This is a genomic window from Vibrio phycocola, from assembly GCF_053850235.1.
Window position 1 is genome coordinate 57,672 of sequence record NZ_JBSQDJ010000003.1, and the last position, 115,343, is coordinate 173,014.

Consider the following 115,343-nt stretch of genomic DNA (forward strand, 5'->3'; position numbering starts at 1 on the left):
GTGGTGTGGAATACTCCGCCAACAATACATGCGGTCGCGTATACTTCACTTCTGAGAACCATAGGTACTTCTCGTGCAAGTATGTCTCGAATAATACCACCACCACAGCCTGTGATTACGCCCATGACGACCGCAACCATATATGAATCTTGATAGGTAAGTGCTTTTTCTACCCCAAGACCAACGAATACTGAAAGCCCTATTGCATCACACACTGGTAGGATCCACCATGGCAAACGCTTAGGCCGACGGACAAAAAACATTGTAAGTATGCAAGTTGTAATGATGACCCAAAGATAGCTAGTATCCGTGATCCAGAATACGGGAGTTGCACCTAAGGCAATATCACGTATGGTCCCACCACCAACCGCCGTAACACTCGCTAGAACGATGACACCGAAAGGGTCCATACGCAATCGGCCGGCAAGGAGAACACCTGAGATGGCAAATATAGCCGTTCCAAATAAATCGATTATATAAAGTAGCATGGTGATTCCGCTTCTTTAGAAGCCTAAAGGGAAATAATAACGAGGCCGCATTGTACAAAAAAGTTATGCTAAGTGTTAGTGGCTTTCACGTACTACGTCTAAGTACTCACACACCTGAGTAATGGCGTTTAACGTTCGTGGCGTTGGACGGTTAATCCAATCCGCATTGAGCATCCAGATATGTTGGTTTTTAACAGCGGGTATTGTGCTCCAATCAAACCACATGTCCCCATTTTCCATTGCATGACGAGAGGTAAAAATGGCGTCTGGTTTTCCTAGTACCACTTGTTCGATACCAACTTGAGGGTAGGGAGCAGAGCTTGTTTCGAAAATATTAACACCGCCACAAAAACGAAATACTTCGCTGGGCCAGTTATCTTGCGCCACCGTAATGATCGGCTTTTCACTCAATTGATAAAAGTAATTTACGTTCGGTTTGTGTTGATACTCTTGTTTAAGTAACAGCAGTTGATCGCGAAACTTTTGAGCATTGCGTTGACCAATCGATGGATCATCAGCGTATTGACTGAGTTTATCGATACTATCGGCGATGGAGTCGATGGTGGTTACTTGAGATTTATAGACTTCCACCCCTAGCTTTTCGAGCTTTTCGAGTTCTCTCATTGGGTTGCCTGCGGGCCATGAGATAACGAGGTCGGGATTGAGAGCAAGAATACGCTCTAACTTGATACCTTGATAACTGGCGACTTTTTCTAGATTATGTGCCTCTTCTGGGTAATCACTGTGCGCGCTTACCGCTATAATTTTATCCCCTAATCCCGCAGAAAATGCTAACTCGGTAGCATGAGGGGCAAGGGTAATAATACGTTGATATTGGTTAGCAACGGCTGTTTGAGTTGCAAATAGAGTTAAAATAAAGATGAGTTTATGCATGAGGTACCAAACAGATGAGAGCTATAATGATACTTTGTATTGCCAACCAATAAAGTGTTCTTTGATTAAGCAGTTTCATTACCTGTGAAATATGAATTGCTGATGGGGCAATTCGTCCGCCTAGTTTGGCTCGAACCATTTTTTTATTTTGGTAAATTGCGGGCCCGCCCATTGCTAGTTGCAATTTGTGACCAACAATAGCGAGTAGCCACCCTTGATTAGGAGAAGGCCAACCTAGCGTTTGAGTTTTAGCTTGTTGCAGTATCGTTTTACTGTTCTTACCTAGAAGAGTCAATACTAAAAATAAGCGCAAAGGTAGCCATTCTAGCACCAAGACCAAGCGAGCAGATGCTAAACCAAAGGGGCGAAACTCCGTTCTAGAAGGTGACCAAGCACGATGTAGTTCACACGCAAGGCGGTAAGTGAATGCACCGATTCCACCACTTACTCCAAACCAAAATAGTACGCTAATCACTTGTCGACTATGACCCGAAAGCAATGTTTCACAGGTCGCTTTTCCTAACCCAACAATTGAAAGTGTTGTTACTTGACGGTTCAGTAAAGGGGATAACTCTAATCGAGCATTGTCTTTATCTTCTTGGCTAAGAAACTGACCTATTTTGTTAGCGAGATGAAGTTGATGACGCCAGTCTAGAGCTAATAATAGCAATGCAAATTCAAAGTAGTGGGGCTCCCAAGCAAGGGTCTTTATTGCTAAAAGTAAGACAAACGCAGGAAAGAGCATTAGCCCACAAGCCAGGGTCCCAGAGATCAAATCTTGTTGATAACTACGGTGCAAATTAACTTTAGAAGCGAGCAACTGGGCAAATTGATACCATACCCTTGCAGGGTGAGCAGCATAAGGGATAGGGAGAGCTAGATTCGCAAGCACCGCCGCCCACATAACAATTAGTGGACTAAACGTGGTAAGGATGTCGATCAGTTGTTCGCTCATTTATCCCTCGTGATAGATTGATTATTTTAATAGCGAAATCATTTTTAGCACCATCTCTGACGAGCTTTGAGCGGCGAGGGGTAAAAATTCATCGAATGACATCGGGGATTCTTTGTCAGCGACATCCGAGATAGCGCGAACAACAACAAATGGAACGTTAAATTGATGACAAGTCTGAGCGATGGCGGAGGCTTCCATTTCAACGGCTATCGCATTCGGGAAGTTTTGGCGAATAAAAGCTTGTTTATCGGGCGTACAAACAAAGACATCTCCGGTGCAAATTAGTCCTTTAACTGCGTGACGGTCTTCTGTCTGCTTAACAGCCTGCTCAGCTACGCTTATGAGTTTTTCGTCTGCCATAAAAGCGGCTGGCTGTCCGGCCATTTGTCCAATCTCATAGCCAAATGCGGTCACATCAGCATCGTGATGACGAACTTCAGATGAAATGACAACATCTCCCATAGTAAGAGACGATGCAAATCCACCGGCGGAACCCGTATTAATAATGACATCAGGTTGGTAGTTATCAATCAATAGCGTAGTACCAAGCGCCGCAGAAACCTTTCCAATTCCAGATTGCAGTAGTACAACATCAACACCATCTATTTGACCGGAAAAGTAGTTTGCACCTGCTTTCGTTGTTTCCGAAAGGTTCTCCATGGCTGACTTTAGAATTGCGACTTCTTTTTCCATTGCGCCGATAATACCGATCTTCATAATGTTCTCTTTGTGTTTAATTTGAGCGTATTGTTAGAGGAAGTTTAGCACGGAAATTTGTTAGTGGACTACTCTCGGCGCTATTTTGAATTTTGAGAAAGGAGATTGGGTCAATTAGAGTGGATATAAAGCCTAAAGGGCGGTTACTTGTTGATAAATTGAATATTATTTAGCCTTGGGTACTAGGCACCCAAGGCTAATTTTATGGTTAGATTTGGAGGTAATCTAAGATACCATCCGCGGCTTTTCGTCCTTCATCGATAGCAGTGACAACAAGATCGGATCCTCTTACTGCGTCACCTCCAGCAAAGATTTTTTCATTGCTCGTTTGAAATGGGAACTCTTGAGTGAGCGGAGCAGAGATACGTCCCCATTGGTCACATTTCACACCAAAAGGCTCAAGCCAGGGCATCGCGTGAGGTTGAAAACCAAATGCCATAATAACCGCATCGGCTTCAAGAATATGTTCGCTACCTTTTACTGGCTCAGGACGACGACGACCAGCTTCATCTGGTTCACCTAACGCTGTTTTGACAACTTTAACGCCAACGACCTTGTTGTGAGCATCAACTTCAATGCCTAAAGGTTGAAGGTTAAACATAAAATTCACGCCTTCTTCTTTTGCATTTTTCACTTCACGGCGAGAACCCGGCATGTTCGCTTCATCACGGCGATAAGCACAAATAACGTTCGATGCACCTTGACGTATTGATGTACGGACGCAGTCCATTGCCGTATCACCACCACCAAGCACAACCACTTTTTTATCTGCCATATCAATAAAAGGTTCTTGAGTATCAAGATCCATGACTCGATAGGTGTTTGAAACCAAGAATGGCAACGCATCATATACCCCAGATGCGTCTTCATTTTCCAAACCTGCACGCATATTTTTGTACGTGCCAACGCCTAAGAAAACGGCATCATAAGAGTCAATCAAGGCTTGAAGTTCGATATCTTTACCGACTTCTATACCTAACTTGAACTCTACGCCCATTTCTTCGAATATGCGACGGCGGTTGGTCATCACGTCTTTTTCCAGTTTAAATGATGGTATCCCAAATGTAAGCAGTCCACCGATCTCAGGGTAACGATCATAGACCACAGGACGAACGCCATTGCGAACTAAGACATCTGCTGCCGCGAGTCCTGCTGGGCCAGCTCCAATAATTGCGACTTTCTTATCAGTGAAAGTCACATGAGACATATCGGGTTTCCAGCCCATCTTAAATGCTTTATCGGTAATGTACTTTTCAACATTCCCGATGGTGACAGCTCCAAAATCATCATTTAGGGTACAAGAGCCTTCACACAAGCGATCTTGCGGACAGACTCGGCCACAGACCTCAGGCAGGCTGTTGGTTTGATGAGAAAGCTCTGCTGCTTCAATAATTCGTCCCTCATTGGCCAGTTTCAACCACTGAGGAATATAGTTATGAACTGGACATTTCCATTCACAATAAGGGTTACCGCAATCTAAACATCGATCGGCCTGTGCAGATGCCTGTTGTTTAGTAAAGGGCTCGTAAATTTCAACAAATTCAATTTTTCGAATCGTTAGCGGTTTTTTAGCCGGATCCACGCGACTCACATCAATAAATTGGTATACATTCTGGCTCATCAAAAAACTCCTTCTATTTATTGAGCTTGGACGCGAAGTTCAGCAGCACTGCGGCTTTGGTGGCCAAGTAGTGTGCTTAATTCTGCGGCTTGAGGTTTGATTAGGTAGAACTTGGGAATCCAATCATCGAAATTTGCTAAAATCATTTCAGCGTATTCAGATTGTGTTTCTTCCAAATGCTCTGCGATCAAGCCACGTAAGTGCTCTTGATGAATATAGAGATCTTCTAATGAGAGTGCTTCGACAGATTCATTGTTGACTCGTCCAGCAAAATCACCATTTTGATCGAGTACATAAGCAAACCCTCCGGTCATACCTGCACCGAAGTTTACGCCAGTTGCGCCAAGAATTGCGACAATTCCGCCTGTCATGTATTCACATGCATTATCACCAGCGCCTTCGATTACGGCTATGGTGCCAGAGTTTCGAACACCAAAACGTTCGCCGGCAGTCCCAGCGGCAAACAGTTTTCCGCCAGTTGCGCCGTATAAACAGGTGTTACCCATAATCGTGGCGTCGTTACACTTAAATGCCGTTCCTTGATGAGGGTGGATAACAATTTTCCCCCCAGCCATGCCTTTACCAACATAGTCGTTTGCATCACCAGTCAGATAGAGTTCGATACCCCCGGCATTCCAAACTCCGAAAGATTGTCCGGCAGTACCTTCAAAATGGAGCTTAATTGGTGATGAAGCAACCCCTGCATTCCCATAACGTTTAGCCACTTCACCCGATATCCGTGCGCCGACCGAACGATCGGTATTGATGATGTTGTAATAGAAATCGGCAGTGTGCTGAGCGTCAATCGCTTGAGTGGCATCTTCGACGATTTTTTGATTGAGCAACCCTTTATCAAACGGGATATTTGGCTCGGTGCAAAACATCGGTAAATGATGTTTCGAGACCGGTTTCTCCAAGATAGCAGAAAGGTCTAACTTACGTTGTTTGGCTGTATTGCCTTCTAGCACTTCGAGTAAATCAGTTCGGCCGATAAGGTCAGTCAGTTTCTCGACGCCAAGCTGAGCCAGATAACCACGTACTTCTTCAGCAATACCAGTAAAGTAGTTAATTACCATATCTGGTAGACCCTTAAAGTACTCTTTGCGCAAGGTTTCATCTTGAGTGGCCACGCCGGTTGCGCAGTTATTGAGGTGGCAAATCCTAAGGAACTTACACCCCATTGCGACCATTGGTCCGGTACCGAAACCAAAGCTTTCAGCGCCTAATATCGCGCCTTTTACGACGTCGAGGCCAGTTTTTAAGCCGCCATCAACTTGAAGACGTATTTTGTGGCGTAATCCATTGGCAACTAAGGCTTGTTGTGTTTCTGCTAAACCAAGTTCCCAAGGACACCCCGCGTATTTCACCGATGTTAGTGGGCTCGCAGCGGTGCCTCCGTCGTAACCGGATATCGTGATTAAATCTGCGTACGCTTTAGCCACGCCGGTTGCAATGGTTCCAACTCCCGGCTCAGACACTAATTTGACCGATATTAATGCATTTGGGTTTACTTGCTTAAGATCGAAGATCAGCTGAGAGAGGTCTTCTATCGAATAAATATCATGGTGTGGTGGCGGTGATATGAGCGTGACACCTTGTACTGAGTGACGAAGTTTGGCTATTTCTGCTGTGACTTTATGGCCTGGTAGCTGTCCACCTTCGCCAGGTTTTGCACCTTGAGCGACCTTAATCTGCAATACATCAGCATTTATTAAGTAGTGTGGTGTGACGCCAAATCGACCAGAGGCAACTTGCTTAATTCGAGAGTTACGCTCAGTACCAAATCGAGCTGGGTCTTCTCCACCTTCTCCAGAGTTAGAGTAACCGCCAATACGGTTCATCGCCGTTGCAAGAGCTTGGTGTGCTTCTGGGCTTAGTGCACCGATCGACATAGCCGCTGAATCAAAGCGTCTGAAGAGTGCTTTAGATGCTTCGACTTGCTCCAATGGAATTGGCGAGGTATTTGAACTCAGGCTAAATAGATCTCTCAGCATTGAAACTGGTCGCTGGTTTACTTGAGCCGCATAAGTAGTGTAGTCAGTCGGTTCGCCAGTTTGTACGGCCTTTTGCAAAGTACTGACCACATCTGGGTTGTAGACGTGATACTCACCACCATGGACATATTTGAGTAACCCGCCATGTTCAATCAGTTTTCGAGTTGCCCATGCTTTACGCGATAAGTTACTCATATCTTGTTGGAAATCAGAGAATGTGGCGCCTTCTATTCGAGTTGTCACACCACTAAAGCAGAGATCGACTAGATCTTGACTCAAACCTATCGCTTCAAACAGGCGTGAGCATCGGTAGGAAGCGACAGTTGAAATGCCCATCTTGGACATGATTTTAAACAGTCCTTTGTTGATGCCGTATTGGTAGTTTTGCATCACATCGCGATAGCTTTTTTCGATTAAACCGTCAGCGACCATTTTTCCAAGTACTTCATACGCTAAATACGGGTAGACAGCGGTAGCGCCAAATCCGATAAGTACCGCAAATTGATGAGGATCGCGTGCGGTTGCGGTTTCAACCACGATATTAGCGTCACAACGTAGTTGAGTATTCACTAAGCGAGAATGAACAGCGCCCACTAACATAGCGGCAGGAATCGGGAGCTTGTCCTTGGTTATATCTCGATCAGATAAAACGAGTAGCACGGTCCCTTCTCGAACGACCTGTTCAGCTTGGTCACAAATATCTAAGATCGCTTGTTTTAAATCTTTTTCATTGGGATCAAAATTAATATCGAGAATGGTATTTTGGTAATGTTCGTTATCGAGGCGCAACAACTGGCGCATATCGGAGTACATTAATACAGGTGAATCAAATGTAACTCGATGAGCATGGCCATCGGTTTCATTAAAGACATTCATCTCTTGGCCAATGCTCGTGGCCAAAGACATGACGTGTTTTTCGCGTAACGGATCAATCGGTGGGTTCGTTACTTGAGCAAATTTCTGGCGGAAGTAATCGGTGATTAAGCGCTCTTTCGAAGACAATACCGCCATTGGTGTGTCATCGCCCATTGAACCGACTGCTTCTTGTCCCATGTCGCCAAGAACTCGCAATACTTGATCTATCTCTTCGTTGCTCATAGCAAATTGCTTTTGATAGACTTTTAGCTCTTCCACCGAAAGGTTTGTTTGTCCGATGAGCGTATCGTCCAACTGGGCAAAAGGCGTTAATTGATGAACGTTATTCGTCATCCACTCTTGATATGGGTGACGTGATTTGAGTTCATTATCAATTTCACCGGATTGCCAAATTTTACCTAGTTTGGTATCAATGACAAATAACTCACCAGGGCCGACACGACCTTTTGTTGCGATTTCATCGGGAGCGTAGTTCCAAATTCCAACTTCGGAGGCGATGGTAATCAGATTGTCTTTTGTAATCACATAGCGCGCAGGGCGTAAGCCATTTCGATCGAGGTTACAGGCGGCATAACGACCATCAGATAACACGATTCCTGCTGGACCATCCCATGGTTCCATATGTTTTGAGTTAAAGTCGTAAAACGCGCGAAGTTCAGGATCCATATCTGGGTGATTTTGCCATGCAGGTGGAACCAACATTCTCATTGCTCTAAATAAGTCCATACCACCGGCCAGAAAGAGATCGAGCATGTTATCCAAGCTCGAAGAATCGGAGCCTATTTCATTCACGAACGGTGCTGCGGTTTGCAAGTCTGGAATCAGAGGAGACGCAAATTTATAGCCACGAGCTCGTGCCCATTCTCGGTTTCCTTCAATGGTATTGATTTCACCATTGTGGGCTAAATAGCGAAATGGTTGCGCTAAAGGCCAGCGGGGTTGAGTATTGGTTGAGAAGCGTTGGTGGAACAAACAGATCGACGACTCCATACGCAGATCGGCGAGATCAAGGTAAAAACGTGGTAAGTCCGCAGGTAAGCAGAGTCCTTTATAAACAATGACCTGAGTGGATAGGGAGCATATATAGAAATCAGAGTCGTCGGTGATACGCTTTTCTATTCGTCTTCTAGCAACATAAAGGCGGCGTTCAATATCTCGATCTCTCCAACCTGCAGGAGCGGTAATAAAAACTTGTTGAATGTCTGGTAGCGACTCATGCGCAATGGGACCGAGAACATTGTCATTGGTTGGAACAGGACGCCAACCACAAACGGTTAGTGTCTCTTGTTTTAGTTCTTGGTTGATGATGTCACGGGCAGTTTGAGCTTTTATAGGATCTTGACTCAAAAACACCATGCCAACCGCATACTGATTACCCAGTGTCCAACTGTTTTCTTCGGCAATAATGCGAAAATAGCTGTCTGGTTTTTGTAGCAGTAAGCCACAACCATCACCGGTTTTCCCATCCGCAGCGATTCCGCCACGGTGCGTCATTCTATCTAATCCTGAAATAGCCGTTCGGACTAGTTTGTGGCTTGGTTTTCCTTTGATATGTGCTATCAAACCAAACCCACAGTTGTCTCGTTCGAAACTTGGATGACACAGCCCCATTGCAATTCTCCTTTTGCTAATCTGTTATAACACAGTAAGTGACTAACTATTCTTATTTCTCGCTATTATTGAGTTTATATGCACTTATTGAGCGTATAAATGCGAGTTGCTTGTCTTATCATGACCACCTAAGCTAGAGCTAAAGTGACAAAACGTCAAGAGAATCATGCTGACTTGTTGCATAAGTTATTGATTTGTTAACGAGAGTGTTACTCAAATATTTTATGCTGAGCGGAGTCGTAGGAAAAATGATAGAGGATTTATAGTTAGGAGCATCCGTCAGACGGAAAAATAAAAGGTCAGTCGCGAGCGACTGACCTTTAGGTGATGCTATTAATGTTCGCTTAATAAGTTATCAAGCAGAGTCGACATTTAGTTAGATAACATTAACGAATCTGCTTTCGCTTCTAAGTTAGTATTACCCATTAGGTATTCATCGACAGCACGAGCACATTCTCGACCTTCGTTAATACAACGTACGACTAAAGATTGGCCTGTTCTCATGTCACCTGCGGCAAAAACACCCGCTTGGTTGGTCTGGAAATCTTTGGTTGCAACATTGCCTCGGTCATCGAGTTTGATGTCAAGTTGAGCAAGAGTCCCATGTGGCTCTGGGTGTAAGAAACCCATAGCCAAGAACGCCATGTCACAAGGGATAACACGTTCCGTATTTTGGATTTCACAGAAGTTAGGGCGAACACCTGGTTCAGCTTCTTCCCATTCGATATCGGCGATACGAAGGCCTTTAACATTGCCATTGTCGTCGCTGATAAATTCTTTGGTAAGAATGTTCCAGTGACGCTCACACCCTTCTTCATGAGAAGTAGAAGTACGCATAATCATTGGATACTGAGGCCAAGGCATATTCGCAGTACGCTTTTCCGGTGGTACTGGCATGATCTCAACTTGAGTGATACTTGCTGCACCATGACGGTTGGAGGTTCCCACACAGTCAGAGCCGGTATCACCTCCACCGATGACGACGACGTGCTTACCTTCTGCATAAATTTCTTCGGTCTTTAAGTCCATATTATTAGCACGGCGATTGTTTTGACCTAAAAATTGCATCGCAAAATAAACGCCATTGAGTTCACGTCCCGGGATTGGTAGATCGCGAGGAACTGTAGATCCGCCAGTCAGCAATACAACATCGTATTCTTGACGTAATTGCTGAGCATTTATGTCGACACCGATATGAGCGTTAACAACAAACTTAATACCTGCCTCTGTCATCAAATTGATTTTACGATCAATGACATCCATTCCCAGTTTAAAGTCAGGAATACCAAAACGGAGTAGGCCACCGACTTTTTCATCACGCTCATACACAGTTACGGTATGACCAGCACTGTTTAACTGCTCTGCAGCAGATAAACCAGCAGGACCAGAACCAATGATAGCAATGGTTTTTCCAGTACGGCTACGTGGCGTTTTCGGTTGTGCATAACCTTCACGGTAAGCAGTCTCAACGATGGTTTTCTCAATGTTACAGATAGTGATTGGATCTTGGTTGATACCAAGAACACAAGCAGTTTCACATGGTGCAGGACACACTCGACCTGTAAATTCAGGGAAGTTATTGGTCGAGCTCAGAATGTCCCAAGCTTCTTCCCAACTGTCGCGATAAACCGCGTCATTGAATTCTGGAATGATGTTACCAATTGGACAGCCGTTGTGACAAAACGGCACACCACAATCCATGCAACGAGAAGCTTGGGTATTTATTTTTTTACCAAACTCTTTGTTGAGGACGAATTCTTTATTGTCTTGAATACGTACCGAAGGTTCTACTTTACTTGGTAGTTCACGGCCGTGTTCTAAAAATCCAGTAGGCTTACCCATTATACTGCCTCCGTTTGTTGTTGCTGTGCTGCTTCTGCCTTACGTTGAAGAAGGACACGTTTATAGTCACGTGGCATAACTTTTACCATCGACTTGAGGTTGTCTTCAAAGCTAGTAAGGAATGATTGTGCAACTTCACTTCCTGTGAATTCAACGTGCTTAGTTAACATCTCTTTAAGGAGATCTTTGTCTTCTTGCTCAAGCGCGTCAAGGTCGACCAATTCAGGGTTGAGTTTGGTGTTGAAGTCACCAGCTTTATCCCAAACGTAAGCAATACCACCACTCATACCTGCGGCAAAGTTACGACCAGTTGAACCAAGGATGACCGCAATACCACCTGTCATATATTCACAACCGTGATCACCGACACCTTCAACTACTACTTTGGCACCTGAATTTCGAACACAGAAACGTTCGCCAGCTTTACCACGGATGTAGGATTCACCAGAGGTTGCACCGTAGAAACAGACATTACCAACAACAATGTTGTCTTCAGCCACTAAAGAGGATTTCGCGTCAGGATAAAGAACGATCGTACCACCGGATAACCCTTTACCCCAATAATCGTTGGCATCACCTTCGACTTCAAACTTCACGCCTTTCGCTAAGAACGCTCCGAATGATTGCCCTGCAGAGCCATTGAATTTCACATTTAGAGGCTGTGGTAGTCCTTGGTCTTTGTATACTTTCGATATTTCATTCGACAGCATGGTACCCGTACTACGGTCGGTATTGATGATAGGGAATTCACCATTTACCGCTTCACCACGCTCTAGTGCTGGAGTCGCAAGTTCAATCAACTTACGGTCGAGAATATCATCAAGACCATGATTTTGATTTGTCTGACAGTACACGCCGTCTTCTGCACGAGCTTGCTCGATGTATAGAACAGGTGAAAGATCAAGGTTACGGTATTTCCAGTGATTGATGTTATCGCGCACTTTCAGTTTATGTGCTTGACCAACCATTTCATCAACACTGCGGAAACCAAGTTCAGCCATGATTTCACGTAGGCCTTCAGCCATATAATTAAAGAAGGTCACAACATCTTCAACACGACCATCAAAACGCTCACGTAAAGTCTTGTTCTGAGTTGCAATACCCACAGGACAGGTATTCTGATGACATTTACGCATCATGATACAGCCTTCAACTACAAGAGCTGCTGTTGCAACACCCCATTCTTCTGCACCAAGTAACGTCGCAATCGCGATATCACGAGGTGTTTTCATTTGGCCATCGGCTTGGACAACGATACGGTTACGCAGACCATTTTTCAGGAGTGTCTGGTGCGTTTCTGCTAGACCTAATTCCCAAGGAAGGCCGGTATGACGAATCGATGACATCGGTGATGCACCTGTTCCTCCGTCGTAACCCGCAATCAGGACAACATCCGCTTTGGCTTTTGCCACACCAGAGGCGATAGTACCGACGCCTGCTTCGGAAACGAGTTTGACGTTTACTCGGCCAACACGGTTAGCGTTTTTCAAATCGTAGATTAGCTGAGCTAAATCTTCGATAGAATAGATATCGTGGTGTGGTGGTGGAGAAATAAGTCCGACCCCTGGGGTTGAGTGACGCGTCGCGCCAATCCAGTCGTCGACTTTATCACCAGGAAGTTGACCACCTTCACCAGGTTTCGCGCCCTGAGCCATCTTAATCTGAATTTCATCAGAGTTCGTTAGATAGTATGACGTTACACCAAATCGTCCAGATGCAACTTGCTTGATAGCAGAACGTTCTGAATCGCCATTCTCTTTTGGAGAGAAACGAATAGGGTCTTCACCACCTTCACCAGAGTTTGACTTCGCGCCAATGCGGTTCATTGCCACTGCAAGCGTAGAGTGAGCTTCGTGAGAAATCGAACCAAATGACATTGCACCAGTCGCAAAACGTTTAAGGATGTTTTCTACTGGCTCAACATCTTCCAACGGAATTGATCCTGCTGGATTCTTAATAAAGTCCAATTGGCTACGTAATGTAACGGCTTTATCACCTTGAGTATCCACTGCACTTGTGTACTTCTTAAATTGAGCAAAGTCTTTGTTGCGCGTCGACTGTTGCAGCAAGCTAATGGTTTCAGGGTTGAATAAGTGCTGTTCACCACGTTGTTTCCATTGATATACACCACCGACATCGAGCGTTTTAAGTGGGATTTCACGTAGTGGGTAACCAACACGGTGACGGACTAAGACTTCCGTCGCAATGTCGTCTAGAGTTAGACCTTGAATACGCGAAACAGTACCGGTGAAATATTTATCTACTACGGATTTGCTGATTCCAAGTGCTTCAAAAATCTGAGCGCCATGGTATGACTGCAATGTTGAAATACCCATTTTCGAGAATATTTTCAACAGACCCATATTGACGCCTTTACGATAGTTATCGAATAAGTCATTAAGAGGGGTATCAGCATCGAGCTTCTTGCGACGTTGAAGATCAACAATCGTTTCAGTAACGATATATGGGTTAACTGCATTTGCACCGTAACCAATGAGTGTTGCGAAGTGGTGCGTTTCACGAGCATCACCAGTCTCTACAACAATGCCACATTTCGCACGTAAACCACGACGAATAAGGTGGTGGTGTACAGCGCCAACAGCAAGCATCGCTGGAATAGCTGCATGGTTAGAGTTCGCTGAACGGTCAGTTAATAGGATGATAGAGTAACCGTCGGTCACTGCATCTTCTGCGTATTGGCAAATACGTTTTAAGGCGCGTTGCAATTTGCCTTGATCACCATTGGCTTGGAATACAATGTCCAATGTTTTCGCTTGAAGGTGCTCGTTATCGATAGCTCGAAGTTTTTCAAGCTCTTGGTTCGAAATAACCGGAGAGTCCAGTTCAACCTTACGACAGTGTGCTGGTGATTCTGCAAGCAGGTTTTGCTCTTTACCTATGTAGGTTTTCAGCGACATTACCATACGCTCACGAATCGGATCGATAGGCGGGTTTGTCACCTGAGCAAATAACTGTTTAAAGTAATGAGATAGATGTTGAGACTGATGCGATAAAACCGCTAGAGGCCAGTCTGCCCCCATTGAACCTAATGGCTCATAACCAGTTGCTGCGAGTGTTTTAATGATGTCATTAACTTCTTCACTGCTCACACCGAACGCTTGTTGACGGTGCAATAAACGTTCTGGTTTTGGTTGGCTGTGGCCGGTGTCAGCATCAGGTAATTCACGCATGCGAAGTAGGTTGTCTTTCACCCATTTCTCATACGGTTGCGAGTTTGCGATAGAATCTTTTACTTCATCATCAGAAATGATTCGACCTTCTTCAAGATCGGCAACAAAGATACGACCAGGTTGGAGACGACCACGATACTCAACGTTCTCAGGATCGATATCAACCGCACCAGTTTCTGATGCCATGACGAGGAAATTGTCCTTAGTCACGGTATAGCGAGATGGGCGTAAACCGTTTCGGTCTAGAGTTGCCCCTACTGTAACACCATCGGTAAAACATACTGATGCAGGGCCATCCCACGGTTCCATAATGTTGGCGTGATATTGGTAAAACGCACGACGTTTTGGATCCATGTTTTTATTTTCTTGCCATGCTTCAGGAATCATCATCATAAGAGCATGTGGCAATTTACGCCCAGAAAGAACCAATAACTCTAGAGCCATATCGAAGTTCGATGAATCTGAACTGCCTTCTTGACAAATCGGCAGCAACATATCGATTTCAGCTTTAGTGAACAATTCTGATTCTAGAATCGCTTCACGTGCTTTCATCCAGTTCAAGTTACCGCGAACAGTGTTGATTTCACCATTGTGAGCGATATAACGGAAAGGTTGAGCCAAACGCCATCTTGGGAATGTATTGGTAGAGAAGCGAGAGTGAACGAGAGCCAATGCAGAAACCATCGTTGGGTTCTGAAGATCTAGGAAGTATTGAGGCACCTGCTCAGTTGTTAACTGACCTTTATATACCAATGTTTTGTAAGACATTGAGTTAATGTAAAACTCATCGGCAATATTAGAGATACTTTCTAGACATACGCGGACAGTATAGTTACGTAATACGTACAGTTTACGTTCTAACTCTTCTGGCGTAACACCAGGGCCACCAGAGATAAACACATGCTCAAATTGAGGCTCTGTGCTTAGCGGATCGGCACCTAACATAGAGTTGTCGGTCGGCAATACTCGATAGCCTAAAATTTCTAGCTCTAAACGCTTAGCATTGCGTTCTAGAATATCACGACACTGATCGCGCTTATATTCGTCTTTCGGGAATAAAACGACACCGACACCGTACTTCTCAAATGATGGAAGCTTAATGCTAAGTTTTACCGCTTCTTCAAGAAGAAATTCATGAGGCTTCTGTAAAAGAATACCTGCACCATCACCACTACAAGGATCACAACCTTGACCGCCACGGTGTTCCATGCGCGCTAGCATTTCCAATGCTTGAGTGACGACCTCATGAGATTTACGATTCTTCAGATGAGCGACGAAACCGATACCACAAGCATCATGCTCCAATTCTGGAGTATATAGTCCTTGTGAATTCTGCTCTCTATCTAACATAGATACATCCTTCCAGTTTAATCGAGGCACATTTAGGCCAAGGGAAATAAGCCCTTAGCCTGAAAGCGCGACCGATTTTATCATTGTTATGGTTCTAAACTAATGATGTGTCATTAGTTCGAGTCCTTTCCGTATCTCACAGAAAAATAGCGTGAGAAAAACAGTCCTTAGTGATATTTAAGTTATTATTGCTTCTTTTATAGAGCTTTATATAGGTGGGGATAAATATCACCGAATTTTGTGCTGGTGAAATAGGGTGAGAAATCACCTGTAACAGCATCAAAGTGTACGTATCCTACAATTTTGTTTCTATAAATTCCAACGAAAACGTCGCTTTTATCTGACATTTTTTTCGTTCGTTTAAATTGACTAGCTTTTCGTTTGTCCAGCATTGGGAATTAATTCGTTTAATTTCGTATGTTTATTGATGTTTGCTAGGTTTTACAATGGGTGAGCGAGCTAAACTAGCGCCTCAAAATTGCTGAGCAGAAAAACAGCTACGTGAAGCAATGTGACTATTTATGCATTTGAGGTAATTAGTGAAGCAATTACACGAGATGGTTAATACCATAGGGCAAGATCTGAAACGCCGCTATGGTGAAAAAGTTCATAAACTCGGTTTACATGGTGGCTTCAGTTGTCCCAACCGTGATGGGACGATTGGAAAAGGCGGATGTACTTTTTGTAATGTCTCTTCTTTCGTTGATGAAACAACCCAGCAAGACTCGATTCCAGACCAATTAGAAGCCAGAGCGAATGAGGTAACGCGTGCTAAGAAATATTTAGCCTACTTTCAAGCTTACACGAACACTTATGCTGAAGTACAAGTGTTAGACAAAATGTATCAAGAGGCGCTACTCGGTAAAGATATTGTTGGTTTGTGCGTGGGGACTCGCCCAGATTGTGTGCCTACGGCAGTACTGGATCTTTTAAGTAATTATCATACTCAAGGCTATGAAGTGTGGTTAGAGTTAGGGTTACAAACCGCTCATGATCATACTCTGAAAAAAATTAATCGTGGTCATGACTTTGCTTGTTATCAAGCGACGACAGAGAAAGCGCGCGCATTAGGAATCAAAGTGTGTACTCACCTTATTATCGGGTTACCTGGAGAGACTCATCAGGATAATATAATGACTTTGGATCAGGTGCTTGCGGTTGGTACTGATGGAATAAAGCTCCATGGTCTTCATATTGTAGAAGGAAGTACTATGGCAAAGGCATGGAAAGCTGGAAAGTTGGAAGCGCCCAGCTTAGAGCAATATGTGACGACAGCGAGCGAAATGATTCGTCGCACTCCCAGAGATATTGTTTATCATCGAGTTGTTTCGACGGCGCGTCGGCCAACCCTACTTGCTCCTATGTGGTGTGAAAACCGATGGTTAGCAATGATGGAAATTGCGAATCGACTTAATCTCGATGGGGAACAAGGATCGTTGGCTACCCAAAATAGTGATGTCGAACAAATAGAAACACGTGATTAGACATAACTGACTTTTTTTGTCTTATACTGACCTGAACTCGCCAGTAGCTATACTGTATTCAGTATTTAACGTTTGATATCTGGTTTCCTACATTCAATTAGATTCGGAGTGATGGCATGAAGCCAATGAAGAACCTTGCTCAATACTATGTCGATCTTTTAGTTAAATTGGGCATTTTACGTTTTTCTTTATTATTGGCGTTAGCATTCGTTGCTTTGGCTGTTGTTGTTCAGGTTGGTATAACGTTAGCGCTTCATGGGTCAGTGGATAATGTCGTGATTATCCGTTCGATTTTCTTTGGATTGATCATTACACCATGGGCCGTCTATTTTCTTTCTGTTGTCGTCGATCAACTAGAAGAGTCTCGTCAACGACTATCGAAGTTGGTTTCAAAGTTAAAAGATATGCGCTCTAGAGATCAAGAGCTCAATCAACAACTCCAACAGAACATTGCTAAGTTAAATTTGGAGATAGAAGAAAGAATTAAAGCTGAAGATGCTCGTAAAGCAGCAATGGTGGATTTAGAAAGTGAAGTCCGTCAGCGAGAGAACACCCAGCTTGAATTAGCGGAGCAAACCGCATTGCTGCGTTCATTTATTGATGCATCTCCGGATTTAATTTATTACCGAAATGCCGATGGTGTCTTTTCAGGGTGTAACCTCGCACTTGAAGAGTTAACCGGTAAGAAAGAGAGTGAATTAGTCGGGTTAACTCCTTGGGATGTATATCGTAAGGAGATCGCAAAAGAAATTGTGGCGACTGATGAACTGGTATTCACTCAAAATCGCTCGATCACTTATGAACAATGGCTAGAGTACCCTGATGGGCATAAAAACTATTTCGAACTACGTAAAGTGCCATTTTACAACAATGAAGGTCGTCATTTAGGCTTAGTTGGTTTTGGGCGTGATATTACCGAACGCAAGCGTCATGAAGATTCCCTTGAAAAAGCGAGCCAAGATAAGACGACATTCATTTCGACAATCAGTCATGAATTACGAACCCCACTGAATGGGATTGTCGGTTTAAGCCGTATGTTGCTTGATACAACCATGTCAGAAGAACAGCGTAAATATATGCAAACTATTCACGTTAGTGCTGTGACTTTAGGCAATATATTTAATGACATCATTGATATTGATAAATTTGATCGTCGCAAATTGGACTTACTACCTGAAACTCTGAATTTTCAAGAATTTGTCGCTGAGCTTGAGAGTCTTGCTGCGTTAATGGCACAGCAAAAAGGGCTACGTTTTGATCTTGAGCGTTTAAGCGATCTTCCTACTTACGTTCAAGTCGATGGTACTCGTTTACGTCAGGTGCTTTGGAATATTCTTAGCAACGCGATTAAGTTCACTAAAGAAGGTGGGGTTGTCGTGAATGTTAGCGCCGATATTGAAGCTGAGCAGGCGCATATAATTATTGATGTTGAAGATAGTGGTATTGGCATTCCAGAGGAAGAACTCGAGAAAATCTTTGCAATGTATTACCAAGTGAAAAGTGGCAAAGATAATCTGCATGCGGTTGGTACGGGTATTGGTTTGTCAGTTTCAAAACAGCTAATGAAGTTGATGGGAGGCGATATTTCCGTCTCTAGCGAAGATGGTTTTGGCAGTACTTTTAGTGTCACATTTAGTGTTCCTTTGATGCCACATCCGTTTTCTCAGGCAGAGCCTATCTCTTCATGTAAAAGCTTGAACATTTTCATGGTAGAAGATATTGAGTTAAATGTAACGGTTGCCCGGTCTTTATTAGAGAGTATGGGGCACAGTGTTGAAGTTGCGATGTGTGGAGAGGATGCTAAGAACCTCTTTATTCCAGGTATGTATGACTTGGTTTTTCTCGATATTCAACTTCCGGACATGACGGGCTTTGATGTAGCTGCTTATTACAGAAAAACTTACGAAGCGAATGGGATTGGGTTACCTCCCTTAGTTGCATTAACGGCTAATTTACTGAAAGACAAAAATGAATATTTACGTCAAGGGCTAGATGATGCCATTAGTAAGCCTCTGTCTGTTGTCGATATCAAATCGGTTATCGATAAACTCTGTGTTCGGACTGGTTCTATTGAGGCTCCCCAAACTAACTTGATTGCCAAAATAGAGAAAAATGGTCTATCTGATGGCGAAGTGGCAAAAATGTTAGATATCGATATGTTAACTTCTTATATCGATATTGTCGGTAATAAGCCAGTTCTTGATAGTATCGATATGTTTGAAACGTTGATGCCTGATTACATCAAAATACTTGACTCAAATATGATCGCTAAAGATCAAGATGGTATTGTCTCTGAAGCTCATAAAATTAAAGGAGCAGCTGGTTCGATAGGGTTAGCTCGAATTCAACGTGTTGCTCAAAAGGCTCAATCACCCGAGGCGCCAGCATGGTGGGAAAATATCGATGATTGGGTTAACGAAATTAAAAATGAATACCACAATGACATTCGTTTATTGAGGGACTGGATTTCAATGCGTTGAGAAGTGGAATAGAGTTTATTTGAGTGGATAAATAAAAACCCCCTGAGATAGGGGGTTTTTATATTGACATGACTTTGTTAGAAAGTGGTTAATCTTCTAAGTCACCACAAAATCGATAACCTTCACCATGAATGGTCGCTATGATTTCAGGCGTACCTGCAACGGATTCGAAATGCTTACGAATACGACGAATGGTTACATCAACAGTTCGATCATGCGGCTTTAATTCACGCCCGGTCATTTTCTTTAATAAGTCAGCACGAGTTTGAATCTTGCCTGGGTTTTCACAAAAATGCAGTAGAGCACGAAACTCTGAGCGTGGTAGTTTATAACTATCCGCAGCCGGGTTAACTAAAGAACGGCTATTTATATCCAATTCCCACCCGTTAAATTTGTAGCTTTCGACAGTACGTTTCTCTTCGAAAGTCGTATTTTGGGTCATTGCACGACCTAGTAAGTTGCGAGCTCGAATCGTCAGCTCTCTAGGACTGAATGGTTTGGTAATGTAATCATCGGCTCCAATTTCTAATCCGAGAATTTTGTCTACTTCATTGTCACGGCCTGTTAAAAACATTAGCGCAACATCAGCTTGCTCTCGCAATTCTCTAGCCAGAAGAAGCCCATTTTTACCTGGTAAGTTGATATCCATAATGACCAGATTAATTGAATTATCTGATAATATATTATGCATATCTTCTCCATTGCTAGCCTCGAATACGTTGTATCCCTCTGCTTCAAATATGCTTTTTAGCGTGTTTCGAGTTACTTGCTCATCTTCAACAATCAGAATCTGCGGAGTTTGCATTAGCGGCACCTAAACTTTGTAATTGAAATGTAGTAAATATATATAATTCTAGATAAAAAATAACATTTTCGTAATATATTTGTGATGGTAAGCCAAGCCTTAAATACCTTGGGTTTTAGCTTCTATTACTATTTTTGTATGAGTCAAGATCACGAGTAAGACCCAACTTATGTTATTACCTGTGTTGCGGTGGATTCTATATTGTTAACAGCTTGCTAACAACACTCGGAGAATATTACTGTTAATTTTGTTGATTTACATCAATAGAACTAAAATCATAAATAACACTATTATAAATACTGATGGTAAAGTATCCAATATCACTAATGTTAATTTTCTTTTTTTATTAAGTGCCCGTTTATTAACTGTTTGTTTTTAATGTTTCTTTTTTTATTTTTATTGTCTTTTGCTAATATCTTTATGCTGAGTAACATATGTGCGGCTTTGTTCCATCACCGGTTTTTTAGGGGAGGAAGAAGCACACAGAGGCACAGCAATCGTTATAATCACAGTCAATCGTTGCGGTGGTTTTAATTTCAAATGGATCGAAATTAAGCCAATAGTCATTGATAGTTTAGACAGTGATTTACTTGTAGCTTACTTGATAGTGATGGATGAATAGGAGTTATACCCACACTCAAAAATCAATCATTATTAAATTGGGGAGCACCTAAACAGGTATCTTCCCCATGTGTCAGTTTAGAATCTTTATAAAAATCAAGGAGGAATAATGAAAGATATTACACCAGATATCTGTGATAAGTTTGAATCTCAGGTAACGATGTTGGATGTACCTCTTCATAACTTCGGTCAAAAAAGTACTTTTTGGGGCGAGGTGGTGACGGTGCGTTGCTATCATGATACCTCCGTAGTGCGAGAGGTATTAAGCCAAAATGGTAAGGGAAAAGTTCTTGTCGTAGATGGAAACGGATCTTGTCAAAAAGCTCTATTTGGCGTTCAGATGGCAATAATGGCAATTGAAAACGAATGGGAAGGCATCGTTATTTATGGTGCCGTTCGAGATGCCGCTCAGCTAAGTGAAATGTATTTGGGCATAAAAGCACTGGCGACTTGCCCATTTAAAACTCATCGACATGATTCTGGGCAGGCCAATGTGCGACTTTGTATTGCGAAGCAGCAAATTTTACCTGGAGATTATTTGTACTCTGATTGGAATGCTATTTTAATCGCAGAATCTAAATTGGATATTGATCTGTAGACCAGAGCACACTCTAAACTTGTTCAAATAGAACCTTACTCATGCAGCGGCTTTAGGCCGCTGTATTACTTGAGTCTTACCACTTACACTGAATATTTCAAATTGATGTCACTCTTATTGTTACACTCAATCTTTATTTTATCCGTTTATCTACTATTTCTGCCAAATTAACATTAAAACGGCTATTTTCATTGACCTTGGTTAGTAACTAAGGTTACCGTAAGGGCATTCATAAGTTTGAGAGACGTTTTTAATGCTATCTAGCCGCCAAGTAGTAATGACAACCATTATTATTACGACAGACATTATCGCTGTTGGGGCAGGCTGCTGAGCGAAGAACTTCAAAAAAAAGGCCTGCATCCAACAAGATGCGGGCCTTTTTTTTAACTATTTTTAACTGGAGGAACGAATGCGAGTACTAAAGTTCGGTGGTTCGTCATTATCTGACGCAGACCGTTTTTTGAGAGCAGCCCAGATTGTTGCTAATAATGCCAAACAAGAAGAGGTTGCCGTCGTTCTTTCGGCTCCTGGTAAGACGACCAACAAATTGGTCGCGATTATTGAAGCTGCGTTGAAAAATGGGGCTGCTGATATTCAATTAGCAGAACTAGAGCAATCGTTTGAATCACTATTTGAGTCGATAAAAAAAGAAGTATCAGATATTGATGGGACGGCTTATTTTGCTCAAGTGAATCAATCGCTAGAGCAACTGCGTCAGTTTGTAAATGGTATTGGTTTGCTTGGAATGTGCCCAAATAACGTGAATGCACGAATCATCAGCAAAGGTGAGCGCATTTCAATTCAGTTGATGAAAGCGGTATTGGCAACAAAAGGGCTAGATTCTAACCTGATAGACCCGACTAAATACCTTGTGGCTCATGGTGATCACCTTGAGGCTATGGTTGATGTTGATGCGTCAACGCTTAACTTCGAACAAAATCCACTGCCTAAAAATCATATTCATATCATGCCAGGCTTTACAGCTGGAAATGAAAAAGGTGAGTTGGTGTGTTTAGGGCGTAATGGTTCTGACTATTCAGCAGCAGTATTGGCAGCATGTTTACGAGCTGATTGTTGTGAGATTTGGACGGATGTCGATGGCGTCTATAATTGTGACCCTCGTTTGGTTCGTGATGCTCGTTTACTGAAATCACTAAGCTACCAAGAGGCAATGGAACTGTCGTATTTCGGAGCGTCAGTTCTTCACCCTAAAACAATTGCTCCTATCGCCCGTTTTCACATTCCATGTCTGATCAAAAATAGTTTTAATCCTCAAGGTGCTGGAACACTTATTGGTCAAGATACTGGTGAAGATAATCTTCCAATCAAAGGGATTACGACTCTAAACGATCTCACTATGGTGAACGTTTCTGGACCAGGTATGAAAGGCATGGTTGGCATGGCGAGTCGTGTTTTTGGAGCGATGTCGACAGCTGGAGTTTCTATTGTCCTTATTACTCAGTCGTCTTCTGAATACTCAATTAGCTTCTGTATAGAAGCCGATGACAAATTAAAAGCCTCGAAGGCACTGAGTGATTCATTTGAGTTAGAGCTTAAAGATGGCTTACTTGAGCCTGTCGACTTTATCGATAATGTCGCTATTGTTACTTTGGTCGGTGATGGAATGAGAACCTCACGAGGTATCGCTTCTCAGTTCTTCTCTTCACTAACTGAAGCTCATATTAATATTGTGGCGATTGCTCAAGGTTCATCAGAGCGAGCTATTTCTGCGGTGATTCCTGAAGATAAAGTGTCTGAGTCAATTAAAGCGTGCCATGAAAATCTCTTTAACTCTAATCATTACCTTGATCTCTTCGTCGTCGGTGTTGGTGGTGTTGGTGGTGAACTTGTTGAGCAAATTCGTCGTCAGCAACCCAAGTTAAATGAAAAAGGCATTGTGATCCGGGTATGTGGATTAGCCAATAGCCGTGGGTTACTCATGGACCCTGAAGGTCTTGATCTGGATAGCTGGAGTGATCGTATTAAAGATGCGACAGAATCATTTAGCTTAGGGAGCTTAGCGGCACTGGTTCAACGCAACCATATCATTAACCCAGTATTAGTTGATTGTACTTCTAGTGAAGATATTGCGAATCAATACGCTGATTTTCTTGCAGCAGGCTTCCATGTCGTCACACCGAATAAGAAAGCGAATACTGCAAGTATGGAGTATTACCAACAGTTGCGTAAAGTTGCTCGTGCTTCTCGACGTAAGCTGATGTATGAAACAACCGTTGGCGCGGGCTTACCGGTTATCGAAAACTTACAAAATCTCATTTCAGCGGGTGATGAACTTGAGAAGTTTAATGGTATTTTGTCTGGTTCACTTTCATTTATCTTCGGTAAGTTAGATGAAGGGCTAAGCCTAAGTGAAGCGACATTAGTTGCGAAAGAAAAAGGCTTTACTGAACCTGATCCTCGTGATGACCTTTCGGGTATGGATGTTGCGCGTAAGCTACTGATCCTTGCACGTGAAGCTGGAATGAAGCTGGAACTGGATGATGTGGAAGTTGACCTTGCACTGCCACCAGGTTTTGATATTTCTGGCTCGGTTGATGACTTTATCGCTCGTTTGCCTCAGGCAGATGACTACTTCAAACAACTCGTCGATCAAGCTGCTGCAAACAATCAAGTATTACGTTATGTCGGTGAAATATCGGAAGGGAAGTGCCGAGTGCGGATTGCACAGGTTGATGAAAATGACCCTATGTACAAAATTAAAGATGGTGAAAATGCCCTCGCGTTTTATAGTCGTTACTACCAGCCTATTCCATTAGTACTGCGTGGATATGGTGCTGGTACTGAGGTAACAGCGGCAGGTGTATTCGCAGATGTGATGCGTACTCTAGGCTGGAAATTAGGAGTCTAAAATGAGTTCTAGTGATAAAGGCGTTGTTGTATACGCTCCAGCTTCGATTGGGAATGTTAGTGTTGGGTTTGATGTGTTGGGTGCAGCTGTCTCTCCTATAGATGGAACATTATTGGGAGATCGCGTTGAAGTTAAGGCGAGCTCCGAGCAATTTAGCCTAAATCTCGTTGGCCGTTTTGTAAAAAAACTGCCTCAAGATCCAAAAGAGAATATCGTTTACGATTGTTGGGTTGTATTTTCTCGTGAGTTAGATAAGAAGAATGTCACGCTCAAGCCATTGCAAATGACGCTTGAAAAGAATATGCCAATAGGCTCCGGATTGGGCTCTAGTGCTTGTTCAATTGTTGCTGCATTAGATGCCTTGAACCAATTTCATGATAACCCACTTAGCGAAATGGAATTACTCGCATTGATGGGGGAGATGGAAGGGAAAATTTCTGGTGGTATTCACTATGATAATGTTGCGCCATGCTATTTAGGTGGCTTGCAATTAATGTTGGAAGAGTTGGGTATTATCAGCCAAGAAGTGCCTTGTTTCGATGAATGGTATTGGGTGATGGCATATCCAGGAATTAACGTTTCAACTGCCGAAGCTCGTTCTATTTTGCCAGCACAGTATCGCCGTCAGGACGTGATTGCCCATGGACGAAACCTTGCTGGGTTTATTCATGCGTGTCACTCAAACCAACCACAACTTGCCGCAACAATGATCAATGACGTGATCGCGGAGCCATATCGTGAGAAACTTCTGCCCGGATTTGCCAATGCTCGTCAATACGCGGATTCAGCTGGCGCACTTGCGACAGGAATTTCAGGGAGTGGTCCGACGCTCTTTAGTGTGTGCAAAGACAAAGATGTTGCTCAGCGTGTTGCACGCTGGCTAGAACAGAACTACGTACAAAATGAAGATGGGTTCGTTCATATTTGTCGCTTAGATAAACAAGGTTCGAAATTGACAGGAAGTGAGCTATGAAGCTTTACAATATTAAAGAAAATGATGAACAAGTCTCCTTTGGCCAAGCCGTTCGCCAAGGGTTAGGTCGTAACCAAGGACTATTTTTCCCATCAGAACTACCGAAGTTTGATGATATTGATGCACTACTTGCAGAAGATTTCGTCAGCCGCAGTGGCAAGATACTTTCGGCTCTAATTGGTGATGAATTATCGGCTGAAAAAGTAAATGAGCTGGTTGAAAGCGCTTTTCAATTCCCAGCTCCGATTAATAAGGTAAAAGAGGGTGTTTACGCTCTAGAGCTATTCCATGGTCCAACGCTAGCATTTAAAGATTTTGGTGGCCGATTTATGGCGCAGTCTTTAATGGCGGTTTCCGAAAGTAACAACAAAATTACCATTCTTACCGCAACCTCCGGTGATACTGGGGCTGCTGTTGCTCATGCATTTTACGGTATGGAAGATATCAACGTTGTTATCTTATATCCCAAAGGCAAAATCAGCTCCTTACAAGAGAAGCTGTTTTGCACATTAGGCAAAAACATCCACACCGTGGCAATCAATAGTGATTTTGATGCTTGTCAGGCATTGGTGAAAAAAGCATTTGATGATCAACAACTTCGTTCAGATGTGGGATTAAATTCAGCCAACTCGATTAACATCAGCCGCTTGATGGCGCAGATTTGTTACTACTTTGAAGCGGCATCTCAAATGACGAAACAAGAGCGTGAAAACTTAGTCATTTCAGTACCAAGCGGCAATTTTGGTAACCTTACTGCTGGCTTATTAGCGAAAGCACTTGGTTTACCAATTAAACGCTTTATTGCAGCAACGAATGCCAATGATACCGTTCCTCGTTACTTGGAAACTGGTCAATGGGATCCTAAGCCGACAGTCGCAACAACATCAAATGCGATGGATGTCAGTCAACCAAACAACTGGCCACGTATTGAAGAGCTTTGTCGTATTAAGGGTTGGGGTCTAGACACCTTAGGAAAAGGCTCTGTAACTGATGAACAAAGTGCGGCTTCTGTAAAAGAGCTTAATGAGCTTGGCTACTTATGTGAACCTCATGGTGCAATAGCTTATCGAGTGTTAGGTGAGCAACTTCAACAAGGCGAAACCGGTCTGTTTTTATGTACGGCTCATCCAGCGAAGTTTAAAGATGTGGTCGATGATATTCTGGCGACCGATATTCCGTTACCAGCGACACTTGCGAAACATGCTGAGATGGAATTGTTATCGCAGGATCTTGATCCTGATTTTGATGCATTGAAAGCAATACTACGCAGTGTTCAATAATTGATATTGATTCACTTGTAACGAGAAAAGAGCATTTAAACAAATGCTCTTTTTATTTGATTGGATAATCCAGATCAAATTAATAAAAATAAAACGGCGCCTACAAAGGCGCCGTTTATCAATTTTTGTAAACTGAATGAATTATAGAGATTCAGTAAAAGTACGTGCGATAACGTCTTTTTGTTGTTCTGTCGTTAGAGAGTTAAAACGTACAGCATAACCAGAAACACGAATCGTTAGCTGAGGATATTTCTCTGGGTTAGCCACTGCATCTTCAAGAGTTTCACGTTTTAATACGTTAACATTGAGGTGTTGTCCACCTTCGATACGTGGTGCTGTTTCAACGTTTAGTTCACGGCTTTCAAATTGGCCAAGTTCAGTTGTTGAGATAACTTGATCAGCTTCGTAGCCAGCGCTAGCAACAACACAGCGAGCTTCATTTTTCTCGCCATCGAGTAACCAGATTGAGTTGATTAGATTATCGTTAGCGGCTTGTGTGATTTGGATACCTTGAATCATTACTATCTCCTTGCCCATATTGGGTGAAATGGTGTTAATTTTCATTTTTTGTTGAGTTACCTATTATATAGCCAATAACCACAAAGATAATATTGATTTAAATCAACAAATCAGCAAACTAGTGATCTTTTTCGCGGTCAGTTAATTGATTTCAATCAACTAAATGTTGTAAAAACATCAAGCTCTACAAAATTTTAATCTATAAAAAATAGTTTATTGCTGTTTTTGTAGTAATTTAACTACATTTTTATGTTAATTAGTGATACCTAAACCAATAATTAATAGCTTATAGAACAACTTGAAAGAATCGAGAGATCAAATGAAAGCGACATTACGGAGTCATAGTACAAAATATATTGGGGCACATATTTCTGCTGCTGGCGGAGTAGAGAATGCACCAATAAGAGCAAAGGAAATTGGCGCAAATGCATTTGCCCTATTTACTAAGAACCAAAGACAATGGAATGCGAAAGCGCTAACAGAAAATTCTATTAATGAGTTTAAGCGCAATTGCAATCAGCTTGGCTTTCAACCTGATCATATTTTACCTCACGACTCGTATTTGATTAACCTTGGATCGCCTGACGAGGAAAAGTTGTTAAAGTCTCGATCTGCATTTGTTGATGAATTTGAACGTTGTCGAGCGTTAGGCTTATCTTTGCTCAATTTCCATCCAGGAAGTCACTTAAATCAAATATCAGAACAAATGTGTATTGAGAAGATCGCTGAATCGATCAACCTAGCTCATAAAGCAGTTCCGGATGTTATTGCTGTGATTGAGAATACAGCAGGACAAGGTAGCAACTTGGGGTACACATTTGAGCAATTAGCGGCAATCATTCGCCTCGTTGACAATAAAGATCGGGTCGGAGTGTGCCTTGATACTTGCCACCTCTTTGCCGCAGGTTACGATCTAAGGACATCTACTGCATGTGATGCTACATTTGCCGAGTTTGATCAAGTTGTCGGAATGCACTACCTCAAAGCGATGCACATTAATGACTCAAAGGTTGAACTAGGTTCTCGTGTTGATCGTCATCACTCGCTAGGCCTAGGCTTTATTGGCTGGGAAGCCTTTGAGTACATAGCCAAAGACCCAAGGTTTGACCATATTCCTTTAATCCTAGAGACAATTAACCCAGATCTTTGGTCGGATGAAATTGAGAAGTTGCAAACAATTCACTTGGATCATAAAAAGATCACAAAAGTGTAAACTTGGCATAATTTTCGTATAGAGGTTTTTGTAGCCATAAGAACTGTGAGGACTCTACGATGATAAATTTATGCACTGCTTCTAGCCCAGCCCCAACGCCTGTACGTCTGCCAACTCCGAATCGTCATGTGACGGGGCCTGGCCATTACCGTCCAGCTCCAACTAAGCCACATTAATCTCTTTTTGATCTTCTTCTGCTGAGTTATGTCGTTTTTAGGTAGAATAGTCACAAATGGTACAATTTTGGGTGTTCTATGATAAAGCCACTAACTTGGCAAGATGTGATTTCTCTTGAAGAAGAGAAGGATTATTTCAAACAAATTATAACGTTTGTTCAGAGTGAACGTGACGCTGGAAAAACTATTTTTCCAGAAGAAAGTGATGTCTTTAATGCATTTCGAGTCACAGAGCTTCGTGATGTCAAAGTGGTTATTCTTGGGCAAGATCCCTATCATGGGCCGAATCAATCACACGGCTTATGTTTTTCAGTTCAACCCGGTGTAAAAATACCTCCATCACTAAGAAATATATACAAAGAGCTGACCAATGACATCGATGGGTTTGAAACTCCTAATCATGGCTTTTTACAAAACTGGGCCGAGCAAGGTGTATTACTGTTAAATACCGTTTTAACAGTAGAGCAGGGGAAAGCTCATTCTCACGCCAAAATAGGCTGGGAAACCTTTACCGACCAAGTTATTGATGTGATTAACCGCCAACGTGAAGAGGTTATCTTTTTACTGTGGGGGGCACATGCTCAGCGAAAAGGATCGATAATAGACCGTGATAAACATAAAGTATTAACCGCGCCTCACCCTTCTCCTCTATCTGCTCATAAAGGTTTTCTCGGATGTGGTCATTTCTCCCAAGCAAATCAATATTTAACTTCCTTAGGGCTAGCTCCGATTGACTGGCAACCTAAAGAAATACAATAACGTTGTCGGAAAAATGCAGTTGGGCTGCTTAATTAATATGGTACTGGTTTCGCAAAATTAGCCATTTGTACGACAAAGTTCTCTTTTTTAAGATCAGAATCAAAACAATGCTTGTATGAGATTTATACAATAATTTCTCAAACTTGCATTGGAGGTGCATGATGATAATAGAAAGGATTAGGCGAGAACATGGTTATATGAGTCGATTATTAGCGATTTTGAGACGTAAGCTCGTGCTTCTTAAAGATGAAGAAAGTGTTAATTACTCTCTAGTTAAAGAAATTGTTGATTATCTTTCTAGCCACTCTGAGGTGGTACACCACCCAAAAGAAGATCTTATTTATCATTACTATGTTGAAAAATATGGCAAACAAGCAGATGTAACCGATCTAGAAGAAGACCATAAAGCTCTGTCTGCGAAAACGCATGAGTTTCTGGACTTGATCGAGATGGTTTTGCAAGATGCAGTCGTACCGCAAGATATCCTCATTACTCAACTTTCTGAGTTTATCAAATCTCAAAAAACACACTTAGATATGGAAGAGAAAGAGATTATTCCATTACTCCTTGAGACGTTTACTGATGATGATTGGGTTCATGTTGAATCTCAATGGGATCATAATGATGATGACCCGGTATTCGGGGAATCGATATCAGTACGATACAAACAATTGGCAAACCGAGTACGCCAAGAGCAGTAGTTGTATGTTAAAAAAACAAAGGCTCTATAAAAGAGCCTTTGTTTTTCTGATCAGAAATCGAAATCGTCTAATTCCAAACAACCATCCATTTCCATTAATTCTTGTTTTAGACGCTGCCTGTCTCGTATTTCTTCAATTTCGCGCCATTTTCTTTTAGTCGGTTTTGAGCGAGTGCCTCGGGCTTTGGTAATATTTTTACTTAGTATTTCTTCAAACAATGAATCATCCATAATTTGCCTCTCTAATTATCGTTACCAACGCTATTATTTAAGATCTAAATATCACATCTCAACTTAGATTAACCATGATATGTTTCTCATTTATTTCTATTCGATGACAGGTTTTTGATGAGTTCGTCTACCACCTATCATATTTAGAAATTATTTACACAATATCAAAGTATTTTCTTGTCCAGTTTTGATGAATAAACTCCATAAGAAATAAAAAATATAACTCTCGTTTGACCATGGATATTTTTAATTTAGCAAAATTGATACCAACGTGATTCTTTTTCGATTTCTGTAGATAACTAATTGATTTTATTTGATAGTGCTTTAGCGGGTAAATTTACTAAGGTTATTATCTTGTCTGAATTGGTACAAATTGGTGCATTTTGAACGATATCAGTTCATAGTGAAATGGAAATTTTTTCTGATTTTTTCGATTTAATGAGAGCATTGGAAATACTAGATAATCGATAAGTAGGCTAAAGTTTAGTGCAACAGAGAATTCGGCGAGTTTTAAAGGATTAATAAGTGACAGATTTAGTCAATTTAATGAATGACTTATTATGGGGTTCAATTTTAGTATACCTGCTTGTTGGAGTGGGTATCTATTTCACATTTCGTCTCGACTTTATTCAATTTCGTCATTTCAAACATATGTTTCAAGTGCTTAAAAACAGTCGATATTCTGATAAACCAGGGATTACATCATTTCAAGCGCTCTGTATGAGTTTAGCTGCCCGAGTTGGCACCGGTAATATGGCTGGCGTTGCTGTAGCACTTACGGTCGGTGGGCCTGGTGCTATATTTTGGATGTGGGTTACCGCAATGGTAGGTATGGCGACGTCCTTTGCGGAAAGCACATTGGCACAATTGTATAAAACTTGCGATCAGAGTGGGAATTATCGAGGTGGGCCTGCCTACTATATGGAAAAAGGGCTAGGCATGCGCTGGATGGGGATGCTTTTCTCTGTGTTTTTAATGATCGCATTTGGATTGGTCTTTAATGCTGTACAAGCAAACTCAATTACTAATGCCCTAAATAATGCTTTTGGATTTCAACCTATTTATGTAGGGATGTCCATTGTGTTGCTTTCTGCGCTAGTTATATTTGGGGGTATTCGTTCTATCGCCCGCACCACTGAAATTGTGGTTCCATTTATGGCGTTAATGTACCTTATTATCTCATTTTATGTATTGATAACGAATTTAGACAAAGTATCGGATGTCTTAGCTTTAGTGATTAAAAGTGCCTTCGGCCTGCAAGAAGCCGCTGCTGGTGGGCTTGGGTATATGATAGCTCAATCGTTGATCAATGGCATTAAACGGGGTCTATTTTCGAATGAAGCCGGTATGGGCTCCGCTCCAAATGCAGCAGCAACTGCGACACCTTACCCTCACCATCCTGCATCTCAAGGTTATATTCAAATGCTTGGGGTGTTTATTGATACCATTGTGATTTGTACTGCAACGGTCGCGATTATTCTGATGTCTGGTGAGTATGTACCGCATGGGGAAATTACGGGAGTAGAGTTAACTCAACGAGCACTGAACTCTCAAGTGGGGGATTGGGGAGGGGATTATATTGCGTGCGCTATTTTCTTTTTTGCCTTTACTTCGATCATCGCTAACTATTCTTATGCCGAAACAAATATGGTGTTTTTGAAACAAAAGAGTAAAACAGGTTTATTGGTCTTTCGTTTGGTATTTCTGGCTATGGTTATGTTCGGGTCGTTAGCTACTTTACCCACAGTATGGGCCATGGCCGATGTATCAATGGGCTTGATGGCAATTGTCAATTTGATCGCGATATTACTCTTATCAGGAATCGTCGTTAAACTGGCTAAAGATTATAATCAGCAGTTGAGTATCGGTAAGGTTCCTAGGTTTGATATCCGAGATTATCCAGAACTAAAGTCCCAGCTTGAAAAAGGAATTTGGGATACAAAAAGGGATGATTAATTCATTCTATTGATTTGATTGGTAAAGCCGTGCAGACAGGGTACGGCTTTTTTTGTATTCTAGAAAGATAGTATAAGAAATATAGGATTGTCAGCATGTTAATTTTGGTTTCACCTGCGAAAACTCTCGATTATGAATCGCCTTTAACGACACAAGAGTATACTCAACCTGAGCTTATTGGAGAATCTCAGTTATTGATAGAGGAGTGCCGTAAGTTAACGCCTGCTGATATATCATCATTGATGTCAGTGAGTGATAAAATTGCTGGGTTAAATGTGGCTCGTTTCGAGCAATGGAGCCCAGAGTTTAACCTCGATAATTCCCGACAAGCGATATTGGCATTCAAAGGCGATGTTTACACTGGATTAGATGCCGCGACTTTATCAGAAGATTCGCTAGATTATGCTCAATTACACCTCAGAATGCTTTCTGGATTATATGGCATACTGAGACCTCGAGATTTAATGCAACCCTATCGCCTTGAAATGGGAACAAAGCTCGCCAATTTACGTGGGACGAACTTGTACCAATTCTGGGGAGATATTATTACGGATAAGTTAAATTCAGCACTCAATGAACAAGGCGATGATATTGTTGTTAATTTAGCATCAAATGAATATTTCAAAGCGGTTAAGAAAAAAAACGTTGCCGGTTCTATAGTTACTCCGATTTTCAAAGATGAAAAAAATGGCCAGTTTAAGGTCATTAGCTTTTACGCAAAAAAAGCGCGTGGATTGATGGCGCGATACATTATTGAAAATAAGATCGATTCAATAGAAGGACTGAAAGCATTCGATAGTGCTGGGTATTTTTTCGTTGAAGCTGAATCAAGTGCGACGGATTTAGTGTTTAAACGTCGGGAGCAATAATCCTCATTTTGTGGGAGTAAAATACAATGATAAAACTATTGAAAGCTTGGTTGAAAAAGTATGATACCTGGTGTCACTCAATGGGCTTAACCCCTGAGCAGAAGCGTTGTTGTGTTGCGCATCGTACTGAGAACTCTGATAATTCGTCGGACAATGTCAGGTAAGTTAGTTTTATTTGATACTCATTGCCATTTTGACTTTACGCCATTTAACCAAGATTATGAGTATCATCTACAACAGTGTTTAAGCTCTGGTGTCGAATCTATTTTAATCCCAGCAATAGGAGTGAGTAACTGGCAGTCTGTCGGCTCACTCGTGAATCAATTCCCCGAACAATTGTATTTCTCGTTAGGCTTCCATCCCTATTTCCTCGAGCAGAGGCCTAGCGAGGCAGATTGGCAACAATTGGAGCAGCTTTTACAGCATCGAGACCCTCATTGTGTTGCCATTGGCGAGTGTGGTTTAGATTGGCTCATAGAGATCGATAGAGAGATTCAATTAGAGATCTTTCAACGACAAGTTGATTTAGCGATTCAATATCAGTTACCCATAATCTTACACTCTCGAAAAAGCCACACTGATATTATTCGTCTCTTAAAGCGTTCTAATTTTTTTCACGGTGGGATTATTCATGGGTTTTCGGGCAGTTTACAACAAGCCAAAGAATGGGTCGCACTAGGCTTCAAAATAGGTGTTGGTGGCGTAATTACCTATCCTAGAGCAAAGAAAACGCGCGCGGCGATACAAGGGTTACCCATTGAAACTTTAGTGCTTGAAACCGATGCTCCAGATATGCCAATTAATGGGTATCAAGGAGAAGCAAATCACCCTAAGCGCTTGCCGTTAATATTAAGAGAGTTAGCGGATTTGAAAGATATGTGCGAAGTAGAGCTTGCCGAAATACTTATGAAGAATAGTTTTCAGGCGTTGAGGTTGATAAGACGTTCAGGAAGTCAGTAAAAGAGAATGAAATCAAAAAAGCGGCTCAGTCTATTTACTGAGCCGCTTTGCATTTTAAGCTATATATTCATGAATGACCGTTACGCTGATTATTCACGCTCTTTGGTGTAAGGCACACCAATTGCTTTCGGCGCTGTTGCTTTACCAATAAAGCCTGCAAGCAAGAATACCGTAAGAATATAAGGGATCGCTTCAATCGCTTGTACTGGAATTGGGAAGTCTCCAATGGTCGCACCTTGAAGACGAATAGCGAGTGCATCTAAGAAACCAAATAACAAACAAGCCGCCATAGCAGTAAATGGACGCCACTTACCAAAAATCAGAGCAGCAAGTGCCATATAGCCTTTACCAGCACTCATATTTGGAATGAATTGAGCCGTTTGCCCTACGGATAGGTAAACCCCTCCCAGCCCTACGAGTATTCCACAAATTATCATCGCTTTATAACGCATCCAAGCAACGGAAATACCAGCGGTATCAACTGAAGATGGTGATTCACCCACAGCACGTAAACGCAAACCGAAGCGAGTCTTGAACAGTAGGTACCAAGACAAAGGTACGATGAGCACCGTGAGGTATTCGATAAATGAGTGACCACTAATGAGCTCTGAATATAACAGACCAATTATAGGTGTGTCCGCAAGTGCATCTGCGCCAGGTAGCGTGATTGGTGCAAAGCGGCCATCACCAGATAGTGCAGGGGTTTGCCCGCCTTGATGGAACCAATAGCGTCCAAGCGTGATTGTCAGACCAAAGGCTAAAATATTGATTGCCATGCCGCTCACAACTTGATCGCCTCTGTGGGTAATTGAGGCAAAACCATGTAAAAGAGCTAGTAGGACAGATACTGCAACACCAGCAAACATACCTAGCCAGGCTGACTGAGTTACATGAGCGGTTGCAGCTCCAGCAAATGCTGCCGCGAGTAATTTCCCTTCGAGTGCAATATTTACGACACCTGAGCGTTCACTATACATCCCAGCTAATGAAGCTAAAATAAGCGGGGTTGCAACACGAATTGTTGCATCTAGCATTAATATGATTGTCTCGAACATAATTATGCTTCTCCCTGCATTGGTGATTTAGCAAAAAGCTTGAGATAGGTGCGCTCTAATGTTGGTTTAAACATTTGCTCCAATGCACCAGAGAATAGAATAACCAAACCTTGTAATACAACGACGATATTTCTATCGACACCATATTCAAAGCTTAGCTCAGCGCCTCCTTGATATAAGAAACCAAAGAGCAGACTCGCCAAAATAACCCCAATAGGGTGATTTCGTCCCATTAGGGCTACTGCGATACCTGTAAAACCAAACCCTTCAACAAAGTTGAGCTTAATTTGATGCACTTCACCTTGAAGAACATTAAGACCAAAGAACCCTGCTAGCATGCCTGAAATGAGCATAGTTAGTACGATGATCTTAATAGAACTAATTCCGGCATATGAAGCCGCAGAGGCATTGGAACCTATTGAGCGAATTTCATAGCCCCAGCGGGTATGCCAGATAAAAAACCACATAAACAATGCACATAGAAGAGCAAAAATAAAGCTAAGATTGAGTGGGCTTGCCGCTAATGTAATCCCTACAAGATCAAAAACTTCATGCAATTTTGGTAGCCAACTGCTTGCCGCAAAGACACGGCTTTCTGTAGCCATGGAGCTCTCTGGCTTCAAAACATCAACTAAGAGGTAAGCCATTAAGGAAGCAGCAATAAAGTTAAACATAATAGTAGTGATAACAATATGCGATCCACGCTTTGCTTGAAGGTAAGCAGGTATGAATGCCCAAGCTGCACCAAAAACACCACCCGCAATTACAGCAACAGGAAAAACGAAATACCAAGGGGCAACTTCGCCTAAGGTTAAGCACACCAGTCCTACACCTAAGCCACCAATATAGGCTTGTCCTTCGACACCGATGTTAAACAAACCTGCATGATAAGCTACTGCGACCGCTAAACCGGTAAAGATAAACCCAGTAGTATAGTAAAGTGTATAGCCAATGCCTTCGGAGTAACCGAACGCACCAGTCCACATGACTTTTATGGCATCTATAGGGCTGATATCAATGTAGATAAAAAGTAAAGCTGAAACTAAAAATGCAAACAAAACGTTGATTGCAGGTAGAAGCGCGACGGTTACCCAAGCGGGTACTTTAGCTTGGCTCATGATTTCTCTCCTTGTTGCGCTTTAAGATGGTCGGGAACAATGTTAGCCATCATTAATCCAAGGGTTTTTTCGTCGGCTTGGCTTGCATCGACTTCACCGACAATAGCACCATCGAAAACGACGATGATTCTATCGGCAAGAGAGAGAATCTCATCCAGTTCAACAGAGACCAGTAATACCGCTTTGCCTTGATCTCGGCTAGCGATAATTTGTTTGTGAATGTATTCAATCGCACCAATATCGACACCGCGAGTGGGTTGTCCAACGAGAAGTACATCTGGGCTTTCTTCCATTTCACGTGCAATGACCAGTTTTTGTTGGTTCCCACCTGAGAAGTTAGCGGTCTTAAGGTGAATGTCGTTTGGCCTAACATCCCATTTATCCATACTCTGTTGCGTGATTTGATCAATCGCAGCATTATCCTGAAGGAGGCCTTTATTATATTTCTCTAAATGGTGATAACCGAGAATATAAGCTTCTTTCGCTTCAAACTTATTAATAAGCCCTTGTTTGTGTCTATCTTCTGGAATATGACCGACACCCATAGCTCGAACTTGGCGAGGATCGCTTGGGTTATCTGCGTCAATTGTATGGCCATTCATTTCAATGGCGCCAGAGGTAGGGTTGAGCATTCCTGAGAGTAATCCTAGAATCTCAGATTGACCGTTTCCGGAAACGCCTGCGATACCGACGAGCTCTCCGGCTCTAACAGAAAAGCTGATATCTTTGACACGGGTAACGCCAGTGGGATCGACATATCTGAGTTTTTCTACATTCAACAGTGTGTTAGTCGGTGTTGCCGCTTCTTTATCTACTTTTAAGCGAACTTTCCGCCCGACCATTAATTCTGCGAGTTGTTCGCGGTCGGTATCTTTGGTTTTGACATGAGCGACCATTTCGCCTTGACGCATCACTGATACGTTATCGGTAATCGCTAAGACTTCACGCAATTTATGCGTGATGATCATTACCGTCGTGCCTTGGTTGCGAAGTTTATCAAGTATATTAAATAGATGATCTGCTTCTTGAGGAGTCAATACACCGGTTGGTTCATCAAGAATTAATATTTTTGCATCTCGGTAGAGCGCTTTGAGTATTTCCACTCGTTGCTGCAGTCCAACAGGCAGATCACCGACGAGTGAGTCGAGTGGAACGTCTAAGCCATAGTCATCTTTAATCTGTTGGAGCTTTGCTCTTGCAGCTTCGATACTTGTTTCGAGTTTCCACCCACTTTCCGCACCTAAGATTATGTTCTCTAGTACGGTAAAAGAGTCCACAAGCATAAAGTGTTGGTGCACCATACCAATTCCAGAAGCAATGGCATCTTGAGAATTCGCTGGTTGATATTGAGCATTCTTAACTTTCATCTGACCAGTATCAGGCGTATAAAAGCCATAGATAATGCTCATTAAAGTCGATTTACCGGCTCCGTTTTCACCAATGACACCGTGAATAGTGCCTGCGGGGACTTGTAAATCAATATTTCGATTGGCATGCACTGCGCCAAAGCGTTTATTGATGCCTTTAAGCTCAATAGCGTAATTTGGGGTAGATATCACGTTGGGCATTTCCTAACTAATAAGCACTTGTTTTCATGAATGTCGATTTAAATTCTGGTTCAAAATACGAAGAATACCGCTGTTGAACGACAGCGGTATTCTTGGTCACGCTAATACTTACTAGGAATTAGTAGGTACAAGTGTTGTCAGACATGTAGTCATGAACGCTAATTTTTCCGCTGATAATGTCTGCTTTTAATTGGTCCATATAGCCGACTAACTCTTCGTTTACTAAAGGCTTGTTATAGTCATCTAAAGCCCAACCAATTGCATTTTGCTCTAAACCTAGCGCTTGTAGACCTGGTTTCCAAGTGCCTTCTAGTCCTTGAGTCCAGCTATCAACCGCAGCGACACCAACGCGCTTAACCATCGACGTTAGCATTGTGCCAGGTTGAATGTGGTTTTGGTTTGAGTCAACACCAATAGCATATTTACCAGCATCAGCTGCTGCTTGATAAACGCCAAGTCCAGTACCGCCAGCTGCTGCATAAATTACGTCAGCGCCTTTAGAAAATTGTGATTTTGCTAATTCAGAACCTTTAGCTGGGTCAGCAAATGCACTTGGTGTTGAACCTGTCATGTTTTGAAGAACAGTGATTTCTGAGTTGGCATATTTTGCCCCTTGCTGATAGCCACACTCAAATTTACGAATCAGTGGAATGTCCATGCCGCCAACAAAACCTACAGTTCCGCTTTTCGATACTTTTGCTGCTAGAGCACCAACAAGGAAAGACCCTTCATGCTCTTTAAATACAATAGATTGCACGTTTGGTTTATCTACGGTCGCATCAATAATCGTAAATTGAATATCAGGAAATTCGGTTGCCACTTTTTCTACTGATGAAGCCATATTAAAGCCAACAGCAACGATTGGAGAGTAACCACGACTCGCCAAACGACGTAAACCTTGTTCACGTTGTGCTTCGTTCTGTGGTTCAAATTCGAAAACCTTTTGGCCCTTCTCCTGCATGACTTTTACGCCATTTTGATAAACAGCTTCATTAAACGACTTATCAAATTTACCTGCGGTATCGTAAACAACGGCTGGTTTTGATTCGGCAAATACACTAAAAGAAGAAATCGCTAGCGCGATCGCTGAAAGTTTTATTAGGGAATTTTTCACAGTGAAATCCTTATGGTTGTGATAACGCTATTGTGATGCTCATGTTGCCAACGGTTGGCATGAAGCAAGGTTCATTAATAACCAGTTTATCGTGTTCAATAAAAAAAGAAATCGATTGGTTCACGCAAACCGTGTTTCTTTTTATAGTACGAAATACTATTTGTTCGTGTTTTGTGAATTATATCATCGAAACACAGTAACAATGCTCAATAAATGAGATCGATATCAATAAATAGTGTGAGATATTCATTGCTAATTTAAATAAACATGATGTTCATCACATTTATTGCTTGTGAATATTATTAGAAAACTGATTTAAACAAGAGGAAAAATGATTCGAAATGCTACGTGAAAACTTCAGTCCTAAGGCTAAAACTTCGAATGGTATTGGTTAAGATGACTCGTTATTCCGGTTTTGTTACTATCTGAGCCTGTCTAAGCAAAGAATTCTAGCTATGCAATCGAAACAAAAAGCTTATCTATCTGAAATGGAGATCGAACATTGGCAACTCTGTCGTCCAGAGCGAATGCAAGGGATGGTAATTGAGAGGGATGATCTTGATCCAACGATTAAGTTATTACTTGTTAGCCATCTTCCATTTACCTCTGATGAAGTCATTTTTCTAGAAAAAGTATTGGCTAGTTTTGGCGTTGGGTTGAAGGAAGTCATGACAGTCCAACCCCATCAATTATGTCGCTTGGGATCGCATCAACTCGAATGGATTTGGTTTATTGATTGTCCAGTTCAACTGATGGATTCTCTCAAATCACTTGCGTCAGCCAAATTAGATCAAGTAAGTGCTAATCCAAGTTTGAAGAAAGAATTATGGAATCAAATTGTTGCCTATAAAGAGTCTTAGAAAATGTCGATTAAAATTGTTCCCATGAACGAAGCTCATTTGCCCGATATATGGCAGATAGAGCGACAAGCACATACTCATCCTTGGAAGGAAAGCATGATCTTCGACCTTAATAGTCGGTGCGCAATTCATCATACATTGCTCTATCAAGGAAAGGTGGCAGGCTACTTTTATGCCCAAAACATTGTGGGCGAAGTAACATTGCTCAATGTCGCTATTGAACCCGAATATCAGAAGAAAGGGTTAGGGCGTCAACTTTTATCATTTCTAATTAGTTATACAGAAAAGCAAAGTGGTGAAAGTATTTGGTTGGAAGTGAGGGAGAGTAATAATGCTGCTCAAGCGCTATATCATTCATTGGGATTCAACGAAATCGATCGTCGAATAGATTATTACCCAGCCTCAAATGGCAAAGAAGACGCTATCATTATGAATTATGTACTGGGGTTTGACTTTTCTTAATGTTAAAAGAGCAAGTGGCGATATTATTCATCATTATATAAGGCGGTTGTTATGGATTATGAATTTATAAAAGATAATTTTTTGAATGAGTATCACGCAAAATTTAGCCTTGAACATCAAATCGTTGGCCGCTGGCTAGTGGAAGAAATTGGTCATGATCGCACAATGATTGAGCAGGTTTATCAACTTTTACAACAAGCATCCACCTTTCCAACAAAAGAGCACTTGTTAGTTGGAAATGAAATCAGCATGATCATTTTGCAAGATGAAGTTACTATCGAAGAAAATACTATAAACCAATGTATTGAAAGCGAATTAGAGTCTGACTTTTCGATTTATACGAGTGAAAGTAGCGCCCTTTGTGGTATTGATGACTTTACTTTGATGTTTAAACAATGGAATGACTTTATACAAAACTCCTAAAGTAACTTGCACAATCGTGGTGAGCTAAATCTTCTTTGCGTTATTATTGTGAATTTGTTGCACTATTGTGGTGCTTTGTTATCAAAAACTCCTCCTCTCCTTATAACTATTTCAATAGATTCAGTTAGTTAAAAAGTTGGCACGTACCTTGGATTATGAACTGTGTAAACGGACTACAGTTTGTAGAAGAGGATGCCATGAAATTAATTAACGCAATTATTAAACCATTTAAATTAGATGATGTACGCGAAGCACTATCCGATGTCGGTATCGAAGGGATGACTGTCTCGGAAGTAAAAGGTTTCGGTCGTCAAAAAGGTCATACTGAACTTTATCGCGGAGCAGAATACCAAGTTGACTTCCTACCTAAAGTTAAACTTGAGATTGCTACTCAAGGAGAGAATGTTGATCGTGTTCTTGAAGCAATTATTAAAGCAGCACATACCGGAAAAATCGGTGATGGTAAAATTTTTGTATATGACTTAAGTCACGCAGTACGTATACGTACTGGTGAAACTGACCAAGAAGCACTTTAAATAGATTCTAAGGATTGGAGAATAAATTATGGAACTTTCAGTAACCGTAGCAGAGTTACGTTACGCGCTTGACACCTTCTTTTTCTTAATTTCCGGCGCACTGGTAATGTGGATGGCTGCAGGTTTTGCCATGTTAGAAGCGGGTTTAGTTCGTTCTAAAAACACAACGGAAATTTTGACTAAGAACTTCGTACTATATGCAATTGCTTGTACTATGTATCTTATTGTTGGTTACAACATTATGTATGTCGACAATGCCGAAGCAGGTTGGTTACCTTCAATTGGTGGACTTATTGGTTCACAAGCCGAAGGAGCAGATCACTCTCTAGAGTCTGACTTCTTCTTCCAAGTAGTATTCGTTGCAACTGCTATGTCAGTGGTTTCTGGTGCTGTGGCTGAACGTATGAAGCTGTGGGCTTTCCTTATTTTTGCTGTTGTTTTAACTGGCGTAATTTACCCAGTTGAAGGTTACTGGACTTGGGGCGGTGGCTTCCTTGCAGATGCTGGCTTTAGTGACTTTGCAGGTTCTGGTATCGTTCACATGGCTGGTGCTGCTGCAGCTCTTGCAGGTGTTTTACTACTAGGTGCTCGTAAAGGAAAATACGGTAAAAACGGCGAAATCTTCCCAATTCCTGGTTCAAACATGCCTCTAGCTACTTTGGGTACATTTATCCTATGGTTCGGTTGGTTTGGTTTTAACGGTGGTTCTCAGTTAATGGTCTCTGACTTTGAGAATGCAACTGCTGTAGGTCAGATTTTCCTTAACACCAATGCTGCGGCTGCGGCTGGTGCGATTGCTGCTCTACTTGTTTGTAGAACAACTTGGGGTAAAGCGGATTTAACTATGGTTCTTAACGGTGCGTTAGCAGGTCTTGTTGCTATCACTGCGGACCCTCTATCTCCATCACCAATGTTTGCGGTTCTTATCGGTGCGATTGCTGGTGTAATTGTTGTATTCAGCATCATTGCTCTAGATAAAATCAAGATTGATGATCCAGTAGGTGCTATCTCTGTTCACGGTGTATGTGGTCTATTTGGTCTATTGGTTGTTCCAGTAAGCAATGGCGATGCAACATTTGGTGCTCAGATTCTAGGTGCTGTATGTATCTTTGCTTGGGTATTTATCGCTAGCTTGGTAGTTTGGAGCATTCTGAAAGCAACAATGGGTATCCGTGTTACTGATGAAGAAGAGCAAGAAGGTATGGACATTCACGATTGTGGTGTTGATGCTTACCCAGAGTTTGTATCGGTTAGATAATTAAACTCGTTAGTTACAAAATGTAATATTTAAAACCTGCCTTCGAGGCAGGTTTTTTGTTTTTACTATGGATTTATTATATCTTCCTCCATATAATCAAAACGAATGAAATTGAGAACTATTATCATTAGCAGTTCTAAATAAAATCGAATAGAAGGAGATATAGTATGAAGGAACGTAATATGAAAAGGTGTTTTCTAGGTCTATCGCTGGTTGTAGCATCTTTACCAACACTGAGCTTTGCTGCTGAAGAGGTTAACGTCTATTCATATCGTCAGCCTTTTTTGGTAGAGCCTATGTTTAAAGAGTTTACAGCTGAAACTGGCATCAAAGTTAATGTCATGTTTGCGAGCAAAGGGATTGCTGAAAAACTAAAGAATGAAGGTGAATACAGCCCTGCAGATGTGATTTTAACATCCGAGTTTAGCCGTCTATTTGAACTGTCAGAAAAAGGATTAGTTCAACCTGTTGATAATGATGTTATTAATGCTAATATTCCAGAAAAATTTCGTGACGTTGAGAATGAATGGTTTGCTTTAACTCAACGTACTCGTAGTGTTTATTCATCACGTGAACGAATAGGCGCACTGCCTGAATCATTTGACTACTTGGATTTAGCAAAACCTGAATTCAAAGGGAAAATTTGTACCCGAAGTGGTAAACACCCTTATAATGTGGCCCTTGTAGCTTCAATGATCGCTCACTACGGTGAAGCAGAAACATTAACTTGGCTTGAAGGTGTTAAAGGTAATTTAGCTCGTAAACCGCAAGGTAACGATCGTGGCCAAGTTAAAGCGATTAAAGAAGGGCTATGTGATTATTCCTTGGGAAACAGTTATTATATGGGTAAAATGCTCAATGACCCAGAGCAAGTATCATGGGCAGAGTCTGTTTATATCAACTTTCCGGGACAACAAGCGAACGGGACACATGTAAATGTCAGCGGAATGGCGATGGCGAAATACTCACCAAACCAAGATAACGCAATGAAACTAATGACGTTTCTAACTGGAGATGTAGCACAAAAAATGTACGCTGAAGTGAACTATGAGTATCCAGTGAAGTCTGGTGTTCCAACGTCAGAATTAGTCGCATCATGGGGTGAGTTTACTGCGGATACACTACCGTTAGATGAAATTGCTGACCACCATTCGGCAGCGGTAACGTTATTGGATCAGGTGAAGTTTGATCTATAGCGAGCCTCGATGAAGGAAACATTTGTTAAGTGGCATTTAAGCAGCTTTCTGTTCGCAGGGCTGCTTATTCTTCCTATTGTTTCTATCTTTTATACCTCGATAGGGGAGAGCAATGAGCTTTTTTCTCATCTCTTGTCGACGGTATTGCCTACGTACATTACAAATACCATTGTGGTCACATTTAATGTCATTGTGATTTCTCTATTGCTTGGTGTTCCCACTGCATGGTTTGTTGCCATGTGTGACTTCCCGAGTAAAGCTGTTTTACAATGGGTCCTTGTGCTTCCATTAGCGATGCCGGGTTATGTTATCGGTTATATTTACACTGATTGGCTCGATTTTGCCGGCCCTATTCAAACGATGCTCAGAGCTTGGTTTGACCTTCAACCTGGTCAATATTGGTTTCCAGATATCCGTACTGTTTTCGGTGCCAGCATTGTTCTTTCCTTAGTGTTATACCCCTACGTTTATTTAATGTGTCGAGCAGCATTTATGGAACAGAGTGTGTCGCTGTTGCAGTCGGCTCGGTTGTTAAAGTGTTCACCTTGGCAAAGTTTCTATCGTGTATCATTACCTCTAGTTCGACCTGCATTAGCTGTGGGGGTGGCATTAGTGGCAATGGAAACGATTGGTGAGTTTGGGACCATGAGTTATTTTGCGGTTAATACACTGACTACGGCCATTTATGATACTTGGCTGGGCTATTCCAACATTCATGCTGCGGCGAAAATTTCAGCGATGATGTTGATGATTGTGCTGCTGCTTTTGAGCCTTGAACGCTATAGCCGAAGGCGAACTAAACTATTTCAAAATCAATTTTCTAGCCATGATGACTTTGTGTATAAATTAACGGGATGGCGGCGCTATGGAGTATTACTTTGGTGCTGGTCTCTTGTCGTTGTGGCGTTTTTACTCCCAATATTGCAGCTTGCGTATTACGGTGTGGTGTATTTTAGCCAAAGTTGGAGTGGGTCGTTTGGAGTATTGGCGTGGAACAGCTTCTATGTATCGATATTTGCGGCGATATTAGCGACACTAATTGCTCTTCTGATTAATTTTAATCATAGATTGAAGTCGAGCCGTTTAAATACCGCATATCTTCGCTTTGCATCAATGGGTTATGCAGTGCCCGGAACGGTATTGGCGATTGGTGTTATGGTTCCTGTTCTATTTCTTGATCATTCGATAAACGATATTGCGAAATGGTTTGATTGGCAGCGCCCCGGATTGCTTTTTTCTGGTTCTGTTTTTGCGATGATTTTTGCGTTGGTGGTTCGCTTTAGTGCGATTGCAATTGGTAGTATTGAAAGCGGTTTGAATAAGATTTCCCCTTCTCTCGATATGGCTGCTCGTACCATGGGAAGCAAGCCTGACGCCATGCTACGGCGCATTCATTTTCCATTGGTTCGTCGTGGAATTTTGGTGGCTTTATTGCTGGTATTTATCGAATCAATGAAAGAGTTAAATGCAGCGTTGTTGCTTCGACCATTTAATTTTGAAACACTTGCCACTCATGTGTATAACTATGCATCTACCGAACAATTAGAACTTGCTGCCTTACCGGCAATTCTATTGGTACTTGTGGGGTTGGTGCCATTAGTTATGATTAACCGATCATTGGAGAACTCCCACTAATGTCGATAGCTTTATCCATTGAAGAACTCACAGTGGAATACGATAAAACACGGGTGCTCGAATCACTTTCATTTGACGTGAAATCAGGAGAAATCATTTGTCTTCTTGGTGCGAGTGGTTGTGGGAAAACGACATTGCTAAAAGCGATTGCGGGTTTAATTCCGCTTTCTGATGGTTGCCTAAAACTGAATAATAAAGTGATCGATGATGGCGAGCAGTGGTTAGTGCCTGAACAACGCAACATTGGGATGATCTTTCAAGATTATGCCTTGTTCCCACATTTAACAGTGGAAAAAAACATCGCGTTCGGTCTGAGTAATTTAAGTCAGAAACAGCAGCGTGAACGCGTTATTGAAATGTTGGAATTAGTTCATCTACAGGGCTTAGAAAACCGTTATCCTCACCAATTATCTGGCGGGCAGCAACAGCGTGTCGCGATTGCGAGAGCTCTGGCGTACAGCCCAGACCTTTTATTGCTCGATGAGCCATTTTCCAATATCGACACTCAAGTTCGCCATGAGTTAATCAGTGAAATTAGGCAGTTGTTTAAGCAACAAGGAATTACCGCTATTTTTGTGACTCATTCGCGTGAAGAGGCGTTTGCATTTGCCGACAAAATGGCAGTAATGAATCAAGGAGTGATTGAGCAATATGGCAGTGCTTCTGAGCTTTACTATTCGCCTTCAAGTCGGTTTGTTGCTGATTTCCTAGGAGGAGGCAGTTACTTAAAAGCGACTTGTGTAGCGAAACATCAGTATGACTCAGGATTGGGGCTGATTAAGGGGGGAGTACCGGAAAAGGAAGTGAGCATCGGTGAATCCTGTCACCTGTTGTTTCGTCCTCAACACATTCAATTAATCCCAACCCAAACTAGCCACATTCATGTTCTAGAATTGCAGTTTTTAGGCGATCATTGTCGTTATATTATCGACGTTAAAGGTGAACGGTTAGTCGCTACATCATCATTACCACTTGTCGTTGGTCAATCTGTGAATGTTGAAGTTGATGCAGAGAGTGTATTGGTGTTTGCACAATAAAAAAGCTGAAGCTTCAAAATGAAGCTTCAACTCTAACTTTCAAGTTTGTTACGACATCTGTTTTTTTCTAAATACAGCAACAAGAAGTAACATTGCTAAGGCTATGCCTCCGGTACTGCCACCACTTGAACCACCGCCACTATAACTAGGGACTGGTGTTTGATACGCGGGTTGTTGTGTATCTGCCCTTGTTGGTTTTGCATCTTGAGTTTTTCTTAGTTCTCTCGCTTTTTGTTCTTTCTCAACACGTGTTTTGTTTGTTCTGTCGATAGCATTTTCGGCGAATACGTCCTCTTCAACGACAAGTAGCGAGGTGTAATCGGTTAACAGACCGTACTCTAGAGCTAATTCTTCAAGAGCTTGCTCGGTATCTGCATCCTTAACGCCTAGATAGTTCATGCTGGCTTCCATATCTTTTATCGCAGAGAATGCCCATAAACGTTCCAATTCGGGATTATCAGTCGATTGCTCTGGTAGTGCTATTGTCGTTGTGTATTCCTCAGTGTTACTTCCTATGTCTGCTTTTAACGTTACTTTTACCTGGCCTGGTTTAAAGTAGTGGCCAAATACAGATAATTGCTCGCCACGATATAGAGTACGGATTTCTTCTGGGGTTAAGTTTTTCACTTTTGTGCCATCGATATCAATTCTAACGTTGCGATAGGCTTGATGATTTAGCTTACTTGTCGCACTCATTAAATGTCCCATAATATCATCGGAATTAGAGATGCTTTGAGCGAAACCATTTGACACTTTGGTCATTGATTCAAGCAATGGACGATTGGCACTGTTACCCATAATAAAGGTAAATAAGCGGACATCGTATTGCTTCATGAGATCGATAAACTCTTCTTTTTGTGTCACACCTACGTTGGCTACACCATCGGTTACCAATATTAGGCCACTTGGGCGATCGTCATCGAGGTTGGACATACCTTCTTTGAGTCCTGCATACAAGTTCGTTCCACCTCCTGTTCCAATATTTTCCACGGCGAGAAGGGCTTGTTGTACATTGTTTGGTGTTACGGCTTCATAACCTGATGTGACTTCAGTGACTCCTTGGTCGAAGACAACGATACGAAAGCGGTCATTGCTCGGTAATTGCCCCATTGCTTGTTTCACTCCTTCGACTAAGGTGGCGTATTTCGCGTTCATTGATCCTGATTTGTCTAGAATAAAGACCCAATCTCGCTGTGAGCTAATGGGAGAAAGATCATCACCTGGTGTAAAGGTCAGTTTAAAAGTCCCTTTTGAAGATTCTGAAGGATCTCTGTAAGTCACCATATCCAATCGGCCTGGGAGCCCTTCAGTTTGTCGCCAGTAAAAAACGATATCATTATCTAGGGTATAGACAGGATTCGCTGAGCTTTGGAGTGTAGGAGTTTCTTCGTCAGCATTATCGAAAGCTGCTTCACTGTTAACCGGTTGTACGTTACCAATGGTTGCTTTCCATTCTTGCGATGTAACCTGAGTAACATTGGCTTGAGGATGAGCGGGCAGGCGAACTCCGTCGACTGGGTATGACGAGCGCAAGTGCATATTGAATGAGAATTGAGATTTGACGTCATCATTTCTGCTCCAGAAAGAATCACGAGCTTCATCGACGCCTCCTTCTTCTAACGGATAAACATAGTGTCCAATGCCATGATCGATGAGCTCATTTTGAATATAGACGAGTTTCACTTTCACCGACTGTTTCGCTCGAACTGGGTATACACTAATATCAAATGTCTTGTAGTCATCTTTTTCGGTGATCGCCGTCGCTCTTCCTTGTGATTTTTGCTCTTCATAAATCTTGCGGGCTTGGTTTTTTTTCACGGCTTCCGCGATGACTGGATTATCATCGATCCAGTACATAAACTCTCCAACCACCGCGCCTTTAGGTACTGGAAATGAGTAAATTGCTTCGAGGTCAGTGTCGTTAGGGTTATAGAACTCTTGCTCAATACTGGTCGTGGCATAACTATCTTCTATCACAACATCAACATGATGCTGTTCAATTTCCAGATCTTGATATTGACTAGAAACAGGCTTTAAAAGGCCGCTTGCTGATGCGAATGGAGCCAATACTAATGCGGCGAGTGCGAGGGTAATCTTTTGTTTAAATCGGTTTAAGATTTTCATTCTAATCTCCTTTTCTTTAAGTCCCCACGGTTGGAAACTTAAGTCATTTGCTGTGCTTCACAAGCAAGATGCAGCGTTTGATAAGGAAAGAAAAGAGATAGAAAAAAGGTCGCAATATATGCGACCTAAAGTTATATGGGGTACGACTTATTCTTTGTCAGCAATGTCTTCAAACTGGCTAAATTGCCAAGGCCGGATGGCGACAACAAGGGAAGTTCCGTGCCGTTTGTCCATTGGTAGAGTGCTGTCATCGCGGCACGCATCATAAAATTCGGCAACGAGCTTATCCATCAACTTGTGTAAGCGGGGCGTGCTGTGGAGAGAAAGTAATCCAGTTGCCATACTGAGTTTTTCTCCTTCTTTAGTAAAAAAAGAACGGAAAAACTCATCTCTCACCCATTGTTGAAAGTAGGTTTGAATGGGGCCTCCTGGTAACCACTTAAAGTTGGGTGACACCATGAGCTTTATTTTATTTCCTGGTAGTAACTCAATGAGTTTTATTTTATCCAGCAGGGCTAATTTTTGGATAAGAGTGTGCTCAGGTAGTTTGTACTGAGAAGTAATATCTTCAAATGTGTACCCGTTGTGAGTACATACTGCGATAAGCAATAAAACGGGATCGGACACCACCATCTTTTCTTGCTCCATCGTTAATGATGATATTCGGGTATCACGGGAAGAGAAGTGAGTAAAGAGTTCATCCAACTCAATACTCATCATAGTACAAATACTTTCAAGCCGATCCAATGTGAGAGAGTTGCCACTGGTGAGTAGACGTTTGACTGAAGCTTCACTGAGTTCCAGTACCTGAGCAACATCTTTGTAGCTTTTCCCATGAAGCTTGAGTTGTCGCTTAAGTTCGGAAATTAACTGTTTGGTTTGAGACATGCTAATTCCTTTAAAAATCGTGGCATTGTTTGCGAGAAAATATGGCTACGCTTTTTGCGCTGAATAAATTTTAAACTTATTGGTTTTTGCATCGACGTTACAGTGACCAAAATGACGCTCAATAATAGGTGGATACTGAAGGAAACTGTTAGCAACTATTATCAGTTGACCACCTCGAGTTAGGTAATCTGGAGCCTGTGCTAATAACGTTTCCGTAGAATCATAATGAGTCTCAAGGCCTGAGTGAAATGGCGGGTTACTCACGATGGCGTCGTATGTTTCATCGACACTTGAATACACATCTGAAGCAAACGCATTTGCGGTGATGTGATTGGCTTCTAACGTGGCTTTTGTTGAAGCGATAGCTAATGCGCTGACATCACATAACGACAGTTCGATGTCTGGGTTCTTTTTCGCGATAACCGCACCAATCACTCCCGCACCACAGCCAAAATCCAATACTTTGCCCGACAGTGTTGAGAGAGTATCTAACAGTAGTCGGCTGCCAATATCCAATTCACCATGACTAAAAACACCGGGAAGTGTTTTTACGATGACATCTTCATCAGCGACATTAATCGAGTAACTCTTGTACCACTCTTCAAGAATAAAAGGTGGGGGGGTGATAGAACATTGCCCCCAATAAAATGAGCAACGTCGAGCTGAATCGTATTTTTTAATTGAGCCATACGGAGCGAACATCTTTTCGATGCTACGCACACCAGAGCGATTTTCACCCACTACGACTACCTCGGTACCTTCTCCCAATTTCGCCATTAACATTGCCAATAGGTATTGCGCTTCTTGCTTGGCTTTTGGCCAGTAGAGTAGCAAAAGGTCTGCGTCACAAGGTACGTCGAGTTCTTCAGAAAATATCGAATTGATAGACGAGTATTTTTTTAGGTTCGAGTAATAGCCATAGTGTGTCGTAAAGACAGTGACGCTTTCGCAACTAGCTTCTAGCTTTTTAGGAAAATCATCTTCGACTTCCCCCGCAACCAGTACCTTCTTTCCAGCAAAGTAAGCCAATTGACGTTCAGAAATTTGACTGGGCGCGGTTAAACTCGACATAACACAATGATATCCATAAAGGTGACTCAAAATTGGCGCGGATTGTCGCACATTGCTCGTAAAATATCAGCTATTGTCTTGCCGATTTAAGAAGTCTTTAAACTCTTCTTCGTAGATATTAAACAATACTAATGCAATGGCAAAAACCAATGGTCCGTAGATGATCCCCATTAAACCGTAATAGTTAATTCCGCCAAGCAAAGAGAAGAAAATCAGTAATGTGCTCATACCTGAGCTTCCTTGCATTAGCAGTGGGCGGAGAACATTATCAATTGAGCCTACAACGACGACACTCCATATTATAAGGAAAATGGCCCACCCAGTATCACCAGTTGCAAAGAGGTAGAATGCCGCAGGAAGCCAAATTAGAGCTGTTCCAACCATAGGGATAAACGAAGCGAAACCCATCATCGTTCCCCAAAATAATCCAGGGAAGCCAACAACCCACATACCGATGCCACCGGCGACTCCTTGAGCAATAGCCGTTAGAAATGACCCCAACACAGCCGACTTTGATACTGTCTCGATCTCATTGAGTAGACGATCTTCTTGGCTGCGTGATAACGGTAGAATGTGACGCAGGGAGTATATGATTTTGTCGTAGTCTCTCAATAGAAAAAAGAGCACAAATAACATAAGAAGAAAACTGGCCAAAAAGCCTGTGGCATTGCCTAGAAGCTTGGCACTGCTGCCGACCATTTTTGTTCCGAATTGGCTTATCAATTCACTTGCTTTTGCCCCAATGGTTGCAGGCGTTATATCGTCAAATGGAAGGTAGCTATTGGCAAACGCAAAGGCTTCGGTAACCCAATCTTGAGCCATTAAATGAGAAAAACCATCTTGCTCAATCCAGGAGTATGCGCTTTGGGAAAACTTTACCCCTTGTTGAGAGATCGCTCCAGCAACGAGGAGTAATGGTAAAACAATGATAAAGGTAAGAAGGAGGCACGAAAGTAGCGACGCTAGGTTTGGGTAAGTGGGTATTTTGTTCTCGATTCTCTGATGTATCGGATACATCAACATCATAATGATGAAGGCGAGTACAAGAATATGTACATAGGGTTCAATCAGTAAATAACAAAAGAGAGCAGCAACTAATAAGGCGGTAAGAATAACCCAGTGGTTTGAGGTTATTTTAATAGGGTTTGACATGAATAGTTACCATATGACACTAAGGAATTATGAGTATAATGACGGGTAATTCAACACTTTTCAATTAGGAGTGAAATATGGCTTGTTGTGGCGGTGGAAACTGTGACCAGTCAAAGCAAAAGCGAAAACAAAAAATACCTTGGTTTAAACTTGCGATTGGGATTTTGGTTATCCTAGTGGTAGTAAACTGGAAGTGATATTTAGAACCCACTTCCAGCTTATCATCGAATGTTATTTCATCTCTTTTGCAATAATGGAAAAACTGCGATCGGCTGCTTCTAGAGTCGCTTCAACTTCTTTTGGACCATGTGCTAATGAGGTGAAGCTGGCTTCAAACGCAGAAGGAGCTAGGTATACGCCATGCTCAAGCATTAGGTGGAAAAAACGTTTGAAACGCTCGGTATCACAAAGAGCGACATCTTCATAACAAGTCACACTGGTTTGTTCGGTGAAGAAAAAACCAAACATACCACCCACTTGGTGAACAAGTAGTGGGATATTGTGTTTGTTGGCTAACATTTTGAAACCGTCAGCAATGCTCTTAGTCGTTTGTGCGATACGCTCTTCATTTCCTTTATTGCGCAGTACATTGAGGCAAGTATACCCAGCTGCCATGGCTACCGGGTTACCAGATAATGTTCCAGCCTGATAAACAGGGCCAGTAGGCGCAATATGCTGCATAACTTCTTTACGTCCGCCGAACGCGCCGACCGGCATGCCGCCACCAATTATCTTACCAAGTGTCGTCAGGTCAGGTTTAATGTTGTAATGAGCTTGAGCACAACCTAAGGCAACGCGAAACCCTGTCATTACTTCATCAAAAATAAGTAATGCACCTTCTTGGTCACAAATTTCACGTAACCCTTCATGGAAACCTGGAATGGGTGGAATGCAATTCATATTGCCAGCAACAGGCTCAACGATAATGCAGGCAATTTCATTGGGGTTTGCGGCAAAAAGTGCTTTTACTGATTCGAGATCATTAAAGCGTGCTGTCAGTGTATATTTTGCAAAATCAGCAGGAACACCTGGTGAACTTGGCTGACCTAAGGTTAATGCGCCAGAACCAGCTTTAACCAGTAGGCTATCCGCATGGCCGTGATAACAGCCTTCAAATTTAATGATTTTATCTCGGTTGGTATAACCACGAGCTAAACGAATCGCACTCATGGTCGCCTCTGTACCTGAGCTTACCATTCTCAATTGTTCCATTGATGGTACTAACTCGGAGACTAACTCGGCCATATTAATTTCAGTTTCGGTTGGAGCACCAAAACTTAGCCCACGCTGAGCAGCATCGACCACCGCATCTCTAATTAACGCATGGTTATGACCCAGAATCATTGGCCCCCATGAACCGACATAGTCGATATAAGCTTTTCCATCGACGTCGAAAAGAAACGCACCATCTGCTCGTTCAATGAAAAGTGGTGATCCGCCAACGCCATTAAAGGCTCTAACAGGAGAATTAACGCCACCAGGAATGAAGGCTTGAGCTTTTTGATACAAATCGGATGATTTGGTCATGGGGTATCCTCTAAAATTTAAATTTGGATCAATTTGTGAGCATTGTACTCTACCATTGGCGCAGGAAAACCCTTTTCATTCAATTAGTCAGATTTGTTGATGTTTTTTTATTGATTGAAGAGAGGGTGAAAGAGTTGAGGCGAAATCACTAACAATACTTGAACGTCTCACTGAGGTATTAGATAATGGAAATACTTTATAAATAATTACTATATTCTAGGCTGATGTGAAGCGAGAATATTATATAAGTGAGGTCGTAGTGAGTGAGTTAAACGTGCCACTGTCTTTTACTGATGCTGCGGCAATTCGAGTAAAGACGCTAATCCAAGAAGAAGAAAATCCAGATCTTAAGTTGCGAGTATATATAACCGGTGGTGGTTGTAGTGGTTTTCAATATGGGTTTACCTTCGATGAGAAAGTGAACGAAGGCGACATGACAATTGAAAATAGTGGTGTGACTTTGGTTGTTGATCCGATGAGTCTCCAATATTTAATGGGTGGTCAGGTTGATTACACTGAAGGTTTGGAAGGCGCGCGTTTCTTTGTCGATAACCCAAATGCGACCACAACGTGCGGTTGTGGAGCATCATTTAGCGTATAACCGTTAATCATATTTATATTAAAAAAGCCCATAATTCGCGTAATTATGGGCTTTTTAATTTTGTTTATTCGTCGCTCTATTTTGAGTAGAGAAATTTAGCGTAACGTTCCAGTTTCTCTAAACGTATTTTTGCATTCGCTAAAAAGGTAGTCTTATTTTTTCCTGTGAGTGACTTAGACAAAGGAAGAGATACTGTTCTTGGGTTTTTATGTACGCCGTGTACTAAAAATTCATAATGAAGGTGTGGCCCAGTCACTCTGCCTGTGCCTCCTAACGTTCCGATGGTTTGACCTTGCTTCACACGCTGTCCAGTTTTCACAGAACGCCGGGTTAAATGAAGATATTTGGTGACATAGGTATTACTGTGCTTAATAAACACATAGTTACCGTTAAATTGGTTTCTTGCTGACTTAAGAACCACACCATCACCCGCAGCCCAAATAGGAGTGCCGACGGGCGCGACATAATCTGTTCCACGGTGAGGTTTTACCTTACCAGTTACGGGATGTAAGCGCTTGGGGTTAAAGTTCGATGAAACACGTCGAAAATCGAGTGGGGAACGAAGGAAAGCTTTTTTCATCGCTCTGCCTTTATCATCGTAGTAATCACCGGTTTTATCATCAAGAATTGCAGTGAAGGTTGTCCCCTGATTTACAAAGACTGTTGCGATGATATCACCACGCTCAACTACCTCGCCTTCAACCACTTTTTCTTGGTAGAGTATTTTGAAGCTGTCGCCTTTACGAATATCCAGCGCAAAATCGATATCCCAACCAAAAATGCCTGCAAGTTGCATAATTTGGTTGGCCGTTAATCCAGCACTGCTTGCGGCATTCCAGAAATTAGACCGAATTTCAGATTGCGCGTAATTATATTGGTAGAGGATCTCTTTTTTATCGATTTTTGAGTGATATCCACCATCTTTATTTTTACTTATTACGATGCTTTCGTAGGGACTGACGACACGTCTTAGTTGAATTAAAGCGTTGTTAGAGTCAAACCCAAATTGCAATTTATCTCCGGGCTGCAGTCTAGATAGTTGTTTCTTTATTCCACTGCTGCTGGATGTTAAGTCATGCAGTACTTTCGAAGAAATGCCCACTCTTTGGAATAAAATAGAAGCACTTTCACCGGATTTTACGCTATAGCTTTCCCAGCGAATTGTCGCTGTCGGAGGAATGGATATGCCAGGAGAGAGAGCTTCACTATTGATTGTTAATGGGTAATGACGCCCTGTTTCAAAATGACTCCCATCGGGATCGAGATCGCGAGGATCAGGCAGAAAAAAGAGCGCGATAATAATTAACGTGGTAAAAAAACCAATTAAGAGCCTATGAAGCAACGGAAGTGTAGACAAAATTGACAGCATATTTCGGTTTCATTCTACCAATATTAATAAAATCTTAGAAAGCATAGTCTAACTGGTTTCAAAATGCAGTGCTATTCAAGTAAACTGTCGCATTATCAAATTTATGCCAAATCTGCGGGAGTGAACAAGAATGGCGAATATTGAAACAGCGCTAGCTGAGATTAAGCGTGGTGTCGATGAACTGATTCCAGAAGAAGAGTTGATTGCAAAGCTTAAAGAAGGACGCCCACTTCGCATTAAGTTAGGCGCCGACCCTACAGCACCAGATATTCATCTTGGTCATACTGTGATTTTAAATAAATTACGAACTTTTCAAGATCTTGGTCATGAAGTTACATTTCTGATTGGAGACTTTACCGGCATGGTCGGTGATCCGACAGGGAAGAACACAACTCGTCCTCCGTTAACTCGTGAAGATGTTCTGCGAAATGCAGAGAGCTATAAAGAGCAAGTATTTAAAATTTTGGATCCAGCTAAAACTAAGATTCAGTTTAACTCCGAGTGGCTGTCAGAACTTGGTGCTGAAGGAATGATTCGTCTTGCAGCAAACCAAACGGTTGCTCGTATGTTAGAACGAGATGATTTCAAAAAGCGTTATGCCGGTGGGCAGCCAATTGCGATTCATGAATTCATGTACCCGTTACTTCAAGGTTATGACTCGGTTGCGATGGAAACTGACGTTGAGCTTGGTGGTACTGATCAGAAGTTTAATTTGTTGATGGGACGAGAGTTACAAAAATCAAATGGTCAGAAACCACAAGTTGTTTTGATGATGCCATTGTTGGTGGGATTAGACGGTGAGAAAAAAATGTCTAAGTCTGCTAATAACTATATTGGCGTCTCTGATGTCCCGACCGAAATGTTCGGTAAAATTATGTCTATTTCTGATGATTTAATGTGGAGTTACTACGAGCTGCTGTCATTCCGTCCTTTGGCGCAAATTGAGCAGTTTAAATCAGAAGTAGCAGCTGGAACGAATCCACGTGATATAAAAATCTTGTTAGCAAAAGAAATTATTGCTCGTTTTCATAGTGAAGCTGACGCTGATGCTGCTGAGCAAGAGTTCATTAATCGTTTCCAAAAAGGAGCGATTCCAGATGAGATGCCTGAGTTCAGTTACGACAATGGTATTGCGATATGCAATGTACTTAAAGAATCTGGGTTAGTTGGCTCAACATCAGATGCGATGCGAATGATTCGCCAAGGTGCGGCTAAAGCAGATGGTAATAAAGTAGAAGATACTAAATGGGTACCAGAAGCAGGGACCTACGTACTTCAAGTGGGTAAGCGTAAGTTTGCTCGCGTGACTATTGCATAGATATCATTGCTGTTTTAATGAAAGCCAGAGTCGTCGACTTTGGCTTTTTATTTAGAGCTTTTCACAATATATTGATAAAATTCCCTTTCAAATAGAGGGAGCTGCGATTTTTGCTTTTTGGTTTCTGGAAAATAATCAGTGACTAATTGGACGAATGCAGAACTTGGCTTCCCAGCTTTGTCTAAACCAAATCCAGCCATATTATACGTTCCATAGAGCGATCCACTTTTGCCGATAATTGCGCCTTTCACTGGTGCCTTTCTCATGCTGGACCGATTACGAAGAGTGCCGCTTTCTCCCGCTTTTGCCATTGATGCGACAAGATGAAGTTTACTATCGTTTTCAGCGATGTATTCGAGGACGTCAACCAATTGTTTGGCACTGAGTCGATTACTGCGTGAAAGCCCACTCCCATCATAAATTTGAGCCGTATCTAAGTTAATGCCTTCTTTCCCCAATACTTCTTTCATGGCTAAAGCCGCATTGGAAAAACTACCCGGTTGGTTGTAAAACTTTGCGCCAATTGTTTTAGCGATGTTATTGGCTATCAAATTGTCCGATCTATGCAGCATTGTGGTGATCAAATCTGATAGTACTGGAGAACGTTTAATCGCGAGTAATTGCTTTTCTTTCTTGCTCGTAGGTGTGCCGATTTTTATGTCGCCATCAAGCTTGATTTTTAGTCTCTTCAAGATGGAAACAACTTGCTCTTTTGCATAAAGAGATGGAGCACGTACGGCAAATTTTAAAGGGAGAGGGTCGTTACGAAAAGCAAGGCAACCGTCGAGGTGATAGTGGTTTTCTCTCGTGGAATATAAATCTAGAAAGCAGCGCTTTTTCTTTTGCTCTTCAAGAGATACAGCAACACTTGATGTTGTGGCGACAACAGGAAAGGCTTTAGGGACATAAACTCGGGTCGTACCATCATCATTTGTATAGATTGAGCCGTATACACAATTTCGGTCTAACGTTACAGCACTTGATGGCGCACTATAACATACCCCTAAGATATCCCAAGGCCAGCCAACTGCGGCTTCATACCCATCAAATTGGCTATTATCAATCCAAATATCACCTTTAATTCTCTTAACACCACTGAAGGTCAATTTAGAGAGCAGTTGAGACAGATCTTTTGTCGTTAAGGTTGGGTCGCCACTAAATTTGATAATGATGTCGTTATTGGCTCGCAGTAATGATGTGGTGAAACTAAAACTGTCCCCTAAGACGAGCTTAGCAGCTGTGGCGGTTAGTAATTTTAATGTACTTGCTGGTGGAAACAGTTCATTTGATGCAGAACCAAATGTCTGCGTAGGGAAGCTAGGCTTTCCCACTGGAGATACTGTCGCAGTATAGCGAGCGGGCAATTGGATATTCTGTAAATTCTTGTAAGTCGATGGCTGCGCAGAATTAACCATCATAGGAGAAAGAGCAAGAAAAGGAATAATGTAAAAAAAACAACGAATAAACTTAGCCACAGAACCATCTTAGTTTAAGAATTATTTGTCTAGTATAACGTTAAAAAAAGTGAGTGCCATCAAGCCAGAGTGAAAAATTATAATGTTTAGTTTTAATCGAATGAGAAACACCGTTTTTGTCCGGTTTAGTGGTGATTATGTCCTATCGGCCAGAGTTTTTGTGATTATACTGGGTTCATCAAATACGATTGAAAGGTGCTTATGCTAGAACACCAAGTCATTAAAATTGCATTGATTGCTCATGATGGAGCGAATGCCGTCGATGTGTTCGGGCCATTGCAGGTCTTTTCCAGTGCCAATTATATTCTGCGTAAAATGCACCCTGAGCGCGATATCGTTGGCTATCAAACTTGCCTCGTTAGCCTGACAGGCGTTCAGTTTCAGCTTGATACTCAAACCCGTGTTATAGCTGATGCTTTGATTGATGAAATGGCAACAATAAAACCAGATACCTTAGTCATCGCAGGAGGACACCAAGCTCCGGAGGTTGCCTCTCAGAGTCAAGTTATGGATACACTCATTCCACATATTCATCAGACTCGACGTGTCGCTTCGGTGTGCAGTGGTGCTTTTATATTGGCAGCCAGTGGAGTGCTAGATAACCGTCGAGCTACAACACATTGGGAACGCTTTCCGGTATTTTCTAAGCGCTTCCCCAAAGTGCGTTTAAAAATGGATGCTTTGTTTACAAAGGACGATAAGTATTATTGCTCTGCAGGTGTAACCTCGGGAATTGACCTTGCATTGAACTTGGTGCAGGAAGATTTCGGTCGTCGTGTTGCGTTAGAAACGTCCCGCGAGATGGTGGCATTTTATCATCGCCCTGGTGGACAAAATCAGTTTTCTAGTATTGATGGTATGAAACCCGCCAAAACTGAAATATTAATTAAGGTCCAAGATTGGATAGAACAACATCTTGATTCTAACTTGGAAGTTTCTCAATTGGCTGAAATTGCGGCGATGAGTGTGCGTAATTTCTCGCGCAAATTTACCCAAGAAACAGGTCTGTCACCATCACGTTACATTGCTATCGCTCGCTTGAACAAAGCTCGGCTAATGCTGGAAGAAAGCACTTATTCCATTAGTAGGGTGGCTCGTGTTTGTGGCTACCACAATAGTGAAACTCTACGTCGTTCATTTGCCCGAGAGCTGAATGTATCTCCTTCGGAATATCGTAAACGCTTTCATGTCAACGCTTAATTATTTCACGTTCACGCCTAACTATAGGAATGCATTATGCCCCCAAAAATTATTATTCTAGCGGTTGCTCAGAGCTGCTACTGGTTCGCGGTGCTGATTGGTATCAGTTTATCTTCTATTATCGGTATTAAGTTAGCTCCCCACGCTTCTCTTGCGACATTGCCATTTGGGTTAGTAAGCTTGGGGGCATTGATAAGTACTTATGCGTTATCTGTACTGATGCAGCAGCGTGGACGTCGATTAGGATTGAGACTGGGAGCATTTTCTGGAGCTTGTTCTGCGTTTATATGTGCAGTATCAATTTATATTGAGAGCTTTTCTCTGTTTTGTTTGGGAAGTTTGTTGATGGGGGGGTATCAGGCTTCTTCGGTTTTTTACCGCTTGGCAGCCATGGACGAAGCGCCAGAATCTAAAAAAGGTAGCGTGATGGGGTGGGTGTTGTCAGGCAGTTTACTGGCGGCCGTTTTAGGCCCAACATTGGCTAACTATGCAAATCAATGGTTTAGTGAGCCACCTTACCTTGGCGCGTATTTGTTTGTTGGCATTTTTGCCGTGATTGCCTTTTTATTGCTTGGTGTGTTGAGTAACCCTGTGATCAATAACAACACGCCTGCGCATAATACCCGTCGCTTTTTACGCAATTCAACTTACCGTGTCGGAGTGATCAATACGGCTTTCGGACAGTTTGTGATGATGCTAATGATGGTCGTCACGCCGCTTGCGATGCACGCTCATGAATACTCAACAGATCAGGGTGTTTCTGTGATTGGTTGGCATATTATTGGTATGTTTTTTCCCTCCTTTTTCACCGGTAAATTGATTGATCGTTTTGGTACCAACGCGATAGTTTACGCTGGTTTAGTTATATTTTCTTTAAGCGCAATTTCTACCGTTTTCGGTATGGTATTGATGAACTTTTATGTCAGCTTGTTCCTACTTGGAGTAGGGTGGAACTTTTTATATATGTCTGGTACTGGCCAATATTCTTCGGCAATAGATGTAGATGAGAAAGGTAAAGGACAGGGCGTTGCTGAGCTGATTATTGCGTTTTCCAGTATTATCGCAGTGATTGGTGGAGGGGTGCTGATAAACTGGCTTGATTGGCAGCAGTTGAATTATGGTGTGTTGGTGTTATTACTCGGTATGGCAGCCTTGAATTTGTTCGCGCGTGATTAAGTTTAACTCATGCTAAAAAATTAAGTGCTTGGTGATTTTTGTCGTATCGAGAAGGCGGAATTTTAGGTTTTTAGGTATGTTTTGCCATGTAATGCAGATCTGAAATCAATGTACTGAAGTGAGTCAGTCATGATTCTAGCCAGTGATCATGGAGTAAAAGCGTGAAAGTTGTTTTAAATTCGAAAATTTTCTGAGCCATCTCTTGATTTCAAGTGATCTAATGCCCATGTTTGTTTACACTGAAATTAAGAAATTGATATTGAACTACCTAACCCCATCGGTTGGGTAGTTTTGTTTTGTCCAAAGTTGTTTGATCCAAAAGCAGTTTTGGCATAGAGGTATATTATGGAAAACGTTCCAATGACATTACGCGGTGCTGAACAACTGCGTGTTGAACTAGATAGATTACTAAAGCTTAGACCTAAAATTACTCAAGCTATTGCTGAAGCTCGTGAACTCGGTGACTTAAAAGAAAATGCCGAATACCATGCTGCTCGCGAAGAGCAGGGGATTTGCGAAGCTCAAATTCGAGATATCGAATATAAACTTTCAGTTGCTCAAATTATCGATGTAACCACGATGGAAAATACCGGTAAGGTTATTTTCGGTACTACGGTTACCTTGATCAATGTTGATACCGATGAAGAAAATCGTTATCAAATTGTTGGTGACGATGAAGCTGATATTAAAGCGAGCCGTATATCGGTTAGCTCTCCAATCGCTCGAGGAGTCATCGGTAAGGTCGAAGGCGACGAAGTTACCATCGTGACGCCAAGTGGTGAGAAAGTGTTTGAAATTGACAAAGTTGACTATATTTAATCAGCTAACTGAGCCACTTTTAAATGACAAAAGGTCGCTAATGATTAGCGACCTCTTTTGCGTAAACGATGATATAAATGTCATTTATTTACGTGGAAGTTCAATCTTACGTTGTTCAGACTGACGATAAAGCACGAGTGTTTTTCCGATAGTTTGAACTTTTTCTGCGCGCGTTTCGCGAATAATAGCATCGATAATTAATACTTTGGTTTCTCTATCTTCTGATGCTATTTTTACTTTTACTAGCTCATGATGATTGAGCGCGAGATCGATTTCCGCCAGAACAGCTTCAGTAAGCCCGTTTGCTCCAAGCATTACAACTGGTTTTAAGCTGTGTGCTAGGCCTTTAAGATGCTGCTTTTGTTTCGTACTTAGGTTCATTGTGCGGCCAATTTATTTTTGATTAGGGTTGAAAAGTCGCATTTTAACGCCATCTATGCAGGAAGACTATATTTTCTAGTCTACTTTCTTAAATAGACATGATTTTAATTAGGTCCTCGATGAGTAAACAAAAACATTCAGCAAGTTCTGGTCGTTGGTTAAAAGAACACTTCGATGACAAATATGTCAATGAGGCTAAGAAGAAAGGCTATCGTTCGCGTGCGATTTTCAAGATAGAAGAAATTCAGAATAAAGATAAGTTACTTAAGTCAGGAATGACGGTTGTCGATTTAGGGGCAGCTCCTGGCGGATGGTCTCAATATGCTGCTAATATCGTTGGAGGAGAAGGCCAAGTTATTGCTTGTGACATCCTACCTATGGATTCGATAGCCGGCGTAGCTTTTCTTCAAGGGGATTTTCGAGAAGATGCGGTTCTGGAAGCACTTTTAGAAAGAATTGGACCAAATATGGTTGATGTTGTTATGTCAGACATGGCACCAAATATGGCTGGGAATTTATCAGTCGATCAGCCAAGAGCAATGTATTTAGTTGAACTGGCACTTGATATGTGTCGCCAAGTTCTGGGTCCAAATGGTTGTTTTGTTGTGAAAGTTTTTCAAGGCGAAGGCTTTGATCAATACATACAAGAAGTTCGAAATATGTTTAAAGCGGTAAAAATTCGCAAACCAGATTCTTCCCGTGCACGATCACGAGAAGTTTATGTTGTTGCGACTGGTTACAAAGGGTAACCATTTTATGGGGATAGGGCACTGAGAACACTATAGCGACAAGTTATAATCTGTAGTACCCTACCTTTAATTACAACTAGTTATCGAGAGGCTTGCACCTTGAGTGACATGGCAAAAAATTTAATCTTATGGCTTGTTATTGCTGTCGTTTTAATGTCTGTATTTCAGAGCTTTGGCCCTGGTGATGCAACAGGGAAATCGGTTGACTACACCACATTTGTTAGTGAAGTTGGGCAAGGGCAAATACAAGAAGCGCAATTCAAAGACAGTCAAATTACGTTCACTCGTCGTGGTAGCACCACTAGTAACGTTACGTATATGCCGGTTTATGACCAAAAACTGCTTGATGATTTGATCAATCAAAACGTGAAAGTAGAAGGCACTCCACCAGAAGAGCAAAGCTTATTAGGGACTATCTTTATTTCGTGGTTCCCAATGATACTTCTTGTTGGTGTTTGGATCTTCTTCATGCGCCAAATGCAAGGCGGTGGTGGTAAAGGTGCGATGTCATTTGGTAAGAGCAAAGCTCGAATGATGACAGAAGAGCAGATCAAAACTACTTTTGCTGATGTTGCTGGCTGTGATGAGGCCAAAGACGATGTGAAAGAGTTGGTTGATTACCTACGTGATCCAAGTCGTTTCCAAAAGCTGGGTGGTAAAATTCCAACAGGTGTTTTAATGGTTGGTCCTCCTGGTACGGGTAAAACCTTACTTGCAAAAGCAATTGCTGGTGAAGCGAAAGTACCATTTTTCACAATTTCTGGTTCTGACTTTGTTGAAATGTTCGTTGGTGTCGGTGCTTCGCGTGTTCGTGATATGTTTGAACAAGCCAAGAAAGCATCACCATGTATCATCTTTATCGATGAAATCGATGCAGTAGGTCGACAGCGTGGTGCTGGTGTTGGTGGTGGTCATGATGAGCGTGAGCAAACACTAAACCAGATGTTGGTTGAAATGGATGGTTTTGAAGGTAACGAAGGCGTTATTGTTATCGCTGCAACCAACCGTCCTGATGTACTTGACCCAGCATTACTTCGCCCCGGTCGTTTTGATAGACAAGTTGTTGTTGGTCTACCAGATGTTCGTGGACGTGAGCAAATTCTTAAAGTTCATATGCGTAAAGTTCCTTTGGCAGGTGACGTTGAACCTTCATTGATTGCTCGTGGTACACCAGGTTTCTCTGGTGCTGACTTAGCTAACTTAGTAAATGAAGCCGCACTATTTGCTGCTCGTGGAAACAAACGTAATGTCTCTATGGTTGAGTTTGAATTAGCAAAAGATAAGATCATGATGGGTGCTGAGCGTCGATCTATGGTTATGTCGGAAGAAGTCAAAGAATCAACGGCGTACCATGAAGCAGGCCATGCTATTGTTGGGCGTTTAGTTCCAGAGCATGACCCAGTTTACAAGGTTTCTATAATTCCTCGTGGCCGTGCACTTGGTGTGACGATGTACCTGCCTGAGCAAGATCGAGTAAGTATGTCTCGTCGACATTTGGAATCGATGCTTTCAAGCTTATATGGTGGTCGATTGGCTGAAGAGCTAATCTATGGCGCAGATCAAGTTTCAACTGGTGCTTCGAACGATATCGAACGTGCGACTGATATTGCGAATAAAATGGTTACTAAATGGGGTTTCTCTGAAACTTTAGGACCGCTTTTATATACTGAAGAGGAAGGTGAAGTTTTCCTAGGACGCAGTTCAGGCAAATCTAAGCATATGTCTGATGACACAGCTAAAGCCATTGATATAGAAATTAGAACCTTAATCGATCGCAACTATCTTCGAGCTAAAAAGATACTTGAAGAAAATATGGATATTATGCATGCAATGAAAGATGCATTAATGAAATATGAAACAATCGATGCTGGTCAAATCGATGATTTGATGGAACGTAAGTCAGAGATTCGTGAACCTGCCGGTTGGGTTGAGCAAGATAAAGCTGCGCAAGAAAAGCGAGATGCAGCTGAAGAAGATAAAAAAGTAGATTCAACTGTCGAAAATTCTGAAGAAGAAAAACCAGAAGAAACGAAGGAAGAATCGAAAAAAGACCAAAACGAAGAATAAAGTTTTGGAGATAATGAAGCCCTGAGTTTACTCGGGGCTTTTTATTAGCTAAAGCAAAAGAGATGGAACACGTTTAGATAGGAAAGTAATGCAAATATCCACATCAACCAAGACGCTAGATCTATCATCCCCTCAAGTCATGGGTATTTTAAATACGACACCTGATTCATTTTCTGATGGTGGCCAATTTACATCTGTTACTCGAGCTTTAAAACAAGCTGAATGTATGATTGCCTCGGGGGTATCGATTATTGATATCGGAGGAGAATCTACACGACCGGGAGCTCCTGATGTTGAGTTAAACGAAGAGTTATCTAGAGTTATTCCTGTTATCAAAGCGATACGTGAACAACATGATGTTTGGATTTCGATTGATACCAGTAAACCGGAAGTTATGAAACAGGCTATTGCGGCTGGAGCTGACATTATTAACGATGTCCGTGCACTACAAGAGCCGGGAGCGCTGGAAGTCGCCGCAAAAGCTCAAGTTCCGGTTTGTATCATGCATATGAAAGGTCAGCCAAGAACAATGCAACACAATCCAGAATATTCCGATGTTATGGATGAGGTTCGCATTTTTTTACAGCAACGAATCGCAGCTTGCGAAGAGTCAGGTATAAAGAAAGAAAATATTATTATCGATCCTGGGTTTGGGTTCGGTAAAACAGAATCTCACAACTATCATTTACTCGCGCATCTGAATGAATTACATGCTTTTGGTCTGCCGATACTGGCTGGAATGTCACGTAAATCAATGTTATATAAGCCTCTAAATAAGTCGCCATCTAATTGCTTAGCTGGCAGTTTAACGGTTGCATTAACCGCTTATGAAAAAGGTGCTCAGATTCTTCGAGTCCATGATTTTGAAGAAACCTTAGATGCATTAACTATTGCGAAGTTAATTCACAATAATCGTTAGGCAACGATAGCGATAAAACAATAAAACGAAAGGTACAATATGTCTGAGAAAAGACGTTACTTCGGCACTGATGGTGTTCGAGGAAAAGTAGGGCAATTTCCGATCACTCCCGATTTTATATTAAAACTTGGCTGGGCCGCAGGGCGTGTACTTGCTAAACAAGGCACTAAGAAAGTTATTATCGGTAAAGATACTCGAATATCTGGCTATATGTTGGAGTCGGCGTTAGAAGCTGGACTTGCAGCTGCTGGGTTAAAAGCAATTTTCACCGGGCCAATGCCGACACCTGCGGTAGCATATTTAACACGAACATTCCGTGCTGAGGCAGGAATTGTTATCTCAGCATCGCACAACCCTTATTACGATAATGGTATTAAGTTCTTTTCTGCGGAAGGGACCAAATTGCCTGATGAGGTTGAACTAGCCATTGAAAAAGAACTCGATAAAGATATTGAATGCGTTCCGTCTTCTGAGCTTGGTAAAGCAGCGCGCTTAACCGATGCAGCAGGACGTTATATTGAATTTTGTAAGAGTACGTTTCCATCACATCATGGTTTAGAAAAGTTAAAAATCGTTGTCGATTGTGCGCATGGTGCAACTTATCACATTGCTCCAAGTGTCTTTAAGGAGCTTGGTGCTGAAGTTATTTCAATTGGTGTTGAACCTAATGGCACCAATATTAATGATAAAGTTGGGGCAACAGATGTTAAATTATTGCAACAGCGAGTGCTTGAAGAAAAAGCGGACATAGGACTAGCTTTTGATGGTGATGGCGACCGTATTATTTTAGTTGATGCACTGGGTCATGAAGTCGATGGCGACCAGATTGCATACATCATTGCACGGGATTTACTGCGTAAAGGTGAATTGAAAGGTGGGGTTGTCGGTACTTTAATGACCAACTTAGGAATGGAAGTTGGATTGAAACAACTCGGTATTCCATTTGTCCGTGCTGCAGTGGGCGACCGCTACGTGATGGAAAAGCTAATAGAAAAAAATTGGAAAATTGGCGCCGAAAATTCAGGTCATGTGATATTACTGGATAAAGTGACCACAGGAGATGCGATCGTCGCGGCGTTGCAAGTGTTGTCGTCTATGATTGATAGCGATATGTCACTTCACGACTTAGCAAAAGGCATGACACTCTATCCTCAAGTATTAGAGAATGTACGATTTAGCGGTGATAGTAATCCTTTGGAAGCCGAAGCTGTTCTTGAAGCCGTCGCAAAAGTTGAAAAGAACTTAGGAAGTAACGGACGTGTGTTACTTAGAAAATCAGGTACCGAACCTTTATTGCGTGTCATGGTTGAAGGTCAAGACTCAGAATTAGTTCAACGTTCGGCCCATGACATTGCGGATGCAATCAAAGCCAATTGCTAGATTAAATTGCATTTATTTTCGGGATTATGCTGATTAATTTGCTTATTGGTTAGAGCTTTGTCCTTTTTTTAACCATGTGAAGCATTAAACAGAAAAAAAATGAATTCTTCACTTGTCAGTTTTGTAAGCTTTCGATAGTATTGCGTCCTCCCTCAATGAGGGTCGCGCTAGCTATGTTTTTTCGAAAGAATAACGGCACTGGCTCAACAATTTTGACATAGGTGGAAAACATGTTTTCAGTTCTACTTGTGATTTACCTGTTGGCAGCGTTGGCTATTATCGGCTTAGTGCTGATTCAACAAGGTAAAGGCGCAGATATGGGAGCTTCATTCGGAGCTGGTGCATCAAATACAGTATTTGGCGCTGGTGGCTCAGGCAATTTCTTGTCTCGAATGACCGCAGTTTTTGCGACAGTATTTTTAATCGCTTGTTTGGTGTTGGGTAACCTCTCAACTCACAAAACAGATTCTCAATGGCTTGACCTTGAGGCTCCAGTAGCGACTGAGCAAACTGATGTTGTAAAAGCAGTGGATGATATCCCAGTTGAACCAACTGGCGATGATATCCCAGAGTAATTTATAGAATAAATCGAATATAGCCGAGATGGTGAAATTGGTAGACACGCTAGCATGAGGTGCTAGTGCCTTAGGTGTGAGGGTTCGAGTCCCTCTCTCGGCACCATTGTTTGAGAAGCTTGTAATATAACATTGACGGCGTATAATAGCCGCAATCGGACGCGGGGTGGAGCAGCTTGGTAGCTCGTCGGGCTCATAACCCGAAGGTCGTAGGTTCAAATCCTGCCCCCGCAACCAATCTTAATATTCTGATTGGTAGCAAGTTTCTGCAGTGTAAACCTCACTGCAATTGAAGTGATTTTTATAATCAATTCAATGTTTCAGGGTCCAGCATCTTTAAACCCCGATTATCGGGGTTTTTTGTTATCTGAATGTTTTATGTGATGATATTTATCTATAAAAATCAGATGCTTGCATGGAGTGGTTGATGGGCTCTGAGCCCTTTTTTTGTTTCTGGAGTGGTTTAATGACTGGTTTAGAGAAACAACTGACTGATTTATTAGAATCAGCAGTCGTTGCATCGGGCTACGAATTAGTTGGGTTAGAGTTTATTCGTGCTGGAGCGCATTCTACATTGCGTATCTATATTGACCATGAGAATGGTATCAATGTCGATGATTGTGCAGAAGTGAGTCGCCAAGTTGGTGCAGTACTTGATGTTGAAGACCCAATTTCGGTGGTTTATAACCTTGAAGTATCATCACCGGGATTAGAAAGACCACTTTTTAAAGTAGAGCACTACGAGCAATTTATTGGTCATGAGGTCAGCATCGTTTTAAATATGGCTGTAGGTAATCGCCGTAAATGGAAAGGGACTATCCATTCTATTGAAGGTGAAACGATTACTCTTATTGTTGATAAGCAAGAAGAGCAATTTGTACTTAGCAATATATCGAAAGCTAACCTGATCCCTAAATTTTAAAGTCTTAGAGGCTAGAAGTAATGAGTAAAGAGATTTTAGCGGTAGTCGAGGCGGTTTCTAATGAGAAAGCTGTCCCTCGTGAGCGTATTTTTGAAGCGCTTGAAGTTGCCTTGGCAACTTCGTCTAAAAAGAAGCACAACATCGAAATTGAAGTTCGCGTAGAAATTGACCGCAAATCCGGTGAGTTTACGACATTTCGTCGTTGGTTGGTGGTTGAAGAAGTTGAGTTCCCAACCAAGGAAATATCTTATGAAGCGGCAGTTTATGATGATGAGTCTATTGAATTAGGCGGCTATATCGAAGATGAAATCGAGTCAGTTAAATTTGACCGAATCACCACTCAAACTGCGAAGCAAGTTATCGTACAAAAAGTTCGTGAAGCAGAGCGTGCCCAAATAGTTGAACAATTTATTGATAACGAAGGTGAACTGGTCACTGGTGTTGTTAAAAAAGTGAATCGTGATGCAATCGTTCTTGATCTAGGTAACAACGCTGAAGCTGTTATTCTTCGTGAAGATCAACTTCCACGAGAGAATTTCCGTTCAGGTGATCGTGTTCGTGGATTGCTTTATGCAGTTAAACCTGATGCTCGAGGTTTCCAATTATTCGTTACTCGCTCTAAGCCTGAAATGTTAGTTGAATTGTTTCGTGTAGAAGTGCCAGAAATTGGCGAAGAGCTAATTGAGCTTAAAGCGGCAGCGCGTGATCCGGGTTCTCGTGCAAAAATTGCAGTGAAAACTAACGATCGCCGAATTGACCCAGTTGGTGCATGTGTCGGTATGAGAGGTGCTCGAGTTCAGGCTGTTTCAGGTGAACTTGGTGGTGAACGTATTGATATCGTCCTTTGGGATGATAACCCAGCACAATTTGTTATCAATGCAATGGCTCCTGCAGATGTGGCTTCAATCATTATGGATGAAGATGCAAACTCAATGGATATTGCAGTAGAAGCAGATAACTTGGCTCAAGCTATCGGTCGTAATGGTCAGAATGTTCGTTTAGCCTCTCAACTGTCTGGTTGGGAATTGAACGTAATGACAGTTGAAGATTTACAAAATAAACATCAACAAGAATCGATTCAATCAATCGAACAGTTTATGAAGTACCTCGATATTGAGCAGGACTTTGCAGAGCTTTTGGTTGAGGAAGGGTTCTCGACACTTGAAGAAGTTGCTTATGTTCCAGTAAATGAGTTACTTGAAGTTGATGGTATGGATGAAGATATTGTGGAAGAGCTTCGCTCTCGTGCGAAAGATGCACTAACCACAATGGCATTAGCAAAAGAAGAGTCTTACGGCGACGTAGAGCCAGCAGCGGATTTGCTAGCTCTTGAAGGGTTGGAGCGTGATCTTGCATTCCAACTGGCGGCGAAGGGTGTAATTACATTAGAAGATTTAGCTGATCAAGGTATCGACGATCTTGAAGGGATCGATGGATTAACAGAAGAGCGTGCAGGAGAGCTAATTATGGCTGCGCGTAATATCTGTTGGTTCGGCGACGATGCGTAATTTTTCAGCAGGGGAGGAAGCGGCATGACACAACTAACAGTTAAAGCACTCAGTGAAGATATTGGTACTCCGGTTGACCGCTTAATTGAACAACTTGCTGATGCAGGCATGACAAAAACGAGTTCAGATAGTGTTACCGATGATGAAAAGCAGCAGTTGCTTTCACATTTACGTAAAGAGCATGGTGATAAGTCATCAGATGGCGAGCCAACTCGTTTAACGTTACAACGCAAAACTCGTAGCACATTAAGTGTGAATGCGGGTGGTGGTAAGAGTAAGAATGTTCAGGTAGAAGTACGTAAAAAGCGCACTTATGTTAAGCGCAGTGCTGTAGATGAAGAAGCACAACGTGAAGCGGAAGAGCTAGCTGCTCGTGAAGCTGAAGCGAAACGTGAAGCAGAAGAACAAGCAAAACGCGAAGCCGAAGCGAAACGTGCAGAAGAAGCAAAACGTGAAGCAGAAGAAAAAGCGAAACGTGAAGCGGAAGAAAAAGCGAAAAAAGAAGCCGCTAAAGCAGCAAAACAACCTGCAATTAGTGATGAAGAAAAATTGAAGCAAGAAGCAGCGCGTAAAGAAGTTGAAGAACTTAGACGTCGTCAAGAAGAAGAAGCACTGCGCAAAGCTGAAGAAGAAAGCCAACGTCAAATTGAACTCGCTCGTGAAATGGCCGAGAAGAATAAAGAGCGTTGGTCTGCTGAAGAAGCGAAAAAAGATACTATGGAATCACAAGATGCCGATTATCATTTAACGACTTCAGCAACTGCGCGTGCAGCTGAAGATGAAGCGGATAATAGCGTTGAAGAAGCACCTCGACGAGTGGCTAAACCAGCGAAACGTAAAGCGACTGAACGCCAAGAGCGCGATACAAAGCCTCGTGGAAAAGCAGGAAAAGCTGGTAAAGGCAACCGTGCTCGCAAAGGTAAGTTAGCTAAACCGACTTCAATGCAACATGGCTTTGATAAAAATGCGACGCATACCAAGCCAGACATTATCATTGGCGAAACGATCGTTGTCTCTGAGTTAGCTCAGAAAATGGCTGTTAAAGCGACTCAGGTTATTAAATCTATGATGTCGTTGGGTGCTATGGTTACGATCAACCAAGTCATCGATCAAGAAACAGCTCAGCTTGTTTGTGAAGAGATGGGTTATAAAGTTATCTTGCGTAAAGAGAACGAACTTGAAGAAGCAGTAATGCAAGATCGTGATCATTCTGCAGATGCACTGCCACGAGCTCCTGTTGTTACTATCATGGGTCACGTAGACCATGGTAAAACATCGACTCTTGATTATATTCGACGTGCACACGTTGCATCAGGCGAAGCCGGCGGAATTACCCAGCATATTGGTGCTTACCACGTAGAAACTGATAACGGTATGATCACTTTCCTTGATACTCCTGGACACGCAGCGTTTACAGCAATGCGTGCTCGTGGTGCTCAGGCGACGGATATCGTTGTTCTTGTTGTTGCTGCAGATGATGGCGTAATGCCACAGACAATTGAAGCGATTCAACACTCTAAAGCGGCTGGTGTGCCTCTTATCGTTGCGGTAAACAAAATCGATAAAGAAGATGCAAACCCAGACAACGTTAAGACTGAGTTAGCGCAGCATGATGTTATTCCTGAAGAGTGGGGCGGAGACAATATCTTTGTTCATATCTCTGCTAAACAAGGAACAAATATCGAAGGTCTTCTAGAATCTATTCTACTGCAAGCAGAAGTTCTTGAATTGACAGCTATTTCAGATGGTATGGCATCTGGTGTTGTGGTTGAATCTCGTCTTGATAAAGGTCGTGGTCCTGTTGCGACGATTCTTGTTCAATCAGGAACATTGCGTAAAGGCGATATCTTATTATGTGGTCGTGAATACGGTCGCGTTCGTGCTATGCGTGATGAAACTGGTAAAGAAATTCTTGAAGCAGGTCCATCTATTCCTGTTGAAGTATTAGGCCTTTCTGGGGTTCCTTCAGCCGGTGATGAAGCGACAGTCGTACGTGACGAGCGTAAAGCTCGTGAAGTTGCGAACTACCGTCAAGGTAAGATCCGTGATGTGAAACTTGCTCGCCAACAGAAATCGAAATTAGAGAATATGTTCTCGAACATGGATTCTGGTGAAGTATCTGAGTTGAACGTAGTTCTGAAAGCGGATGTACAAGGTTCGGTTGAAGCAATTGCTGATGCATTGGTGAAACTCTCTACCGATGAAGTGAAAGTGAATATTGTTGGCTCTGGTGTTGGTGGTATCACTGAGACTGATGCAACATTAGCAGCAGCATCAAACGCTATCGTACTTGGCTTTAACGTTCGTGCAGATGCATCTGCTCGTCGTACCGTCGAAGCTGAAAGCCTAGACTTACGTTACTACTCAATCATTTATCAATTGATTGATGAAGTTAAGTCGGCAATGAGCGGTATGTTAGCTCCAGAATTTAGACAAGATATTATTGGTCTTGCTGAAGTTCGTGATGTCTTCAAATCACCTAAACTTGGCGCAATCGCTGGTTGTATGGTTACTGAAGGGCTTATCAAACGTAACAACCCAATCCGCGTTTTGCGCGAGAATGTTGTTATCTACGAAGGTGAGTTAGAATCCCTACGCCGCTTCAAAGACGACGTACAAGAAGTTAAAAATGGTTACGAGTGTGGTATTGGCGTTAAGAACTACAACGATGTTCGCGTTGGCGACCAAATCGAAGTATTCGAAATTGTTGAAATTAAACGTACCATTGATTAATCGACTATGATGGCAACTTCATGCTCTATTAACTATTAATAGCAGCATGAGGTATATCACTATCGGTTGTTGAATACACCATGGGGGGTTGGACATTATCCATCCCCCCATTCTTTCTATCTATGTGAGAGAAATATAAGATGGCGAAAGAATTTAGTCGTACGCAGCGAGTATCGCAACAGCTGCAAAAAGAAATTGCGATGATAATACAGCGAGAAGTTCGTGACTCTCGCCTTGGTATGGTAACGATCTCTGATGTCGAAGTTTCTCGAGATCTCGCTTATGCTAAGGTTTTTGTTACCTTTTTATGTGTTGGAGAGCAAACACCAGAAAGCTCTTTAGCGGCATTGCGTGAGCATGAAGTGTCGATTAGGATGACGTTAGGTAAACGAATTCGTTTGCGCTTAACCCCTGAGATTCGCTTTTACTATGACAGCACGCTTGTTGAAGGGATGCGCATGTCTAACTTAGTCTCTGATACTGTAGCAAAAGACAATGAGCGTAAAGCTGAAGCAGGTCGTGGAGAAGAAGAATAATGGCTCGTCGTCGTAAGGGAAGACCTATTGATGGTGTGTTATTACTCGACAAGCCTACGGGAATCTCATCTAACGATGCTCTACAAAAAGTAAAGCGTATCTTCTTTGCAGAAAAAGCAGGGCATACTGGAGCTCTTGATCCTTTGGCGACAGGAATGCTTCCAATCTGTTTGGGAGAAGCGACTAAGTTTTCACAGTTCTTGCTTGATTCCGATAAGAAATATCGTGTTATTGCTAAGCTTGGCGAGCGGACCAATACATCTGACTCCGATGGTGAAGTGGTTGAAACTCGTGACGTAAATGTCGATCAAACTGATTTATTAGCAAAGATAGAAACCTTTCGTGGCGAAACCGATCAGGTTCCTTCGATGTTTTCAGCATTGAAGTTTGAAGGCCGACCGCTATATGAATACGCCCGTGAAGGGATTGATATTCCTCGTGAGCCGCGAAAAATTACCGTATACGATATCAATTTGCTGCGCTTTGAAGGCGTTGAAGTCGAAATGGAAGTGCACTGCTCAAAAGGCACTTATATCAGAACCATTGTTGATGACTTGGGCGAAATGCTAGGTTGCGGTGCACATGTGATTGATTTACGGCGAACTGAAGTTGCCAATTACCCTTACGAACAAATGGTGAGTTTAGAGCAACTTAATCAATTGCTTGAGCAAGCAAAAGAGCAAGATATTGCACCGAAAGAGCTTTTAGATCCACTACTACTGTCGATGGACACCGCCGTTCAAGACCTCGTAGAAGTGAACGTGATACCAGAGCTAGCTGATCATGTATTACACGGTCAACCAGTACAAGTATTTGGAGCACCTACATCTGGGCAAGTCCGAATTACCGCCGGTGATGAGCGTTTGTTTATTGGTGTTGGCATTATTGATAATGATGGCAAAGTGGCACCGAAACGTTTAGTTGTATTTCGAGACGAAGAGGCTTGATCTTAATTACTTTAAATACTCAATATGCTAGTTGCTATATTGAGGGGAATTCCCTATAATCCCGCTTCCTCGTGTAGGCTGAATCAGAGATTGGCTTACACAAACTTTAAACTTTAACTCTCAGGAGAGAATTATGTCTCTGAATGCAGAAACTAAAGCAGCTATCGTAGCAGATTACGCACGTGGCGAAGGCGACACTGGTTCACCAGAAGTACAAGTAGCACTACTTACAGCTTCTATTAACCACCTACAAGGTCACTTCAAAGAGCACAAAGGCGATCACCATAGCCGTCGTGGTCTTTTACGCATGGTTTCAAGCCGTCGTAAACTTCTAGATTACCTTAAAGGTAAAGATCTAGATCGTTACCACACTCTAATCCAACGTCTTGGCTTACGTCGCTAAGAACTGGATTTTAATAAAAAAGGGGCTTAATGCCCCTTTTTTAATGCCTAAACTTGGCACATTTACTGGTTAGTAGTTTATACTAGCCAGCGTCTTTATTTGTTTTTAAATCAAGACAATTAGGCTCAAACATTACAGTCACCGAAGTCGGCCAGCAGGTCGCGACTACTCAAAAGGGTTTTAATTAAAATAGACTCTTTTTATTAGTCGCGATTAGTAGTGTTTGGAGTATTGATAATAAATATCTAGGAACTCCTAGAAAAGGAAATATTAATGTTCGAAAAACCAGTCGTTAAGACATTTCAATACGGTAACCATACCGTAACGTTAGAAACTGGTGTGATTGCTCGTCAAGCAACCGCTGGTGTTATGGTTACAATGGATGATACTTCTGTTTTTGTATCAGTTGTTGGTAAGAAAAATGCGGTACAAGGCCAAGATTTCTTCCCGCTAACGGTTAACTACCAAGAACGTACTTACGCAGCAGGTAAAATCCCTGGTGGTTTCTTCAAGCGTGAAGGACGTCCATCAGAAGGCGAAACCTTAACTTCTCGCCTGATTGACCGCCCAGTTCGTCCACTGTTCCCAGAAGGGTTCACTAACGAAGTTCAAATCATCGCGACCGTTATGGCAGTTAACCCAGACGTTCAACCTGATATTCCAGCATTGATTGGTACTTCTGCTGCATTGAGCATTTCTGGCCTACCATTCAATGGCCCAATCGGCGCAGCTCGTGTTGGTCATATTGATGGTCAGTTAGTACTAAACCCAAGCCAAACTGAGTTAGCTGAGTCTCGCTTGGATCTTGTTGTCGCTGGTACGCAAAATGCCGTATTAATGGTTGAATCTGAAGCCGATATCCTAACGGAAGAAGAAATGCTTGCTGCAGTTGTTTACGGCCATGATCAACAACAAGCTGTAATCAATGCAATCAATGAGTTTGCTGCTGAAGTTGCAACGCCATCTTGGGATTGGGTTGCACCAGTTGAAAATGTTGAGCTAAAAGCAAAAATAGCAGAACTAGCCGAAACTGGCTTGGTTGAAGCTTACCAAATTACAGATAAAATGGCTCGTTACGACCAAGTTGCCGTAATTCGTGATCAAGTTGTTGAAACATTAGTCGCTCAAGATGAGAGCATCGATACTGCTGAAGTGAAAGATATCTTCCACTCACTGGAAAAAACAGTTGTACGCGGTCGCATTATTTCTGGTGCTCCACGTATTGATGGTCGTGAGAAAGACATGGTTCGCGCACTTGACGTACGTACAGGCGTACTTCCACGTGTTCACGGTTCGTCTTTGTTCACTCGTGGCGAAACTCAGGCTATCGTTACCGCAACACTTGGTACACAGCGTGATGCGCAAATCATTGATGAGTTAACGGGTGAGCGTAAAGATCACTTCTTGCTTCACTATAACTTCCCTCCATACTGTGTTGGTGAAACTGGATTTGTTGGCTCGCCTAAGCGTCGTGAAATCGGCCATGGTCGTCTAGCAAAACGTGGTATCGCAGCGGTAATGCCAACTCCAGAAGAGTTCCCGTACACCGTTCGTGTTGTTTCTGAGATCACAGAATCAAACGGTTCATCTTCGATGGCTTCGGTTTGTGGTACTTCTCTAGCACTTATGGACGCAGGTGTTCCAATTAAAGCATCTGTTGCGGGTATCGCAATGGGTCTTGTGAAAGAAGGCGATGACTTCGTTGTTCTTTCTGACATTCTTGGCGATGAAGATCACCTAGGTGACATGGACTTTAAAGTAGCAGGTAGCTCTAACGGTGTTACTGCACTTCAAATGGACATTAAGATCGAAGGTATCACCAAAGAAATTATGCAAATGGCGTTGAACCAAGCAAAAGGTGCTCGCTTGCACATTCTTTCTGTTATGGATGAAGCTCTTTCTAGCTCACGCGAAGAAATCTCTGAGTTCGCTCCTCGTATCTACACGATGAAGATCAGCTCTGAGAAAATCAAAGATGTTATCGGTAAAGGCGGTGCAGTTATTCGTTCTTTGACTGAAGAAACAGGCACTACAATCGAAATCGGTGATGATGGCACCATTAAGATTGCAGCCACTGAAGGCGCAGCTGCAAAAGAAGCGATTCGTCGTATCGAAGAGATCACTGCTGAAGTTGAAGTTGGTCGTATCTACACGGGTAAAGTTGCACGTCTTGCTGATTTCGGCGCATTTGTGACAATTCTTCCTGGTAAAGATGGTCTCGTACACATTTCTCAAATTGCAGATAAGCGTGTTGAGAAAGTCTCTGACTACTTAGCTGAAGGTCAAGAAGTTCAAGTTAAAGTACTTGAAATCGACCGTCAAGGTCGTGTACGTCTTAGCATGAAAGAGGCCGTTGAAAAGCCAGCTGAAGGTGCTGAAAAGCCAGCAGCTGATGCCGAGTAAATGATTCAACAATAAAGTATCTAAAGGGAGCCATTGGCTCCCTTTTTTTATGTAGGTTTCTTATGATTAGTAGCCTATATTCAATATGTTAATATCGCAATTATTGATACTTTTGTATCAGTAGTTTTAATAGAACGATGCTATAGTTACTAATATGATTAGTGAAAAACTGTAATGCAGTGGAATTACGTAGGAGTTTGAATTGAATTGGATTAAAGCGGTTGTGCTGAGCTTAACTGTATTGCTTGCAGTCGGTTGTTCCTCAACACCACCATCATCATCTTGGGTATTTCCTCCTATGGCACGTCCCCTTCAAGCGCCAGTTGACAAAGAAGTACAGCTTGTTCGTCTTAGCCAATTACTCCAGCGTGACGACCTTTCGGACGATTTGCGAGCTAAAATCTATTTTGAACGTGGTAATAATTACGATCTTCTTGGTCTGAGAAATTTAGCACGTTACGATTTTGAACAATCTCTACGTTACAATCCGGCTCAGTCACAAGTGTTTAATATGCTTGGCGTATATTTTACTCAGGTTGGAGACTTCGATTCCGCGTATGAAGCATTTGGTTCAAGTTTAGAGCTGGATGAAAACAATGTGTTTACAATGCGTAATCAAGCTATCGCCCTTTATTATGGTCATCGCCCTACGATTGCTTTAGAAGAAATCAATAAGTTAAAAAATGCCCAGGTCGATGACCCATTCGCCTTTATATGGTACTACTTGATAGAATTTGAAACTGACCCTGTTGATGCCCATAAAAACTTGAATCAAGCTTACGTTAATTATGGAAATGATGAAGAGTGGGGATGGAACATTGTCGCCATGATGTTGGGTAATTTGTCAGCGACTGATTTATTCAATGAAACATTGGAAGGCACTCGAGATAATCAAGTATTGGCCGAGCGATTAACCGAGGTGTACTTTTACCTAGGAAAGCGAGATGCATTGTTAGGAAAGTATGCAAGTGCCATTTCTCTATTTAAATTAGCGATGGCATTTAATGTATACGAGTATGTCGAGCATCGGTATGCGTCACTTGAATTAGAAGGTATTTACTTCCAATTGCAGCAGCTTGACGAATTACCGGTGGAATGAGAATAAGACTCAAAAATTCTGCTTCGTTTGAGGTTGGCTAAAACGTTTCTTAACATAGCGATATTGCACTCCTGATGCAGTATCGCTATTTTATTTCTATTGCGATTTTGACTGTCGCTATTTGGAACTAGCTGTTGCAGATTTCTAGTCCCGCTAACTGATGCCAATATCCATTGCATTCATAGTTATTCAGCTTTTCTGGATGTAAGCCAGCTTCGTTAGCTTTGAATTTATCTAATTGACTAAAGGTTTCGACCCCCAAAGGACTTAATCGAACTACATCGACAATCCCTTTCATACTTGGTAGGTCATTGATTAAATTGTAGCAATATCCAGACTGAGTTTGGATCCCATTTAGATTAAATACCGCTTGCCCTTCTTGGCTGTTCACTTGAATACCAGTTGGGTAATTGATGCAGCATTTTTCACATTTATCCTTGGGTTTATCTTCTGCGCGAGCAGTAAAGCAACGAGCAGAATAAGCCAGAGGCAGGTAACCGTGGCTGAACAGCTCTATTTCGAACTTGTTCTTTATTCCAAGTTCATCACACCCGGCTAGCGTGTTGATCAGCCAATCACGCGATAACTCTACCGGCATACACCAACGTATCATTCCTTGTTTTAAAAATAGTGCTAAGGTTTGAGCGTTGTAGACATTGACGGCGGGGCCGACGACAAAAGGAATCTTTGCCTGTTGAGCAAGTTGTATCGCAGAAATATCATTGGCTTCAATAATAAACTCACCGTTATCAATATATTGCTTCATCACACTGAGTTCACTTCGTGACTCGAGTAAAGCCATTGTGGATAGCACAACTTGTTTGCCATTGTCAGCAAGAGTTCTCGCGGTACTAAGCCAATCTTCAGGTTTGAACTCTCTACGCTTAGAGCACACTGTTTCACCGAGGTAAATAATATCAGCTTGTGACTCATTTGTTTTGTTGTAAAACGCTTCGGTATCCTGTTTCGACCAAAAATAGAGTAAAGGGCCAAGTGCATATTTCATTAAATTAACTTCCTTTTATTGCCATTGACGATGATAGGCGCCAAGCGTAGTTTGCGTCCCTTCAGACAAGTTGGCTAAGGTTGAATTCCAAGTATCAGACACCTGGTAGGTTTGTGGGTTGGCGATATAGGTATCAATTGCAGCGCGCCATGTTCTTGTCACTTGTTCAACATAAGCAGGACTACGCTGGCGACCTTCTATTTTTACCGATGCGACGTTAGCGGCGAAAAGCTCAGGTAACAGCGATAATGTATTAAGGCTTGTGGGCTCTTCAAGAGCATGATATGGCTTAGTTTGATTATCTAATTCAGCAACAAAACGCCCTTTACATAAAGTTGGATACCCCGCATTTTCCCCCTGGGCATACTTATCGATTAGGATTTCATTGAGGCGCGACTCTAAGCCTTCTGGCTTTTCTTGCCAGCGGACGTACTTAGCTGGGGAGCAGGCTCCCACAGTATTCGGAGATTCACCTGTCATATAGGAAGATAGGTAGCATCGACCTTCAGACATAATGCACAAGCTACCAAAGGCAAAAACCTCCAAATCGACCCCATGTGGTATCGATTGAGACAATTGTCTAACCTGATGAATGGAGAGTACTCTCGGTAATACGACGCGTTTTACGTTAAATTGTTGTTTATAGAACTCAATTGCAGCACTGTTCGTTGCGGATGCCTGTACCGATAAATGGAGTTCAAGATCTGGGTAACGATTTGCCGCGTATTCTAAAAGTGCTATATCAGCGATAATTAATGCATCGACACCAAGGTCTGCTGCGTTGTCAACGGCTTGAGTCCACCGATTAAAGCGTTCAGGGTGGGCAAATGTATTTAATGCGACATGAATTTTTTTGTCACGATCATGGACGTATTGAACGGCTTTATCGAGTTTTTTTCCAGTAAAGTTTAAGCCAGCAAAATGACGTGCATTCGTTTCGTCTTTGAAGCCGATATAAACGGCATCGGCCCCACAATCGATAGCGGTTTTAAGAGCTGGCAAGTTGCCAGCAGGGCAGAGTAGTTCCATGAAAGTCTGTACCAATATGCAGGAAATATATGTATTTTATGGAAAAAATACATATATGATTTTGACATAAGGCAGGTTTGCGTAAATCTATGTGTGGTTATATTCGATCACTGCTTTTTTGCTCGGCGGTTCTTTGCAAAGAGAGCTTCTATCTCATGTTTCGGCTGAGGTCGGTGGAAATGAAACCCCTGAATAGAGTTGCACTTCATACTCGATAGCAACATTGCCTGTTGCTTCGTTTCGACACCTTCTGCAACGACAAGTAAGTCTAAAGAGCGGCCTAAGTTGATGATATTTTCAATAACCGTTACTTGCTTTGGCAGAACATCAAGCTCGGTAATAAATGAGCGGTCTATTTTTAGCTCATCAATTGGGAAACGTGCAAGATACGCTAATGATGAATAGCCAGTCCCAAAGTCGTCGATTGAGAGGGAAAAACCTAACTTTTTAATTGAGTTAAGCATCTGTAAAGTATGCTCACCATTACTCATAACAGCACTTTCGGTCAGTTCAAAAGTGATATAATTCGCATCAACTTGAGTAGTTTTTAGCAACTTCTCCATATATTCAATCAATTTGGCGTTACAAAATTGTTCTGGAGATAGGTTAATCGCAACTCGTCCAGGCAAGATCCCTTGACGTTTCCAACGCTTAATCGTGGTAAAGACTTCGCGCATTACAACTCGACCTAGGTGCTCTATGAGGCCGGCTTTTTCTGCGACAGGGATAAATGCTGCAGGGCTAATATAGCCTTCAACAGGGTGTTTCCATCGAACTAAAGCTTCAGCACCGCTGATACTAAAGTCTCTTGCATCAACTTTAGGCTGATACCAAACTTCTAATCCACTTTGCTGTAGTGCTTTTTGCAGCTCGATTTCTAGCCATAAGCGAGTTCGTGCTTCTTTATTCATTTGATCGTCAAAATGAATCAGTCTATTACGCCCGCGAGCTTTGGCTTCGTACATTGCAGTATCGGCATTTTGCAATAGAATTCGAGCATCATTGCCATCACCAGGGTAGTTAACACTGCCAATTGAACAAGAAAGTCGCTTACTAAAGTAATTTAAATCAAAAGGTTGATTTATTACGGAGATTACTCGGTCAGAGAGTTGCTCTGCGACATTTTTTGAGTCTGGAGAAGGTATAATGATGCCAAATTCATCGGCACCAAGATGCCCCAATATTGCAGACTTTGGAATTAACCGTTTGAGGCGATTCGCCACTTCACAGATAACTTTATCACCAATGTGATGTCCCAAAGAGTCGTTAATATTTTTAAAATTATCAATATCTAGGTAGAGCAAGATACACGGGGTATCACTGCTGATTATCTTATCTAACCTTTTGGTAAACCCAGTACGATTATAAAGTGCAGTAAGTGGATCAACCATTGGGTCAGACGCAATTATTTGATTGTTATCCGATACACATTCTAATGGAGCATTAATCAAAACTAACGTTGCCTCAGAGCCCAATATCAACGTTTTTTTTGCGACTAGGCTGACCGCACGCTCAGTTAGACATGTAGTGCTTAATAAGCAGTCAGTAGGAGTGTCAGATAACAACTCAATAAATGGAGCCTTAAAAGCGGTTTGAGTTTGAGGATCAACAAAAAGATCATCAATTTTTTCGCCAAGAAAATCTTTCGAGTTATTGAACCCAAGGATTGTCCCCGCTGCAGGGTTCGCGGTGATCACTATATCGTTCTCAACAAGTAGATAACCTTCGTGGAGCGAGTGGGTTAGTGTGGCATACTTGCTTTCCGATTCTTGTAGCGATTTTATTAATATTTGTTTTTCAGACGTATCAAATGCTTGAAAGGTGATTAATGGCGAGCCTTCTCCAACGAGTAACGGAGCTACGGAAATGTGCAATGTCGTTTCAATATTTTGATCGGGTATTGTCACCTCACTTTCAACCAACTCACCTCGAATTGCACGAGCATAATAAGGAGCAAGGTGTTGGTAAATATTTTCACCTAACACTTTACTGTCATTCATTCCAATTAACGCATCATTACTTAAGCCAGCAATATCCATATAGCGTTGGTTGACCGCAACATAATTATGCTGTGAGTCTAGAATCGCAAAGAAAAAAGGACTATGCGATGTGAATTTAGCGAACCAATCTTTGATATCTTGTTTAACCATATTCGATACTATCAATGCTCCGAAGGCGTCGCCTTTATTATCTCCCACTATTTAGTATTCAATGGCTTAGCATCAAATAATCAGCGAGCATCACTCTTGTGATGAGTATAGGTTTTAGAAAGTCGTCTACTTAGTATGATCGATTTTTTGATAAAAGACAGGTTTGAACGTAATCTCTTTCAGTATGATAGGAAATATTCGCTAACAACCTAATGGATAATAGAGCGTGATTAATAAGATACATAGTGGAATCGTTAAAAATGCAGCGACACTTTTGAAATCTCCAGTCCAGTTATTACCAAAATTTGTTCATCGGTTAACCATGCTTGAAGCGCTACGGATGGTATTTAAAGAAGCACTTGAAGATGGGGATTTTGAGTTTCTTGATAGCAAATGGTTAAGAGTTGAAGTGACTGATTTGGATTTACATTGGTATATCGGTTTTAATGATGAACAATTAGTAGTATCTGAGCAGGAGCAAATAGCTGATGTGTGCTTTAGTGGCACGCTAAATGACTTGGTGTTGATTGCTGGGCGAAAAGAAGATCCTGATACACTTTTCTTTCAACGCCGCTTGTCGATTGAAGGAGATACCGAACTTGGTCTCGAAGTGAAAAACCTTATGGACAGTATTGATCTTGACGCCTTACCGAAAACCTTAACAATAATGTTAAATCAGCTAGCCGAATTTGTGCATAAAGGATTACAATCTCCTCAATCCCATAATGAGGTTACCAATGCTTATTCGAACTGAAGCACCTGCTGATATTCTCGCCGTCGACCGCTTATTAAAGCGTACATTTCCCAGAGATCAAGAAGCTAAATTGGTCATGGCATTGCGAGAAAATTCAAATCTTACCCTGGCCCTTGTGGCATGTGATGATAATGGGGCATTAATTGGCCACATTATGTTTAGTCCTGTCACTGTAGAGGGGGTTGATACACATTGGCAGGGCCTAGCGCCACTTGCCGTTGATCCTGAACATCAACATCAAGGGATTGGAAAGCAACTGGTCACTCAAGGGCTGGAATTTCTTACCGATTTTAGTTATCCAGCGTGTGTTGTATTGGGTGATGGGGATTTTTATAGTCAATTTGGTTTTCAAGCGGCAGAAAATATCGGTCTTCGATGCCCATGGGATGTACCAAAAGGCGCATTTCAATTTTGCGAGTTAACGCAAGATGCATCAGATGGAATTCACGGATTGGTAGAATATAGTCCTGAGTTTAATTTGGTCATTTAGCGAGCTCTCAAAGCAAATTAATACTCAAATGGATACAAGTTAGCTTGTATCCATTTTTCGTTTTTGAGTATTAGTAATGATGACATGCACTGGCTTTTGATGGCGATGGTGGTCTTAAGTTGAACAAAAAAGCATCAAAAAATCATTATTTTTCTATGCCAAACGATTACATTTTTTATTTTACTAGGGTTGTATAGATAAAGTCGTTACTCTAATCCTATTGTTATAGGTACAAATTGAGTTGTGAGAAACAGCACTCGGAGAACAGCGATGGAAAAGTTACAAATGGTAGCGCAACAAGCGTTAACTTTAATGGATTTAACCACTTTAAATTCTGATGATACTGACGAAAGAGTTATTGCATTGTGTCAGTCAGCCAAAACACCCTATGGTGCTACAGCCGCAATCTGTATTTATCCGCAATTTATTGAAGTTGCAAAAGCGGCACTAGCAGAGCTTGGCTCTGTCGATATTAAGATAGCAACCGTCACCAACTTTCCTCACGGAAACGCAGACATAGATGTTGCTGTTGCGGAAACGACTGCGGCAGTAAAAGCGGGTGCAGATGAAGTCGATGTTGTTTTCCCTTACCGAGCGCTGATTGCGGGAGATAAAGATATTGGTTTTGAATTGGTGAGCCAATGTAAGAAAGCGTGTGGTGACAATGTTCAATTGAAAGTCATTATCGAAGTCGGCGAGTTGAAAACAGAAACATTGGTGAAGCAAGCGTCTCGAATTTCAATTGAAGCTGGCGCGGACTTTATTAAAACTTCTACTGGCAAAGTAGCGGTAAACGCAACGCCCGAATTTGCTCGGATGATGTTGGAAGTGATCAGTGAATATCGCGATACTCATACTGTTGGTTTTAAGGCGGCAGGTGGTGTTAAAAGTGCCGAAGATGCGCGTATCTATATGGATATGGCACAAGAGCTGATGGGGAAAGAGTTTGTTGTTTCACGCTTCTTCCGTTTCGGTGCATCGAGCCTATTAAATAATCTTCTGATCACGTTAGGGGAAGATGTGGTGGCTTCAGATTCTAAATATTAACCACTAAGGATAGTTCATGTTGCTACCTCAAGAGATTATTCGAAAGAAACGAGATGGTTTGGTGTTAAACCAAGCTGAAATATCACAGTTTGTTCAAGGGATTACTGATAATTCAGTCTCGGAAGGGCAAATTGCTGCGTTTGCCATGGCGGTATATTTTCAAAATATGACGATGGATGAACGTGTCGCTTTGACTTGTGCGATGAGAGATTCTGGCACTGTGGTTGATTGGTCAGCATTTGATTTTGATGGCCCTATTTTGGATAAGCATTCGACCGGTGGAGTGGGTGATGTGGTTTCACTGATGCTTGGCCCATTGGTTGCCGCATGTGGCGGGTATGTTCCAATGATTTCAGGAAGAGGGCTGGGGCACACGGGTGGAACACTGGATAAGTTTTCTGCAATTCCTGGCTATCAAGTTATGCCTAGCTATGACCTGTTCCGAAAAGTGACTCATGAGGTGGGAGTAGCGATTATTGGCCAGACCGGTGATTTAGCTCCCGCAGACAAGCGCTTTTACGCGACACGAGATATTACCGCAACCGTTGAGAGTATTTCATTAATTACCGCATCGATACTGTCCAAGAAGTTAGCTGCGGGGCTAGATGGTTTAGTTATGGATGTAAAGGTTGGCTCAGGTGCGTTTATGCCAACCTATGAGAAGTCACAACAGTTAGCGGAATCAATCGTTGCAGTAGGTAATGGCGCTGGTACCGCAACCTCTGCAATCTTAACTGATATGAACCAAGTGTTAGCCAGTTCTGCCGGTAATAGCGTTGAAGTACGTGAAGCCGTTCGTTTCCTTACTGGTGACTATCAAAATCCTCGCCTGAAGAGCGTTACGATGGAGCTGGCGGCGGAAATGCTACAATTGGGGCGTCTATCGACATCAAAAAATGACGCAATGATTAAGCTTGAGCGAGCATTAGATAGTGGTGCGGCTGCAGAAAAGTTCTCACTGATGGTTGGCAGACTCGGTGGTCCAACGGATTTTGTTGAACATTATGATCGCTACTTAAAACCTGCCGCAATTAGTAAACCACTGATGGCATCATCAGCAGGCGCTATAAACCGAATGGACACTTATGCCATTGGTATGGCTGTGGTTGAACTTGGTGGTGGTCGCCAACGTGCAGAGGATAATATTGACTATGCGGTTGGGTTTGATCAAATCGTTCAATTAGGAGAGCAAGTCGATACCGCAACACCTATTGCAATGATTCATGCACAAAGTGAAGAGGCTTGGAACAGAGCAGCAGAACGATTAACTCAAGCAATCACAATTGGAGAGCAAGAAACTGTTGCTCCTACCATATACGATTACATTCGAAACGATTAAATAAACATAGAAATTAACATAGATATTAATAAAGGAATAAATCATGGCTACTCCACATATTAACGCAGAGATGGGCGATTTTGCCGACGTAGTTTTAATGCCTGGCGATCCCTTACGTGCTAAATATATCGCCGAGACTTTTCTTGAAGATGCAAAACAAGTGTGCGATGTGCGCAGTATGCTTGGATTTACGGGAACTTACCAAGGTCGTAAAGTCTCTGTCATGGGGCATGGTATGGGAATTCCATCATGTTCTATTTACGTAACCGAGTTGTTCAAAGACTATGGCGTAAAGAAAGTGATTCGAGTTGGAAGTTGTGGTGCAGTCAGTGACGATATTAAATTGCGTGATGTTGTTATTGGAATGGGCGCATGCACGGATTCTAAAGTGAACCGTATGCGCTTTAAAGATCATGACTTCGCCGCAATTGCTGATTATAAAATGGTGAAAGCGGCTGAGATGGCGGCAGAAAAGCGTGGTATTGATGTGAAAGTTGGGAATTTATTTTCGGCTGAACTTTTCTATACTCCAGATCCATCCATGTTTGATGTGCTCGATAAGTACGGCATCGTTGGTGTTGAGATGGAAGCAGCTGGCATCTATGGTGTGGCGGCAGAGTATGGAGCAAAAGCACTGGCGATTTGTACGGTTTCTGACCATATTAAACGTGGTGAGCAGACAACCTCTCAAGAGCGTCAAACAACATTTAATGAAATGATTGAAATTGCACTTGATTCAATTATTTTGGGTGATAGTTGGGAGTAACGATACTGTCGTTATTCGGCAATGAGATAGTGAGATACTATCTCATTGCTATTTTGCTTTACTGTTTTAGAAATAAGTTTTCTTGTTTACTGTCGTTTTTCGATTTGCTGATGATGAGCACGGTAAGCAATATTCCACTGATAAAACTGACCAAAATCATTAAATACATATAGCGGTCACTTTTACGGTAATGATGGTCGGAAATTGCGGTCACTTTACCTGTCTCAAAGGTAATTCGAATAAACCCGATGACTCGATTATCCAATAAAATAGGATCGAGAAGTTGCTGCCTCCCAATTCTTGCCGTTTCTAATGGCGTATCAATACCTAATATATCTCTTACTGAGCGGGCTGAGTCACTTGCGGCTAATGGAACGCCTTCAACATCATAAATAGTGGCATCAAAGACAAGGCGATCTTCTGCTAATTGATTGGTTAGAGTAAACAAACGTTCCTGATCTAAATTGGCGAGAGGCTCACTTGCGCTATGTGAGGCTTGAGAAATGAGCAGTTTGGTTAAAGTTTCTAATTGATTGGTCTGGATTCGCTCGTTACCCTTAGTGATCATTACGCTATTTTGCACAGTAAAGAAAAAGATCAGAGAAACCAAGAGAACCGCAATCCCTCGAATTACTACGCGAAATGAGAAAAGAGAACCATCCATACAGCACCAAATGTAAAGAATTTCAGATTTTGTCCATATTGAGACTTGCGTTTGTAAATTGCAATAGGGTAACGTCTGGATAAATTAAACAAGGGTTATCTACATGGACGCATTGAAAACACTGTCGATTAAAAAACATACGACATTATTACAGAGAATCTCACTTGAACGTTTTGTTGTCAAAACGGGCAAAACAGAAGGTGGCTGGATTTTATTTGGTGATATTTTGATGGAAGATCAATTTGAACAGATTGACTTCTACACCGGTATTGAAAACACCATCGTTGCTGCATGGAAAGTAGGACACTATGAAGTTGCTCTTATGTCAGGGATACTGACAGAACAACATTTGGAAATTATTGATGCGTTAGAGCTAGATGCCGCTTCAACCGCCGATTTACCGGATTTGACCAAGCCAGGGCTTGTGTTAATGGATATGGATTCAACGGCGATTCAAATTGAATGTATTGATGAGATCGCTAAATTGGCCGGTGTAGGCGAAGAAGTTTCTGAAGTTACTGAAAGAGCAATGCAAGGTGAATTGGACTTTGAACAAAGTTTACGTCAACGGGTTGGAAAGCTGGCTGGTGCAGATGAATCTATTCTTGAGGAAGTACGTAGTACCTTGCCATTAATGCCAGATTTACCGGAATTGGTTGGAACACTAAAGCAACTAGGCTGGAAAGCGGCGATTGCTTCCGGTGGATTTACCTACTTTTCCGGTCATTTACAGCAAACCCTTGGTTTAGATCATGCAGAATCAAATACCCTTGAAATAATTGATGGAACATTGACTGGGAAGGTGCTGGGTGATGTTGTTTCTGCTCAGACTAAAGCCGATATTTTACTTAAGCTAGCAAATGAATACCAATTGGATATTGCGAATACTGTTGCCGTTGGTGATGGTGCAAATGACTTAGTGATGATGTCTGCTGCTGGGCTAGGGGTGGCTTTTCATGCAAAACCAAAAGTTCAGCAACAAGCGCAAACCGCGGTTAAATATGCTGGGTTAGGTGGAGTACTATGTATCTTGTCAGCCAGTCTGGCATTGCAAAATAAGCTATCTTGGTTAGACCGCAGCTAATTTAGATAGATCCATGATGAAAGCTGGGAAGAAATGTTGCCCGGCTTTCATGTTAGTTTTTAACGAGCAAGCTCTAAACGTATTAATACTTCATCGGTAATATCGATGATTTCCCCATACCCTGTAATCGTAGACATTTCTTTCTCAATTGTTCTTGCATGATAACTACTAATATTGCTTAGTTCAGCTAAGTCCTGCTTGAGTAGTGATGTTATTGGGTCGAAAACAGGGGTTCCACTCATTCTAATAACAAAAACATCTCCAAGCAGTTTAGAGTCTTCAATGAACGCTATACGCTCTCGCACATTAACAAACTCGCTATGTAATTTGACATTAACAGATCGAACTCGGTCACCAAATTTCCGAACGGCAATATAAATCTCATTATATTGAGGGTGAGCATCATCAACATGCTTCATCGGAAGTGCTAAAAGACTACTAGTATGTCCTTTGAAAATAGGTTCAAGTGAAATTCGTTCGTTACGGCCTAGTTTTGCAAACATCATTATACAAGAATCTAACGGGTAATTGACGCCGATAGCCTTCGTTTGCAAATTTGTTCGTTTTCGTTCAACAAAAAGTGGAGAGCACATTACACGAGCAAGTAAAATATGGTGTAAAGCTTCAAGTAACTTGTCGCTCGGTAACATTTCTTGGCATATCGTTAGCTTATCTAAATTAATATCGATGAGGCGATTGAAGAAGTTAATTATTTTTAACGACCATGGTGTGTCTAAAATAACTAATTGAACTTCTTTACCATTTGATCCAACGCGGACTATTTTGTATTCCACTCGATGTAGTGGGAGTTTTTTGTTATATAGTTTTAATTCTTTAAAATCGATTAGGGCTGTCGTCCCAATTTTAGAACTTATTGGCTCATCGAGTTTTAAACACAACCCCCGTTTTGAAATGTCCACGGATAATCCATTTATTTCTCTGTCATCCAATGAAAATGAGATCGGAGAATGTAAGGTATAGCGAGGTTCTTTACGCTGTGGGCGAGCGTCAAAGTAAACGGACATTGGAGTCGCAGTGACGGCTCGCGATTGACGAAACGGTGCGAGAGCTTTGCTGGTAAGATTTGGTTTATCGACGAGCTGGTAATCATTAGCCGTAGATGGCCCACCAATTTCCTGCAATAACCCAAAATGAGTGAGCGAGGCTAAATCTTCAGTCAACTCAGGTTGTTCAGTTTCAAGGCTTAGTCGTTCTTTCTCAGAAAGTTCAAATATTGAGACTTTAAATACGCGCCACGATGGTCTTTTAGCACCTAAATGCCAAAATAGCTTACGAATCTCAGGAGAGGCCTCGGGCATCATCATAGAAAAAAATAACGTTTTAGTATCATGCTCATGTTTAAAACTATAAATGGTATTGCTGCTTCCCTTTACACCAGGTTTAGCAAGTAACGCCATTCTTTCTTGGTTAAACATGGCACTTAAGGTCTGTTGGTTTCTTTCGTCTTTCCAGTATTGCCAAATATCTTGATTGCTTTCTGTCAGTAATACAGCCTTGAGCTCGTTGTTGCTGAAAAAAACCGGCAGTTGGCACGCATGCTTAAGAAACATATGTTCAAACGCACGAGTGCGGGCTCGAATGATTTTATCTTGATTGTCATGGCGTGCGCGTTGAGCTTCATTTTTTAACGATAAATCAATGATTTGTGTAACCAAAGAAGAGTCGTTTACCTGTATTGCGCGTAAGTACTTTACGGAGTCAGTTTCATCTATATCATCAATACCTAGAATACGATACGAGACAGGATCTTGATGGCCGTAAATACCAAGCTTTTTAATGAACTCACTAAATTCAACGTCAATAATGTCGCCTAATCCATATTCAAAGGTGCTTGGGACTTTGAATCGAGCACCAGAAGGCGATATGTCAGAGGTAGCACCGTAAATTTTCTGGTTTCTTGAGAGTTTAATTTCAACTTGGGAGTGAATTTTAAGACGATTTTCTTTGCGTTTTAAGTCGTAGCCAAGATGAATTGCTTCAACTTCAAAGGGGAGTGTTTCTTCTTCTTGACTGTATTGCTCTTCTGTTCCTCGCTCACGCATAACACGAAGGTTATTACGGGTATTATAGAGAGACTCCCATACACCGTCCGTATATGAACCAAATTTTTTATAATTGCGATGGTAATCGTTAAATGCAACATCATCGAGCCAATGCGTAATTCCATTTAAATGGTATTCATGACACTCTCCCGCAACTCGGCCTCGCAAATCAACGTTGCGATTACATGGTGTCATGAGTCGATTAAGCTCCATTTTTACCAGTAACTTAAGAGAAGGAGACTTCCCCGATGTCATTTGATCAAGTATGCCTTCAAAATCTTCGGAGTGGTAAACAGGAATTAATCGTTCAGCTATTGATAGAATTTCAGTCGATTGCATAGTTCTTTGTTAAGATGTACCGGTTAGATATACTATCGGCATTGAGAAAATTATCTTTAGTGGCTTGTTTCTATTATTCATTATAGTAGCCTCGAAAGTATGTTTGTTAGTAAATTGTCGAGTCAAATTAGAGTAAAAGAGGCGAAATGGCGACTAAAGTAAAACGCGCGTATGTCTGTAATGATTGTGGAGCAGACTTCCCTCGCTGGCAAGGACAATGCAGTGCTTGTGGGGCATGGAACACCATTTCAGAAGTTAGACTGGCAGCTCAACCAAAAGGTGGCCTAAAAGATAGGCATTCTGGATATGCAGGCGCGGTAGGTGAGAATAAAGTTCAAACCTTAGATGATATTGACCTTCAAGAAGTCCCCCGTTTTAGCAGTGGATTCGCTGAATTTGATCGCGTTCTTGGTGGTGGTATTGTACCTGGCGCTGCGATATTAATTGGTGGTAGTCCAGGAGCTGGTAAGTCGACATTGCTCTTGCAAACCATGTGTTATCTCGCTGAGAACATGCCGACACTATATGTCACCGGTGAAGAATCATTGCAGCAAGTCGCCATGCGAGCGGTTCGTCTTGGCTTACCTAATGATAAGTTAAAGATATTCTCTGAAACCAATGTCGAGAATATTTGTATTGTTGCTGATAAAGAACAGCCGAAGATTATGGTCATTGACTCGATTCAAGTCATGCATGTTTCTGATGTGCAATCTTCTCCTGGTACGGTATCGCAAGTAAGAGAGTCAGCCAGTGCATTAACTCGATACGCCAAACAGAATAATGTTGCTGTGTTTATTGTTGGCCATGTTACTAAAGATGGAACGCTTGCTGGCCCTAAAGTGCTCGAACATATTATTGATTGCTCAGTTTTGTTGGATGGCAGTATTGATAGCCGCTTTAGAACCATGCGCAGTCATAAAAACCGTTTCGGAGCCGTGAATGAGCTTGGCGTTTTTGCCATGACAGAGCAGGGGATGCGTGAAGTAAAAAATCCATCAGCTATATTCTTAACTCGAGGTGACGAAGAAACCTCAGGCAGTTCTGTAATGGTCATTTGGGAAGGGACTCGCCCACTACTTGTCGAAATCCAAGCGTTGGTCGATTACTCCCAACTTGCGAATCCACGTCGTGTTGCAGTCGGGTTAGAACAAAATAGGCTTTCTATGTTATTGGCCGTTTTGCATAAACATGGTGGCTTGCAAATGGCTGATCAAGACGTATTTGTCAATGTCGTTGGTGGAGTGAAAGTCACCGAAACAGGAGCAGATTTGGCGCTATTAATGGCGTTACTCTCTAGTTTTAAAGGAAAACCTCTGGCAAAAGATGTGGTGGTTTTCGGTGAAGTCGGACTGGCTGGAGAGATTCGTCCAGTCCCAAGTGGGCAAGAACGTTTAAATGAAGCCTTTAAGCATGGCTTCAGAAAGGCTATTATTCCCGCAACCAATATGCCCAAGGGTGGTATTGAAGGAATGCAAATTCATGCGGTGAAGAAGCTTTCGGATGCAATTAGTGCATTTGATGAGCTATAAATTGCAGAAAGAGTAAACAAATAGGTGAAAGATCGCTACGCTTATTACGTACTCAAAAGAATGTAAAAGTGTCCCTGAATCATGATAGGATTCGGGTGAAAATAATTTAATCCAAAGTGCTCGTGGGACTACCAGTCTGAAAAGATTGTGGTATACTCTGCGCGCACTTTATACCTTATTAACAGAGTAAGACAATGACTGACTTATCAAAATACAGAAACATTGGTATTTTCGCGCACGTAGACGCGGGTAAAACTACCACTACTGAGCGTATCCTAAAGCTGACTGGTATGATCCATAAAACTGGTGAAGTACATGATGGCGAATCAACTACAGACTTCATGGAACAGGAAGCTGAGCGCGGTATTACAATCCAATCTGCTGCGGTAAGTTGCTTCTGGGATAATCACCGTTTTAACGTAATCGACACCCCTGGACACGTAGACTTTACAGTTGAAGTATATCGTTCACTGAAAGTTCTAGATGGCGGTATCGGTGTATTCTGTGGTTCAGGCGGCGTAGAGCCTCAGTCTGAAACTAACTGGCGTTATGCGAATGACTCTGAAGTTGCTCGTGTTATCTTCGTTAACAAATTAGACCGTATGGGTGCAGACTTCTACCGTGTTGTAGAGCAAGTGAAAAAAGTACTTGGCGCTAACCCAATGGTAATGACACTTCCAATCGGTATCGAAGATGATTTCGTAGGTGTAGTTGACGTATTAAGCCGTAAAGCTTACGTTTGGGATGACACAGGTCTTCCAGAAAACTACACAGTTGAAGATGTTCCTGCAGATATGGTTGACGATGTTGAGCAATATCGTGAAGAACTAATCGAAATGGCAGTAGAACAAGACGACGATCTTATGATGGCATACATGGAAGGTGAAGAGCCTTCACTGGAAGACATCAAACGTTGTATCCGTAAAGGTACTCGTGACCTAGCGTTCTTCCCAACTTACTGTGGTTCAGCGTTTAAAAACAAAGGTATTCAATTAGTTCTTGATGCTGTTGTTGATTACTTACCTGCTCCGACAGAAGTTGATCCTCAGCCTCTTATGGACGAAACCGGTGCAGAGACTGGCGAGCATGCAATTGTATCTGCTGATGAAACCTTTAAAGCACTAGCATTCAAAATCATGGATGACCGTTTCGGTGCGTTAACTTTCGTACGTATTTACTCTGGTAAATTAAACAAGGGTGACACCATCCTTAACTCATTTACAGGTAAAACTGAGCGTGTTGGCCGTATGGTTGAAATGCAAGCTGATGATCGTAAAGAACTTACTAGCGCGCAAGCGGGTGACATCATTGCGATTGTGGGCATGAAAAATGTTCAGACAGGTCACACTCTATGTGATCCTAAAGATCAAGTAACTCTAGAGCCAATGGTATTCCCAACACCAGTAATCGAAATCGCAGTTAAGCCTAAAGATAAAGGTTCAACTGAGAAAATGGGTATCGCCATCGGTAAAATGGTTGCTGAAGATCCATCTTTCCAAGTTGAAACTGATGAAGATTCAGGTGAAACCATCCTTAAAGGTATGGGTGAATTACACCTAGACATTAAAGTTGATATCTTGAAGCGTACTTACGGTGTTGATCTAGAAGTAGGTAAACCTCAAGTAGCTTATCGTGAAACTATCACGAAAGAGATCGAAGATAGCTACACGCACAAGAAACAGTCTGGTGGTTCTGGTCAGTTCGGTAAGATCGATTACCGTATCAAACCAGGTGAAGCTAACTCTGGCTTTACTTTTACCTCTACAGTTGTTGGTGGTAACGTACCTAAAGAATTCTGGCCTGCAGTTGAAAAAGGCTTTGGTTCAATGATGGAAGAAGGTGTTCTTGCTGGATTCCCAACGTTAGACGTTGAAGTTGAACTGTACGATGGTGCTTTCCACGCAGTCGATTCATCTGCAATCGCATTTGAAATCGCAGCGAAAGGTGCATTCCGTCAATCTATGCCTAAAGCAGGCGCTCAGTTGCTTGAACCTATCATGAAAGTTGATGTGTTCACTCCTGATGATCACGTTGGTGACGTTATCGGTGACTTGAACCGTCGTCGTGGCATGATTAAAGACCAAGAAGCTGGTTTGACTGGCGTTCGTATTAAAGCAGATGTACCTCTTTCAGAAATGTTTGGTTATATCGGTTCACTACGTACAATGACATCTGGTCGTGGTCAGTTCTCTATGGAGTTCTCACACTACTCAGCATGTCCAACAAACGTTGCTGAAACTATCATCGCTGAAGCGAAAGAGCGTAAAGAAGCTAAATAATATTTAGAATTTCTTTTTCGTAATTGAAAGCCTCGATTTATCGGGGCTTTTTTGCGTTTAAATTTTGGTATTTAGATCGAAATTTATTGAAGTGATAGATCCGGTTTTGAATAAATAAGAAGCGTGTTTGTTGAGTAACTAAAATGTATCTCACAGTTTTTATATGAGATTTGTGGAAACGTTTACACCTTGGGCCTATGGTCACAAAAGTGATAAATAGGCCTTGTTAGAATGGATCTTAATTGGCAATGACAAACCTGCAGAACGTTATGTCTATTAGGTTTTCTGCCTTGAACTTAGTAATGGCTGTTTAGAGAAAAAGCATGAACGAATTTGATCCAGTTGAACATCCACATCGTCGGTTTAACCCATTAACAGGACAATGGGTTTTAGTTTCACCGCACCGAGCGAAACGCCCTTGGAGTGGTCAAGATGAAAAGCCAGCGGTTGGTTATCTTCCTTCGTATGAGAAAGAGTGCTTTCTTTGCCCAACCAATACCCGAATTTCTGGAGATAAAAACCCAGACTATAAGGGAACGTATGTGTTTTCTAATGACTTTGGTGCTTTGATGCCAAATACGCCGGATGCTCCTAAGTCTGATAATGAATTGTTTAGAAGTGAAGGTGCTCAAGGCTTAAGTCGAGTTATGTGCTTTTCGCCCGATCACAGTAAAACATTGCCAGAATTGCCGGTTGACTCTATCTATCAAGTGATCGAAACATGGTGTGAGCAGCTCGTAGAATTAAGAGAGAAATACCTCTGGGTTCAATTGTTCGAAAATAAAGGTGAGACGATGGGGTGTTCACAACCACATCCTCATGGCCAAATTTGGGCTAATAGCTTTTTGCCCAATGAGATCGCTCGCAAAGAAGAAAACCTTAAAACTTACTTCTCTAATCATGGGAAAAATTTACTGCTTGAATATGCGTTAGCGGAAAGTGCAGATGGTGCACGTACCGTCGTTGAAACAGATGATTGGATTGCTGTTGTTCCCTATTGGGCTGCTTGGCCGTTTGAAACCATGCTTCTACCGAAATTTGCAGTAACTCGAATGGAACAACTTACCGAAGCGCAAAAATACAGCTTAGCCGTTACGATGAAAAAGTTAACAAGTCGATATGACAATCTCTTTGAATGTTCTTTTCCTTACTCAATGGGGTGGCATTATGCACCTTACTTTTCGCAAGGAGAGGCAACAGAACACTGGCAGCTTCACGCTCTCTTTTATCCGCCGCTACTTCGTAGCGCCACGGTCCGTAAGTTTATGGTTGGGTACGAGATGCTTGCTGAAACTCAGCGAGATTTAACCGCAGAACAAGCCGCTGAGCGTCTAAGAGCTGTAAGCGATATCCACTATAAAGAAGCGTAGCCAGATACCATAAAATTAATGTGAAATAATTTAGGAAATAGAGTCATGAAACAGCTTGTCGAAGCGGTAAAGAATTCATTTTTAGAGCGATTTGGTTCAGCTCCTCACTCTTTTATTCAAGCTCCAGGCCGGGTGAATTTAATTGGAGAGCATACTGATTACAATGATGGCTTTGTCTTGCCTTGTGCGATTAATTATCAAGCTGTGGTCGCCGCTTCTCGCCGAGCAGATTCTATCGTTCGTGTCGTTGCGGTCGATTATGATAATGAAGTCGATCAATTCGATATCTCGCAGCCTATCACCTTCGTGGAAGGAAAGTTATGGGCCAATTACATCCGCGGTGTCGTGAAGTTTTTACTCGCACGTGGCTACTCATTTAACGGTGCAGATATCGCGGTCAGTGGTAATGTGCCTCAAGGTGCGGGGCTTAGTTCATCGGCGGCACTTGAAGTTGTTATCGGCCAAACCTTTAAAGAGCTCTACACCCTGCCAATTAGCCAAGCTGATATTGCGCTTAATGGCCAGCAAGCTGAAAATGAATTTGTTGGTTGTAACTGTGGGATTATGGATCAACTTATCTCTGCTCAAGGGCAAGAAAATCATGCATTGTTGATCGATTGTCGTAGCCTTGAAACCGAAGCGGTCTCAATGCCAAATAACCTTTCTGTGGTCATTATTAATTCGAATAAAAAGCGTGGCCTAGTGGACAGTGAATACAATACACGCCGTGAACAGTGTGAAGAGGCCGCTAAAATATTTGGCGTTAAAGCATTGCGAGATGTCAATATGGCACAGTTTTCAGAGTGTAGAAATGAGCTAAGTGATGTTGTTGCTATGCGATCTCGACATGTTATTAGTGAAAATGAACGCACTGTAAGAGCCGCAAAGGCACTGCGCGAAGGTAATATCGCATTGTTAAGTGAGTTGATGGAGCAATCGCATATTTCAATGCGAGATGATTTCGAAATAACCGTAAAGGAAATTGATTTCATTGTAGATTTAGTTAAGTCAGTGGTTGGTGTTGAAGGTGGAGTACGTATGACGGGGGGCGGGTTTGGTGGCTGCGTGGTATCCGTTGTTCCTCCTCATTTGGTGGACGCCGTTAAAAACATTATTGAAGAAAAATACCATGCTGAAACCGGTTTGCACGCTTCAATTTACGTTTGTCATGCAACGCCGGGCGCTGGCTTAGTCGAGGAAGTATAAAAATGAGTTCTCCACTGTTTCAATCAATGACTTTAACCCTTGCTTCTGATGGAAATATGGCAAATATTGTGGAGCTTACCAATAGTCAAGGAAGCTCGATTGTTGTCATGGACATTGGTGCAACCTGGCTAAGTTGTTCGCTGGCTTTAAAATCTGGCGAGCGTCGAGAGGTGCTACTTGGCATCGCAACCATGGAGCAGTTTCTCTCTCAAGGTGCTTATTTAGGGGCGAGTGTTGGTCGCTATGCGAATCGGATTAAACAAGGCCGCTTTTCAATTGCTGAACAGGCGTATCAACTTTCAGTAAATCTAGGTGGAAACACCTTACATGGTGGTGAAGTCGGTTTTGATAAGCAGCGCTGGGACATTATTGAGCAAGCTGACAACACAGTCACAATGACGTTTACATCGCCAGATGGTGATCAGGGTTTTCCTGGAAACCTAGAGGCTAAAGTCTCTTATACCTTAACCGAAGAGAACCGCGTTGAAATAGAATACAGCGCTCAGTGCGATAAAGCATGCCCAGTGAATTTAACCAATCATGCTTATTTTAACTTACTGGGCACTGATTCCGACCAGTTGTGTTTGGAGCATACCTTGAAGCTTGAGTCGAAGTCTTTTCTACCAATCAATGATGTGGGGATTCCGTTGGGAATCAATGAATCGGTTGAAGGTAATGGTTTTGATTTTCGTCAGCCTAAGCAAATAGCGAAAGAGTTTCTGTTGGATGAGCAACAAAAAAGCGTGAATGGTTACGATCATAGTTTTATTTTACCTCAGACAAATTCGCTTTATTCTCCAGCGGCAACACTGACGTCACCTGATAATGAAGTGACGATGACAGTGTTTACTGATAAGCCTGCGATTCAACTTTATACAGGGAACTTCTTAGGCGGTACACCTCGGCGTGAAGGTGGAGTGTATGCAGATCATGCGGGTGTTGCGCTTGAAACGCAGTACTTGCCAGATTCTCCCAATCATCCAGAATGGCCACATTCCAATTCGATCTTAGAACCCGGTGACGAGTACTGTTTTACAACAGTATATCAATTTGACGTTTCTTAATAAGTGAACGTCAAATCATGTAAATTAAATGCTATTCGCAAGCTCGAATGGCTTTTTATAATGGAGAAACAGAATCGCGTTGAACTAAGCTTGGTGTGAACTGAAGCTGGTCGCTATCGGGAGCTTCTCCTCTGGCGAGCTCTAACGCAAGGGTTGTCGCCTTCTCAGCCATTTCTTGAATAGGATAAAGAATAGTTGTTAACCGAGGTCTGACATAGCGAGCAATCGTCGCATCGTCAAATCCAATAACCGACATAGCATCCGGAAGCGCCACATTGTGTTCCTCCAATACAGAAATTGCTCCAGCAGCCATATTATCGTTGTAAGCGACTACTGCACTGATATCAATTGACTTGCAAAGCAGGTCAGACATCGCTTTTTCTCCCCCTTCTGAATTAGGTTCAGCACTTTCGATATAATCAGAATTTAACACAATTCCGTGCGCCTTGAGGGCAGCTAAATAGCCATTGATTCGTTGCTGAGCATCTTCAATATGGTGGGTCGATGCAATACAAGCGATGTTCCGATGTCCTTGCTGAATTAGGTATTCCGTCGCAATATATGCACCTTTTTCATTGTCCAAAGAAATACAACGATCGGCGATTTCGGGGATATGACGGTTGATCAGAACTAAAGAGGGGATCTCTTTAGAGAAACTGATTAACTCTTGATCTGAAAGGCGTTTCGAATGAATCACCAGTGCATCACAACGATTGTTGATTAGCAGTTCGATGACTTTACGTTCTTTATCTGCTTCATGATAACCATTGCCAATAAGAATTTGCTTACCATTTTCTTGAGCAACATTGTCAACGGCTTTAACCAGTGAGCCGAAAAATGGATCGGAAACGTCACTCACTAAGATGCCAATCGTATTACTGCTTTGGCTGACCAATGCTCGAGCAGCGGCATTAGGGCGATAGCCTAACGATTTCATTGCGACCGTTACAGAATCTATCGATGACTGACTTGCTTTCGGTGAGTGGTTAATGACTCGTGAAACCGTTGCAACAGATACTCCAGCGAGTCGTGCGACATCTTTAATGGTTGCCATAGCAGTTTAATCCGTAAACAATTCTTTAAATGTAATGGCTATTTAACGTAATGAAAAATAAAGCCATACATTTAAGGATGAAGTAAGAACAATACCTTATAGAATAAGGCGTTGATCTTAGTGTAAACGTTTTTAGTAAACTAAATGAGGTTTAGAGTCTAGAAATGTTTGTTACTACACGGTTTGGTTAAAAATAGAGAAACTCACGTACATTTTTAGAGTCTCTTTAAGCCTGTATAATGAATTAACGATTTCCCGTTATGGGTTGGAGTAGTCTGTCGATCATCGCTAACTTAGTCTGGTTAACGCCGGCATAATTGATATAAAGCGGGCTACTACGATCGTTCGCAATAGGGTGTTGCCAACCAAGTGTATTATCGATAAAAAATTGAGCAAAAGATTCTGAAACTTCCAAACACCCTTCCAATACGGTATCCACATAAGTTTGTAATATTGGTGTTTTTTCACATGGTGGGAGTGGTTTATTTTTGATATAAACCCACACCAAATCATCGTCTTTCAATATTTTATTAGGTTTGCTTGTACCGAGAGGTTGTGTATTGAAGTTGATGGTTTTTGGGTCAATTTTGTGGCGATGGTATCCATGTTCACGTTTATCAAAGTTCGCTAGTTCATCGTGGTTAATTTCAAGTAACACACCGTTCACTTGTCCTTCACCGATATCGACGACTAAAGGCGAAGCTACTAACGTGGTATCAATTTTCCCCCAATGACGAACTAATCCATGCACAATGACTGGTAGGGCATGCCCAGTTTGTCCTGTTAGTTGGCGTGATGATGAGTTCATTAGGCTTCCATAACCAAAGATATAATTTGCCACATTTTCTCCTATTTATCATTACAGTATGGGTTAGTTAGATTAGAGGCTTTGTATGTAATATCAAGCCTGTTTTGGGTTTTCCTCTTTCTGATAGGTTTGTAATTTTGTGTCCATTAAACATTAAGTAGTCATTTTAACTTTCTATTGTTGTGTTGAAAAGACTCAAATTAGATTGATTTTATTGTTAATTTATTGATATGTATTAAGTTTTTATCTGGATTGATTTTTGCATTAATGAATTATTATTTTTATGGTTACGGTTATTTTGGGGAAGGTAGAGATGGTGAATATCGTTGATCGCAAGCAAGAGTTATTAATTCCACCATTGTTTCGGCTAGGATTTCGTCCTTTTTTTCTGTTGGGAAGTGTTTATGCAGTGATTGCCATTATTTTGTGGGTTGTCATGCTTCATTTAGGTCAACCAGAACAACTTCAAGTGCCTGCGTTATGGTGGCATGTACATGAAATGCTCTTTGGTTTTGCCTTTGCTATCGTAGTGGGATTTTTATTAACCGCAGTGCAAAATTGGACGGGTATTAATGGTACTAAGCACTATTTTCTTATCTTGCTTTCATCGCTGTGGCTGTTGGTTCGAGTGTTGTTCTGGGTTGATATTCCAGTTGCTTGGGTTTTGTCGCTTGAACTTGTGTTTATTGCGTTGTGTGGGTACGAAATTGGCTGGCGAGTTGTTCGTGCCAAACGTTGGAACAACCTTATTTTTATTGGTTTATTCATACTTGCGTTTATTGCCGATATTGCCAGTTTTAGAACACTAGCAGAAGATGCACCTTTTAGTTCATCAGATGTGTGGATGGCAATGCTATGGTGGTTTACATTACTGCTATCAGTGATGGGGGCTCGAGTCATCCCTTTCTTTACCGCTCGTCGTTTTCAGTTTGAGAAACCGCAAAACAGTAAATGGCTTGATATTTTATCAAATGCTCCACTGATCATTTTATTCGGTAGCAGCTTTATTACGACACAGCATAATACTCTCGTGGCAGTATTGATGCTGATTTCTGGTGTTGCTCAGTTAGTTCGTTTGTGGCGTTGGCAACCATTGAAAACATTCTCTGAACCTCTAGTTTGGTCACTACATTTGGGGTATTTGTGTATTCCCTTGTCGTTAATACTGCGAGCGGGTTTGGGAGACAGTTTCCTTTCTCACAACCTACTTCATCTATTTGTTATTGGTGCTTTGGGTGGGATTATTTTATCTATGATAAGTCGTGTTACTCTGGGTCATACGGGAAGGAACGTATACGCCGGACCCAATATGAAGTGGGCATTTGTACTGCTCTTTAGTGCTGCGATTATTCGGAGTTTCGCCTTACCACTTTTCCCGCAGTTTTATTTTGCAATCATTGATATAACAGCGACGGTATGGATAGCGGCATTTGGGATCTTTATTTTCAAGTTCGCGCCAATGTTGGTTCAAACTCGGGCTGATGGTAACCCCGGTTAATTTAGGTTGAGTTCTTATTTTATCGGCAAATAAAAAGGCTAGCACATCGTGTGCTAGCCTAATTAATTTATTGATTTATCGTATAATTTTAGTCGTCGAACTAGTTATTGCTGTGCAACTCAGAATTAAGTTCAACAGCAGATTTATTTGCTAGACATTCAACCTGACCTGTCATTGAGTTACGACGGAAAAGAAGGTCAGAAACACCGGCTAGGTCACGAGCTTTAACGGTTTCCAGTTTATTTCCTTCTTTATCTAACATCTGAACTTTTGTACCAGCTGTAACATATAGACCAGACTCTAGGGTACAACGATCGCCTAGAGGGAAACCTAAACCGGCATTTGCGCCAAGTAGAGAGTTTTCACCGATAGAAACCACCACAGTACCACCGCCAGATAGTGTACCCATAATAGAAGCACCGCCACCGATATCTGAACCATTGCCAACTAGAACGCCTGCTGAAATACGACCTTCAACCATGCTCACGCCAGTTGTTCCAGCATTGAAGTTTATGAAGCCTTCGTGCATCACTGTCGTACCTTCACCCACATGTGCGCCCAAGCGAACACGAGAAGTATCAGCAATACGGATACCTGCAGGAACAATGTAATCCACCATTTTCGGGAATTTGTCGACACAATCAACGCTAAGAGTACGGCCAGCTAAGCGAGCTTCAATTTGACGTTCAGCAAGTTCTGGAAGGTCGATTGGGCCTTCATTTGTCCATGCGATGTTGTGCAGTAAGCCAAAGATTCCATCAAGTACTGTGCCGTGTGGTTGAACAAGGCGATGAGAGATCAGTTGAAGCTTTAAGAAGCCTTCAGCTACAGACTGTGGCTTTTCATCTGTGCTCAGGATAACAATCACTAACGATTGATCCGATTGAGCAGCTTTCTCTGCAAATGCCGCAGTATCAGTTTGACCGTTTGCCGCGAACGCTTGAGCAATATCAGCACATTGGCTAGGAGTAATTTCGATTGCTTTGTTGCCATCGGTATAGCCAACAAGAACGGCTAGACCTGTAATTAAAGCATCACTAGGATTTAGGATAGGTGCTGGGAAGAAAGCTTCGATAATTTTTCCATCACGATTCTTTGTGGTGGTTCCGAGAGCAAGTGCGAAGTTGGCCATTATTTTCTCCAATTATTTTTTCATTGAGTACCGATGCGTCATCGACACTAAAACTATTATGTGGGACATGATAAAGAGCATGTCTTTCTCTGGAAAGCTTTCTATAAGATAAAGTCTGCTAAACGATATGTTTTGTCGTTTTAGATATATATATCTTCACTAAGAAATTATCAAATCTAAAAAAGGAGCTGATGAGCTCCTGATTTTTTTCGTTCTGGGTTTTCAGGTTATTCGAACTACGCTGCTTGATCAGAATCTGGCTTAGCGTTAGTTTCAGCATCTGAAATTTTTTCGACTTTGGTGTTCTTTGGGCTTGGGCGGCGTTTTGCCCCTAACGCAAAGAGAACTTCGTCTTTATTTTGAGCTAAGTGAAGAGCAAGCTTCTCTTGAATATCTTCGTCTGGTAACAGTTCACTCTTACTCAGTAGTGCAAAGAGCTCATCTGCCATATCTAACATTTTGTCATAGGCATCAGCTTCGGCTTTTGAGGTGAATGTCATCTTCTCTTCTCCGTTACGCTCAACCACGTACTTGACGATTACAGCCATGGTAGTTCCTCTAGTTTTTAAAATTGAATACTGGTTTTTTATACAGCCTTGAATGGCAAATGTCTAGCTGATTTCGAACGGTAACGATTATTCAACCATGTAGGTAAATAAGATATTATGGCAGTAGCAGAATTTTGTTCAAATCTCCCTTTAAAAACAGTGATGTGCTAATCTAATTCTCCATTTATCGTAATCGGTTGGGATCGTATTGTTCTCTGTATTTCACTCGAATCAGCTTGAAACCTTAAAAATTATCTTAGTCCACTTAATTAAAGCGGACCCGCTCGATAATCCTTTCACGCCGGAAACCATATTGGTTCAAAGTCCTGGCATGTCACAATGGCTAAAAATGGAACTTGCCAACGAGTTTGGCGTCGCGGCGAATATCGACTTTCCATTGCCCGCGACGTTTATATGGGACATGTTTAGCCAAGTGCTTCCTGATGTTCCCAAGCGTAGTGCTTTCAATAAAGAGGCTATGACCTGGAAGTTAGTGACGATCATTCCCACCTTATTGGAGTTGGATGAATTTTCCCCGCTAAAACAGTATTTGTCCCGTGACGATTCTGCATTACGATTGTTTCAATTAGCAGGAAAAATTGCTGATATCTTCGATGGCTATTTGGTGTATCGACCTGACTGGATTGACTCATGGCAGAAAGACATTCCCGTTTTGGAGATTGAAGAGGAACATCCTTGGCAGCCGATTCTTTGGCGACATCTCTATCAGGAAACACTCGCGTTAGATCAGTCCCATTATCATCGTGGCAATTTGTATCAAGCATTTATTGACGCTATTGAAAAAGGCGAGATAGACACCAGCCGCCTGCCGAAACGATTGTTTATTTTTGGTATTACCGCATTGCCTCCACGCTACCTTGATGCGCTAAAAGCCTTGAGTAACTACATCGATATCTCATTAATGTTTGCGAATCCTAGTCAGCATTATTGGGGTGAAATCAGAGACCAAAAATACTTAGCTTCACTGCAACGCAAACAAATCATGCTTGATCGAGAACGGTTGGCGATATCCGGAGAAGTGAGTATCGTCAAACCACAAATCTTATCTGAAATTGAGCATGATTCTCTGCACGTTGAACAGCAAATGGGGAATTCACTACTGGCTTCAATGGGGAAGTTGGGGCGAGATAATCTTTACTTGTTATCGCAACTTGAGCTTGAAGAGCATGAGTATTTTATCGCTCCTCAAGATACTAACCTGTTGCATCAAATTCAAAGTGATATTTTAAATCTTGATGAGCGTGCCAATGATCAAGCGTTAGAAACAAGCGAGCATAAAGCTCAGATAGAAGATACGGATTCGAGCGTATCATTGCATTCATGTCATAGCCCGATTCGAGAAGTTGAAGTGTTATACGACATGATTCTGTCGTGGTTCGATCAAGACCCAACGCTTCAAGCTCGCGATATTATTGTGATGGTCGCCGATATCAATAGCTATAGTGCGGCGATTGAAGCGGTATTTGGTAACGCGCCTTATGAACGTTATATTCCTTACTCCATCTCCGATCGCACAACGGATCACGAAAGTCCAATTTTAACCGCATTTCTCCAACTACTCGCCCTACCACAATCGCGCTGTTTGGCTAGTGAGCTACTGGCATTGCTTGAAACACCGGCAATTCTACGTCGTTTCGGCATCGCACAAGATGAGTTTGAATTAGCACGACGTTGGGTCGAAAAAACAGGCATTCGCTGGGGTTTGAATCATCAATCAGGTGAAGAGTTTGGCTTTCAAATTAGCGAGAAAAATACTTGGCAAAGTGGCATCGAAAGATTGCTTGTTGGGTATTCTATGGCAGAAAATGTTGAAATAGTGTCGCTAGGTACAGAGCAATTCGCACCCTTTAACGATGTTCAAGGAATGGGGGCAGAACTGGCGGGTAAACTCGCGCACTACATTGAAACAATTAGTCATTATCGATCGGCGCTGTCTAAGACTCATTCTATCGATGATTGGCGTACGCTACTTGCGACTATGCTTGATGATTTCTTTACGATCGATTTAGAAGATGATGTCGCGTTGAATATGGTTCGCGAAACGGTTCACCAACTAGAACAACAACTGTCTGATGCTCAATATGAAGAGTTACTTGATCCGGATGTTGTTCGCTATTACCTGCAAACAAAGTTATCGACGACGCGTGTGAGTCAGCGCTTTTTGGCTGGGCAAGTAAACTTCTGTACCTTAATGCCGATGCGTTCGATTCCTTTTAAAGTCGTTTGCTTATTGGGGATGAATGAAGGAACTTACCCAAGAGCCAATCAAGTTGATGGCTTTGACTTAATGCATGGTCGCAGTCGTATTGGGGATCGATCACGCCGAGATGATGAACGTTATCTATTTTTAGAAGCATTGTTGTCGGCTCGACAGCGTTTTTATGTCAGTTACATTGGTCAGTCGATTAAGGACAACAGCGAGCGGCTGCCTTCTATTTTTGTTTCAGAGTTGCTTGAGTATTGCCAACAAAATTACTGTGTATCTGGCGATGAACAAAATGACAGTGACGACTCAGCTCAACGTTTGGAATCTTTTTTAACCCATCACCATCCGATGGTTCCCTACAGTCCTCAAGCATTCACTGGCGTGTCGCCAAGTTACGCGCAAGAGTGGTTTCCTGTGGCCAAACGAATTGAACCAGAATCTAAACAAGAAGGTTCAATGGAATTACGAGACTACTTGCTGGAACTTGAATCGCCCATAAACATCGACTTAACGGAGCTTCAGGCCTTTTGGCGAAACCCAGCAAAGTTCTTTTTCAACCGGCGTCTAAATGTGGCCTATGAAGATTATTCCATCATTGTAGAAGATATCGAGCCGTTTAGTTTTGACTCACTAACCAGCTTTGGCTTACGTGCCGAGGTGATAGAGCATCTAGTTACTCGCCAAAATGAGGATGTTGAAACACTTAAACAGGTCAAGCGAGCTCAAGGCTTACTGCCAAAGAATGCATTTGGGGAGATAGAATTTGAGTCGCATCTTGTGCAAGCAACACCAGTGGCTGAGAAAGTGACGCAGTTAACGCAAACTCCTTTAGATGATGTTGAACTGACTCTAGAGTTTTATCCTTTCGATGATGAGCGCTCTGTTCAGGTCAATGGTTGGCTAACTCAGAGGTATGAAATGGGTATGCTGCGTTACCGAGCGGGTGCTATTCGATCAGCAGATAAGCTGCAAGGGTGGGTAGATCATTTGCTGTTGAATCTTGCTGGATATGATCAATCAACTCACCTTATTGGTTTTGATAAGAAAAAAGGGATTGAACATATCACCTTTACTCCCATCGATGCCGATGTGGCGCGACATTATATTGAACGACTACTAAGGTATTTCTTTAATGGTATGAATCAGCCCCTCGCTTATTTTCCTAAAACCGCGTTGGTGGGTGTCGAAGCTCAACGAGCACAGGAAGATGACGTTAAGCTCAGTAAAAAAATGGCTGATGCGTATAACGGGAGTCAAATGATCTCAGGGGAAGGAAGTAACCCCTACTATTCTCGATTGTGGCCAGAACTTACCCCAAACATTGAAGCCCGTTTGCTTGAGATCGGCAATGACGTATTAGCCCCAATTTGTGTGGCGCTAGCTGAGCAAGAGCAATCATGAATGGGGTATGTAACCATTGGCAAAAGAAAAAGATGATTTCACCAAAAGGTGAAGAAAAATAAGAAAGGGCGGCCGCCAGTAAATCTAGTTATGTGTAGGGCGTTTGCTGTGCGGCCATGGTCAGAGGGACCGTTGTTTGTTTGCAATATCCGTTTGGATAGATAAGTTAAAGATGCTTACCAATTGCGAGCCAAGATAGTAGTGAGTTTTACGTGCTTCTACCGTGAGTAAGGTCTCACTCTTTTCGTCAATAGTTGGTTTGAGTCACACTTATAATCAAAATTTAAATCGTAGGTTGTATAAATGGGTAATCAGAGCTTCGAACATGACGTAACACTGTTGCAGCCAATGACGTTTCCACTTTTTGGCGCAAGGCTGATTGAGGCCTCTGCAGGGACAGGAAAAACCTATACAATCGCGAGCCTATATATTCGCTTGCTACTTGGACACGGTGGAGACCAATATGGCCACGGTAGGCCATTAAGTGTCGAACAAATTCTAGTGGTGACATTTACTGAAGCCGCAACCGCTGAGCTTAAAGGGCGTATTCGTCAAAGAATTCATGCTTCACGTCTTGCCTTCCTCAGAGGCTCTAGTCATGATGCCGTGATACAAGAGTTACTCGATCAAGTCGATGATCATCAAATGGCTGCCATGTTGTTGTTGAACGCTGAGCGCGAAATGGATGCCGCAGCGATCTTCACCATTCATGGCTTTTGTCAGAGAATGTTGGTGCAGAATGCGTTTGAATCCGGTGCTCGATTTGAAAACGAATTTATTACCGATGAAACACGAATAAAATCTCAAGTCGTGGCTGATTATTGGCGAAGTCAGTTTTACCCTTTGCCTATGTCAGTAGCAAAGCTCATTCGCAGCTATTGGCCAACACCTAATGAACTGTATAGCAAGATTAGTGGTTATTTAGGTGGTAAAGCAATCCGGCTTTCCGTTCCAGCGTTGGATACTGACTTGGAGTCGGCGCATCAACAAAACTTGAACCGTATTGAAGCTCTTAAACAACAATGGCGAGAAGAGAGTTGTGTTGCGTTGGAACAGCTTCAACAAGCACTTGATAATAAAGTTATCGACCTTCGTAGCTACACGAAGAAAAATTATCCTAACTGGTGTAATCGGGTCTCCGATTGGGCCAATAGCGCTACAGAAGATTATGTGTTTCCTGATGCATTGCAGCGTTTTAGTGAATCGATGCTGATCGAAAAAACACGCTCAGGAGAAGAAACCCCATCTCACGCTTTGTTTACCGCGATCGAGACCTTTTTAGCAGAGCCTATTTCTCTTGAGCCTTCATTACTTGCTCATGCAATTTCTACTTGTCGCGACTTACTCGAACAAGCGAAACAACAGAAGCAATGGCTTTCGTTTGATGACTTATTGTTGCAACTATCGAATGCACTCGATGTTGATCAACAAGAACAGTTAACCAGTCGAATTCGCGAGTTATTTCCCGTCGCATTAATTGATGAATTTCAAGATACTGATCCTCTGCAATACAGCATATTTAGTCGTATATATTTGCCTGACCCGAGTTGTGGTTTGTTTATGATCGGCGACCCTAAACAAGCGATTTATGCCTTTCGTGGCGCCGATATCTTTACTTACATTCAAGCCCGTAATCAGGTAGTGAATCACTATACATTGGGTAAAAATTGGCGTTCAAGTGCAGAGGTGATTAACGGTATCAATCAGCTCTTCGCTCGTTGCAGTGCACCATTTATTTATCAGCAAGACATTCCTTTTTATTCGGTAGAGAGTGCGACTAAACCCAGTGAGCGAGAATGGCTAGTTGAGGGCGATATTCAACCTGCGGTAACGTTTTGGTGCTCGCAGCAAGATCTGTTAGTTTCTCGTTCTGATTACAACCTTAGAATGGCTGAGGCAACCGCAGCTCAGATTCAATCTCTACTCACTGCAAGCGACCAAGGTCAGGTTCAGCTAAAACGTTCCAGTGACGAAAAAGCGATCACCCCTAATAATATCGCGGTGCTGGTGAGAACTGGGTACGAAGGTCAAATGGTTAAGCACGCTCTCACAAAACAAGGAATTGCTAGTGTATATCTTTCAAATCAAGAGAGTGTCTTTAGCGTCCCGATTGCAGTGGACGTGCTGCGTTTGCTGCAAGCGGTTCATCTTCCTGACGATGAACGTTTAGTTCGTTCGGCACTTGCGTCAGCATCCCTCGACTTACCCTTGACCTATATCGACGAACTCAACTACGACGAATCGTTGTGGGAAAGCGTCAATCTCGAATTTCGTCAATATCGAGAATTATGGGAACAACGTGGCGTATTACCGATGTTGAGGGCGATACTTAATCAGCGTCAATTGGCGCAACAATGGTTGGCCCAAGATGAGGGAGAGCGCTTATTAACAGATTACCTCCATTTGGGAGAATTGCTGCAAAATGCCAGCGTAGAATTTGAAAGTGATGTGGCATTGATACGATGGTTTTCCCAGTCGATAGAAGATTCTCACAGTGGATTAGGTCGCGGCGACGAACAAATTTTACGTTTGGAATCGGAAGATAAATTAGTCCAAATTGTCACGATTCATAAATCAAAAGGTCTAGAGTACGACATTGTATTTTTGCCATTTGCGATGAACTACCGAGAAGCGAGCGAAGCGAAATATCACGACAGCGATCACAATGAAACCATATTAGATTTAAATGCGACTTCAGAAAGCAGAGAGCAGGCAGAAAAAGAGCGGCTAGCAGAGGATTTGAGGTTACTTTATGTGGCTGTTACTCGAGCGGTATATGCATGTTACATTGGCGTCGAAGCCACACTGAAACCTCATGCGAGAAAGCAAGATGGGGAAAGTTCTGTTCATCGTTGTGCGCTCGGATATTTATTACAAGATGGTCAAGCAGGAAAAGCAGATGTGCTGCACCACGCTCTAAATGAGTTTGTAAATACAGTGGATCATGTCGCGCTCGTTGCACCTCCTGAGTTAACCTCTCAACGCTATGTTGCAACCAATTCAACTCCTGAAGTGTTGGATTATTCTCGACTGAATCGAGCCATCTCACGTAACTGGAGAATGACAAGTTATTCCAACTTGGTAAAACAGCATTCTCATGGTTCATCGATTTCTGCTGAGTTTGAGTTACCCGGATTGGATGTAGATTCGGCTGCTGAAAGTGATGAGTTGACTCTCGTGTCTGACGAAAAAACGATCTTTAGCTTTCCTAAAGGCGCGCGCCCGGGCACTTTTCTTCATGCTTTGTTTGAAGAGATCGAATTTACGTTACCGGCTAATTCAGATCACAATCGATCTGTTATCGAAGAGTTGATGCTTCAGGAGCAACTTGACCCCGAATGGTTTGATGTTCTTGCGGTGATGATCGATGAGGTGATGTCAACACCGCTTGATGGTAAACGGCTAAAACTGGGAGGGTTGGCACCTTCACAGCGCTTAGTTGAGATGGAATTTCTATTACCGATCGAATTGTTGGATTCCCCTCAGTTGAATCGCGTTATCTCTCGATATGACTCTCTTTCGCAACGTGCTGATGAACTTGGTTTTGTACCGGTACAAGGTATGTTGAAAGGTTTCATTGATTTGGTCTTTGAGTATCAAGGCCGTTATTACATTCTTGACTGGAAATCGAATCACTTGGGAAATCACTGTGAGGATTATGAACAAGCTCATCTTGATCATGCCATGATTGATCATCGTTATGATTTGCAGTATCAGCTTTATACTCTCGCTCTGCATCGCTTTTTAGCCAGTCGTATTATTGATTACGATTATGAAACTCATTTTGGTGGTGTCTATTATCTCTTTTTACGAGGTGTGACTGGTGGGTCATCAAATGGTATTTTTTCTGCGCGCCCGAAGCAAGGCTTGATTAATGAGTTAGATGCTTGGCTTGAAGGTAGAACCTTTTTAGATGAGAGCAAAGGCCAACTGGAGTTAGGGCTATGAGCGAGTTAGAAAATATGGATCTGTTAGTTGACCTAGATACATTACTTAATCATGGCATCATTCGTCAGATTGATCGGCAAAGTGCACGGTTCTTTTCAAATATCGAATCGACAGAATCAGAAGCGATTGCTTGGTTAACGGCACTATTGAGTCGAGAACTTGGGCTAGGGCATAGTTGTATTCAATTAATTGATCATAAAAACAAATTTGATTTTCACCTTCTTACCTTTGGCTTAAATCTTCACGAATTTGTCGGATTAAAAGAAAAAGTGGTTGCGATTGATTGGTTGAGTGTATTAACCCAGAGTGATGTCATTGGCAAAGAAGGGGAAGAGAAACCTTTAGTATTTGACGGTGAAAGGCTTTATTTTCATCGTTATTGGCACTATGAAACTAGCCTAATGAGTCATTTACATCATTTTGGTTCACCAATCGATTTAGACGACAATAATATTCACAAGTTATCGCTTATGCTCGATCGCCTTTTTGGTCGAGAGTATGGTTATCTTCATCAAGCTTTGGGGCAGTGTCAGAGTAAAAATCAGTACCAGGAACGTCAAAATTTAGTATGTGACATTCTGGATGTGGTCAATCAAAACGGAATTAACTGGGAGTTGGTCGATGCTCAGTTAATGAAGGTAAACACCAGTGATGATCTTCAATTTTTGGATAAAACTATTCCTCAAAGTAATTGTTTAAATTGGCAAAAAGTAGCAGCTGCGGTGGCACTCTCCCGTCGTTTTACTGTTATTTCTGGTGGGCCAGGAACGGGAAAAACCACCACAGTAGCCAAGCTCCTTGCAGCATTAGTGCTACAGGAAAAAACAGAGCAGCAATGTCCTAATATTTGTTTGGTAGCTCCAACGGGCAAAGCTGCCGCTCGTTTGACAGAATCGATTGGCAACGCGATTGGACGGTTGCCAATCGACAGTGAAACGAAAAGTCAGATACCAGTTAAAGCAAGCACAATTCATCGTTTACTCGGTAGTATTCCGAACTCCACTCAATTTCGTCATCATTCGAACAATAAGCTCCACCTTGATATCTTGGTGGTTGATGAAGCCTCGATGGTTGATCTCCCAATGATGACGAAACTGTTTGATGCGTTACCTTCCCATGCTCGAGTCATTTTACTGGGAGACAAAGATCAACTCGCATCGGTTGAAGCTGGAGCTGTTCTTGGGGATATTTGTTCGTTCTTAAGTGTTGGTTACAGTGCAAAACAATCCACGCTGTTATCGACACTTACGGGGTTTTCGATTGAGCCGGAAAAAGCCTTGGTCATGACGCCACAGGTGTGTGATAGCTTATGTATGTTGCGCAAGAGCTACCGTTTTGATCAGTATTCAGGTATTGGGCAGTTGGCAAAGGCTGTCAATCTAGGTGATGCAGCGTCTGCAGAGGCTGTTTTTGATCGAGAGTTTGAAGACATCACGATGAATGGTTTGACGGGAGAAGGGCTCTCTTCGCTGCTCAGTTTACTCCACCAAGAATATCGATGTTATTTAGAACTTGCTCACCAACTTCCGTTATCAAATGCAAATACAACATTAGCGGCGCAAGAACTCTTGATAAAACCAATACTTAAAGCCTTTAATCAATGCCGATTACTGTGCGCGGTGCGGGAGGGAGAGTATGGTGTAATGCGTTTTAATCAACAGATAGAGCGAGTGTTAGTTAAGCATCGTTTAATCTCTCCAAGTGATGACATTTGGTATATTGGCCGGCCGATTATGATCTTAAAAAATGATTATAACCTCGGGCTTTATAATGGCGATATTGGCGTTTGTCTACCGGATTTAACCAGTGATGAACCTCGTTTGAAAGTCTACTTTGAGCTACCTGATGGAACTGTAAAAGGAATTTTACCTAGCCGTATTCCACAGCATGAATTGGCGTATGCTATGACCATCCATAAATCCCAAGGAAGTGAATTCGCAACGACACTAATGGTACTGCCAAAAAATTTCTCGCCGGTGTTAACTCGTGAATTGGTTTATACCGGAATTACGCGGGCAAAATCAGAGCTTTACCTTTACACCGATATGGGTGTGTTTCGTAGAGCGGTTGGGATAAAAACTGAACGAGTAAGCGGTTTAACGGATCGGCTTGAGAAATGTATTTTGGCTGAATGAGTTAAGGGACCAGTAGAGGTACCTTAACTTTGCAAATACTACTTCGAAAAATTTACAACGCTAGGGTTAAAATTTTAGAGCGACGTTGATAATTATATAAGCTCTGTTTTGCCATTGGCAGCGCTTCAACGCCAACCTCTATAAAGCCTTGCTCTCGGAACCAGTGCACACTGTGGGTGGTTAACACGAAAAGGTTTTCAATACCCTGACGTCTCGCGATTTGCTTCATGTGTTTCAGTAGAATTAAGCCGCGATTCCCATCTCTGTATTCGGGGTGAATTGCCACACAGGCCATTTCAGCCATTTTTTCTTCAGGATAAGGATATAATGCCGCGCAACCAATCAGCAGGCTGTCTTTTTCGATAATGGTGAAACGGTGAATCTCTTGTTCAAGCTGTTCACGTGATCGCCTAACCAGAATACCTGATTCTTCTAAAGGGCGGATAAGTTCAAAAACACCACCGATATCATCAATGCTGGCTTGTTTAACTTGTTCAGAGCTTGCCATTCCTACTTGAGTACCGATCCCATCAAAAGAGAACAGCTCTTGAATAAGAGCGCCATCTTCTATGTAGCTAATCAAATGACTACGAGGCACACCGGCAAGACAGGCGGTAAGAGAGGAGCGCAGGAAGCGTATTTTTTCCATGCTGACAGGATTCTCTGTATCGGCTGCTAGTTCTTTTAGGATACCTTCAATATCAGACGGAAAAACCTCGGGAATGGAGTTGCCATCTTCGTCAATCAGTCCTTGGTCAGAACAAAAACCAATCAGCTTTTCCGCTTTTAGTCTTATAGCCACTTGAGTCGCTACTTCTTCAGCCAACAAGTTAAAACACTCACCTGTGACTGAACTGGCGACAGGACCAAGCAGTACGATTGAACCATGTTCAAGAGAGCGGTTGATGCCATCAATATCGATGCGTCTAATTTTACCACTGTGGCAATAATCAAGACCATCCTCAACGCCTAAAGGCTGAGAGATAACATAGTTTCCACTCGCAACATTGAGTTCCGTTCCCGCCATTGGGGTATTGTTTAAACTGAGTGATAAACGAGCTGTGATCGCTAACTGAAGTTGCCCTGCTGCTTGCATAACCAGCGGTAGTGCTTTTTCGTGTGTAACTCGGATACCTTTGTGATAGGGCGTTTCGATTTGATTCTCTGCAAGAATGTCATTTATTTGCGGACGAGCGCCATAAACCAGCACGAGCTTGACACCTAAGCTATGCAGAAGTGCGATATCACTAATGATATTCCCAAAGTTTTTGTCGGCAATAGCCTCACCGCCTAACATAATCACCATGGTTTTACCGCGATGAGCATTGACATAAGGGGCTGATTGGCGAAAGCCTTTAACAAGAGCAGTACTACGAATTTTCACAATAGAAACTCATCTGTTTAATTATGTCCAAATGATGACTTTTTATTCACTTTTAGACAAGTGATTTTTTCATTTTCTTACAAAGAAAACCCTATTCCATAATAGTACCGGATGAAATATAACCGTTCTTTAGCGAGGTATTTGAAATATTCAAATCTCACCTCGATTTGACCGACAAACGATTGCGCTTTGACGATGAGTTTGAGATGCTCAATTCATTATAACGCTAACTTGGAATTAACTGTGAAGAAGGCCATTTCTCTCGTCGCGATGACCGTATTACTTGCTGCTTGTACTCAACCTACGGAGCGCGCTCAGCAATATTTAGATGGCACAATGGAGTCGGGGTTAAACCAACGCAACTCTATCGAATCAAATGTTCCGCGCGATTATAGTGAATTTAGCAAACAAAGTGAGCTTGTTATTGAGCAATCACCACGTTATGAAGAGACGTTTCAACCTTTGTATGATCAACTTAATCAATGGGTTATGGCAAGTGGCGATCCTGCACAATTAAGTCAATTTGGTATTCAATCTGCTCAACTTGGTGGTGCGGATACGAAAGGAAATGTTCTTTTTACCGGATATTTCTCTCCTGTAATTGAGCTGCGACACCAAGCAGATGATATCTTTCGCTATCCTGTGTACGCCAAGCCTGAATGTATCGAGGAGTGCCCAAATCGAGCTCAAATCAATCAAGGTGCATTGAATAGATTAGGGCTTGAACTTGGCTATGCGGCGAATCAGATTGATCCTTTTATTATGGAAGTTCAAGGCAGTGGATTTGTACATTTTGAAGATGACACCTTAGAGTATTTTGCATACGCAGGTAAAAATGACCATCCATACGTTAGTATTGGCAAAATCCTAATTGAACGCGACCAAGTACCGAGAGAGAAAATGTCTCTCAAGGCGATCAAGGAGTGGGTGCTAGAGCAAGATGAAGCCACAGTACGAGAACTGCTTGAGCAAAATACGTCATATGTATTTTTTGAGCCGAAAGATGCTGCACCAGTTACCGGCTCTGCAGGGGTTCCTTTGTTGCCGATGGCGTCGGTGGCAGGAGATAGACGTCTGTTTCCAATGGGAACACCAATTCTAGCGGAAGTTCCACTATTAAACGCCGATGGCAGTTGGAGTGGGGCTCATCAACTCAGGTTGTTGATTGTGTTAGATACTGGTGGAGCGGTGACTGATGGTCATCTTGACCTTTATCATGGGATTGGACCAAGAGCAGGAATTGAGGCCGGGCATTATCGTCATTTTGGACGAGTATGGAAGCTTGGACTCGAAGGTTCAGCAACGCAGTTACCTTGGGTTATTCCTCCAGAAAAACTCGACTAGTTGGCTAGACTTTTTATTCAAGAGTGCGTATAAAACGCACTCTTTGTTT

General features: G+C 42.1%; 88 protein-coding genes and 2 tRNA genes (1 of these 90 only partly in view). 57 read left to right on the forward strand and 33 right to left on the reverse strand.

Annotated elements, in window-relative coordinates:
* The 8 genes from ACWU4D_RS06495 to gltB (ACWU4D_RS06530) form a co-directional block, all read right to left on the reverse strand.
* Positions 1 to 488 carry the 5' portion of a TRIC cation channel family protein gene (locus ACWU4D_RS06495; RefSeq protein ID WP_456050595.1) on the reverse strand. 124 nt of this gene lie to the left of the window's left edge, so the window shows 488 of its 612 coding nt (coding positions 1-488); its start codon is at positions 486 to 488; the stop codon falls past the left edge of the window.
* A 75-nt stretch (positions 489 to 563) separates the two neighbouring features.
* On the reverse strand, positions 564 to 1,382 hold the full coding sequence (btuF, locus tag ACWU4D_RS06500; RefSeq protein WP_456050596.1) for a vitamin B12 ABC transporter substrate-binding protein BtuF: 819 nt from the start codon (positions 1,380 to 1,382) through the stop codon (positions 564 to 566).
* On the reverse strand, positions 1,375 to 2,337 hold the full coding sequence (locus tag ACWU4D_RS06505) for a cobalamin biosynthesis family protein (protein WP_456050597.1): 963 nt from the start codon (positions 2,335 to 2,337) through the stop codon (positions 1,375 to 1,377). Before ACWU4D_RS06505 ends, btuF begins: the two co-directional genes overlap by 8 nt.
* A gap of 21 nt (positions 2,338 to 2,358) precedes the next feature.
* Positions 2,359 to 3,054, reverse strand: coding sequence for a 5'-methylthioadenosine/S-adenosylhomocysteine nucleosidase (mtnN, locus tag ACWU4D_RS06510; RefSeq protein WP_456050598.1), 696 nt, complete (start codon positions 3,052 to 3,054; stop codon positions 2,359 to 2,361).
* Between the two features lie 208 nt (positions 3,055 to 3,262).
* Complete coding sequence (locus tag ACWU4D_RS06515) at positions 3,263 to 4,675, reverse strand: FAD-dependent oxidoreductase (protein WP_456050599.1); 1,413 nt, start codon at positions 4,673 to 4,675, stop codon at positions 3,263 to 3,265.
* Between the two features lie 17 nt (positions 4,676 to 4,692).
* The gene (gene gltB / locus ACWU4D_RS06520) at positions 4,693 to 9,156 is read right to left on the reverse strand and encodes a glutamate synthase large subunit (protein ID WP_456050600.1); all 4,464 of its coding nucleotides are present in this window, start codon (positions 9,154 to 9,156) and stop codon (positions 4,693 to 4,695) included.
* Between the two features lie 372 nt (positions 9,157 to 9,528).
* Positions 9,529 to 10,998: a glutamate synthase subunit beta gene (locus ACWU4D_RS06525; protein ID WP_456050601.1), complete on the reverse strand. Its 1,470-nt coding sequence runs from the start codon at positions 10,996 to 10,998 to the stop codon at positions 9,529 to 9,531.
* Complete coding sequence (gene gltB / locus ACWU4D_RS06530; RefSeq protein WP_456050602.1) at positions 10,998 to 15,539, reverse strand: glutamate synthase large subunit; 4,542 nt, start codon at positions 15,537 to 15,539, stop codon at positions 10,998 to 11,000. Before gltB (ACWU4D_RS06530) ends, ACWU4D_RS06525 begins: the two co-directional genes overlap by 1 nt.
* 557 nt (positions 15,540 to 16,096) lie before the next feature.
* On the opposite strand from gltB (ACWU4D_RS06530), the gene ACWU4D_RS06535 reads away from it, so the two are divergent.
* Both ACWU4D_RS06535 and arcB read left to right on the forward strand, forming a co-directional pair.
* Positions 16,097 to 17,023 carry a TIGR01212 family radical SAM protein gene (locus ACWU4D_RS06535; RefSeq protein WP_456050685.1) on the forward strand — a complete coding sequence of 309 codons (927 nt, stop codon included), beginning with the start codon at positions 16,097 to 16,099 and terminating at the stop codon, positions 17,021 to 17,023.
* 125 nt (positions 17,024 to 17,148) lie between these two features.
* The gene (gene arcB, locus ACWU4D_RS06540; protein WP_456050686.1) at positions 17,149 to 19,503 is read left to right on the forward strand and encodes an aerobic respiration two-component sensor histidine kinase ArcB; all 2,355 of its coding nucleotides are present in this window, start codon (positions 17,149 to 17,151) and stop codon (positions 19,501 to 19,503) included.
* A gap of 88 nt (positions 19,504 to 19,591) precedes the next feature.
* On the opposite strand, the gene arcA is transcribed toward arcB, so the two are convergent.
* Positions 19,592 to 20,308, reverse strand: coding sequence for a two-component system response regulator ArcA (arcA, locus tag ACWU4D_RS06545; protein ID WP_456050603.1), 717 nt, complete (start codon positions 20,306 to 20,308; stop codon positions 19,592 to 19,594).
* Positions 20,309 to 21,038: 730 nt separating this feature from the next.
* Here arcA and ACWU4D_RS06550 point away from each other — a divergent pair.
* The 4 genes from ACWU4D_RS06550 to thrC all read left to right on the forward strand — a co-directional run bounded on the left by ACWU4D_RS06550 (position 21,039) and on the right by thrC (position 26,649).
* Complete coding sequence (locus ACWU4D_RS06550) at positions 21,039 to 21,527, forward strand: putative 4-hydroxy-4-methyl-2-oxoglutarate aldolase (protein ID WP_456050604.1); 489 nt, start codon at positions 21,039 to 21,041, stop codon at positions 21,525 to 21,527.
* A gap of 409 nt (positions 21,528 to 21,936) precedes the next feature.
* Entirely contained in the window at positions 21,937 to 24,396 is a 2,460-nt protein-coding gene (gene thrA / locus ACWU4D_RS06555) for a bifunctional aspartate kinase/homoserine dehydrogenase I (protein WP_456050605.1), read from the forward strand.
* Position 24,397: 1 nt separating this feature from the next.
* The gene (gene thrB / locus ACWU4D_RS06560) at positions 24,398 to 25,369 is read left to right on the forward strand and encodes a homoserine kinase (protein ID WP_456050606.1); all 972 of its coding nucleotides are present in this window, start codon (positions 24,398 to 24,400) and stop codon (positions 25,367 to 25,369) included.
* Entirely contained in the window at positions 25,366 to 26,649 is a 1,284-nt protein-coding gene (gene thrC, locus ACWU4D_RS06565; protein WP_456050607.1) for a threonine synthase, read from the forward strand. The genes thrB and thrC overlap by 4 nt, the downstream gene beginning before the upstream one ends.
* Positions 26,650 to 26,790: 141 nt before the next feature.
* Here thrC and grcA read toward each other — a convergent pair whose 3' ends face one another.
* Positions 26,791 to 27,168 (reverse strand): autonomous glycyl radical cofactor GrcA, encoded by a 378-nt coding sequence (gene grcA / locus ACWU4D_RS06570; RefSeq protein ID WP_456050608.1) that lies wholly within the window; start codon positions 27,166 to 27,168, stop codon positions 26,791 to 26,793.
* 319 nt (positions 27,169 to 27,487) lie between these two features.
* On the opposite strand from grcA, the gene nfo reads away from it, so the two are divergent.
* From nfo to ACWU4D_RS06585, 3 genes are all read left to right on the forward strand, one after another.
* The gene (gene nfo / locus ACWU4D_RS06575) at positions 27,488 to 28,381 is read left to right on the forward strand and encodes a deoxyribonuclease IV (protein ID WP_456050609.1); all 894 of its coding nucleotides are present in this window, start codon (positions 27,488 to 27,490) and stop codon (positions 28,379 to 28,381) included.
* 254 nt (positions 28,382 to 28,635) lie between these two features.
* A complete protein-coding gene (gene ung / locus ACWU4D_RS06580) occupies positions 28,636 to 29,316 on the forward strand; it encodes a uracil-DNA glycosylase (RefSeq protein ID WP_456050610.1) in 681 nt (226 codons plus the stop codon).
* A gap of 161 nt (positions 29,317 to 29,477) precedes the next feature.
* Positions 29,478 to 30,017 (forward strand): hemerythrin domain-containing protein, encoded by a 540-nt coding sequence (locus ACWU4D_RS06585; RefSeq protein WP_456050687.1) that lies wholly within the window; start codon positions 29,478 to 29,480, stop codon positions 30,015 to 30,017.
* A gap of 50 nt (positions 30,018 to 30,067) precedes the next feature.
* Here ACWU4D_RS06585 and ACWU4D_RS06590 read toward each other — a convergent pair whose 3' ends face one another.
* On the reverse strand, positions 30,068 to 30,247 hold the full coding sequence (locus tag ACWU4D_RS06590) for a DUF3545 family protein (RefSeq protein ID WP_456050611.1): 180 nt from the start codon (positions 30,245 to 30,247) through the stop codon (positions 30,068 to 30,070).
* 525 nt (positions 30,248 to 30,772) lie between these two features.
* On the opposite strand from ACWU4D_RS06590, the gene ACWU4D_RS06595 reads away from it, so the two are divergent.
* The 4 genes from ACWU4D_RS06595 (at position 30,773) to ACWU4D_RS06610 (ending at position 34,032) form a co-directional block, all read left to right on the forward strand.
* A complete protein-coding gene (locus tag ACWU4D_RS06595) occupies positions 30,773 to 32,203 on the forward strand; it encodes an alanine/glycine:cation symporter family protein (RefSeq protein ID WP_456050612.1) in 1,431 nt (476 codons plus the stop codon).
* A gap of 95 nt (positions 32,204 to 32,298) precedes the next feature.
* Positions 32,299 to 33,072, forward strand: a complete 774-nt coding sequence (gene yaaA / locus ACWU4D_RS06600; protein ID WP_456050613.1) for a peroxide stress protein YaaA — start codon at positions 32,299 to 32,301, stop codon at positions 33,070 to 33,072.
* A gap of 26 nt (positions 33,073 to 33,098) precedes the next feature.
* Positions 33,099 to 33,236, forward strand: a complete 138-nt coding sequence (locus tag ACWU4D_RS06605; protein ID WP_456050614.1) for a hypothetical protein — start codon at positions 33,099 to 33,101, stop codon at positions 33,234 to 33,236.
* Positions 33,226 to 34,032, forward strand: coding sequence for a TatD family hydrolase (locus ACWU4D_RS06610; protein ID WP_456050615.1), 807 nt, complete (start codon positions 33,226 to 33,228; stop codon positions 34,030 to 34,032). Before ACWU4D_RS06605 ends, ACWU4D_RS06610 begins: the two co-directional genes overlap by 11 nt.
* A gap of 89 nt (positions 34,033 to 34,121) precedes the next feature.
* Here the strand turns inward: ACWU4D_RS06610 and ACWU4D_RS06615 are convergent, their stop codons facing one another.
* The 4 genes from ACWU4D_RS06615 to ACWU4D_RS06630 all read right to left on the reverse strand — a co-directional run bounded on the left by ACWU4D_RS06615 (position 34,122) and on the right by ACWU4D_RS06630 (position 38,887).
* Positions 34,122 to 35,087, reverse strand: a complete 966-nt coding sequence (locus tag ACWU4D_RS06615; protein WP_456050616.1) for an ABC transporter permease — start codon at positions 35,085 to 35,087, stop codon at positions 34,122 to 34,124.
* Positions 35,088 to 35,089: 2 nt separating this feature from the next.
* On the reverse strand, positions 35,090 to 36,205 hold the full coding sequence (locus ACWU4D_RS06620) for an ABC transporter permease (protein WP_456050617.1): 1,116 nt from the start codon (positions 36,203 to 36,205) through the stop codon (positions 35,090 to 35,092).
* Positions 36,202 to 37,764, reverse strand: coding sequence for an ABC transporter ATP-binding protein (locus ACWU4D_RS06625; protein WP_456050618.1), 1,563 nt, complete (start codon positions 37,762 to 37,764; stop codon positions 36,202 to 36,204). The genes ACWU4D_RS06620 and ACWU4D_RS06625 overlap by 4 nt, the downstream gene beginning before the upstream one ends.
* 127 nt (positions 37,765 to 37,891) lie before the next feature.
* The gene (locus ACWU4D_RS06630; protein WP_456050619.1) at positions 37,892 to 38,887 is read right to left on the reverse strand and encodes a BMP family lipoprotein; all 996 of its coding nucleotides are present in this window, start codon (positions 38,885 to 38,887) and stop codon (positions 37,892 to 37,894) included.
* Between the two features lie 455 nt (positions 38,888 to 39,342).
* On the opposite strand from ACWU4D_RS06630, the gene ACWU4D_RS06635 reads away from it, so the two are divergent.
* From ACWU4D_RS06635 to ACWU4D_RS06670, 8 genes are all read left to right on the forward strand, one after another.
* The gene (locus ACWU4D_RS06635; protein WP_456050620.1) at positions 39,343 to 39,747 is read left to right on the forward strand and encodes a DNA polymerase III subunit psi; all 405 of its coding nucleotides are present in this window, start codon (positions 39,343 to 39,345) and stop codon (positions 39,745 to 39,747) included.
* 3 nt (positions 39,748 to 39,750) lie between these two features.
* Positions 39,751 to 40,209, forward strand: a complete 459-nt coding sequence (gene rimI / locus ACWU4D_RS06640; protein WP_456050621.1) for a ribosomal protein S18-alanine N-acetyltransferase — start codon at positions 39,751 to 39,753, stop codon at positions 40,207 to 40,209.
* 51 nt (positions 40,210 to 40,260) lie between these two features.
* The gene (locus ACWU4D_RS06645; RefSeq protein WP_456050622.1) at positions 40,261 to 40,632 is read left to right on the forward strand and encodes a YacL family protein; all 372 of its coding nucleotides are present in this window, start codon (positions 40,261 to 40,263) and stop codon (positions 40,630 to 40,632) included.
* Positions 40,633 to 40,829: 197 nt separating this feature from the next.
* The gene (gene glnK, locus ACWU4D_RS06650) at positions 40,830 to 41,168 is read left to right on the forward strand and encodes a P-II family nitrogen regulator (protein ID WP_456050623.1); all 339 of its coding nucleotides are present in this window, start codon (positions 40,830 to 40,832) and stop codon (positions 41,166 to 41,168) included.
* Positions 41,169 to 41,196: 28 nt separating this feature from the next.
* On the forward strand, positions 41,197 to 42,426 hold the full coding sequence (locus ACWU4D_RS06655) for an ammonium transporter (protein WP_456050624.1): 1,230 nt from the start codon (positions 41,197 to 41,199) through the stop codon (positions 42,424 to 42,426).
* A gap of 182 nt (positions 42,427 to 42,608) precedes the next feature.
* On the forward strand, positions 42,609 to 43,622 hold the full coding sequence (locus ACWU4D_RS06660) for a Fe(3+) ABC transporter substrate-binding protein (RefSeq protein WP_456050688.1): 1,014 nt from the start codon (positions 42,609 to 42,611) through the stop codon (positions 43,620 to 43,622).
* A gap of 9 nt (positions 43,623 to 43,631) precedes the next feature.
* Positions 43,632 to 45,257 carry an ABC transporter permease gene (locus ACWU4D_RS06665; protein WP_456050625.1) on the forward strand — a complete coding sequence of 542 codons (1,626 nt, stop codon included), beginning with the start codon at positions 43,632 to 43,634 and terminating at the stop codon, positions 45,255 to 45,257.
* A complete protein-coding gene (locus tag ACWU4D_RS06670; RefSeq protein ID WP_456050626.1) occupies positions 45,257 to 46,294 on the forward strand; it encodes an ABC transporter ATP-binding protein in 1,038 nt (345 codons plus the stop codon). The genes ACWU4D_RS06665 and ACWU4D_RS06670 overlap by 1 nt, the downstream gene beginning before the upstream one ends.
* A gap of 48 nt (positions 46,295 to 46,342) precedes the next feature.
* Here ACWU4D_RS06670 and ACWU4D_RS06675 read toward each other — a convergent pair whose 3' ends face one another.
* From ACWU4D_RS06675 to hemL, 5 genes are all read right to left on the reverse strand, one after another.
* Positions 46,343 to 48,418 (reverse strand): VIT and vWA domain-containing protein, encoded by a 2,076-nt coding sequence (locus tag ACWU4D_RS06675; protein WP_456050627.1) that lies wholly within the window; start codon positions 48,416 to 48,418, stop codon positions 46,343 to 46,345.
* A 147-nt stretch (positions 48,419 to 48,565) separates the two neighbouring features.
* Positions 48,566 to 49,306: a helix-turn-helix domain-containing protein gene (locus ACWU4D_RS06680; RefSeq protein WP_456050628.1), complete on the reverse strand. Its 741-nt coding sequence runs from the start codon at positions 49,304 to 49,306 to the stop codon at positions 48,566 to 48,568.
* A gap of 45 nt (positions 49,307 to 49,351) precedes the next feature.
* On the reverse strand, positions 49,352 to 50,377 hold the full coding sequence (gene rsmC / locus ACWU4D_RS06685; RefSeq protein ID WP_456050629.1) for a 16S rRNA (guanine(1207)-N(2))-methyltransferase RsmC: 1,026 nt from the start codon (positions 50,375 to 50,377) through the stop codon (positions 49,352 to 49,354).
* 66 nt (positions 50,378 to 50,443) lie between these two features.
* Positions 50,444 to 51,529 (reverse strand): AI-2E family transporter, encoded by a 1,086-nt coding sequence (locus ACWU4D_RS06690; protein ID WP_456050630.1) that lies wholly within the window; start codon positions 51,527 to 51,529, stop codon positions 50,444 to 50,446.
* 231 nt (positions 51,530 to 51,760) lie between these two features.
* Positions 51,761 to 53,056: a glutamate-1-semialdehyde 2,1-aminomutase gene (gene hemL / locus ACWU4D_RS06695; RefSeq protein WP_456050631.1), complete on the reverse strand. Its 1,296-nt coding sequence runs from the start codon at positions 53,054 to 53,056 to the stop codon at positions 51,761 to 51,763.
* 259 nt (positions 53,057 to 53,315) lie between these two features.
* Here hemL and erpA point away from each other — a divergent pair, with 259 nt between their 5' ends.
* Positions 53,316 to 53,657 carry an iron-sulfur cluster insertion protein ErpA gene (erpA, locus tag ACWU4D_RS06700; protein WP_456050632.1) on the forward strand — a complete coding sequence of 114 codons (342 nt, stop codon included), beginning with the start codon at positions 53,316 to 53,318 and terminating at the stop codon, positions 53,655 to 53,657.
* A 76-nt stretch (positions 53,658 to 53,733) separates the two neighbouring features.
* Here erpA and ACWU4D_RS06705 read toward each other — a convergent pair whose 3' ends face one another.
* Complete coding sequence (locus tag ACWU4D_RS06705; RefSeq protein ID WP_456050633.1) at positions 53,734 to 55,026, reverse strand: peptidoglycan DD-metalloendopeptidase family protein; 1,293 nt, start codon at positions 55,024 to 55,026, stop codon at positions 53,734 to 53,736.
* A gap of 130 nt (positions 55,027 to 55,156) precedes the next feature.
* Between ACWU4D_RS06705 and tyrS the strand changes: the two genes are divergently transcribed.
* The gene (gene tyrS, locus ACWU4D_RS06710) at positions 55,157 to 56,344 is read left to right on the forward strand and encodes a tyrosine--tRNA ligase (protein WP_456050634.1); all 1,188 of its coding nucleotides are present in this window, start codon (positions 55,157 to 55,159) and stop codon (positions 56,342 to 56,344) included.
* Positions 56,345 to 56,391: 47 nt separating this feature from the next.
* Here tyrS and dacB read toward each other — a convergent pair whose 3' ends face one another.
* A complete protein-coding gene (gene dacB, locus ACWU4D_RS06715; protein ID WP_456050635.1) occupies positions 56,392 to 57,819 on the reverse strand; it encodes a D-alanyl-D-alanine carboxypeptidase/D-alanyl-D-alanine endopeptidase in 1,428 nt (475 codons plus the stop codon).
* 201 nt (positions 57,820 to 58,020) lie between these two features.
* Between dacB and ACWU4D_RS06720 the strand changes: the two genes are divergently transcribed.
* The 3 genes from ACWU4D_RS06720 (at position 58,021) to greA (ending at position 61,014) form a co-directional block, all read left to right on the forward strand.
* The gene (locus tag ACWU4D_RS06720; RefSeq protein WP_456050636.1) at positions 58,021 to 59,019 is read left to right on the forward strand and encodes a GlxA family transcriptional regulator; all 999 of its coding nucleotides are present in this window, start codon (positions 58,021 to 58,023) and stop codon (positions 59,017 to 59,019) included.
* Positions 59,020 to 59,055: 36 nt separating this feature from the next.
* Positions 59,056 to 60,195, forward strand: a complete 1,140-nt coding sequence (locus ACWU4D_RS06725) for an MFS transporter (protein ID WP_456050637.1) — start codon at positions 59,056 to 59,058, stop codon at positions 60,193 to 60,195.
* Between the two features lie 345 nt (positions 60,196 to 60,540).
* A complete protein-coding gene (greA, locus tag ACWU4D_RS06730) occupies positions 60,541 to 61,014 on the forward strand; it encodes a transcription elongation factor GreA (RefSeq protein WP_456050638.1) in 474 nt (157 codons plus the stop codon).
* A gap of 84 nt (positions 61,015 to 61,098) precedes the next feature.
* Here greA and yhbY read toward each other — a convergent pair whose 3' ends face one another.
* The gene (gene yhbY / locus ACWU4D_RS06735) at positions 61,099 to 61,395 is read right to left on the reverse strand and encodes a ribosome assembly RNA-binding protein YhbY (RefSeq protein ID WP_456050639.1); all 297 of its coding nucleotides are present in this window, start codon (positions 61,393 to 61,395) and stop codon (positions 61,099 to 61,101) included.
* A 119-nt stretch (positions 61,396 to 61,514) separates the two neighbouring features.
* On the opposite strand from yhbY, the gene rlmE reads away from it, so the two are divergent.
* The 15 genes from rlmE to nlpI all read left to right on the forward strand — a co-directional run bounded on the left by rlmE (position 61,515) and on the right by nlpI (position 77,636).
* Positions 61,515 to 62,144: a 23S rRNA (uridine(2552)-2'-O)-methyltransferase RlmE gene (gene rlmE, locus ACWU4D_RS06740; protein WP_456050640.1), complete on the forward strand. Its 630-nt coding sequence runs from the start codon at positions 61,515 to 61,517 to the stop codon at positions 62,142 to 62,144.
* Positions 62,145 to 62,252: 108 nt separating this feature from the next.
* The gene (ftsH, locus tag ACWU4D_RS06745; protein ID WP_456050641.1) at positions 62,253 to 64,211 is read left to right on the forward strand and encodes an ATP-dependent zinc metalloprotease FtsH; all 1,959 of its coding nucleotides are present in this window, start codon (positions 62,253 to 62,255) and stop codon (positions 64,209 to 64,211) included.
* 88 nt (positions 64,212 to 64,299) lie between these two features.
* Positions 64,300 to 65,130 (forward strand): dihydropteroate synthase, encoded by an 831-nt coding sequence (gene folP, locus ACWU4D_RS06750; RefSeq protein ID WP_456050642.1) that lies wholly within the window; start codon positions 64,300 to 64,302, stop codon positions 65,128 to 65,130.
* A gap of 39 nt (positions 65,131 to 65,169) precedes the next feature.
* Positions 65,170 to 66,510: a phosphoglucosamine mutase gene (glmM, locus tag ACWU4D_RS06755; RefSeq protein WP_456050643.1), complete on the forward strand. Its 1,341-nt coding sequence runs from the start codon at positions 65,170 to 65,172 to the stop codon at positions 66,508 to 66,510.
* Positions 66,511 to 66,740: 230 nt separating this feature from the next.
* Positions 66,741 to 67,085 carry a preprotein translocase subunit SecG gene (gene secG, locus ACWU4D_RS06760; RefSeq protein WP_456050644.1) on the forward strand — a complete coding sequence of 115 codons (345 nt, stop codon included), beginning with the start codon at positions 66,741 to 66,743 and terminating at the stop codon, positions 67,083 to 67,085.
* A gap of 22 nt (positions 67,086 to 67,107) precedes the next feature.
* Positions 67,108 to 67,191, forward strand: a tRNA-Leu gene (locus ACWU4D_RS06765).
* A gap of 54 nt (positions 67,192 to 67,245) precedes the next feature.
* Positions 67,246 to 67,322, forward strand: a tRNA-Met gene (locus ACWU4D_RS06770).
* A gap of 229 nt (positions 67,323 to 67,551) precedes the next feature.
* Positions 67,552 to 68,007, forward strand: coding sequence for a ribosome maturation factor RimP (gene rimP / locus ACWU4D_RS06775; RefSeq protein WP_456050645.1), 456 nt, complete (start codon positions 67,552 to 67,554; stop codon positions 68,005 to 68,007).
* Positions 68,008 to 68,027: 20 nt separating this feature from the next.
* Positions 68,028 to 69,515 (forward strand): transcription termination factor NusA, encoded by a 1,488-nt coding sequence (gene nusA, locus ACWU4D_RS06780; protein WP_456050646.1) that lies wholly within the window; start codon positions 68,028 to 68,030, stop codon positions 69,513 to 69,515.
* 24 nt (positions 69,516 to 69,539) lie between these two features.
* Entirely contained in the window at positions 69,540 to 72,248 is a 2,709-nt protein-coding gene (gene infB, locus ACWU4D_RS06785) for a translation initiation factor IF-2 (RefSeq protein WP_456050647.1), read from the forward strand.
* Between the two features lie 140 nt (positions 72,249 to 72,388).
* Complete coding sequence (rbfA, locus tag ACWU4D_RS06790) at positions 72,389 to 72,784, forward strand: 30S ribosome-binding factor RbfA (protein WP_456050648.1); 396 nt, start codon at positions 72,389 to 72,391, stop codon at positions 72,782 to 72,784.
* Complete coding sequence (gene truB / locus ACWU4D_RS06795; protein WP_456050649.1) at positions 72,784 to 73,731, forward strand: tRNA pseudouridine(55) synthase TruB; 948 nt, start codon at positions 72,784 to 72,786, stop codon at positions 73,729 to 73,731. The genes rbfA and truB overlap by 1 nt, the downstream gene beginning before the upstream one ends.
* A gap of 133 nt (positions 73,732 to 73,864) precedes the next feature.
* Complete coding sequence (rpsO, locus tag ACWU4D_RS06800; protein ID WP_456050650.1) at positions 73,865 to 74,134, forward strand: 30S ribosomal protein S15; 270 nt, start codon at positions 73,865 to 73,867, stop codon at positions 74,132 to 74,134.
* A gap of 273 nt (positions 74,135 to 74,407) precedes the next feature.
* Positions 74,408 to 76,537 carry a polyribonucleotide nucleotidyltransferase gene (gene pnp / locus ACWU4D_RS06805; RefSeq protein ID WP_456050651.1) on the forward strand — a complete coding sequence of 710 codons (2,130 nt, stop codon included), beginning with the start codon at positions 74,408 to 74,410 and terminating at the stop codon, positions 76,535 to 76,537.
* Positions 76,538 to 76,739: 202 nt separating this feature from the next.
* Complete coding sequence (gene nlpI, locus ACWU4D_RS06810; protein WP_456050652.1) at positions 76,740 to 77,636, forward strand: lipoprotein NlpI; 897 nt, start codon at positions 76,740 to 76,742, stop codon at positions 77,634 to 77,636.
* Positions 77,637 to 77,763: 127 nt separating this feature from the next.
* Here the strand turns inward: nlpI and ACWU4D_RS06815 are convergent, their stop codons facing one another.
* The 3 genes from ACWU4D_RS06815 to ACWU4D_RS06825 form a co-directional block, all read right to left on the reverse strand.
* Positions 77,764 to 78,642 carry a U32 family peptidase gene (locus ACWU4D_RS06815; RefSeq protein WP_456050653.1) on the reverse strand — a complete coding sequence of 293 codons (879 nt, stop codon included), beginning with the start codon at positions 78,640 to 78,642 and terminating at the stop codon, positions 77,764 to 77,766.
* Positions 78,643 to 78,657: 15 nt separating this feature from the next.
* Positions 78,658 to 79,671, reverse strand: coding sequence for a ubiquinone anaerobic biosynthesis protein UbiU (gene ubiU, locus ACWU4D_RS06820; protein WP_456050654.1), 1,014 nt, complete (start codon positions 79,669 to 79,671; stop codon positions 78,658 to 78,660).
* A gap of 107 nt (positions 79,672 to 79,778) precedes the next feature.
* Complete coding sequence (locus tag ACWU4D_RS06825; protein ID WP_456050689.1) at positions 79,779 to 81,821, reverse strand: EAL domain-containing protein; 2,043 nt, start codon at positions 81,819 to 81,821, stop codon at positions 79,779 to 79,781.
* Positions 81,822 to 82,047: 226 nt separating this feature from the next.
* On the opposite strand from ACWU4D_RS06825, the gene ubiT reads away from it, so the two are divergent.
* From ubiT to deoD, 5 genes are all read left to right on the forward strand, one after another.
* The gene (ubiT, locus tag ACWU4D_RS06830; protein ID WP_456050655.1) at positions 82,048 to 82,575 is read left to right on the forward strand and encodes a ubiquinone anaerobic biosynthesis accessory factor UbiT; all 528 of its coding nucleotides are present in this window, start codon (positions 82,048 to 82,050) and stop codon (positions 82,573 to 82,575) included.
* Positions 82,559 to 83,065, forward strand: a complete 507-nt coding sequence (locus tag ACWU4D_RS06835) for a GNAT family N-acetyltransferase (protein WP_456050656.1) — start codon at positions 82,559 to 82,561, stop codon at positions 83,063 to 83,065. Before ubiT ends, ACWU4D_RS06835 begins: the two co-directional genes overlap by 17 nt.
* A 270-nt stretch (positions 83,066 to 83,335) precedes the next feature.
* Positions 83,336 to 84,112: a deoxyribose-phosphate aldolase gene (gene deoC, locus ACWU4D_RS06840; RefSeq protein WP_456050657.1), complete on the forward strand. Its 777-nt coding sequence runs from the start codon at positions 83,336 to 83,338 to the stop codon at positions 84,110 to 84,112.
* A gap of 16 nt (positions 84,113 to 84,128) precedes the next feature.
* A complete protein-coding gene (deoA, locus tag ACWU4D_RS06845; RefSeq protein WP_456050658.1) occupies positions 84,129 to 85,451 on the forward strand; it encodes a thymidine phosphorylase in 1,323 nt (440 codons plus the stop codon).
* A gap of 43 nt (positions 85,452 to 85,494) precedes the next feature.
* Positions 85,495 to 86,217, forward strand: coding sequence for a purine-nucleoside phosphorylase (gene deoD / locus ACWU4D_RS06850; protein WP_456050659.1), 723 nt, complete (start codon positions 85,495 to 85,497; stop codon positions 86,215 to 86,217).
* A gap of 58 nt (positions 86,218 to 86,275) precedes the next feature.
* On the opposite strand, the gene ACWU4D_RS06855 is transcribed toward deoD, so the two are convergent.
* The gene (locus tag ACWU4D_RS06855) at positions 86,276 to 86,881 is read right to left on the reverse strand and encodes a YtjB family periplasmic protein (protein WP_456050660.1); all 606 of its coding nucleotides are present in this window, start codon (positions 86,879 to 86,881) and stop codon (positions 86,276 to 86,278) included.
* A gap of 103 nt (positions 86,882 to 86,984) precedes the next feature.
* Between ACWU4D_RS06855 and serB the strand changes: the two genes are divergently transcribed.
* Positions 86,985 to 87,965 carry a phosphoserine phosphatase gene (gene serB / locus ACWU4D_RS06860; RefSeq protein ID WP_456050661.1) on the forward strand — a complete coding sequence of 327 codons (981 nt, stop codon included), beginning with the start codon at positions 86,985 to 86,987 and terminating at the stop codon, positions 87,963 to 87,965.
* Positions 87,966 to 88,024: 59 nt separating this feature from the next.
* Here the strand turns inward: serB and ACWU4D_RS06865 are convergent, their stop codons facing one another.
* Positions 88,025 to 90,367: a PilZ domain-containing protein gene (locus tag ACWU4D_RS06865; RefSeq protein ID WP_456050662.1), complete on the reverse strand. Its 2,343-nt coding sequence runs from the start codon at positions 90,365 to 90,367 to the stop codon at positions 88,025 to 88,027.
* Positions 90,368 to 90,513: 146 nt separating this feature from the next.
* Between ACWU4D_RS06865 and radA the strand changes: the two genes are divergently transcribed.
* The 5 genes from radA (at position 90,514) to galM (ending at position 97,815) form a co-directional block, all read left to right on the forward strand.
* Positions 90,514 to 91,896 (forward strand): DNA repair protein RadA, encoded by a 1,383-nt coding sequence (radA, locus tag ACWU4D_RS06870; RefSeq protein ID WP_456050663.1) that lies wholly within the window; start codon positions 90,514 to 90,516, stop codon positions 91,894 to 91,896.
* 194 nt (positions 91,897 to 92,090) lie between these two features.
* Positions 92,091 to 94,175 (forward strand): elongation factor G, encoded by a 2,085-nt coding sequence (fusA, locus tag ACWU4D_RS06875; protein ID WP_456050664.1) that lies wholly within the window; start codon positions 92,091 to 92,093, stop codon positions 94,173 to 94,175.
* Between the two features lie 323 nt (positions 94,176 to 94,498).
* Entirely contained in the window at positions 94,499 to 95,545 is a 1,047-nt protein-coding gene (locus ACWU4D_RS06880) for a UDP-glucose--hexose-1-phosphate uridylyltransferase (protein ID WP_456050665.1), read from the forward strand.
* A 45-nt stretch (positions 95,546 to 95,590) separates the two neighbouring features.
* Positions 95,591 to 96,751, forward strand: coding sequence for a galactokinase (galK, locus tag ACWU4D_RS06885; protein WP_456050666.1), 1,161 nt, complete (start codon positions 95,591 to 95,593; stop codon positions 96,749 to 96,751).
* Positions 96,752 to 96,753: 2 nt separating this feature from the next.
* Positions 96,754 to 97,815: a galactose-1-epimerase gene (galM, locus tag ACWU4D_RS06890; RefSeq protein ID WP_456050667.1), complete on the forward strand. Its 1,062-nt coding sequence runs from the start codon at positions 96,754 to 96,756 to the stop codon at positions 97,813 to 97,815.
* A 55-nt stretch (positions 97,816 to 97,870) separates the two neighbouring features.
* On the opposite strand, the gene ACWU4D_RS06895 is transcribed toward galM, so the two are convergent.
* Together ACWU4D_RS06895 and ACWU4D_RS06900 are read right to left on the reverse strand one after the other, a co-directional pair.
* On the reverse strand, positions 97,871 to 98,869 hold the full coding sequence (locus ACWU4D_RS06895; protein WP_456050668.1) for a substrate-binding domain-containing protein: 999 nt from the start codon (positions 98,867 to 98,869) through the stop codon (positions 97,871 to 97,873).
* A gap of 244 nt (positions 98,870 to 99,113) precedes the next feature.
* On the reverse strand, positions 99,114 to 99,710 hold the full coding sequence (locus ACWU4D_RS06900) for a gamma-glutamylcyclotransferase family protein (RefSeq protein ID WP_456050669.1): 597 nt from the start codon (positions 99,708 to 99,710) through the stop codon (positions 99,114 to 99,116).
* Positions 99,711 to 99,990: 280 nt separating this feature from the next.
* Here ACWU4D_RS06900 and ACWU4D_RS06905 point away from each other — a divergent pair, with 280 nt between their 5' ends.
* Complete coding sequence (locus tag ACWU4D_RS06905) at positions 99,991 to 101,175, forward strand: NnrS family protein (RefSeq protein ID WP_456050690.1); 1,185 nt, start codon at positions 99,991 to 99,993, stop codon at positions 101,173 to 101,175.
* Between the two features lie 100 nt (positions 101,176 to 101,275).
* Here the strand turns inward: ACWU4D_RS06905 and dapD are convergent, their stop codons facing one another.
* Positions 101,276 to 102,307 (reverse strand): 2,3,4,5-tetrahydropyridine-2,6-dicarboxylate N-succinyltransferase, encoded by a 1,032-nt coding sequence (dapD, locus tag ACWU4D_RS06910; protein ID WP_456050670.1) that lies wholly within the window; start codon positions 102,305 to 102,307, stop codon positions 101,276 to 101,278.
* Between the two features lie 236 nt (positions 102,308 to 102,543).
* Positions 102,544 to 102,855 carry a YebG family protein gene (locus tag ACWU4D_RS06915; RefSeq protein ID WP_456050671.1) on the reverse strand — a complete coding sequence of 104 codons (312 nt, stop codon included), beginning with the start codon at positions 102,853 to 102,855 and terminating at the stop codon, positions 102,544 to 102,546.
* 208 nt (positions 102,856 to 103,063) lie between these two features.
* Here ACWU4D_RS06915 and recC point away from each other — a divergent pair, with 208 nt between their 5' ends.
* The 3 genes from recC (at position 103,064) to recD (ending at position 112,566) form a co-directional block, all read left to right on the forward strand.
* A complete protein-coding gene (gene recC / locus ACWU4D_RS06920) occupies positions 103,064 to 106,483 on the forward strand; it encodes an exodeoxyribonuclease V subunit gamma (RefSeq protein ID WP_456050672.1) in 3,420 nt (1,139 codons plus the stop codon).
* A 303-nt stretch (positions 106,484 to 106,786) separates the two neighbouring features.
* Positions 106,787 to 110,431, forward strand: a complete 3,645-nt coding sequence (gene recB, locus ACWU4D_RS06925; protein ID WP_456050673.1) for an exodeoxyribonuclease V subunit beta — start codon at positions 106,787 to 106,789, stop codon at positions 110,429 to 110,431.
* A complete protein-coding gene (gene recD / locus ACWU4D_RS06930) occupies positions 110,428 to 112,566 on the forward strand; it encodes an exodeoxyribonuclease V subunit alpha (RefSeq protein WP_456050674.1) in 2,139 nt (712 codons plus the stop codon). Before recB ends, recD begins: the two co-directional genes overlap by 4 nt.
* Positions 112,567 to 112,618: 52 nt before the next feature.
* Here the strand turns inward: recD and argA are convergent, their stop codons facing one another.
* A complete protein-coding gene (gene argA, locus ACWU4D_RS06935; protein WP_456050675.1) occupies positions 112,619 to 113,950 on the reverse strand; it encodes an amino-acid N-acetyltransferase in 1,332 nt (443 codons plus the stop codon).
* A 195-nt stretch (positions 113,951 to 114,145) separates the two neighbouring features.
* Between argA and mltA the strand changes: the two genes are divergently transcribed.
* Positions 114,146 to 115,294, forward strand: a complete 1,149-nt coding sequence (gene mltA / locus ACWU4D_RS06940; RefSeq protein ID WP_456050676.1) for a murein transglycosylase A — start codon at positions 114,146 to 114,148, stop codon at positions 115,292 to 115,294.
* Positions 115,295 to 115,343 lie beyond the last annotated feature (49 nt).

Bases quoted from the DNA above. Each gene is read 5' to 3' on its own strand.
- ACWU4D_RS06590 (WP_456050611.1), bottom strand. From the start codon at position 30,247: ATGGATGATTCATTGTTTGAAGAAATACTAAGTAAAAATATTACCAAA.
- ACWU4D_RS06675 (WP_456050627.1), bottom strand. From the start codon at position 48,418: ATGAAAATCTTAAACCGATTTAAACAAAAGATTACCCTCGCACTCGCC.
- galK (WP_456050666.1), top strand. From the start codon at position 95,591: ATGAAACAGCTTGTCGAAGCGGTAAAGAATTCATTTTTAGAGCGATTT.
- ACWU4D_RS06605 (WP_456050614.1), top strand. From the start codon at position 33,099: ATGATAAAACTATTGAAAGCTTGGTTGAAAAAGTATGATACCTGGTGT.
- deoA (WP_456050658.1), top strand. From the start codon at position 84,129: ATGTTGCTACCTCAAGAGATTATTCGAAAGAAACGAGATGGTTTGGTG.
- ACWU4D_RS06635 (WP_456050620.1), top strand. From the start codon at position 39,343: ATGCAATCGAAACAAAAAGCTTATCTATCTGAAATGGAGATCGAACAT.
- ACWU4D_RS06645 (WP_456050622.1), top strand. From the start codon at position 40,261: ATGGATTATGAATTTATAAAAGATAATTTTTTGAATGAGTATCACGCA.
- truB (WP_456050649.1), top strand. From the start codon at position 72,784: ATGGCTCGTCGTCGTAAGGGAAGACCTATTGATGGTGTGTTATTACTC.
- ACWU4D_RS06550 (WP_456050604.1), top strand. From the start codon at position 21,039: ATGAAAGATATTACACCAGATATCTGTGATAAGTTTGAATCTCAGGTA.
- hemL (WP_456050631.1), bottom strand. From the start codon at position 53,056: ATGACCAAATCATCCGATTTGTATCAAAAAGCTCAAGCCTTCATTCCT.
- ACWU4D_RS06655 (WP_456050624.1), top strand. From the start codon at position 41,197: ATGGAACTTTCAGTAACCGTAGCAGAGTTACGTTACGCGCTTGACACC.
- deoC (WP_456050657.1), top strand. From the start codon at position 83,336: ATGGAAAAGTTACAAATGGTAGCGCAACAAGCGTTAACTTTAATGGAT.
- gltB (WP_456050602.1), bottom strand. From the start codon at position 15,539: ATGTTAGATAGAGAGCAGAATTCACAAGGACTATATACTCCAGAATTG.
- grcA (WP_456050608.1), bottom strand. From the start codon at position 27,168: ATGATTCAAGGTATCCAAATCACACAAGCCGCTAACGATAATCTAATC.
- ACWU4D_RS06855 (WP_456050660.1), bottom strand. From the start codon at position 86,881: ATGGATGGTTCTCTTTTCTCATTTCGCGTAGTAATTCGAGGGATTGCG.
- nfo (WP_456050609.1), top strand. From the start codon at position 27,488: ATGAAAGCGACATTACGGAGTCATAGTACAAAATATATTGGGGCACAT.
- ACWU4D_RS06515 (WP_456050599.1), bottom strand. From the start codon at position 4,675: ATGAGCCAGAATGTATACCAATTTATTGATGTGAGTCGCGTGGATCCG.
- glmM (WP_456050643.1), top strand. From the start codon at position 65,170: ATGTCTGAGAAAAGACGTTACTTCGGCACTGATGGTGTTCGAGGAAAA.
- ACWU4D_RS06615 (WP_456050616.1), bottom strand. From the start codon at position 35,087: ATGTTCGAGACAATCATATTAATGCTAGATGCAACAATTCGTGTTGCA.
- ACWU4D_RS06835 (WP_456050656.1), top strand. From the start codon at position 82,559: ATGCTTATTCGAACTGAAGCACCTGCTGATATTCTCGCCGTCGACCGC.
- ACWU4D_RS06505 (WP_456050597.1), bottom strand. From the start codon at position 2,337: ATGAGCGAACAACTGATCGACATCCTTACCACGTTTAGTCCACTAATT.
- ACWU4D_RS06895 (WP_456050668.1), bottom strand. From the start codon at position 98,869: ATGGCAACCATTAAAGATGTCGCACGACTCGCTGGAGTATCTGTTGCA.
- folP (WP_456050642.1), top strand. From the start codon at position 64,300: ATGCAAATATCCACATCAACCAAGACGCTAGATCTATCATCCCCTCAA.
- yhbY (WP_456050639.1), bottom strand. From the start codon at position 61,395: ATGAACCTAAGTACGAAACAAAAGCAGCATCTTAAAGGCCTAGCACAC.
- arcA (WP_456050603.1), bottom strand. From the start codon at position 20,308: ATGCAAACTCCGCAGATTCTGATTGTTGAAGATGAGCAAGTAACTCGA.
- gltB (WP_456050600.1), bottom strand. From the start codon at position 9,156: ATGGGGCTGTGTCATCCAAGTTTCGAACGAGACAACTGTGGGTTTGGT.
- mtnN (WP_456050598.1), bottom strand. From the start codon at position 3,054: ATGAAGATCGGTATTATCGGCGCAATGGAAAAAGAAGTCGCAATTCTA.
- radA (WP_456050663.1), top strand. From the start codon at position 90,514: ATGGCGACTAAAGTAAAACGCGCGTATGTCTGTAATGATTGTGGAGCA.
- ACWU4D_RS06815 (WP_456050653.1), bottom strand. From the start codon at position 78,642: ATGAAATATGCACTTGGCCCTTTACTCTATTTTTGGTCGAAACAGGAT.
- btuF (WP_456050596.1), bottom strand. From the start codon at position 1,382: ATGCATAAACTCATCTTTATTTTAACTCTATTTGCAACTCAAACAGCC.
- ACWU4D_RS06665 (WP_456050625.1), top strand. From the start codon at position 43,632: ATGAAGGAAACATTTGTTAAGTGGCATTTAAGCAGCTTTCTGTTCGCA.
- secG (WP_456050644.1), top strand. From the start codon at position 66,741: ATGTTTTCAGTTCTACTTGTGATTTACCTGTTGGCAGCGTTGGCTATT.
- ACWU4D_RS06680 (WP_456050628.1), bottom strand. From the start codon at position 49,306: ATGTCTCAAACCAAACAGTTAATTTCCGAACTTAAGCGACAACTCAAG.
- recD (WP_456050674.1), top strand. From the start codon at position 110,428: ATGAGCGAGTTAGAAAATATGGATCTGTTAGTTGACCTAGATACATTA.
- ACWU4D_RS06825 (WP_456050689.1), bottom strand. From the start codon at position 81,821: ATGGTTAAACAAGATATCAAAGATTGGTTCGCTAAATTCACATCGCAT.
- ACWU4D_RS06865 (WP_456050662.1), bottom strand. From the start codon at position 90,367: ATGCAATCGACTGAAATTCTATCAATAGCTGAACGATTAATTCCTGTT.
- ACWU4D_RS06670 (WP_456050626.1), top strand. From the start codon at position 45,257: ATGTCGATAGCTTTATCCATTGAAGAACTCACAGTGGAATACGATAAA.
- nusA (WP_456050646.1), top strand. From the start codon at position 68,028: ATGAGTAAAGAGATTTTAGCGGTAGTCGAGGCGGTTTCTAATGAGAAA.
- ACWU4D_RS06525 (WP_456050601.1), bottom strand. From the start codon at position 10,998: ATGGGTAAGCCTACTGGATTTTTAGAACACGGCCGTGAACTACCAAGT.
- ACWU4D_RS06905 (WP_456050690.1), top strand. From the start codon at position 99,991: ATGGTGAATATCGTTGATCGCAAGCAAGAGTTATTAATTCCACCATTG.
- ACWU4D_RS06725 (WP_456050637.1), top strand. From the start codon at position 59,056: ATGCCCCCAAAAATTATTATTCTAGCGGTTGCTCAGAGCTGCTACTGG.
- ftsH (WP_456050641.1), top strand. From the start codon at position 62,253: ATGGCAAAAAATTTAATCTTATGGCTTGTTATTGCTGTCGTTTTAATG.
- galM (WP_456050667.1), top strand. From the start codon at position 96,754: ATGAGTTCTCCACTGTTTCAATCAATGACTTTAACCCTTGCTTCTGAT.
- ACWU4D_RS06660 (WP_456050688.1), top strand. From the start codon at position 42,609: ATGAAAAGGTGTTTTCTAGGTCTATCGCTGGTTGTAGCATCTTTACCA.
- ACWU4D_RS06535 (WP_456050685.1), top strand. From the start codon at position 16,097: ATGGTTAATACCATAGGGCAAGATCTGAAACGCCGCTATGGTGAAAAA.
- rimI (WP_456050621.1), top strand. From the start codon at position 39,751: ATGTCGATTAAAATTGTTCCCATGAACGAAGCTCATTTGCCCGATATA.
- arcB (WP_456050686.1), top strand. From the start codon at position 17,149: ATGAAGAACCTTGCTCAATACTATGTCGATCTTTTAGTTAAATTGGGC.
- rbfA (WP_456050648.1), top strand. From the start codon at position 72,389: ATGGCGAAAGAATTTAGTCGTACGCAGCGAGTATCGCAACAGCTGCAA.
- rsmC (WP_456050629.1), bottom strand. From the start codon at position 50,377: ATGTCGAGTTTAACCGCGCCCAGTCAAATTTCTGAACGTCAATTGGCT.
- pnp (WP_456050651.1), top strand. From the start codon at position 74,408: ATGTTCGAAAAACCAGTCGTTAAGACATTTCAATACGGTAACCATACC.
- ACWU4D_RS06915 (WP_456050671.1), bottom strand. From the start codon at position 102,855: ATGGCTGTAATCGTCAAGTACGTGGTTGAGCGTAACGGAGAAGAGAAG.
- recB (WP_456050673.1), top strand. From the start codon at position 106,787: ATGGGTAATCAGAGCTTCGAACATGACGTAACACTGTTGCAGCCAATG.
- thrC (WP_456050607.1), top strand. From the start codon at position 25,366: ATGAAGCTTTACAATATTAAAGAAAATGATGAACAAGTCTCCTTTGGC.
- ACWU4D_RS06690 (WP_456050630.1), bottom strand. From the start codon at position 51,529: ATGTCAAACCCTATTAAAATAACCTCAAACCACTGGGTTATTCTTACC.
- infB (WP_456050647.1), top strand. From the start codon at position 69,540: ATGACACAACTAACAGTTAAAGCACTCAGTGAAGATATTGGTACTCCG.
- ung (WP_456050610.1), top strand. From the start codon at position 28,636: ATGATAAAGCCACTAACTTGGCAAGATGTGATTTCTCTTGAAGAAGAG.
- fusA (WP_456050664.1), top strand. From the start codon at position 92,091: ATGACTGACTTATCAAAATACAGAAACATTGGTATTTTCGCGCACGTA.
- deoD (WP_456050659.1), top strand. From the start codon at position 85,495: ATGGCTACTCCACATATTAACGCAGAGATGGGCGATTTTGCCGACGTA.
- serB (WP_456050661.1), top strand. From the start codon at position 86,985: ATGGACGCATTGAAAACACTGTCGATTAAAAAACATACGACATTATTA.
- ubiU (WP_456050654.1), bottom strand. From the start codon at position 79,671: ATGGAACTACTCTGCCCTGCTGGCAACTTGCCAGCTCTTAAAACCGCT.
- ACWU4D_RS06610 (WP_456050615.1), top strand. From the start codon at position 33,226: ATGTCAGGTAAGTTAGTTTTATTTGATACTCATTGCCATTTTGACTTT.
- ACWU4D_RS06880 (WP_456050665.1), top strand. From the start codon at position 94,499: ATGAACGAATTTGATCCAGTTGAACATCCACATCGTCGGTTTAACCCA.
- rpsO (WP_456050650.1), top strand. From the start codon at position 73,865: ATGTCTCTGAATGCAGAAACTAAAGCAGCTATCGTAGCAGATTACGCA.
- rlmE (WP_456050640.1), top strand. From the start codon at position 61,515: ATGAGTAAACAAAAACATTCAGCAAGTTCTGGTCGTTGGTTAAAAGAA.
- ACWU4D_RS06585 (WP_456050687.1), top strand. From the start codon at position 29,478: ATGATAATAGAAAGGATTAGGCGAGAACATGGTTATATGAGTCGATTA.
- thrB (WP_456050606.1), top strand. From the start codon at position 24,398: ATGAGTTCTAGTGATAAAGGCGTTGTTGTATACGCTCCAGCTTCGATT.
- greA (WP_456050638.1), top strand. From the start codon at position 60,541: ATGGAAAACGTTCCAATGACATTACGCGGTGCTGAACAACTGCGTGTT.
- dapD (WP_456050670.1), bottom strand. From the start codon at position 102,307: ATGGCCAACTTCGCACTTGCTCTCGGAACCACCACAAAGAATCGTGAT.
- mltA (WP_456050676.1), top strand. From the start codon at position 114,146: ATGAGTTTGAGATGCTCAATTCATTATAACGCTAACTTGGAATTAACT.
- ACWU4D_RS06705 (WP_456050633.1), bottom strand. From the start codon at position 55,026: ATGCTGTCAATTTTGTCTACACTTCCGTTGCTTCATAGGCTCTTAATT.
- rimP (WP_456050645.1), top strand. From the start codon at position 67,552: ATGACTGGTTTAGAGAAACAACTGACTGATTTATTAGAATCAGCAGTC.
- ACWU4D_RS06720 (WP_456050636.1), top strand. From the start codon at position 58,021: ATGCTAGAACACCAAGTCATTAAAATTGCATTGATTGCTCATGATGGA.
- glnK (WP_456050623.1), top strand. From the start codon at position 40,830: ATGAAATTAATTAACGCAATTATTAAACCATTTAAATTAGATGATGTA.
- thrA (WP_456050605.1), top strand. From the start codon at position 21,937: ATGCGAGTACTAAAGTTCGGTGGTTCGTCATTATCTGACGCAGACCGT.
- yaaA (WP_456050613.1), top strand. From the start codon at position 32,299: ATGTTAATTTTGGTTTCACCTGCGAAAACTCTCGATTATGAATCGCCT.
- ACWU4D_RS06620 (WP_456050617.1), bottom strand. From the start codon at position 36,205: ATGAGCCAAGCTAAAGTACCCGCTTGGGTAACCGTCGCGCTTCTACCT.
- tyrS (WP_456050634.1), top strand. From the start codon at position 55,157: ATGGCGAATATTGAAACAGCGCTAGCTGAGATTAAGCGTGGTGTCGAT.